This window comes from Methanothrix sp., assembly GCF_016706325.1.
Taxonomy (GTDB): domain Archaea; phylum Halobacteriota; class Methanosarcinia; order Methanotrichales; family Methanotrichaceae; genus Methanothrix.
In genome coordinates this window covers 1,724,942-1,838,917 of record NZ_JADJJX010000001.1, presented here as the reverse complement: position 1 = coordinate 1,838,917, position 113,976 = coordinate 1,724,942, and the positions used below count along the sequence as shown (strand labels likewise).

General features: G+C 52.2%; 113 protein-coding genes, 1 tRNA gene, 3 rRNA genes and 3 pseudogenes (2 of these 120 only partly in view). 60 read left to right on the top strand and 60 right to left on the bottom strand.

What is annotated here, in order from left to right:
- From IPI63_RS09470 to IPI63_RS09420, 11 genes are all read left to right on the top strand, one after another.
- Positions 1–12, top strand: the final stretch of a protein-coding gene (locus IPI63_RS09470) for a hypothetical protein (RefSeq protein WP_292478119.1). Its footprint begins 147 nt before the window's first position; only the last 12 of its 159 coding nucleotides appear in the window; the start codon falls outside the window, past its left edge; its stop codon occupies positions 10–12.
- A 134-nt stretch (positions 13–146) separates the two neighbouring features.
- Complete coding sequence (locus IPI63_RS09465; RefSeq protein ID WP_292478117.1) at positions 147–1,235, top strand: 4Fe-4S binding protein; 1,089 nt, start codon at positions 147–149, stop codon at positions 1,233–1,235.
- The gene (locus tag IPI63_RS09460; RefSeq protein ID WP_214064743.1) at positions 1,235–3,037 is read left to right on the top strand and encodes a formylmethanofuran dehydrogenase subunit A; all 1,803 of its coding nucleotides are present in this window, start codon (positions 1,235–1,237) and stop codon (positions 3,035–3,037) included. Before IPI63_RS09465 ends, IPI63_RS09460 begins: the two co-directional genes overlap by 1 nt.
- Complete coding sequence (locus tag IPI63_RS09455) at positions 3,025–3,831, top strand: formylmethanofuran dehydrogenase subunit C (RefSeq protein WP_214064744.1); 807 nt, start codon at positions 3,025–3,027, stop codon at positions 3,829–3,831. The genes IPI63_RS09460 and IPI63_RS09455 overlap by 13 nt, the downstream gene beginning before the upstream one ends.
- Entirely contained in the window at positions 3,828–4,241 is a 414-nt protein-coding gene (locus IPI63_RS09450) for a molybdopterin dinucleotide binding domain-containing protein (RefSeq protein WP_214064745.1), read from the top strand. The genes IPI63_RS09455 and IPI63_RS09450 overlap by 4 nt, the downstream gene beginning before the upstream one ends.
- Positions 4,231–5,538, top strand: a complete 1,308-nt coding sequence (locus tag IPI63_RS09445; protein WP_214064779.1) for a formylmethanofuran dehydrogenase subunit B — start codon at positions 4,231–4,233, stop codon at positions 5,536–5,538. Before IPI63_RS09450 ends, IPI63_RS09445 begins: the two co-directional genes overlap by 11 nt.
- Before the next feature lie 59 nt (positions 5,539–5,597).
- Complete coding sequence (locus tag IPI63_RS09440) at positions 5,598–5,750, top strand: hypothetical protein (RefSeq protein WP_214064746.1); 153 nt, start codon at positions 5,598–5,600, stop codon at positions 5,748–5,750.
- 71 nt (positions 5,751–5,821) lie between these two features.
- Positions 5,822–6,289 carry a hypothetical protein gene (locus tag IPI63_RS09435; RefSeq protein WP_214064747.1) on the top strand — a complete coding sequence of 156 codons (468 nt, stop codon included), beginning with the start codon at positions 5,822–5,824 and terminating at the stop codon, positions 6,287–6,289.
- A gap of 83 nt (positions 6,290–6,372) precedes the next feature.
- Complete coding sequence (locus IPI63_RS09430; RefSeq protein WP_214064748.1) at positions 6,373–6,654, top strand: DUF2098 domain-containing protein; 282 nt, start codon at positions 6,373–6,375, stop codon at positions 6,652–6,654.
- Between the two features lie 237 nt (positions 6,655–6,891).
- A complete protein-coding gene (locus tag IPI63_RS09425) occupies positions 6,892–8,214 on the top strand; it encodes a DUF2117 domain-containing protein (RefSeq protein WP_292478113.1) in 1,323 nt (440 codons plus the stop codon).
- A 270-nt stretch (positions 8,215–8,484) separates the two neighbouring features.
- The gene (locus tag IPI63_RS09420; RefSeq protein WP_292478111.1) at positions 8,485–8,649 is read left to right on the top strand and encodes a hypothetical protein; all 165 of its coding nucleotides are present in this window, start codon (positions 8,485–8,487) and stop codon (positions 8,647–8,649) included.
- Positions 8,650–9,127: 478 nt separating this feature from the next.
- Here the strand turns inward: IPI63_RS09420 and IPI63_RS12960 are convergent, their stop codons facing one another.
- On the bottom strand, positions 9,128–9,328 hold the full coding sequence (locus IPI63_RS12960) for a hypothetical protein (protein ID WP_366850816.1): 201 nt from the start codon (positions 9,326–9,328) through the stop codon (positions 9,128–9,130).
- Between the two features lie 98 nt (positions 9,329–9,426).
- Here IPI63_RS12960 and IPI63_RS09415 point away from each other — a divergent pair, with 98 nt between their 5' ends.
- Both IPI63_RS09415 and IPI63_RS09410 read left to right on the top strand, forming a co-directional pair.
- Entirely contained in the window at positions 9,427–10,098 is a 672-nt protein-coding gene (locus IPI63_RS09415) for a hypothetical protein (RefSeq protein WP_292478109.1), read from the top strand.
- A gap of 34 nt (positions 10,099–10,132) precedes the next feature.
- Positions 10,133–10,936 (top strand): hypothetical protein, encoded by an 804-nt coding sequence (locus IPI63_RS09410; protein WP_292478107.1) that lies wholly within the window; start codon positions 10,133–10,135, stop codon positions 10,934–10,936.
- Positions 10,937–11,071: 135 nt separating this feature from the next.
- Here IPI63_RS09410 and IPI63_RS09405 read toward each other — a convergent pair whose 3' ends face one another.
- Both IPI63_RS09405 and IPI63_RS09400 read right to left on the bottom strand, forming a co-directional pair.
- Complete coding sequence (locus IPI63_RS09405) at positions 11,072–12,097, bottom strand: ADP-dependent glucokinase/phosphofructokinase (RefSeq protein WP_292478105.1); 1,026 nt, start codon at positions 12,095–12,097, stop codon at positions 11,072–11,074.
- Complete coding sequence (locus IPI63_RS09400) at positions 12,078–12,410, bottom strand: ADP-dependent glucokinase/phosphofructokinase (RefSeq protein ID WP_292478104.1); 333 nt, start codon at positions 12,408–12,410, stop codon at positions 12,078–12,080. The genes IPI63_RS09405 and IPI63_RS09400 overlap by 20 nt, the downstream gene beginning before the upstream one ends.
- A gap of 407 nt (positions 12,411–12,817) precedes the next feature.
- On the opposite strand from IPI63_RS09400, the gene IPI63_RS09395 reads away from it, so the two are divergent.
- From IPI63_RS09395 to aroA, 3 genes and pseudogenes are all read left to right on the top strand, one after another.
- Positions 12,818–13,036, top strand: a complete 219-nt coding sequence (locus tag IPI63_RS09395) for an antitoxin VapB family protein (RefSeq protein WP_214064751.1) — start codon at positions 12,818–12,820, stop codon at positions 13,034–13,036.
- Entirely contained in the window at positions 13,033–13,416 is a 384-nt protein-coding gene (locus IPI63_RS09390; protein WP_292478103.1) for a type II toxin-antitoxin system VapC family toxin, read from the top strand. Before IPI63_RS09395 ends, IPI63_RS09390 begins: the two co-directional genes overlap by 4 nt.
- A 202-nt stretch (positions 13,417–13,618) precedes the next feature.
- Positions 13,619–14,889, top strand: a pseudogene (aroA, locus tag IPI63_RS12955) (3-phosphoshikimate 1-carboxyvinyltransferase).
- 537 nt (positions 14,890–15,426) lie between these two features.
- On the opposite strand, the gene IPI63_RS09375 reads toward aroA, so the two are convergent.
- The 5 genes from IPI63_RS09375 to IPI63_RS09355 all read right to left on the bottom strand — a co-directional run bounded on the left by IPI63_RS09375 (position 15,427) and on the right by IPI63_RS09355 (position 18,993).
- Positions 15,427–15,573 (bottom strand): hypothetical protein, encoded by a 147-nt coding sequence (locus IPI63_RS09375; RefSeq protein WP_292478100.1) that lies wholly within the window; start codon positions 15,571–15,573, stop codon positions 15,427–15,429.
- 4 nt (positions 15,574–15,577) lie between these two features.
- Positions 15,578–15,724: a hypothetical protein gene (locus IPI63_RS09370; RefSeq protein WP_214064755.1), complete on the bottom strand. Its 147-nt coding sequence runs from the start codon at positions 15,722–15,724 to the stop codon at positions 15,578–15,580.
- On the bottom strand, positions 15,721–15,846 hold the full coding sequence (locus IPI63_RS09365; RefSeq protein WP_292478099.1) for a hypothetical protein: 126 nt from the start codon (positions 15,844–15,846) through the stop codon (positions 15,721–15,723). The genes IPI63_RS09370 and IPI63_RS09365 overlap by 4 nt, the downstream gene beginning before the upstream one ends.
- A gap of 1,122 nt (positions 15,847–16,968) precedes the next feature.
- A complete protein-coding gene (locus IPI63_RS09360) occupies positions 16,969–18,033 on the bottom strand; it encodes an iron ABC transporter permease (RefSeq protein ID WP_292478098.1) in 1,065 nt (354 codons plus the stop codon).
- 45 nt (positions 18,034–18,078) lie between these two features.
- Positions 18,079–18,993, bottom strand: a complete 915-nt coding sequence (locus IPI63_RS09355) for an ABC transporter substrate-binding protein (RefSeq protein ID WP_292478096.1) — start codon at positions 18,991–18,993, stop codon at positions 18,079–18,081.
- Positions 18,994–19,126: 133 nt separating this feature from the next.
- Between IPI63_RS09355 and IPI63_RS09350 the strand changes: the two genes are divergently transcribed.
- Positions 19,127–20,980 carry a BPL-N domain-containing protein gene (locus tag IPI63_RS09350; protein ID WP_292478095.1) on the top strand — a complete coding sequence of 618 codons (1,854 nt, stop codon included), beginning with the start codon at positions 19,127–19,129 and terminating at the stop codon, positions 20,978–20,980.
- A gap of 7 nt (positions 20,981–20,987) precedes the next feature.
- On the opposite strand, the gene IPI63_RS09345 is transcribed toward IPI63_RS09350, so the two are convergent.
- Positions 20,988–21,440, bottom strand: coding sequence for a PUA domain-containing protein (locus IPI63_RS09345; protein ID WP_214064759.1), 453 nt, complete (start codon positions 21,438–21,440; stop codon positions 20,988–20,990).
- A gap of 182 nt (positions 21,441–21,622) precedes the next feature.
- Between IPI63_RS09345 and glyA the strand changes: the two genes are divergently transcribed.
- The 4 genes from glyA to IPI63_RS09325 all read left to right on the top strand — a co-directional run bounded on the left by glyA (position 21,623) and on the right by IPI63_RS09325 (position 25,164).
- A complete protein-coding gene (gene glyA / locus IPI63_RS09340) occupies positions 21,623–22,867 on the top strand; it encodes a serine hydroxymethyltransferase (protein WP_292478094.1) in 1,245 nt (414 codons plus the stop codon).
- Positions 22,864–23,727 carry a bifunctional 5,10-methylenetetrahydrofolate dehydrogenase/5,10-methenyltetrahydrofolate cyclohydrolase gene (locus IPI63_RS09335; RefSeq protein WP_292478093.1) on the top strand — a complete coding sequence of 288 codons (864 nt, stop codon included), beginning with the start codon at positions 22,864–22,866 and terminating at the stop codon, positions 23,725–23,727. The genes glyA and IPI63_RS09335 overlap by 4 nt, the downstream gene beginning before the upstream one ends.
- A gap of 211 nt (positions 23,728–23,938) precedes the next feature.
- Positions 23,939–24,535: a DUF2121 domain-containing protein gene (locus IPI63_RS09330; RefSeq protein ID WP_214064762.1), complete on the top strand. Its 597-nt coding sequence runs from the start codon at positions 23,939–23,941 to the stop codon at positions 24,533–24,535.
- Entirely contained in the window at positions 24,520–25,164 is a 645-nt protein-coding gene (locus IPI63_RS09325) for a molybdenum cofactor guanylyltransferase (RefSeq protein ID WP_292478091.1), read from the top strand. Before IPI63_RS09330 ends, IPI63_RS09325 begins: the two co-directional genes overlap by 16 nt.
- Before the next feature lie 70 nt (positions 25,165–25,234).
- Here the strand turns inward: IPI63_RS09325 and IPI63_RS09320 are convergent, their stop codons facing one another.
- Entirely contained in the window at positions 25,235–25,417 is a 183-nt protein-coding gene (locus tag IPI63_RS09320) for a hypothetical protein (protein ID WP_214080224.1), read from the bottom strand.
- A 155-nt stretch (positions 25,418–25,572) separates the two neighbouring features.
- On the opposite strand from IPI63_RS09320, the gene IPI63_RS09315 reads away from it, so the two are divergent.
- Complete coding sequence (locus IPI63_RS09315; RefSeq protein WP_214064765.1) at positions 25,573–26,532, top strand: tyrosine--tRNA ligase; 960 nt, start codon at positions 25,573–25,575, stop codon at positions 26,530–26,532.
- A gap of 83 nt (positions 26,533–26,615) precedes the next feature.
- Here the strand turns inward: IPI63_RS09315 and IPI63_RS09310 are convergent, their stop codons facing one another.
- Positions 26,616–26,948, bottom strand: coding sequence for a ferritin family protein (locus IPI63_RS09310; RefSeq protein ID WP_214064766.1), 333 nt, complete (start codon positions 26,946–26,948; stop codon positions 26,616–26,618).
- A 379-nt stretch (positions 26,949–27,327) separates the two neighbouring features.
- On the opposite strand from IPI63_RS09310, the gene IPI63_RS09305 reads away from it, so the two are divergent.
- Entirely contained in the window at positions 27,328–27,600 is a 273-nt protein-coding gene (locus IPI63_RS09305) for a SemiSWEET family sugar transporter (protein ID WP_214064767.1), read from the top strand.
- 57 nt (positions 27,601–27,657) lie between these two features.
- On the opposite strand, the gene IPI63_RS09300 is transcribed toward IPI63_RS09305, so the two are convergent.
- Both IPI63_RS09300 and IPI63_RS09295 read right to left on the bottom strand, forming a co-directional pair.
- Complete coding sequence (locus IPI63_RS09300; RefSeq protein WP_214064768.1) at positions 27,658–27,960, bottom strand: hypothetical protein; 303 nt, start codon at positions 27,958–27,960, stop codon at positions 27,658–27,660.
- A gap of 7 nt (positions 27,961–27,967) precedes the next feature.
- Complete coding sequence (locus IPI63_RS09295; RefSeq protein WP_292478089.1) at positions 27,968–29,245, bottom strand: HlyC/CorC family transporter; 1,278 nt, start codon at positions 29,243–29,245, stop codon at positions 27,968–27,970.
- A 512-nt stretch (positions 29,246–29,757) separates the two neighbouring features.
- On the opposite strand from IPI63_RS09295, the gene IPI63_RS09290 reads away from it, so the two are divergent.
- From IPI63_RS09290 to IPI63_RS09250, 9 genes are all read left to right on the top strand, one after another.
- A complete protein-coding gene (locus IPI63_RS09290) occupies positions 29,758–30,072 on the top strand; it encodes a hypothetical protein (RefSeq protein ID WP_214064770.1) in 315 nt (104 codons plus the stop codon).
- 338 nt (positions 30,073–30,410) lie between these two features.
- Entirely contained in the window at positions 30,411–30,662 is a 252-nt protein-coding gene (locus IPI63_RS09285; RefSeq protein ID WP_292478087.1) for a hypothetical protein, read from the top strand.
- A 12-nt stretch (positions 30,663–30,674) separates the two neighbouring features.
- Entirely contained in the window at positions 30,675–30,947 is a 273-nt protein-coding gene (locus tag IPI63_RS09280) for a type II toxin-antitoxin system RelE/ParE family toxin (protein WP_214064772.1), read from the top strand.
- 754 nt (positions 30,948–31,701) lie between these two features.
- Positions 31,702–32,256, top strand: coding sequence for a hypothetical protein (locus IPI63_RS09275; RefSeq protein ID WP_292478085.1), 555 nt, complete (start codon positions 31,702–31,704; stop codon positions 32,254–32,256).
- Positions 32,234–33,294 (top strand): IS1 family transposase gene (locus IPI63_RS09270; protein WP_292478083.1). Its coding sequence is split into 2 segments (ribosomal slippage): positions 32,234–32,957 and positions 32,957–33,294, totalling 1,062 coding nucleotides; the frame shifts between segments, so codons are not numbered across the junction. The genes IPI63_RS09275 and IPI63_RS09270 overlap by 23 nt, the downstream gene beginning before the upstream one ends.
- A gap of 17 nt (positions 33,295–33,311) precedes the next feature.
- A complete protein-coding gene (locus tag IPI63_RS09265) occupies positions 33,312–34,883 on the top strand; it encodes an ATP-binding protein (RefSeq protein ID WP_292478081.1) in 1,572 nt (523 codons plus the stop codon).
- Positions 34,884–35,765, top strand: coding sequence for a hypothetical protein (locus IPI63_RS09260; RefSeq protein WP_292478080.1), 882 nt, complete (start codon positions 34,884–34,886; stop codon positions 35,763–35,765).
- Positions 35,766–35,808: 43 nt separating this feature from the next.
- A complete protein-coding gene (locus IPI63_RS09255) occupies positions 35,809–36,198 on the top strand; it encodes a hypothetical protein (protein WP_292478079.1) in 390 nt (129 codons plus the stop codon).
- A 9-nt stretch (positions 36,199–36,207) separates the two neighbouring features.
- Positions 36,208–37,101 (top strand): Dam family site-specific DNA-(adenine-N6)-methyltransferase, encoded by an 894-nt coding sequence (locus IPI63_RS09250; RefSeq protein ID WP_292478077.1) that lies wholly within the window; start codon positions 36,208–36,210, stop codon positions 37,099–37,101.
- 561 nt (positions 37,102–37,662) lie between these two features.
- Here IPI63_RS09250 and rrf read toward each other — a convergent pair.
- The 5 genes from rrf to IPI63_RS09225 form a co-directional block, all read right to left on the bottom strand.
- Positions 37,663–37,784 (bottom strand): 5S ribosomal RNA (gene rrf, locus IPI63_RS09245).
- Positions 37,785–37,908: 124 nt separating this feature from the next.
- A 23S ribosomal RNA gene (locus tag IPI63_RS09240) occupies positions 37,909–40,806 on the bottom strand.
- A 130-nt stretch (positions 40,807–40,936) separates the two neighbouring features.
- Positions 40,937–41,009, bottom strand: a tRNA-Ala gene (locus tag IPI63_RS09235).
- Between the two features lie 123 nt (positions 41,010–41,132).
- Positions 41,133–42,601 (bottom strand): 16S ribosomal RNA (locus IPI63_RS09230).
- Together the 16S, 23S and 5S rRNA genes with 1 tRNA gene alongside form the textbook arrangement of a ribosomal RNA operon.
- Positions 42,602–43,132: 531 nt before the next feature.
- On the bottom strand, positions 43,133–45,139 hold the full coding sequence (locus IPI63_RS09225) for a SpoIIE family protein phosphatase (protein ID WP_292478075.1): 2,007 nt from the start codon (positions 45,137–45,139) through the stop codon (positions 43,133–43,135).
- Between the two features lie 488 nt (positions 45,140–45,627).
- On the opposite strand from IPI63_RS09225, the gene IPI63_RS09220 reads away from it, so the two are divergent.
- Entirely contained in the window at positions 45,628–46,338 is a 711-nt protein-coding gene (locus tag IPI63_RS09220; RefSeq protein WP_214065621.1) for a hypothetical protein, read from the top strand.
- A 126-nt stretch (positions 46,339–46,464) separates the two neighbouring features.
- Here the strand turns inward: IPI63_RS09220 and IPI63_RS09215 are convergent, their stop codons facing one another.
- Entirely contained in the window at positions 46,465–47,160 is a 696-nt protein-coding gene (locus IPI63_RS09215; RefSeq protein WP_214065622.1) for a tRNA(His) guanylyltransferase Thg1 family protein, read from the bottom strand.
- Positions 47,132–47,392, bottom strand: coding sequence for a PRC-barrel domain-containing protein (locus IPI63_RS09210; protein WP_214065623.1), 261 nt, complete (start codon positions 47,390–47,392; stop codon positions 47,132–47,134). The genes IPI63_RS09215 and IPI63_RS09210 overlap by 29 nt, the downstream gene beginning before the upstream one ends.
- A gap of 136 nt (positions 47,393–47,528) precedes the next feature.
- On the opposite strand from IPI63_RS09210, the gene IPI63_RS09205 reads away from it, so the two are divergent.
- The 3 genes from IPI63_RS09205 to rtcA all read left to right on the top strand — a co-directional run bounded on the left by IPI63_RS09205 (position 47,529) and on the right by rtcA (position 50,623).
- The gene (locus tag IPI63_RS09205; protein WP_214080152.1) at positions 47,529–48,098 is read left to right on the top strand and encodes an NAD(P)H-dependent oxidoreductase; all 570 of its coding nucleotides are present in this window, start codon (positions 47,529–47,531) and stop codon (positions 48,096–48,098) included.
- A gap of 158 nt (positions 48,099–48,256) precedes the next feature.
- A complete protein-coding gene (locus tag IPI63_RS09200) occupies positions 48,257–49,480 on the top strand; it encodes a Bcr/CflA family efflux MFS transporter (RefSeq protein WP_366850912.1) in 1,224 nt (407 codons plus the stop codon).
- A 93-nt stretch (positions 49,481–49,573) separates the two neighbouring features.
- On the top strand, positions 49,574–50,623 hold the full coding sequence (gene rtcA / locus IPI63_RS09195) for an RNA 3'-terminal phosphate cyclase (protein WP_214065624.1): 1,050 nt from the start codon (positions 49,574–49,576) through the stop codon (positions 50,621–50,623).
- A 123-nt stretch (positions 50,624–50,746) separates the two neighbouring features.
- Here rtcA and IPI63_RS09190 read toward each other — a convergent pair whose 3' ends face one another.
- From IPI63_RS09190 to IPI63_RS09165, 6 genes are all read right to left on the bottom strand, one after another.
- Positions 50,747–51,430, bottom strand: coding sequence for an MBL fold metallo-hydrolase (locus tag IPI63_RS09190; protein WP_214080146.1), 684 nt, complete (start codon positions 51,428–51,430; stop codon positions 50,747–50,749).
- Between the two features lie 49 nt (positions 51,431–51,479).
- On the bottom strand, positions 51,480–52,739 hold the full coding sequence (locus tag IPI63_RS09185) for a DUF5803 family protein (protein ID WP_292478068.1): 1,260 nt from the start codon (positions 52,737–52,739) through the stop codon (positions 51,480–51,482).
- A 408-nt stretch (positions 52,740–53,147) separates the two neighbouring features.
- A complete protein-coding gene (locus tag IPI63_RS09180) occupies positions 53,148–53,630 on the bottom strand; it encodes a 4Fe-4S binding protein (RefSeq protein ID WP_214065628.1) in 483 nt (160 codons plus the stop codon).
- Positions 53,627–54,070 carry a 4Fe-4S dicluster domain-containing protein gene (locus tag IPI63_RS09175; RefSeq protein ID WP_214065629.1) on the bottom strand — a complete coding sequence of 148 codons (444 nt, stop codon included), beginning with the start codon at positions 54,068–54,070 and terminating at the stop codon, positions 53,627–53,629. The genes IPI63_RS09180 and IPI63_RS09175 overlap by 4 nt, the downstream gene beginning before the upstream one ends.
- Before the next feature lie 51 nt (positions 54,071–54,121).
- Positions 54,122–54,823 (bottom strand): transposase, encoded by a 702-nt coding sequence (locus tag IPI63_RS09170; RefSeq protein WP_292478067.1) that lies wholly within the window; start codon positions 54,821–54,823, stop codon positions 54,122–54,124.
- A complete protein-coding gene (locus IPI63_RS09165) occupies positions 54,820–55,164 on the bottom strand; it encodes a hypothetical protein (RefSeq protein ID WP_292476132.1) in 345 nt (114 codons plus the stop codon). The genes IPI63_RS09170 and IPI63_RS09165 overlap by 4 nt, the downstream gene beginning before the upstream one ends.
- Positions 55,165–55,429: 265 nt before the next feature.
- On the opposite strand from IPI63_RS09165, the gene IPI63_RS09160 reads away from it, so the two are divergent.
- Complete coding sequence (locus IPI63_RS09160; protein ID WP_214065630.1) at positions 55,430–56,791, top strand: NAD(P)/FAD-dependent oxidoreductase; 1,362 nt, start codon at positions 55,430–55,432, stop codon at positions 56,789–56,791.
- Between the two features lie 213 nt (positions 56,792–57,004).
- On the opposite strand, the gene IPI63_RS09155 is transcribed toward IPI63_RS09160, so the two are convergent.
- The 8 genes from IPI63_RS09155 to IPI63_RS09120 all read right to left on the bottom strand — a co-directional run bounded on the left by IPI63_RS09155 (position 57,005) and on the right by IPI63_RS09120 (position 65,088).
- A complete protein-coding gene (locus IPI63_RS09155) occupies positions 57,005–57,403 on the bottom strand; it encodes an Ada metal-binding domain-containing protein (RefSeq protein ID WP_292478066.1) in 399 nt (132 codons plus the stop codon).
- 23 nt (positions 57,404–57,426) lie between these two features.
- Positions 57,427–57,759, bottom strand: a complete 333-nt coding sequence (locus IPI63_RS09150) for a thermonuclease family protein (RefSeq protein WP_214065632.1) — start codon at positions 57,757–57,759, stop codon at positions 57,427–57,429.
- A gap of 118 nt (positions 57,760–57,877) precedes the next feature.
- Positions 57,878–59,215 (bottom strand): tetratricopeptide repeat protein, encoded by a 1,338-nt coding sequence (locus IPI63_RS09145; protein ID WP_292478063.1) that lies wholly within the window; start codon positions 59,213–59,215, stop codon positions 57,878–57,880.
- A 94-nt stretch (positions 59,216–59,309) separates the two neighbouring features.
- Complete coding sequence (locus IPI63_RS09140; RefSeq protein ID WP_292478062.1) at positions 59,310–60,515, bottom strand: glutamate-cysteine ligase family protein; 1,206 nt, start codon at positions 60,513–60,515, stop codon at positions 59,310–59,312.
- Positions 60,516–60,521: 6 nt separating this feature from the next.
- A complete protein-coding gene (locus IPI63_RS09135; RefSeq protein ID WP_292478061.1) occupies positions 60,522–61,013 on the bottom strand; it encodes a YkgJ family cysteine cluster protein in 492 nt (163 codons plus the stop codon).
- Complete coding sequence (locus tag IPI63_RS09130; RefSeq protein ID WP_292478060.1) at positions 61,014–62,009, bottom strand: RimK family alpha-L-glutamate ligase; 996 nt, start codon at positions 62,007–62,009, stop codon at positions 61,014–61,016. It lies immediately after the preceding gene.
- The gene (locus tag IPI63_RS09125; protein ID WP_292478058.1) at positions 62,002–62,619 is read right to left on the bottom strand and encodes a RimK-like ATPgrasp N-terminal domain-containing protein; all 618 of its coding nucleotides are present in this window, start codon (positions 62,617–62,619) and stop codon (positions 62,002–62,004) included. Before IPI63_RS09125 ends, IPI63_RS09130 begins: the two co-directional genes overlap by 8 nt.
- 318 nt (positions 62,620–62,937) lie before the next feature.
- A complete protein-coding gene (locus IPI63_RS09120; RefSeq protein WP_292478056.1) occupies positions 62,938–65,088 on the bottom strand; it encodes a thioredoxin domain-containing protein in 2,151 nt (716 codons plus the stop codon).
- 403 nt (positions 65,089–65,491) lie between these two features.
- Here IPI63_RS09120 and IPI63_RS09115 point away from each other — a divergent pair, with 403 nt between their 5' ends.
- Positions 65,492–66,379: a hypothetical protein gene (locus tag IPI63_RS09115; RefSeq protein WP_292478054.1), complete on the top strand. Its 888-nt coding sequence runs from the start codon at positions 65,492–65,494 to the stop codon at positions 66,377–66,379.
- Between the two features lie 142 nt (positions 66,380–66,521).
- Here the strand turns inward: IPI63_RS09115 and IPI63_RS09110 are convergent, their stop codons facing one another.
- Positions 66,522–67,154: an acetate uptake transporter gene (locus IPI63_RS09110; RefSeq protein WP_292478053.1), complete on the bottom strand. Its 633-nt coding sequence runs from the start codon at positions 67,152–67,154 to the stop codon at positions 66,522–66,524.
- Positions 67,155–67,549: 395 nt separating this feature from the next.
- Positions 67,550–68,783: pseudogene (locus IPI63_RS09105) on the bottom strand (IS701 family transposase).
- Positions 68,784–69,169: 386 nt separating this feature from the next.
- On the opposite strand from IPI63_RS09105, the gene IPI63_RS09100 reads away from it, so the two are divergent.
- Positions 69,170–69,580, top strand: a complete 411-nt coding sequence (locus tag IPI63_RS09100) for a secondary thiamine-phosphate synthase enzyme YjbQ (protein WP_292478051.1) — start codon at positions 69,170–69,172, stop codon at positions 69,578–69,580.
- Between the two features lie 32 nt (positions 69,581–69,612).
- On the opposite strand, the gene ilvE is transcribed toward IPI63_RS09100, so the two are convergent.
- Positions 69,613–70,479 carry a branched-chain-amino-acid transaminase gene (ilvE, locus tag IPI63_RS09095; protein ID WP_214080150.1) on the bottom strand — a complete coding sequence of 289 codons (867 nt, stop codon included), beginning with the start codon at positions 70,477–70,479 and terminating at the stop codon, positions 69,613–69,615.
- Positions 70,480–70,594: 115 nt separating this feature from the next.
- On the opposite strand from ilvE, the gene ribH reads away from it, so the two are divergent.
- Positions 70,595–71,005, top strand: coding sequence for a 6,7-dimethyl-8-ribityllumazine synthase (ribH, locus tag IPI63_RS09090; RefSeq protein ID WP_292478049.1), 411 nt, complete (start codon positions 70,595–70,597; stop codon positions 71,003–71,005).
- Between the two features lie 3 nt (positions 71,006–71,008).
- Complete coding sequence (locus IPI63_RS09085) at positions 71,009–72,142, top strand: pyridoxal phosphate-dependent aminotransferase (RefSeq protein ID WP_292478047.1); 1,134 nt, start codon at positions 71,009–71,011, stop codon at positions 72,140–72,142.
- Positions 72,143–72,519: 377 nt separating this feature from the next.
- Here the strand turns inward: IPI63_RS09085 and IPI63_RS09080 are convergent, their stop codons facing one another.
- The 3 genes and pseudogenes from IPI63_RS09080 to IPI63_RS09065 all read right to left on the bottom strand — a co-directional run bounded on the left by IPI63_RS09080 (position 72,520) and on the right by IPI63_RS09065 (position 75,752).
- Positions 72,520–73,401 carry a prephenate dehydrogenase/arogenate dehydrogenase family protein gene (locus tag IPI63_RS09080; RefSeq protein ID WP_292478045.1) on the bottom strand — a complete coding sequence of 294 codons (882 nt, stop codon included), beginning with the start codon at positions 73,399–73,401 and terminating at the stop codon, positions 72,520–72,522.
- Between the two features lie 130 nt (positions 73,402–73,531).
- Positions 73,532–74,397: pseudogene (gene aroE / locus IPI63_RS12950) on the bottom strand (shikimate dehydrogenase).
- Between the two features lie 140 nt (positions 74,398–74,537).
- Positions 74,538–75,752, bottom strand: coding sequence for a TIGR00297 family protein (locus IPI63_RS09065; protein ID WP_292478040.1), 1,215 nt, complete (start codon positions 75,750–75,752; stop codon positions 74,538–74,540).
- A 63-nt stretch (positions 75,753–75,815) separates the two neighbouring features.
- Here IPI63_RS09065 and IPI63_RS09060 point away from each other — a divergent pair, with 63 nt between their 5' ends.
- On the top strand, positions 75,816–76,427 hold the full coding sequence (locus IPI63_RS09060) for an undecaprenyl diphosphate synthase family protein (RefSeq protein ID WP_214065275.1): 612 nt from the start codon (positions 75,816–75,818) through the stop codon (positions 76,425–76,427).
- Positions 76,428–76,490: 63 nt separating this feature from the next.
- Here the strand turns inward: IPI63_RS09060 and IPI63_RS09055 are convergent, their stop codons facing one another.
- Positions 76,491–77,147: an RNA 2'-phosphotransferase gene (locus IPI63_RS09055; RefSeq protein WP_214065276.1), complete on the bottom strand. Its 657-nt coding sequence runs from the start codon at positions 77,145–77,147 to the stop codon at positions 76,491–76,493.
- 78 nt (positions 77,148–77,225) lie between these two features.
- Between IPI63_RS09055 and IPI63_RS09050 the strand changes: the two genes are divergently transcribed.
- From IPI63_RS09050 to IPI63_RS08990, 13 genes are all read left to right on the top strand, one after another.
- Complete coding sequence (locus tag IPI63_RS09050) at positions 77,226–77,456, top strand: hypothetical protein (protein WP_214065277.1); 231 nt, start codon at positions 77,226–77,228, stop codon at positions 77,454–77,456.
- Complete coding sequence (gene mptA, locus IPI63_RS09045) at positions 77,457–78,407, top strand: GTP cyclohydrolase MptA (protein ID WP_214065278.1); 951 nt, start codon at positions 77,457–77,459, stop codon at positions 78,405–78,407.
- Positions 78,408–78,489: 82 nt separating this feature from the next.
- On the top strand, positions 78,490–79,242 hold the full coding sequence (locus IPI63_RS09040) for a hypothetical protein (protein ID WP_214065293.1): 753 nt from the start codon (positions 78,490–78,492) through the stop codon (positions 79,240–79,242).
- Positions 79,243–79,577: 335 nt separating this feature from the next.
- Positions 79,578–81,281, top strand: a complete 1,704-nt coding sequence (locus IPI63_RS09035) for a hypothetical protein (RefSeq protein WP_292478037.1) — start codon at positions 79,578–79,580, stop codon at positions 81,279–81,281.
- A 115-nt stretch (positions 81,282–81,396) separates the two neighbouring features.
- On the top strand, positions 81,397–81,591 hold the full coding sequence (locus IPI63_RS09030) for a MoaD/ThiS family protein (protein WP_292478035.1): 195 nt from the start codon (positions 81,397–81,399) through the stop codon (positions 81,589–81,591).
- A 61-nt stretch (positions 81,592–81,652) separates the two neighbouring features.
- On the top strand, positions 81,653–82,402 hold the full coding sequence (locus IPI63_RS09025; RefSeq protein ID WP_292478034.1) for a HesA/MoeB/ThiF family protein: 750 nt from the start codon (positions 81,653–81,655) through the stop codon (positions 82,400–82,402).
- A 181-nt stretch (positions 82,403–82,583) separates the two neighbouring features.
- Positions 82,584–83,033: a DUF1890 domain-containing protein gene (locus IPI63_RS09020; protein ID WP_292478032.1), complete on the top strand. Its 450-nt coding sequence runs from the start codon at positions 82,584–82,586 to the stop codon at positions 83,031–83,033.
- The gene (locus tag IPI63_RS09015) at positions 83,030–83,413 is read left to right on the top strand and encodes a DUF1894 domain-containing protein (protein WP_292478031.1); all 384 of its coding nucleotides are present in this window, start codon (positions 83,030–83,032) and stop codon (positions 83,411–83,413) included. The genes IPI63_RS09020 and IPI63_RS09015 overlap by 4 nt, the downstream gene beginning before the upstream one ends.
- Before the next feature lie 137 nt (positions 83,414–83,550).
- Positions 83,551–83,829 (top strand): ubiquitin-like small modifier protein 1, encoded by a 279-nt coding sequence (locus IPI63_RS09010; protein WP_292478029.1) that lies wholly within the window; start codon positions 83,551–83,553, stop codon positions 83,827–83,829.
- Between the two features lie 5 nt (positions 83,830–83,834).
- The gene (gene cutA, locus IPI63_RS09005; RefSeq protein ID WP_292478027.1) at positions 83,835–84,596 is read left to right on the top strand and encodes a divalent cation tolerance protein CutA; all 762 of its coding nucleotides are present in this window, start codon (positions 83,835–83,837) and stop codon (positions 84,594–84,596) included.
- 93 nt (positions 84,597–84,689) lie between these two features.
- Positions 84,690–85,037, top strand: coding sequence for a hypothetical protein (locus tag IPI63_RS09000; RefSeq protein WP_214065285.1), 348 nt, complete (start codon positions 84,690–84,692; stop codon positions 85,035–85,037).
- Positions 85,034–85,846: a pyrroline-5-carboxylate reductase gene (locus IPI63_RS08995; RefSeq protein ID WP_292478025.1), complete on the top strand. Its 813-nt coding sequence runs from the start codon at positions 85,034–85,036 to the stop codon at positions 85,844–85,846. Before IPI63_RS09000 ends, IPI63_RS08995 begins: the two co-directional genes overlap by 4 nt.
- Positions 85,847–86,173: 327 nt before the next feature.
- Complete coding sequence (locus tag IPI63_RS08990; protein WP_214065287.1) at positions 86,174–88,345, top strand: CDC48 family AAA ATPase; 2,172 nt, start codon at positions 86,174–86,176, stop codon at positions 88,343–88,345.
- Positions 88,346–88,525: 180 nt separating this feature from the next.
- Here the strand turns inward: IPI63_RS08990 and IPI63_RS08985 are convergent, their stop codons facing one another.
- From IPI63_RS08985 to IPI63_RS08965, 5 genes are all read right to left on the bottom strand, one after another.
- Positions 88,526–89,443 carry a TIGR00269 family protein gene (locus IPI63_RS08985; RefSeq protein ID WP_292478023.1) on the bottom strand — a complete coding sequence of 306 codons (918 nt, stop codon included), beginning with the start codon at positions 89,441–89,443 and terminating at the stop codon, positions 88,526–88,528.
- Positions 89,436–90,194: a formate dehydrogenase accessory sulfurtransferase FdhD gene (gene fdhD, locus IPI63_RS08980; RefSeq protein WP_292478022.1), complete on the bottom strand. Its 759-nt coding sequence runs from the start codon at positions 90,192–90,194 to the stop codon at positions 89,436–89,438. Before fdhD ends, IPI63_RS08985 begins: the two co-directional genes overlap by 8 nt.
- Before the next feature lie 46 nt (positions 90,195–90,240).
- Positions 90,241–91,500 (bottom strand): aminotransferase class V-fold PLP-dependent enzyme, encoded by a 1,260-nt coding sequence (locus tag IPI63_RS08975; protein ID WP_292478021.1) that lies wholly within the window; start codon positions 91,498–91,500, stop codon positions 90,241–90,243.
- The gene (larE, locus tag IPI63_RS08970; protein WP_292478020.1) at positions 91,497–92,273 is read right to left on the bottom strand and encodes an ATP-dependent sacrificial sulfur transferase LarE; all 777 of its coding nucleotides are present in this window, start codon (positions 92,271–92,273) and stop codon (positions 91,497–91,499) included. The genes IPI63_RS08975 and larE overlap by 4 nt, the downstream gene beginning before the upstream one ends.
- Positions 92,274–92,622: 349 nt before the next feature.
- Positions 92,623–92,949 carry a transcriptional regulator gene (locus IPI63_RS08965; RefSeq protein WP_214065290.1) on the bottom strand — a complete coding sequence of 109 codons (327 nt, stop codon included), beginning with the start codon at positions 92,947–92,949 and terminating at the stop codon, positions 92,623–92,625.
- A gap of 241 nt (positions 92,950–93,190) precedes the next feature.
- Between IPI63_RS08965 and IPI63_RS08960 the strand changes: the two genes are divergently transcribed.
- Positions 93,191–94,624, top strand: a complete 1,434-nt coding sequence (locus tag IPI63_RS08960) for an aldehyde dehydrogenase (RefSeq protein WP_292478019.1) — start codon at positions 93,191–93,193, stop codon at positions 94,622–94,624.
- A 165-nt stretch (positions 94,625–94,789) separates the two neighbouring features.
- On the opposite strand, the gene IPI63_RS08955 is transcribed toward IPI63_RS08960, so the two are convergent.
- The 3 genes from IPI63_RS08955 to IPI63_RS08945 are packed head-to-tail and all read right to left on the bottom strand — an operon-like array spanning position 94,790 to position 96,580.
- Positions 94,790–95,236, bottom strand: a complete 447-nt coding sequence (locus tag IPI63_RS08955; protein WP_292478018.1) for a hypothetical protein — start codon at positions 95,234–95,236, stop codon at positions 94,790–94,792.
- The gene (locus IPI63_RS08950) at positions 95,202–95,735 is read right to left on the bottom strand and encodes a hypothetical protein (RefSeq protein WP_292478017.1); all 534 of its coding nucleotides are present in this window, start codon (positions 95,733–95,735) and stop codon (positions 95,202–95,204) included. The genes IPI63_RS08955 and IPI63_RS08950 overlap by 35 nt, the downstream gene beginning before the upstream one ends.
- Positions 95,732–96,580, bottom strand: a complete 849-nt coding sequence (locus IPI63_RS08945) for a Ku protein (protein WP_292478015.1) — start codon at positions 96,578–96,580, stop codon at positions 95,732–95,734. The genes IPI63_RS08950 and IPI63_RS08945 overlap by 4 nt, the downstream gene beginning before the upstream one ends.
- A 130-nt stretch (positions 96,581–96,710) precedes the next feature.
- Between IPI63_RS08945 and IPI63_RS08940 the strand changes: the two genes are divergently transcribed.
- The 3 genes from IPI63_RS08940 to IPI63_RS08930 are packed head-to-tail and all read left to right on the top strand — an operon-like array spanning position 96,711 to position 98,294.
- On the top strand, positions 96,711–97,121 hold the full coding sequence (locus tag IPI63_RS08940) for a hypothetical protein (protein ID WP_214064391.1): 411 nt from the start codon (positions 96,711–96,713) through the stop codon (positions 97,119–97,121).
- On the top strand, positions 97,109–97,480 hold the full coding sequence (locus IPI63_RS08935) for an FAD-dependent oxidoreductase (protein ID WP_292478014.1): 372 nt from the start codon (positions 97,109–97,111) through the stop codon (positions 97,478–97,480). The genes IPI63_RS08940 and IPI63_RS08935 overlap by 13 nt, the downstream gene beginning before the upstream one ends.
- Positions 97,458–98,294: an NAD(P)/FAD-dependent oxidoreductase gene (locus IPI63_RS08930; protein ID WP_292478013.1), complete on the top strand. Its 837-nt coding sequence runs from the start codon at positions 97,458–97,460 to the stop codon at positions 98,292–98,294. Before IPI63_RS08935 ends, IPI63_RS08930 begins: the two co-directional genes overlap by 23 nt.
- 169 nt (positions 98,295–98,463) lie before the next feature.
- Here the strand turns inward: IPI63_RS08930 and IPI63_RS08925 are convergent, their stop codons facing one another.
- From IPI63_RS08925 to IPI63_RS08880, 10 genes are all read right to left on the bottom strand, one after another.
- Entirely contained in the window at positions 98,464–98,670 is a 207-nt protein-coding gene (locus tag IPI63_RS08925) for a type II toxin-antitoxin system RelE/ParE family toxin (protein WP_292478012.1), read from the bottom strand.
- Complete coding sequence (locus tag IPI63_RS08920; RefSeq protein WP_292478011.1) at positions 98,667–101,846, bottom strand: SMC family ATPase; 3,180 nt, start codon at positions 101,844–101,846, stop codon at positions 98,667–98,669. Before IPI63_RS08920 ends, IPI63_RS08925 begins: the two co-directional genes overlap by 4 nt.
- Positions 101,836–102,978 carry a DNA repair exonuclease gene (locus IPI63_RS08915; protein WP_214064387.1) on the bottom strand — a complete coding sequence of 381 codons (1,143 nt, stop codon included), beginning with the start codon at positions 102,976–102,978 and terminating at the stop codon, positions 101,836–101,838. Before IPI63_RS08915 ends, IPI63_RS08920 begins: the two co-directional genes overlap by 11 nt.
- Positions 102,979–103,021: 43 nt before the next feature.
- A complete protein-coding gene (locus tag IPI63_RS08910) occupies positions 103,022–104,650 on the bottom strand; it encodes an ATP-binding protein (protein WP_292478219.1) in 1,629 nt (542 codons plus the stop codon).
- Positions 104,651–104,701: 51 nt separating this feature from the next.
- A complete protein-coding gene (locus IPI63_RS08905) occupies positions 104,702–105,718 on the bottom strand; it encodes a DNA double-strand break repair nuclease NurA (RefSeq protein ID WP_214080053.1) in 1,017 nt (338 codons plus the stop codon).
- A 216-nt stretch (positions 105,719–105,934) separates the two neighbouring features.
- Positions 105,935–107,050: an AI-2E family transporter gene (locus IPI63_RS08900; RefSeq protein WP_214064908.1), complete on the bottom strand. Its 1,116-nt coding sequence runs from the start codon at positions 107,048–107,050 to the stop codon at positions 105,935–105,937.
- 114 nt (positions 107,051–107,164) lie between these two features.
- Positions 107,165–107,974 (bottom strand): geranylgeranylglycerol-phosphate geranylgeranyltransferase, encoded by an 810-nt coding sequence (locus tag IPI63_RS08895; RefSeq protein WP_214064909.1) that lies wholly within the window; start codon positions 107,972–107,974, stop codon positions 107,165–107,167.
- Positions 107,975–107,995: 21 nt separating this feature from the next.
- Positions 107,996–108,652 carry a MarR family transcriptional regulator gene (locus IPI63_RS08890; protein ID WP_292478010.1) on the bottom strand — a complete coding sequence of 219 codons (657 nt, stop codon included), beginning with the start codon at positions 108,650–108,652 and terminating at the stop codon, positions 107,996–107,998.
- Positions 108,653–108,904: 252 nt separating this feature from the next.
- The gene (locus IPI63_RS08885) at positions 108,905–109,576 is read right to left on the bottom strand and encodes a D-aminoacyl-tRNA deacylase (RefSeq protein ID WP_292478008.1); all 672 of its coding nucleotides are present in this window, start codon (positions 109,574–109,576) and stop codon (positions 108,905–108,907) included.
- Positions 109,577–109,743: 167 nt separating this feature from the next.
- Positions 109,744–110,805 carry an Lrp/AsnC family transcriptional regulator gene (locus IPI63_RS08880; RefSeq protein ID WP_292478007.1) on the bottom strand — a complete coding sequence of 354 codons (1,062 nt, stop codon included), beginning with the start codon at positions 110,803–110,805 and terminating at the stop codon, positions 109,744–109,746.
- A 428-nt stretch (positions 110,806–111,233) separates the two neighbouring features.
- Between IPI63_RS08880 and thsA the strand changes: the two genes are divergently transcribed.
- Complete coding sequence (thsA, locus tag IPI63_RS08875; protein WP_292478006.1) at positions 111,234–112,907, top strand: thermosome subunit alpha; 1,674 nt, start codon at positions 111,234–111,236, stop codon at positions 112,905–112,907.
- A gap of 127 nt (positions 112,908–113,034) precedes the next feature.
- On the opposite strand, the gene IPI63_RS08870 is transcribed toward thsA, so the two are convergent.
- A protein-coding gene (locus tag IPI63_RS08870; RefSeq protein ID WP_292478005.1) for a proteasome-activating nucleotidase crosses the window boundary here: on the bottom strand, positions 113,035–113,976 show its 3' portion. The gene runs 294 nt beyond the window's last position; only the last 942 of its 1,236 coding nucleotides appear in the window; its start codon lies off the right edge, out of view; the stop codon is at positions 113,035–113,037.

The following is a 113,976-nucleotide window of genomic DNA, read 5'->3' as shown; positions in this document are numbered from 1 at the left end:
CCATACATATGACGGGGCAAGCAGGGCCGGCGAGATAATCGGTTGTATACTGGGGTGAAGGCTGCCGGATCGAATCTGTCTATGCCGGATCGAACCCGACTATGCCGGATCGAACCCGACTATGCCGGATAGAATCCGCTTATTTCATGAAAACCTTCTTAACCCATTCCCGCCTAAATCGATGCCCAGCAGGCAGGGTTAAGATGAGAGAGGTATTGCTGGAATCCCGGGATGACCGAGCGCAGTTCTATCTGCCGGAGAAGTGCATCGGCTGTGGAACCTGCGTTCAGGTCTGCCCCAAAGGGGAGCTGATCATTGGATCAGTGGGGGCCGTGGTCCGCGGCCTGATAGACAAGGACTTCATTGAGAAGAGAGAGAGCGGGGACTGTGTCTTTTGTACGCTGTGCGCACGGGTCTGCCCCACTGGTGCCCTTGAGTTCAGAAAAGAGGGCAAGCCGGAGATGGATAGCTCTTACCTCAGCGTCGCGATCAAGTCCACCACCGTGGATGATGAAAAATGCTCTCACTGTGGCCTGTGCAGCGATGTCTGTCCTCAGGCCTGCATTGAGATTCAGGACAGGCATCTGGCAGAGGATGGCCGCCTGAGGGTGGGAGGAAGGACGCTGATCGATCTGAACCGCTGCGTTCACTGCGGTTGGTGTGCTTTTATCTGCCCCACGGGGGCCATATCCTTTGAGAAGCCCTTCGCCGGGGTCTACAGCCGGGATGATAGCATCTGCCAGTCCTGCAGGACATGCGTTCATACCTGTCCGGCCAATGCCCTGTTCAACCGGGAATGGAAGCAGGGAGAGAGGGGAGAGAAGGTCACCCACCGGCCTGATGCCTGCATCTACTGTGGTGCATGTGCCCAGGCCTGTCCAGTGCGGGCGATTGTGATCTCCAAGACCGCCATCGTTCCGGATATGAAGGGCAAAGGGGCCCTGGAGAAGAAGCTCTCCCTTCCTGCTCCCTGGCCCACCCTCACCTCTTGTCTGGAGACGGATGAGATTGCATGCCTGGGCTGCGGAAACTGCGTCATCGCCTGCCCGGTCAACGCCCTCTCCGATCCCTATCTCGCCGCTGGACATCTGAACGAGCTGGAGAGAAAACCCCTCCTGGAGGTCAGGGATGGCGCAATCAGGGTGGTCGACCAGGAGGTCTGCGGCTCCTGTGCCACCTGCAGTCTGATCTGCCCGGTGGATGCAATCCGGCTGGTGCCAAGAGAGGTGGTCTGATGGCAGCAAATCCTTCCAAGACGATGATCATCAAGAATGGATATCTCTTCGATCCTCTGAATGCAATCGATGGAGAGGTTCTGGATATCTTCATAAGAGGGGGCAGGGTGGTACCCTCCCTCTCCGGCCCGGAGGCGAGAGAGGCTACAGTGATCGATGCCCGGGGGAGGACGGTCATGCCCGGAGGGGTTGATGCCCACTCCCATGTGGCAGGAACCAAGGTCAACGCCGGCCGGCTGATGCGCCCTGAGGACCATTACAAATCAGTTCGCAAGAGGACAAAGATCACCCATTCGGGCAGCGGCTACACCGTCCCCTCCGTCTATAAGCAGGGGTACGATTATGCTGCTATGGGCTATACCACCGTCTTCGAGGCGGCCATGCCACCTCTCGAGGCCCGCCACACCCATGAGGAGATGAGGGCCACCCCCATCCTGGATATGGGCGCTTACATGGTATTTGGCAACAACTGGTTCATCATGCGCTACCTGAAGGAGGGGGATATCGAGAGGGCGGCTGCTTATGTGGCCTGGATGATGAGGACTCACAAGGCCTATGGCATAAAGTGCGTCAACCCCGCCGGGGTCGAGAACTGGGGCTGGGCCAAGAATGTCAAGGGCTTAGATGAGCCCAACATCCATTTCGAGGTCACCTCGCGGGAGATCATCCGCGGCCTGGCGGAGGTCAACGAATTGCTGGGCCTTCCCATGTCCCTCCACCTGCATGCCAACAACCTGGGCCACCCGGGCAACTGGGAGATAGCCAGGGATTCGCTGATGATCACCTCCTCTTTGGAGCCTGACAGCAAGATGAAGCTGGAATGGGCGGAGACGAAGGAGAGCGCCAGGAGAAGGCAGACCATCTATCTGGCCCATGCCCAGTTCAATAGTTATGGGGGATCGTCATGGAGGGACTTCTGCTCCGGCGCTCCCGATCTGGCCAAATACATCAACCAGACGGAGAACGTGGTCATAGACAGCGGCTCGATCCCCTTCGGCCCGGCCACCACCATGACCGGGGATGGCCCGGCCCAGCACGACCTGTACATGCTGACCGGCCAGAAGTGGTCCAACTGCGATGTGGAGATGGAGTGCGGCTCGGGCATCCTCTCCTTGGCCTATCTCAAGGGCAGTGCAGTTCATGCCACCATGTGGGCCATAGGCCTGGAGGTGCTCTTGCTGATCGACGATCCCTGGAAGACGATCATGACCACCGACCATCCCAATGGAGGCATGTTCAGCCAGTATCCTCAGCTTATAGCCTGGCTGATGTCCAGGAAGGCCAGGGACGATACTGCCAAAGAGTGCCACAAGTGGGCCTATGAGAGGTCCAGCCTGGGCGGGGTGGATCGGGAGATGAGCCTCTATGATATTGCCATCCTCACCAGAGCCAACTCTGCCCGGACCATAGGCATGGCCCACCGCAAGGGCCACCTGGGGGTGGGAGCAGACGGCGATGTGACTGTGTACGATATCGATCCCAAGGATCTGAATGTCAACGATCCATCCTATATCATCTCCCGCTTCAGCCGGCCTGATCTCACCATAAAGGACGGCCAGATCGTCGCCCGGAAGGGCGAGATCGTCTATGTGCCCGAGGGCAGAAGATACTACTGTCAGCCCTATATGGACGAAGAGGTGGAAAAGGAGATGATGAGGGACGTTCGGGACTGGTTCAAGTACTATACAGTGGGATTTGCCAACTATCCTGTCCCCGATAAATATCTGAAAAATCCGGTCCCAATACCGGTCAACGTGCCCATGGAGGCAGTGGCCAAGGAGGCAGGAAGATGGCAGAGATAAGGCTTGTTCCCAGAGGCAGGATCGGAATTACAGTGGAGGCCGAGGTCATCCGTCCCGACCTGCTCGCTGGAAAGACTGAGGATGAGATCGGGAGACTGATTGTCTGGCAGGGCCCGCGAGAGCTTCCCTTGAGCCAGTTCTTTGAGGTGGAGCTTCAGGGCCCTGCCCAGGAGGAGACGAGGATCATCATCGATGGAGATGTATCACGGGTAAAGCGAATCGGCCAGGGTATGAAGTCCGGCGTGATAGAGATCCGGGGAGCAGCAGGAATGTACACTGGAGCAGAGATGGCAGGGGGCCAGATCCTGGTGCAGGGCGATGCTGGCTCCTGGTCAGGCATGGAGATGAGAGGGGGTCTGCTGCAGATAGCCGGCAATGCTGCCGATCACGTGGGGTCTGCCTACCGGGGGAACTGGCGGGGGATGACCGGCGGCCAGATCCTGATCGGGGGAGATGCAAGAAGCCAGTTGGGTGGCGGCCTGGCAGGAGGATCGATAACTGTAGAGGGCAATGTCGAGAACTTCTGCGCCATTCGTCAGTCCGGCGGCCTGATTCTGATAAAGGGGAATGCCGTTCGAGGGCTGGGAGCGGAGATGAACGGAGGGACGGTGGTGCTCTCAGGGGCCGTGGAGAGCTTCACCCCTGGCTTCATCCACCAGGATGTGGAGAGCGACCCCAGGATTGGAGAGCTGCAACTGGAGGGGAGGTTCGCCCGGTTTTCAGGCGACTATGCCGCAGGCAAGAACCCCAAAGGGGTGCTTTATTGCAGAATGGACCGGGAGGGAGGAGAATGAGAGAGGAGTTTCTGCTGAACACCGGCAGCACAATCGAGGAGGGCAGACTGGCCAAGGGAGGAAGCAAGCTCACAGATGACTACACAAAGGAGTGCGCCGTCTGTGAGATGAACCTGGAGGACTATCTGGCCCTGGGCTCTCCGGAAAAGGTGAAGATAACCAGCCGGGACGGGCATAGCGTTGTGGTTTATGCTTACGGAGCAGAGAAGCTCCTCTCAGGGCAGATATTCATGCCCAGGGCCATCTGGTCAAATGTGGTGGTGGACCCGGAGACCTTCTCCACCGGCTCACCCCTATACAAGGGCTCGCCGGTCAAGATCGAGCCCTCAGATGAGGAGGTCCTCTCAGCAGAGGAGCTGACAGCAAGTCTGTACAAGCTGCAAAAGCGGGGGTTAGATGATGGTAACTAAGAATATAGTCTGTCCAGTCTGTGGGGCCTCCTGTGATGACATCCAGGTGGAGCTGGAGGGGTCGAGCCTGACGGTCAGGAATGCCTGCAAGATGGGCAATGCCAAGTTCCAGGAGGTGGTGAGCCCTCATAGGATCAGAGAGCCTCTGGTGAGGGAGAATGGAGAGCTGAAGAGGGCGAGCTGGGATCGGGCCGTAGAGAGGGTGGCGAGCATTCTGGCCAGCTCTGAGCGCCCCCTCCTTTTCCTGGGCAGCGAGACCTCGACCGAGGCCATGGAGGTGGGAATTCATATCGCAGAGTTCCTGGGTGGAATAGCTGACTCGAACTCCACCGTCTGCCACGGGCCCACTGCCATGGGCATTCAGGAGGCAGGACGGGTGGGGGCTACAGCCGGGCAGAGCAAGTCCCGGGCGGACCTGACTGTCTACTGGGGCTCCAATCCCCTGGAGTCCATGCCCAGGCACATGTCCCGTTATGCTGTCTACCCCCGGGGCTACTGGACCCAGAGGGGGAGGTTTGATCGGACGATCATCTGCGTCGATCCCAGGAGGAGCGTCACTGCAGAGAACTCCGACCTGCATATCCAACTCAACCCCAATACCGACTATGAGCTGCTCAGTGCTCTTCTGACCTTATTGCACGGCAAAAGGCCTCATCCCTCGGTGGAAGAGGTGACGGGGGTCTCCATATCCGAGATGGAGAAGATGCTCGCCATGATGAAGAGCTGCAACTTCGGGGCCATTTATGTGGGCCTGGGCATTGCATCATCCTATGGGAAGCACCGCAATGCTGAGATGGCCTTCAACCTGGTAAAGGAGCTGAACAGCCACACCAAGTTCGTGATCGGTGCTCTCAGAGGGCACTGCAATGTGGCCGGCTTCAACCAGATAGCATCATATCTGTATGGCTTCCCCTTCGGCCTGGATTTCTCTCGTGGTTACCCCCGTTACAATCCGGGGGAGTACACAGCAGTGGATGTCCTGAGGGACAGGGATGTTGATGCTGCCTTCATCCTCTCCGCCGATCTGGTCTCCCATTTCCCCGCCGCCTGCTCTGAGTATCTGGCTCAGATTCCCGTGGCCTGCATAGATATCGCCCCCTGCCCCACCACCATGATCTCTGATGTGATCCTGCCAGGGGTGATCGATGCCATGGAGTCTGATGGCACCTTCTACCGCCTGGACGATGTGCCCATCTACTTCCAGCCCTTCACCACCTCGCCCTTCCCCTTCACAGAGAGCAATGTCGATACCATGAACCAGATATTCGAGCGGGTAAAAATGATAAAGGAAAAGTGATCGATGCAATTGCTTTAAATAATCTGGTAGCGTAATAGAAGGATGGAGTTGAAGGCAATATGTGTACTGTTGGTGGCGGACCGGATATAGGCGAGGTTGAGACCCTGGCGGCCAGGGACTATGAGTGTCTGGACTGTAAGAACAAGTTCCAGGGCATGGGAAGAAGGCCCATGTGCCCTTCCTGTGAATCAAGGAATGTAAAGGCAGTCTGAGCTCTGATCCAGGTCCCTCTGATCCAGGTCCATTAGAATTCAAAGGGCGGCGGTCGGCTGATTCACCCATCATGCATATCCCTTTAAGTGATGACGAGATCGCCTATATCGAGGGCGAGGATGGCACTATAGCCTTGGCCAAGAGCAAAGGGCGCTTTTTCTATCTGGAGACGGAGGAAAGGGAGGTCATTCTCTTCACTGAGCCTGAGGATCTGATGGTGGCCTCATCATTCGGCCGGGGGGAGATGATCAGGCGGGGCCTTCACTGCACCCTCTTTCAGCTCCGGGAGTTGGGCGCCCCTCTGATCGTCCTTCCCAAGGGCCATCCCGCCTCACCCCGTCTGAAGACAGTGGTATCCATTGGCCCCTTCACCCGGCTGAGCTGCACGATCCAGCCAGGAACCCATCCCGAGCAGAATGTGCTCTGCGGATCAGAGGAGTTCCACGGCCTGGAGATCATCGCCGAGCCCAGGGGTGCCGAGGTCAAGGGCTGGCTGGCGGAGGGGAAGGAGGCGGCATTGGTGGTGGAGAGGTTCTAGACCGATGAACTTCATTGGCTGAAAAGCATTGATGTATATTTGTGGATATTTGTGGACAAAGGGGAATCAGAGGCGAATTGAAGATGACTGAGATAAGAGAGGACAGCCTGGTCAGATACACCGGGACGGGCACCATTGGAAAGGTGAAGGTGCTTAAGACAGAGGATGATGGAAGCGTCTGGGCCTATCTGGACAGCACCGGGCTCTATTACCGGGTGGATACACTGGAGCCGATTGAGAAGCCTCCAGAGAGAAAGGAGCTTGAGGGCATGACGCTCGAGCAGATCCAAGAGAGGTTCAAGCAGACACAAGAGATGATGGAAGCCGTCAAGATGCAGGACGAGAACCTGGAGACGGGCGGATAGGCCGGAAAATTCCCTTCAAGGCTCTTCGCCAGGACCTGTGGGCAATGTATGGCTGAGAATTTGCTTTGTGAGACTGTGGCAAGTCACTGCGGCAAGTCACTGTGGCAGGTGACACTGTGGCAAGGCCCGAGAATCCGGCTTTGCCACAATGTCACAAAAACAAGCGAGCGATTGTGGCCGCGGTTTTGCCATAGATCAGCGAAGATCCATGAATAACACATTGGCGACATGTCGAGAATGATAGAAGCTATCTGGAAGCTTGAAGCGATTCTGGACAGTCATGTCTGCTTATCCCGCAGGGGCGATCTCCAAGAGATTTTAGATATTCTCAAAGAAGAGCTGGCATTATCCGAGGGCCTCCATAATGAGAAGAGAGCTGCTCCGTCCAGCAAGAGGATCGGGGTGGTGGTGCACGGCCCGGAGATCATAGACTCAGGGTGGGCTCTTTTGCTCATCAACCTTCTGAAGAGGATGGGCAGGGTGAAGGCCGTCCTGGGGGGGACAATGGGCCGGGTGGCGGTCATTGATGCTGCCTTGGAGGATGTGATCTCCATTCATTCCAGAAGACTGCCGAGCATCTCCATCAGGGATATGGCTGAGGACTCTGATATCATCATCATTCTCAACCAGGCCAAGAGCCGGGAGACGGGGCTCGCCTTCGGGACGATGGTGGCCAAGATCGCCGGAATTGACCTGCCATTGATACAGATCGATTGTGGCGGGCGGTTTGTGGCCGATCTCACCCTCCGCCCTGAGGCCTCGGGAGCATTCGATTCCGAGGATAATAATGATGCAAATAGCTATGAGGGGCTGAGAGCTGCCGCCCGGCTGGCAGATGATCTGGGGCTGGACCTCTTGCGGCCCCGCTCTCAAGAGAGAACCCTGGCCCGGGGGGACTCGGTGCGGCGCATTCTGACCGGGGTGATTCCCGGAGAGCTGATATCAGTAAACGGGACGGTCATCGGCCGGGCAATCGAGGCAGAGGTGCAGATCGAGGCCAAAGGGGGAGAGATTGTATCCCTGAGGGGGGCGGAGCCCAAAGCACATGGGCTGGAGAAGCTATCCAGGGTGGATCTGGAGAAGGCCATCATCCGCAGCGGCTCCATCCGGCGGAGCACTGCCCGGCCGAGGATCAAGGAGGTCCGGGGCGAGGGTGCAGCATTCATCGATCACTGTGCAGAAGATGCCTTTGAGGCTGCATCCGGAGCTGCTGTTGCCCTGACGGTGGGGGATGACACCACCGCCATTGCTGGTGATATCCTCGCCCGCCTGGGAATTCCAGTTGTAGGCATTGTGGACGGGGATGCTGACCACCTCGCCCAGAACCTGACTGTCGCGCCTGGGAGCACTATCATCCGGGTTCAGCCGGGCTATGATGATATCGTGGGCAGGCGGGCACATGACGAGATATTCGAGGGGAAGGAGAGGATCTCAATCAGCGCCCGCGATCTGGCGGAGAGGGTGAAAGAATTGGCAGGCGGGAATCTCATTCGAGCTACAGAGGTCTGTCCCCGCTATCCGCATAAGATATCGAAGAGCCCCTTGATCAGAAATAGATAGCATGAATTCGTTCATGCGCCAGATTAAATAGGTCGTTCAAAAATTGAACAGATCAGGTCCGATCTCGCCAGATCGCCTGCAGCTCCCGGTGGAAGGTGGCAGCAGTGGCGGTGTCGCCCAGGCCCACGGTTATCTTTGGCTCCCTCGCAAGAAGGGATGCGATTAAGATTTAGGAAATGTTAAAATAAACTATTGGATGATGGATGCCCCATTTCACATGCAGCTAACTAGACAATATATTATATAGTTAATCCATAGAGACGGAATTGTATGGCAAGCATAAATGATACGGCTAACAGAGAGGCAAGAGCTAAGTTAGGGATTTTGATAATTAATTTTTTAAAAGGAATACACGCAGCTATTGATACTGAGACGGAATTATTTTTAATGAATACCCCGCAGCTTGCTGCGGGGATGGTCCGGAAACCGTCTTAAGGAAAGCTGCATACTCTGCATGTAATGATTGAGGTAAAAAAGGCAAATCATTGTGCTTATAAAATCCGATATCATATGGTATTATAGCACTATCGCATAGGTTAGTGATGGTGGCAGAGCATATTTAATCACATGGTTTATATACTATGAAATACATATGCTCTGTGTCCCCACCATGACAGCAATAGCCACTAATTTCTTAAACCTTCCGTTTGCCCATCAGCTAGTGGATGCATTTAAAGAATACTCAAATGAGTACGAATTCACAGGGGAAGGTGTATTTCGCAGGACAATACCTCCTACTTGCCCGCAATATGGAAAACAGATGTGCCATAATGGCTCAATCAAGTATCATATTTTAGGTTTAGCAACTATAAAATTAGGTCGATATCATTGCAGCAAATGCAATCAGAGTCTGCAAGAAAGTAATATATTTCTAGATAATATGAAATTAGAAATCAGCAGGATCTTTGCAGGCTTATATCAATTTTCGCATAAATTTCTTTATGTCTAGCGGCATCTTGGTTTTAATCCAGTGAATCCAGACTCGCTTTACCGTCGATTCGCTGATTTTGAGATCCTCAGCGATTGACTTGGTGCTGCAGTTATTGGTTTTATAGCGGACTATGTACCTAATTTTTCTAGGAGTCAACTTCACAACTTTGTTCTTCTTTCCCATGCGCCAGTGATGGCTATATAAAGTCAAAAGTTTCGGGACTACAAACAAATGTCCCTAGAATAACATTTAAATATGCTTTAAGTAAAGAACAGAGCAAGATGCATGAAGACAAAATGAGGAAATTTTTAAAATATTATGAAAACGAAATAGAAAAAATATTCTCATTATCAATTACTAAATCTGCGTTATCTACAATAATATTGATTATTCCTCTTTTATACGAGCTAAATAGTGACATCGCAATCGAGTATAAATTATTTGCTATTATATTTGTTGCTTTAATTAATATATATTTAGTTAGGAATGAAATAATAAATCCTGATATTAAAATTGAAGAAATACTTGAAATGCTGATAAAAACTATCTCCAAGGGAGATAGGAAATCGATGAGCGAATATAGAGCAAATATCATGCTATACAATCAAATGTCAAATACATTAGATATGAAATATCATTATAATATGATGGGTTCCATAGATAGAGATCTTAGCATAGACTCGAAATCGGGGTGCTGCGGTATTGCGTTTAAATCTAAACAGCCCATATGGATAGATTTGGAAGAAAATCCAGAAGCGGGTTATGTTTCTGACAGAAAAAGGATTTGGGGTGATATGAAGAGCATAATATCAATTCCAATAAGTACTAATAATGGACGTGAAATCATAGGCATTCTTAATGTGGATAGCAAAAACAAAGTTGACTGTATCTCACAAGAAAATGTATATGAAATAATTAATATGTATTCATATATTATATCTAAAATTTTATAGAGGATTGATAATGAGTAAATTGCCTTTAGAGAAGATGTCTGAGGGAATATATACACTTCCTAAATCAGGACTGCCTTATACAAAAATATACATATCCTGTTATGATGAAAAGTTAAAAGGGAAACTGGCCAGCATATTTAACAGGATAAAATTATTAAATACTGGTATTCGTTATGAATTTTTTGATGATAATAAAAATGAAATACAAGAAGAAATGGAGATTAGATCTCAAATAGATGATTGCACCCATTTTGTTTCAATCCTATCAAATAAATTTTATGAATTCCATTCCCAGGAAGATTATGAAATAATAAATTTAATGAGTTTTGAACTAAGTATAGCACTAGAATGGGGTGGACCAATCTTTTGCTTTGTTCCTGAGGAAAAGCAGAAATATCACGAAGAATTACCGGCACCATGGGATAAGATAACTGATGCAATCCCGTACAAGGATATTCGAGATCTCGCAGCAAAGATATTATCTGAGATTTATATTGAGATCTTAATGTATAGAGACACACTATCGGACAAGGAGCAATCTGAATTGGGATTGTATAAGTATTTAGTAAATGATTTTGAGACGTTAGAACCCAAAATGAGAAACGATCTTTTAAGCTATCTATCTACGAAGGAATCTACAGCTCCAGGTATTGCACAGATACTTTTTATTTATTTTGATAGTATCAGCATAGAATCGAAAATTAAACTATTAAAAAATTTGTTGCACTTTGAATCTGCATCTAAATTATTACCTTGGGTCTTGGCCGATAAAAATGATCAAATTCCTGAAGAATTAAAGAAAATTCTGATTTATAAATTAATCGAAGATCAAGACTAACAGATGCATATAATTTGATTCCCAAAGAGAGTTTACATCAAAAATGAAACATGAAATCCGGGCGATGGTTCACTTCATCTCCAACCTAAAGGATGAGGAATTCGTGACCTTCCGCACTCCCGTAGTATTAAGCGATCAGGTCCGATCTCGCCTGATCGCCTGCAGCTCCCGGTGGAAGGTGGCAGCAGTGGCGGTATCGCCCAGGCCCACAGTGATGCGCGGCTCCCTCGCCAGGAGGGAGGGCATCAGGGACAAAACCAGTCCGTCTCTTTTTAGTGCAGCCCCTCTTCCCTCTTCAGCATTCACTGCTCCCAGGCGGCAGAACTCCCTCTGGGCCTCCAGACCGCGGGGATTGACCTCCTCCGGCGGCACCCCCTTTGCCGAGCCCGTGGCCGCCAGGGCAGCGGCAGAATCAGCCCCCCTTTGCAGAGCGAGCAGCTCATCCCTTGCAGTCAACCTGCCCTCCTCCATGATGCTCAGAATATAGTCTCGGGTGTGGACTGCGACCCGGAGGATGCCCAGCTCCTCACGCAGCCTGGCCGCCTTTTCCATCCTCTCCTGCCACTGGCTCCGTTCAGCCTCTGTGGATGCAGATGCCGGTGCGGGCAGGAGATCGGGATAGGAGATCTCCCCTGCCGCCGTCTCCAGCTCATCCTCGTTCATGCCCAGGCTGTCCGGAGGGATCCGGTCCAGGAGGGAGAGGAAGTGCCTGGCGATTCTCGGGCTCTGAAATGAGCCCATCTCCAGGTGGATGAACATATCAGGGTTGGCCTCCTTCCAGCCCCTGATCTGCTCGATCCTGGGAGGGAAGATATCCCGGTACCGATCCGGTGGGGCGAGGTGAAAGCCGGACAAGATGGCGCCATCGATATCCTGGATATTATCTTTGCAGTAGTCATCGAAGTCCGGGCTCGATGCCATTTGGGTGTTCACCGGATCATAGGTGGCAATGAAGCGGTTATCTTTGGCGGCAGATATCATCCCCTGAGGCGAGGGGATGCGATCCCTCTCTTTGAACTGGATGACAAAATGCAGTACCTTTGATTCCATGACCAGCCTTTCCGCTGCCCGGGAGGGCTCCATAAGGCGTCCTGAAACAGGAACCCTCACGCCAGAGGAAAGAAGCGCCCCCAGCCTGGGCTCAAGGGTGGGAGCATTCAAGATGGGGCTGGCTCCGAGAGTGGCAAGGAGGTTGGCCATGATGCCGGCGTTCCCTTCCCAGGCGAAGGCTCCAGGGAAAGGAGGACTCGATCTCCTCTGCCAGCTCCCGGCCTTCGACCAGGATCTCCGCTCCAGACCCGTTATGCATGCAGTGCAGGAGTGAGGAGATGAGGTCCTCCCGGCTTCTGATTGAGCCCTTTAGCTCGCCTCTTATACCAAAGGGATCGGCTGATTGGACGAACCGGGATATGCTCTCCTCCTCCAGATCGTATACAGCATCGAGATTGACCGGATAGGCACAAATGATATTCATGTGGTTGGAGATATGGATGATGACGAACTATATTAAAGGGTGTGGCAGGGCAAAAGGCTCATGATGGCCGATCACGGCCATTGAGGCCCTCAGCGAGGATGAAGCACGATAATAAGTCTGTCTTTAATTGAGGGGACAGACGTAGATGAGCAGGATCTGGGGATCTCTCTGGGGAATGCAAAACAGATCGTGGTTGGAAGGGCGTATGGATTAGGCAGAGGCGTATGGATTTGGCATAATTCTGCATATCGCTGCCACTACTCCGGCTGACCTGAGAAATGCTCTGATTGAGTTTGCGCAGATTTCAGGAGTCACGGATGTGACACTTCTGGCGAGCAGAAGCGATTAGAATTAAATCACCATGAAAATCCCAAACTGTATATATCTGTGCATACATACACAGAAGCATGGCATCCAAGAACATCTCCATTAGATACGACGTATATAAACTCCTTAAAGAGGCAAAGAGAGAAGAAGAGAGCTTCAGCGACGCAATAGAAAGGTTGCTTAAGAGGGATAAAGTCGATCTATCTGAATACTTTGGATCTCTCAAGGATGACCCGTTATTAGACCGGCTGGAGGCAGATTCTAAGAGGATTAGAGAAATGGCAAGGTCGAGAGTATGATCGTCCTGGATACCAGCGCTCTTATCGACCTATTCCGGGGTGGGGAGGTTATTAGAGGTGTATTAGGAGGCGACCTGGCAACTACTGTAGTAAATTATTATGAAATTTTTGTCGGCATAAGACGTTATAGGTCCAAAAAGGAGGAGAAATTTTTTCGAAGATTCTTTTCAGAGATCAAGATCCTGGATTTTGATCTGGCTGCTGCGGAAAGGTCAAGCGAGATCATGACCAGTCTCATAACCCTGGGGATTTCCGTCAATGCCTTCGATATACTCATCTCCGGGATTGCAGTGGCAAACGAATCTGAGACCTTAATCACAAAGGATAAGGATTTCGAGTCCGTTGCTAAGGTGACTGAACTGGACATTAAGGTTTACTGAAGAACGAATGATCAGCATCCTCTGCCATGATCCAGGATATGGCCCGCAAGGCTTATATTCGACTTGTGTCGTACTACGTCGAATGCCGTGATAGCGGCAGAGAGGATAGAGGAGTGGGGGCTTCTCTCTCCCTTTTCAGGCCGGACGTGTCAGGCCATATCATGGCACTTATTTCTTATACATCTTCAATCATCTCCGGTTCATGATCGCCTCAGTCGAGTGCTCTGTTGTATCCGGCGAGCTCTACGCCCCTCCCTCCAAGAGCTACACCCACCGCGCCATTCTGATCACCTCTCTTGGCCCAGGGGGGAGGGTCCTGCGGCCATTGCTCTCTGCTGATACTCTGGCCACAATCTCCGCCAGCGAGGCCTTCGGGGCTAGGATAAGCAAGGAAGAGAAAAAGGACGACCTTCATATCGAAGGGGTCCGGGATCAGCCCCAGACTCCCGAGGATGTGATCGACGTGCTGAACTCGGGCACCACATTGCGCTTCTGCTCGGCAGTGGCAGCGCTCACCCAGGGAGCCGTGCTGACCGGCGACTCCTCCATTCGCAGCCGGCCCAACGGACCCTTGCTTGCCGCTCTCAACCAGTTGGGGGCGGATGCCTTCTCCATTAAGAATAACGGCAGGGCCCCCCTGGTGATCAGAGGAAGGTTGAAGGGCGGCACAGCACATCTGCAGGGTGGGCTGAGCAGCCAGTTTCTCTCCGCCCTCTTCATCGCCTCTCCCCTGGCAGAGGGGAGACGAGGATCAAGATCGAGGGAGAGCTGAAGTCCCGCCCCTATGCAGAGATCACCCTGGATATGCTCCGTGATGCAGGGATCAGAGTGGAGGAAGAGGAGCAGGAGTTCATACTGCCCGGAGGGCAGAGCTTCGGCCTTGAGGAATACACCATTCCCGGCGACTTCTCATCCGCCTCCTATCCCCTGGCAGCGGCTGCAGTCACGGGATCGGAGCTGACAGTAAGAGGCATCCTGCCCTCCCGGCAGGGTGATTCGGCTATCATCGATATACTGGCTCTCATGGGGGCTCGGGTATCCTGGAACAGAGAATCAGGCGACCTGAGGATCAGGGGAGGAGAGCTGGAGGGGATAGAGATCGATGCCAGCAGAACTCCTGATCTGGTTCCCACCATCGCTGTCCTGGGCTCTGTGGCCAGGGGCAGGACGAGGGTGGTGAATGCAGAGCATGTCCGCCACAAGGAGACGGACAGGATTCATGCCATGGCCGTCGAGCTGACGAAGATGGGTGCGAAGATCAAGGAGCGCCCGGACGGCCTGGAGATCGAGGGTGGAAGGCTGCGCGGGGCGAGCGTTCACGGCTATCACGACCACAGGATAGTCATGGCCCTGACGGTGGCAGGTCTTGTGGCCGGAGAGACGAAGATCGATACGGCAGAGGCGGTGGATGTGAGCTACCCGGGCTTCTTCATGGAGATGGAGAGGCTGGGGGCGAGGGTGAGGGTTGAATGAGAGTACATCGAGCAGATTGGCAATGGGCGGGAGGAGATCTCGCCCCTGAGAGGTTCGATAAGGATGCAGCCAACCGAAGTTTGAGAAGGATGGAGTAGATTTCCTTCAGGCTGCTCATCCATTCTCTCCGATCCCATTGGCGCATTCCGCCAGCTCCGTCGGCAGAGAATGCTCTCGGCCTTCAGCTTATTTTTGTAAACCAGCAAAGAGAACGGCTCTTTTTCCTGCCACCGCTCTTAAGCCCTCTATCGCCTGTATAACAATCTGCACAGGCTGCCTCTAATCGGATATAGGTGAGAGCCAGCCGAGTCTCTGTATGTATGCTCCCATGCATCAGAATGCGGCATTTAATTTAAAAATTTAAAAATTTAAAAATTAAAAGTGTAATTACATAAAGCCGTATGGTAGAATCCAGTGGAAAGGAGGTGAGAAAGGCGGGAAATGATCCCTGCCCATTACTCATATCACACTCCTGAGGAGCGGCGGAGTATACAGGATCAGATGCCGCCTGCTATCATTCTCCAGGGATGATCTGCTTCAAATCGATTTGAGCTGCTCGTCTATTCGCCTGATCTTATTGGCGCATTCCGCCAGCTCCGTCAGCAGGAAATGGCGCTCGGCCTTCAGCTTATTTTTATAAACCAGCAGAGAGGATGAGCTTCTTTTCCTGCTATCAGATTCCATCGGCCTACCATCCGGCCCTGAGCATAACTGCTGTGAGGCCTATCCCTATGAATGCTCCCAGACAGAGGAATATCTCCACTAAGGGGGCATTTTTCGATCCGTAGTTCTGGTTTACGAGTGCATCGTATAGGGTTTCATAGTATCCTCTCATTGCATCGCCCCCATTCTAGCCACGATGTCCATGGAGAAGACCGATCCGAATATCAGTACAGTCAGAGTCAGTGCGAACAAGATCTCATCTGCATGCCGGATGCTGTCTGCATGGGCTCTCATGTAGCCTGCTTTGGAACCAAGCAGCCTGGCTCCAATTCCAGAGAGCTCACAGTGCTCATTATGCCTGCTGATTTTGCTTATTTCATTTTTTCCAATCATTTTTTACTTCCCGAAAGGATGGGTGAGCTGCATTTTTCGCCCCATATCCGCCAGAATTCTCGATTCCCCATTGATGGAGAAGCAAGAACTCCACGCAGGCCAATATCATTAAGAGACCGGCAATCTCTTATGCCGCCCATCCTTCCAATTAAGGTTTTTATAAGTCTATTCCAATTCAATAACGCCATTTGGCGATCGAACATCAGATACCCAACCCAGATCAGGCCGGATTGGGTGTTACAGTCCCGGTTTTTTTACAGATGCATCTAAGGATACATCGCTGCCGTGCTCTCTACTAAAAATGGAACTGCTGAGCTTCGACATGCCAATTAGTTTAAGCACAATCTATATGAATTTTACTGTCGATTAAGGATGTTAATCAAGTATGTAAATTAAGTATGTAAATTAACTCATGAATGTAAATTAGCTTAAATATATAAACTAATTTAAGTATGTGGATTGAGTCAATTATGTAGATTAAGTTAATTATGTAAATTAAGTTAATTATAAATGTAGATTTAGTCAATTATATAGATTAATGTGGATTGAGCTAATTATGTAGAGTTATGTAGATTAAGCTAATTATTTAAATTATTGTAAATTGAATTAATTATGTAAATCAATGTAGATTAAGCTAATTATGTAGGGTAATGTAGATTAAGCTAATTATGTAGGGTAATGTAGATTAAGCTAATTATGTAGGATAATGTAGATTAAGCTAATTATGTAGGATAATGTAGATTAAGCTAATTATGTGGAGTAACCATATAAATACAGAATATAAATTCATGATGAAAACTTATAATATAAACCTGTGATGTAGATTTCAATGTAAATTTATGATATAAAATTACGATATAAACTTACTATATAAACTTACAATGTGATCGTTATGCAGAATTAATATATAAACCTAAAATATAACATTATTCGGAAAGAAGAAGGCCATTCGACCTGATATCCATCGGCTGAGAGGCAGGCCATGGCTGAGGCTTGCTGCTTCACTTTTTCGCTTTTTCATCATCAATGCTCTTCTCTTTTCCTGCGCAGGAAGAGGTACACAAAGAACGGAACTCCCAGAAAGGAGGTCATGATGCCCACGGGCAGTACCATCGGTGCTAACAGGACTCTGGAAAGAGTATCAGAGCCCAAGAGCAAGAGAGCGCCCACAAGAGCAGAGCCCGGCAGGAGGAACCTGTGATCGCCGCCTATGGCCATCCTGGCTATATGAGGCGAGACCAGGTCAATGAAGCCAATGGTCCCAGTGAAGCAGATTATGCTGGCGGTGATCAGAGAGGCCAGCATGGTATGTACCACTCTCGTTCGCTCTACATTCACTCCCAGGCTGGCGGCAGTCTCATCCCCCGCTCCGAGAGCATTGAGATCCCATGACCTGGTGATGAGATAGGGAAGACAGATTATGAGAACTGCCAAGACCATCCCCGCCTTCTCCCAGGATGACCGACCGAGGCTGCCCATCATCCAGAAGACAACCTCATGCACCTGCTCTGACCTGGCGGCGTACTGAAGAAAGGAGGTTAAGGCATTGAAGAGGTACATGATGGCAATTCCCGCCAGGATCATAGTCTCTGGTGTCACCCCCTTGTACCTGGCCAGCCCATAGACGGCGAAAGATGCCAGGAGGGTGAAGATGAAGGCATTACCGATGACCATCCACTGCCCGCCGATGATGCCAGCGCCCATAATGATGGCCAGTGCTGCTCCGAAGCTGGCAGCAGATGAGACTCCCAGGGTGAAGGGGCTTGCCAGAGGGTTCTTCAAGACCCCCTGCATCACAGCCCCGGCGACCGCCAGCCCCATGCCAGCAACTATGCTCATTATGATCCTGTGAAGGCGCAGATCCCAGACGATCATATCGGTAAATGCTGTGGATTGAAAGCGCTCTGGAAAGAACCTGGCTAAAATGGAGTGATAAGCATCCTGGCTGCTGATATCTGCCGAGCCCTGGGTGATAGCCACCCCGGCCAGGGCGACTATTCCCATGATCATGACCAGGAAGAAGAGCACCTTTCTGGCAATGAACCTCTGATATTTATGTCGAAGCTCACTCCCTCTTAAGGCGCTCATTTCACTGTCTCTTGATTGTTGATTTTTGCAATAATTCAGACGGCTTCAGGATGCTTCTGGATGGATGAACCGGAAGAACATCTCCAGGCCATCGACTATCCTCGGTCCGGCGCGGGTTATAATATCACCCTCGGCCTGGTATATTTGATCGTTATTGCGGGCATCCGTCAGATTCAGGCTTCTATCTGTCTTGGCCCATTGGAAAGGCAGGTCCATTCCCTCGCCCATGCCAGTGCAGGTGATTATCACCTCCGGGTTCCGGACTGCTATCGCCTCTGGATCTACCTGAGGATATCCCGAAAGATCATGGAATATGTTGGTTCCCCCTGCCAGCTCGATGATCTCATCCTCGAAGCTCCCAGTGCCAACGGTCTTGACGGGATCGTGCCAGACGATGTAAAGAACCCTCTTCTTCTGAAGAGCCTCTGATCTATCTGACACGGCCTTAATTCTGGATTCCATCTCATCGGCGAGGGCGTCCGCCTCAGCCTTCTTTCCTGTGATTATTCCGACCTTTTTTATAGATGTGAGAATTCCAGAGAGGTTTTTCGACTCGACGACATAGGTCAGAACGCCCACCTTCTCCAGTGAGGGAATAGTATTGTTGATGCTGATATCACTGGCCAGAACGAGATCCGGTTTCAGCGAGAGGATCTTCTCTACATCCGGATCAACATACCCCCCAATAACAGCGATCTTTCCGCTCTTCTTCAGGCTCTCCACCTCCGGGGGATAATTGCAGTACTTTGTCACGCCCACAACGTTATCCCCAAGTCCGAGAGCAAATAGTATCTCTGTGTTCGAGGGTGCAAGGGAGATGATCCTCTCCGGAGCACTGGTGATATTAACCGGTCTTCCCAGGTCATCGGTTGCAGTTATGGGCCAGAATTCCTCCGAGCCGGCGGCAGTGAAGAAAAGCAGCATTGCAGCCAGCAGTAAAGCTATCGACTTAATTCTCAATCTCTCTCACCTCTAACAATCTAAACAACCTGGATTAAAACAAGTACAGTTGGTTTAAAGCTTTTGGTAAGGGGGGAAGCATTATCTTTATCAGAATCAACTCCTGTATTTCATAGAAGGTGGACTGATTCTGATGCCCGTATCATATCTTATCTCCCTGGATGAGAGAAGCTCTGACCGGACGGGCGGAGGCGATCAGGCCGCTATACGTCTGATAAATAGGCTCCTGGCAGAGGGGGTGCCGGTTCAATGGGCACAGGAGGAGATCCTGGCAGGAGAGAGGAGCTATCCCGCAGGCACCTTTTTCCTGTCGCTTCCTTTCAAGATTGAGAGCAAGATACCCTGTGATGTAATCGTCCTCTGGCTGGAGCAGCAGGCGAGGAGAGAGGGCCTGCTTTGCATCCAAAAGACCGCCGAGCAGCTTTCGACGAGGTCAATAGCACTCGTCCCGCCACGCATTGCCCTTTTTTACGACCATACAACATACGACAATGCTCTGATGCACTCTCTTGCTTTCCGCGGCATGGGCTTTGAGGCAGCTTTGGTCAATGCGGAGGATCTTCTGCAGGATGATGACGATCCGGACAGCATCCTGGCCCGATCCAACGTCTTTGTGATGCCCGGAGGCTCAATGCATTTCTCTTCCTTCGCCTCAGAGGAGGAGGCTCTTCAAGGGTTAGAGAACATACGCAGCTTCATTTACAAGGGAGGAGGATACATAGGAGTATGCGCAGGCGCAACTGAAGCCCTGATGGGAAATCCGCATCCGGATCTGAATATTGTGGACGCATCCTATCGCGCAGATTGGTTCGAGCCCAGGGATGCCATTGCCGGCGACTGGGAATGGAGGAGCCTCATCGGGCCGCTCTATCTGGAGATAGTTGATCCCTCCCATCCGATAATGTTCGGCTACAGTCAAGGCTCTCCCAGCCTCGGTTCGGGCCCGCTCGTCCGGATGGACTACTTCGGCGGGCCGAGCATCTTTGAGACCGGCGATTCGGTGGCTGTGCTGGCCAGGTATAAGGCGCCCATTGATCAGAGGCCATCAGACAGGGTTAAAGATATCTGGGGAAGCGCTGCCATCATCTCCTCCCGCTTTGGATCGGGCGGGGTTGTCCTCTTCGGCCCCCATCCAGAGTGGTCCGGATCCTGCCACAGGATGTACGCTCAGGCCCTCTATTATGCCGCCTCCAAACCCAGGCGGTCCGTGCTCGCCAGCTACAGCCGGAGCCCTCCTGCAACAATCAGCAGAGAACGAATCTTGGCCATTGCACAGACGGCAGAATCGGCCCTGCCCATCCTGGAGAGCTGCAAGAGGATGTGCAGTGCCATAGTCTCCCTGGGAGCGGGAGACAGGTCAGACCCATTGGGCCTATGGTATGACAGAACAATGCTCACCTACTCAGAGGCTCTCTGCAATCAGATGAGAGAGATCGCCATCTGCTGCCTGGAGCTGGAGCAGCAGTACAGCAGGCTGAGCGCATTCAAGTCGCTTCTTGGCGGCAATGCTCAAGCCATGGAGTGGATCGAACAGGTTCAGATGGCTGCGGATCAGTTTTTTGATTATGCTGAGAGCCTGTCTTCGGGGTATCAAGAAGCCAGCGATATGAATGGACCAATTAGTGGATTCTCTGAGCTCCTCTCTGCCATAGAGGATATGGAGAAGAAGATAAGGGAGGTTGATATGCCCTGTGCTGTCAATTATGCAGAGCTCTTCCACAGATACAGGGGTATGAATGCCCTCCTGCTTGCCAACCAGACCGAGGATTGCAGAGAAGCACGGGATGAATTGCATCTTATCATCTCCTCATCTGACCCTCCAGGACCTCTATATGAGTGTATGATCACCCTGCGTCAGACCCTTGACCTGATGCAATACAGTGTTGGGGCCCACCTGATCAACCTGCTCAACAGGGCCGACCATGCCAGGGATGTCTTCTCGCTCTATGATTGCGCCCTGAAGAATCTGCTTGCCGGAGGAGAATAATCCAGGATCAATGCTCTGCCGCTGCCCTCACCTGGACTGCCAGCCCTCTTTTGATCTGCAGCATCTCCTCTGGAGAGAGGATGGCAGTGCCCGTGGCTAAAAGTCCGTCCTGAGGATCAACGATCAGAACCTCCTCGCCAGCTCTGATCTCCGGGTCGACGGCGAGGACATGTCTGGCAAATAGATTTCCCCCTTTGGCTATGAATGCTGCTGCATCATCAGAGGCCGTCACCCTTTGCCTGGGGCTCTTCAGCAGACGGTGCAGCCTCTCTGCGCCGATCATGCTCAAAGTCAAGAGGTTATCCTTAGCTCGCACTGTGGCCACCCTCTCCTTATCCCAGTAGAGATATCTCAGCCGGCGGGTCTTGGAGAGGCTGTATGTCGTGCCTTCGGGAAAGAGAGCCTCCCCTGCGCCCCGGCCAAACTGATAATCGGCGATCATCCTCGCTCGTTTAAGCATCCTGCTCCAATCTGCTGCAGGCGATAAAAGAGTTATGGTGCCGGTGCCAGAGCATCATGGAGCCGATGCCATCGGGTATGATTCACAGGAGGGGAGAGCGGATTTCGCCCTCTTACCATAATCTATTTTGCCCTCCTCAGTAAACCACCCCCCATCCTGCTAATTAGCGCCGGTGATTCGATTTGAAACCCTTAGATGTTGTTGATCCCGAAATCGCGTCTGCCATCCAGTCTGAGCTGGAGAGGCAGCGGAATAATATCATCCTGATTGCATCAGAGAACTTCACCAGCAGAGCGGTCATGGAGGCGCAGTGCTCTGTCATGACCAATAAGTATGCTGAAGGCTATCCAGGCAAACGCTATTATCGTGGCACGGGCTGCGTGGATCTGGCCGAGGAGCTGGCAAGGGAGCGCTGCAAGAAGCTCTTTGGCGCAGAGCATGTGAACGTCCAGCCCCATAGCGGCACTCAGGCCAATATGGCGGCCTATTTTGCCGTCCTCAATGTCGGAGATACCATCATGGGCATGAACCTCGCTCATGGTGGCCACCTCTCCCACGGCAGCCCGGTCAACTTCTCAGGCAAGATGTACAAGATCGTTCCCTATAATGTCTCCAGGGAGACGGAGATGCTGGACTACTCCGATATGGCTGATATCGCCCGCAAGTCCCGCCCCCAGATCATTGTGGTGGGTGCATCCAGCTATCCCCGGATAATCGATTTCAAGGCGGTGCGCCAGATCGCCGATGATGTGGGGGCTATGGTTATGGCAGATATCGCCCATATCGCCGGCATGTGTGCTGTGGGCGCTCATCCCTCCCCTGTGCCTTATGCTGATATCGTCACCACCACCACTCATAAGACCCTGCGGGGGCCGCGGGGTGCTGTGATCATCTGCAAAGAGGAGCTTGCGCCGGCCATTGACCGCTCTGTCTTTCCCGGGACCCAGGGCGGCCCGTTCATGAACTCCATAGCGGCAAAGGCTGTGGCCTTCAAGGAGGCCTTGACCCTGGAGTTCAGGGAGTACCAGTTCCAGGTGATAAGAAATGCCCGCGCCATGGCCGAGAGGCTGCTGAAAAATGGCTTCGATCTGGTCAGCGGGGGCACAGACAATCATCTTCTCCTGGTCAAGCTCCTGAAGGAGGGCATCACCGGGAAGATGGCTGATGAGACTTTGGAGAGGGCGGGAATCACCCTGAACAAGAATATGATCCCCTTCGACCCGGCCAAGCCCTTCGTCACCAGTGGCATCCGGATGGGCACTCCGGCCATGACCACCAGAGGGATGAAAGAGAAGCAGATGCTCCAGATCGCTGACCTGATCACCAGGGTGCTCCGCGACATCGACAATGAGAAGACTATAACTGAGGTTCGCTCCGAGGCCCGGGCCCTGTGCGACCAGTTTCCCCTGTATCCTGATATGGTGTGATCAAACTGGCAGCGATAATCGATGGAAAGGCTCTGGCTGCTGAGGTGGAAAAAGAGAGCCTGGCCAGGGCGAAGAGGCTGGCGGAGAAGGGCATCGTCCCCGGGCTGGCCACTCTCCTGGTGGGGGAGAATCCGGCCTCGCAGATGTACATCAGGCTCAAGCATTCTGCCTGCTCCCGGGCGGGGATAAGATCTGAGAATGTGCTCCTGCCGGAGAGCAGCACAGAAGAGGAGATCATCGCCAAAATCCAGGAGCTAAACCAGCGGGAGGATGTCAATGGCATACTACTGCAACTGCCCCTGCCCGGCGGCCTGAACCCTCAGAGGGCGATGATGAGCATTCTGCCAAAGAAGGATGTGGATGGCTTTCATCCTCTCAATATGGGCTCTCTGCTCCTGGGAGTGGAGAGGCTGGTGCCCTGTACCCCTCTGGGGATCATCTATGCCCTGGAGAGGCTGGACATCAGGCTGGAGGGGGCGGAGGTGGTGATCGTTGGCCATAGCAATGTGGTAGGCAAACCCTTAGCAGCCATGATGCTCAACCGAAATGCCACTGTTCAGGTATGCCATGTCTTCACCCGCGATCTGGCCGAGCATACCCGTGATGCAGAGATACTGGTGGTGGCTGCGGGCGTCCCGGGCTTGATCAGGAAGGAGATGGTCCGGCCGGGGGCCTATGTCTTTGATGTGGGCATCAACCGGGTAGGGGACAGGACGGTGGGAGATGTGGAGTATGAGGCGGTCTCTGAGATCGCTGGAGCGATAACCCCGGTTCCTGGCGGGGTGGGGCCGCTGACTGTAGCCATGCTCCTCCGCCAGACCCTGAAGGCTGCTGAGGAGCAGACAGGTTCCAGCCAGTAGAGAGATCGAACGGGAATCAGATCGAATGGAAATCAGATCGAACGGAAATCAGATCGAACGGAAATCAGATCGAATGGAGATCTGATCGAACGGGAATCAGATCGAATGGAGATCAGATCGAATGGAGATCAGATCGAATGGAGATCAGATCGAATGGAGATCAGATCGAATGGAGATCAGATCGAAATAATACAAAGGAGAGGATCAGAGGATGTCTTTGGTAGTCGCCCTGGCAAAGAGCAAGGAGGCAGTGATAGGGGGCGACAGGCGTTCCATCACCTTCCTGGGAAGCTGCCCTGAGCTTGAGCAGGATCTTTACAGCGGCCTGATCAAGGATGATGAGGCCCTGTTGGCCCGAGCAAAGGAGGCCGGGGCCACATTGCAGGTAGCGGATGGCAGAGATAAGGTCTGGAGGCGGGGTGACATTCTAGTGGGGGAGGTTACAGAGATCACCCCTCAACTTGATAGGCGCAGGAGGATCTATGTCACCCCTGGGGCCCATCTGCAGGTCGAGATCTCCGGAAATGAGGTCAGAGTCAAAGATCGAGGAGTGGCGGGGTGCATCATTTATGGCAACCGCTTCACCCAGCAGATCGCAGTATCGATTGTTGTTCAGGCCAGCGGCCGGGTGGATGAGGCTCTGGTTCGAGAGATCTTCCAGAAGGCAGGAGAGCAGACTGCCTCTGTCAGCCGGGAGTATGTGATATTGAGGAGCGAGAGAAGGCTTTCCGATCCCCAGAAGGCTTTGGAGGAGGCCCTGGACGGGGACTGCCAGGAGAACGGCTGGAGGCTATGCGCTCCGCTGTGATCCTGGCAGGGGGAAGGAGCCAGCGTCTGGGCCGGGAGAAGGCCCTCCTGCAGTTCGATAACAGGCCGCTCATCTCCTGGACAGCGGAGATCCTCCTCTCTGCTGCCGATGAGCTGGTGGTGGTGGCCAGGGATCGAGGGCATGCCGGAAGCCTGGAGGAGATCGTATCAGACAAAGCACATCCGGATCGGGCCGGGATTCGCTTCACCTGGGACAGCATCAATGGCTTCGGGCCGGTGGCGGGCATCGAGGCCGGGTTGAGGGCGGCCAGGGGCAGGCTTGCCTTTGTCACAGGATGCGATCTTCCTTTCTTGAACAGAATGGTGATCCAGAGGCTCTTTGAGCTGGCAGACCGGGGCTCAGGTTATGAGGCGGCAGTTCCGGTGCAGCCCGATGGACGCTTTGAGCCTCTCCATTCAGTCTACGAGAGGGAGAGGATGCAGCATGCCTGTCAGAGGGCCTTGGAGAGGGGAGAGAGGAAGGTTAATCTTCTCCTGCAGGAGTTGCATGTCAGCTGGGTTCCAATAGAGCAGCTTCTGCCGCTTGACTGCGAACAGCTCTCCTTTTTCAATCTCAATACCAGAGAGGATCTGGAGAAGGCCCAATCTCTCTGGGCGGAGAGGAGATGAAGGATTTTTTAAACGGCTTATTGGACCTGAAAGAGAGCAGTCTCTGGATCTTAAGGAATCAGGGCTACTGTTAAATGTACTGCTTGAGAACCTGATATACGATATAGGCTACCGCCAGGAAGAGGGCCAATTTGGCCAGAGACCAGAAACTGTTCCAGAGGATGAGGGTTACCAAGACGGCCAGCAATATCAGCACCAGGTTCTTCTCACGGCTCATTCCCAACTGTTGCAGTTTATATCCCCTCCTTGGCATGACTGTCCATGGTTGGAATTAGTATTAATCTCTTTTCCTATTACAGCCCTGTAGCAGCAGAACTTCTAAAATATTCTAAAGGCCTGCTTTCTGGTGATTCAGGGAACCAAAAGCATTATACCTCTTCGTTCCTTTTCCAGGCTGGTGAATCTGATTTGGACAAGCTTGAGCTGGTGATGAGGAATACTGAAGAGATAGTGACCGTGGATGAACTGAAGGGTCTGCTGGAGAAGTCCAGCCGCCCGCGGGCTTATGTGGGTTATGAGACCAGCGGCAAGATCCATCTGGGCCATATGCTGACTGCCAATAAGCTCCTCGATCTGCAGAGGGCGGGCTTCGATGTAGTGGTTCTCCTGGCTGATCTGCATGCCTTTCTCAATGAGAAGGGAAGTCTGGAGGAGGTGCGCCGGATCGCAGATTATAACCGGGACTGCTTTATGGCCCTGGGACTGGACCCGGAGAGAACGGAGTTCGTCTATGGCACAGACTACCAGCTCAAGCCCGATTTCATGCTGAAGATCCTGCAGATGGCCAGAAATACCTCTTTGAACCGGGCCAGGCGGAGCATGGATGAGGTGAGCCGCAGTGCAGAAAACCCCATGGTCTCCCAGATGATCTATCCTCTGATGCAGGCTGTGGATATCGCCGACCTCAGGATCGATCTGGCAGTGGGAGGCATAGACCAAAGAAAGATCCATATGCTGGCCCGGGAGGAGCTGCCCCGCCTGGGACTGCCCGCGCCCGTATGTCTGCATACCCCCCTGATCCCGGGACTGAACGGGGAGAAGATGTCCTCTTCAAAGGGGAACAACATCGCTGTGGATGAGCCAGCCGAGGATGTGGAGAAGAAGATCAAGAGCGCCTTCTGCCCGGCCCAGGTGGTGGAGAACAACCCAGTGCTGGCCATATGCAGGTACCACATCTTCCCCCGGATGGAGGAGGGGATGACTATAAAAAGGCCGGAGAAGTTCGGCGGCGATGTGCATTATGCCAGCTATGAAGGGCTGGAGGCGGACTTCGTCAGCGGGGCCTTGCACCCCATGGACCTTAAGAAGGCCTGTGCAGAGGATATGATCGAGATCTTAGCTCCAGTGCGGGAGAGGATGAAGGCGTGAATAATGCTATAATTATTAATTATTCAAGCGCGGCATAGAGAGCTGAGGATGGTCTCATGCCAAATAGGGCGGCCGAAGTTCAGCTATTTGTCTTTGGCAGCCTTTTTCTTCTCCGATGGGATTTTCTCTGCCATCTCATCAACCTCTCCTGCTCCCTGCGCCAGCAGCTCATCCTCATCCCCGGTGAGAATCTGGAGCAGCCGGGAAAACTCCCCTGCATGAACCCTCTCCTCATTGGCGATGTCGATCAGCACCTCTCTGGCCAGAGGGTTATCTGTAGCCTCGGCATGAGCCATATAAAGATGGACTGCCTCATGCTCTGCTGCCAGGTCAAGGCGTATGGCCCGGATCAATTCCTCTTTAGTCAATTTTCGCTCAGGCACTTTTCCGCTGAATGGATTGACAAACTCAGCCATTTTTTAATCCCTCCTTTTATTATAGGCCTTAAAAGCAAATAAGCCTTTGGATGGCAGATCGCTCACTGAGATAGTCGAGGTCTGTGCCCGGATGCTAGTGGTTGCGGATGGGCTGATTTAAGGACGGCTTTGGCTTCGAGATTGGATGGGGCAGCTATCGAGACTGCATAAGACCGGCTATCGAGGCTGCATAGACTGGCTATCGAGACCGCATAGACCGGTTTGGGACTGCATAAGACCGGCTATCGAGACTGCATAAGACCGGCTATCGAGACTGCATAAGACCGGCTATCGAGGCTGCATAAGACCGGCTATCGAGACCGTATAGACCGGTTTGGGACTGCAATCCTCATATACTTGCAGGCCTTACATGTAGAAGATGCAATGGGAACTGGTTGGCTGGTGTGCTGCTCTGTTGACGATGTTCGGATTCGTCCCCCAGATCCTCAAGATCTATCGCACTGAGTCGGTCTCAGATGTCAGCCTGATCATGCTGCTTCAGTTCTCACTGGGCATGCTCCTATGGCTGCTCTATGGCATATCCCTCCAGGATCGCGTTCTGATCGTCTCCAATACAGTATCTTTTCTCACCCTCACTGTGGCCACCGGGATGTATATGAAGTACAGAAAAAGTGGTGCCGGATCTCTGTAATACCGGCTGGATAATTGATAATTGCTCTCAGCCTGATCGTCTTCAGCCTAATTGCCATCAGCCTTCATCCATCTCGATTATCTTGCTTTTGATCCTCTCCTGCAGCCTCTCCAGAGAGGCTTTTGTGCTCAGGCGATTGTCGCAGGGGGATGTGTCCTTGGGATTGCAGCCTGCCAGGAGATCCATCACCCTGTCGGCCATGTCAAAGGCCCCCTGCTCCTCCAGATGCTGCAATAAAATACTGGTACGAGAATTGAAATCCCGGCATTTTCCCGCCTGGGAGATGGCAGCCTCATGCAGGTCATAGAGCAAAGAGAGCTCCTTTTGGATCTGCAGCCAGCCGTCCCTGTTCATCGTCATGTATCATTCAGGCCGTGATGCCCTCTTCATCAAGCAGGGCTTCCGACATAAGCACTCTGACCTTCTTGATGCGGTTCTTCTCCATATTTTCTATGATGAATCTCGCATCCATGTAATCGATGGACTCGCCCTGCTTGGGAAGTCTGCTCAATTGCTGTATCATGAAGCCACCTATTGATTCATAGTGCTCTGATTCGATGTTGGTGCCGATCAGCTCGTTTAGCTCCTCGATCCGGGTGCTTCCATCAACGATGTATTCCCCCTCCCGGACGGTCTCGATCTCTTTGGTTACTATGTCATACTCGTCTGAGATCTCTCCCACGATCTCCTCGACAAGATCCTCCATGGTCAGGATCCCAGCTGTGCCCCCATACTCATCCAGGACTATGGCCATATGCGTTCTGTGATTCTTCATCTCATTGAAAAGCTCAGCGGTATTCATGAACTCGAAGGTATAGTAAGGCTTTTTCACGAACTTTTTCATGTCAAAGTCCTCTTTGGATTCCAGGTAGACCAGATCCTTGACATTGAGAATGCCTACAATATTATCGATTCTGTTGCTATACACAGGATAGCGGGAGAACTGCTCAGCTCTTATTATTTTTATGACATCGCTATAAGTAGCATTTATATTGATGGCGATGATATCCATCCTCGGGACCATAACATCTTTCACCAGTTGGTCTGTAAAGTCGAAGACATTGCAGATCATCGTCTTTTCATGATCTTCGATGACCCCCTCCTCCTCGCCCAAGTTCACCATGGACTTCAGCTCCTCTTCAGTGATCGAGGGCAGTTTGACATCAGTTCTGCAGCCGAAGAGTCGCAAGAAGATGCCGGCTACATGGGTGAAGATGGTTACTATTGGGCTTAAAAAGTACTCCAAGAGAGAGATGGGCTTTGCCACTATGAGAGCGATCCTTTCAGATTTCTGAGCAGCCAGGGATTTGGGAGTGATCTCTCCGAATATGAGCACCAGCATGGTCGTTATGCCGGTTGCAATGCCCACACCGTTATTGCCAAAATACTTTATCGCCAGGACTGTAGCAATAGATGATGCGCCGATATTTACCAGATTATTGCCCAAGAGGAGAGTGCCCAGCAGGCGGCCGGGGTCACCCCTCAGCTCGTTTATTGTTCCGGCTCCCTTGACCTTCTCCTCAACCATATGGATGAGCCTGATCTTGCTCAGAGACATCAATGCTGTCTCGGAGGCAGAGAAGAAAGCCGACATGCAGAGCAGAAATCCAAAAAGTACTAAAAGCGCAGTGGTACTCAGATCCAAAGCCAATTCCTCGTTCCTGGTCCGAAGACATCGGAGAATCCAGTATGCATGGTCATTTATCAAATTACTTTAGGTAATTGAGCAAATAAACCTTTCCCTGTATGGATGAACGACCATTATAAATACGAGCGATTATATGGAATATATTCGAAAATAAATGATGAAATGAAATATCTTTTTGAAAATATTGGATTTTCTGATGGATAACAAGGCATATGATTACTCAAAAGCAGACATATTTAAAGGAGATGGGATCAGCCGAACGACTATCCGTTCTGCCCAGAAAATCCAGCACTCATCTTGGATTTAATCTGCGATTGATGGTATTAATGTATTGGTATCACCATTCCATTGAATCGAACTTTTGTTCTCTTATGGGCCTCCGTGCTTCGCCCGTTTTCGCATGAGTCTATAGGCCGTCCTCAAGGCCTGACGGCCCCTCGACCCCTGGGCCACAGGGGGTCATGAGCTTTGGGATGCTGTTATTCTTACGTCAAGAATGCTCATGATACATGAATGCCCTTAACTCCCTGGCAAGCCGAACGTTAGCGGAAAATCGTGAGCTCATTGAGGATGTAGGGAGCGAAGAGATCGAGAAGGGAATCATTATCGGCATTTATAACAGTAGAGGTGTTGTAAGTCGTTCCATAGGAGAAGGCGGTGCTCTGGAAAGGAAAATCTCAGAGCGCTACCTAGACTATGCCCGCAAACTGAGTGATAATTGGCCACGCACCGCTCGTCTCATGAAAAAGATAGCCGATAGATACGAATTAGACGCCCGGCGGGAGGACAAACGGTCCGAATTGCAGGAAGACCTCATGAACTAGACTGCGGTGGAAGGCAAAAGGTGACTCGTGAAAGCAATGATCAGAGAGCCCTAGATCCGGCTAGAATCCATGCTGGAAGTTATCAGGGCGCCCATGCTCCCCATAAATTGAGCTGCAAGGCCAATTGAGATTCGTGATAATAATAATCTGGGAGCCCTGGATCCGTCCTGGGAGAGTATCTGGTGTCTCCCGAGGGCTACGCGCCCCTTTGGGGCGGGATGGGGCATGGTTGCCGGGGATTCGTGATAGTAGTAATTGGGGAGCCATTGCCTTAGGAAGGAATAGCATCCCCAATCCTTACATACTAATGGAGCGATACTGAATCAAGAGGATTCATAATGATGGAACTTAGTGATGAGGACCGAAAGCTCATTGAGCGCCTTGCGCCCATTCTCGAAGACAGCCTGAAATACAAGATTGTGCGCAGCTTAATAGACGCCCTTGAAGAAGCATCCTATCCTCCGGAAGAGATGATTCAAGAGGATTTCATAAAAAAAGTATTGGATGCTGAGAAAGACATCCAAGGCGGCAAAAGCAAGAGATACACTTATGATACTTTCAAGGAGCAATTCTCCGCTAAAGTGGATTAAGCCGGCAATTTTATGACAGAGCCATATGATATCGAAATTGGAGATAAGCTGCAAAGGAAACTGAAGAAGCTGCAAAACAAAGACACTCAATATTATAATGCGATAATTAGTAAAACAGTCCAGATAGCAGAAGTACCTCAGTTGGGCAAACCACTTCGGGGCGTCCTCAAAGGGAAGAGAAGAGTGCACGTTGGCCCCTTCGTGCTCATCTATAAGATCAATGAAAATGAGCGTGTTGTGACGCTGATTGAATTGGAGCATCATGATGATGCCTATCGGCATTGATCTATCATATTCATTTGAATGAAAAAACGTGTTGAGCAGCCATAGTCGTGCTTGATATTTCCAGCGCCACTGTTGGGCAAGATTCTGCATGGTTATGTGGGATTTGTGATAGCAGTGATCAGAGATCCCTGGTCCCATCTTAGGTTAATGTCTGTCGTCACCCGAGGGCTTGCGCCCCCTTGGGGCGGGATGCTGCATGGCTGCCAGGGATTCGTGATGGCAGTAATCAGGGCGCCTTGAATCCGGCTTGGGCAAGTGAATGTCACCTTTAGCGGGATCGCCCACTCGAGTACATCGCAGAACGCTTCAGATATAGGGACTTCCGCGCGCGTTGCCCGTTTTCGCGCGCGAAGGCATGGGGGCTGTCCTCAAGGCCGGACGGCCCCCCCTGACCCCGTGACCACGGGGGACATGCTCTGGGCATGTCAGCGTCCAGCATAAACTTGGGTTCAGACATAGGCGCGCCTATCGTTTCTCCAGCGGCCATTCGAACGGCGTAAGCCATGGCAGCAAGGACATCCTCCCTCTCGCAAGATAGGACTCCTTGAGATCTCATCGATCTCCATGCCTCTCCTGCCAGGTGAACTGAAGGAACACTCGCAATAACTCGATATCGAATAATAATTGTGTGTAACGAAAGCTTTATTAGTTACGATAATAGCAATTTGGTTTCAATGAGCCATGAAAAATATAATGCAATCTCGAACCTCAAAAGAAAGGTACAATAGTCTTAGAAAAAGGAGTTTGCTCCGATATGAAATTCTTCGAAAAAGCCGCAATGCAGAATCATCCTATTCGTATTCTTGAGACTTTCTTGGACAAAGAAAAAGCAACTGAACAAGCAAAAAGATATGATGATATGAGGTTCATAGGATATATACTTGATATTGGATATGATACAATTACTATTATAACTTCAGATCCATATAAAATGAACGTGGGTGGCATACCAAGAAATTCCTTATTGGTAATGGTTCCATCGGACCTAGATTCTTTACCATTGCATTTTATTCTATTAAGAGTCTTGGAATCAGCTCCGACGCCTCTCGCATCAGAAGTTCAACAAACATATTTTGAATTGCAAAAGAAATCGATGCCGGAATTGGATGTATTTACTCAAAGTGAATTACAATGGGGCGCTTTGAAAACCAGTATCCTGGGTATGTTTTATCCTCATCCAGAAGTTGTGGGTCGTGAATCTACAATCGGCTGTTATTTATATAACCTATTCCTATATGCTACATGGGGTGTAGCAAAATGGGCAAAGAGGTCCAAAGCCTCGATTCTTGGATGTAGCATGCCCGAATGAGCAGTGCAATCTATTTGGAATTGCTGGGAAAGGAAACGTCACTGTGTACGGAACTTACAAGATAAGCTCCGGCAAGGTCAGGAAATATATTTGCCACACATGTGGTACCAGATTCTGTGATAGAACTAACACTGCATTCTATGACACAAGAACAAACGAAGAAAAGATCAAGCTGGCTCTAAAAATGGCCATGCGTGGAATGAGTGTCTTAGGAATAGCTGAGATCCTTGAGTCAAAACCATCTACTGTAAGCACTTGGATCTCGAAAGCAGCAAAGCATAGTGAAAAAGTCAATGAAGTTGTCTTGAAGGATGTAGAGACCCCAAAGGTAGAGATGGACGAGGCATGGACTTTTGTGGGGAAAACACTACCCAGAGAAGGTGAATACGAAGATAAAGGAACTTGGATCTGGATAAGCATGGCTGCAAATTGCAGGTTGGTGCTTTCACATGTTATCGGTGAGCGATCTCAGGAAAATGCAGATCAGCTCGTTTCAAATACTGCCAAAAGACTCAGATCAATGCCGCTCTTTGTGACAGATGGATTAAGACTATATGCAGCAGCTCTTCGAAAGCAATATGGAAAACTACAGCCGTTCGCACCAACAGGCAAGCGAGGGCGACCTCGAAGTCCTAAATTAATCGTAGATGAACTATTACAATATGCTCAAGTCATTAAAATGAGGGTCAACGGTAGACTAAAAAAGTGGTCAAGAGAATCATATTTGGCAAAGATATAGACCACAAAATGATATCTACCAGCTACATTGAACGGCAAAACCTGACATGCAGACAAGATAATAACCGCATATCAAGGAAAACCATAGGTTTCTCTAAGGAGACTGCAGAATTGAATAACCAAATGACCCTATATTTCGCGCACTTCAACTACTGCCGAAAGCATCGTGCTCTAAAATATAGAAATGAGATGGGCATAACGAAGTTCAATAGTCCCGCGAAGCAAGCTGGCTTAATCGATCATGTCTGGAGCTTGCAGGAACTCTTGACTTTTCCATATTACAAAACTCAAACCCATTAGAGGCTCACGACCAAGTTGTGGATACCATTGAATTTTCTGGAGATTTAAATAATTTCGTAAGCGCTCATAAGTATCGTGTTTACGCACCCAATGATGAACTATTAAATTTAATTGTAAATTGCCTTGTTCCTAAGGACAATCGATTTGAAATAGGCAGTCTGAGGTTGACTGAATGCAGACTTCCCTTGCCGACAAAACCCCTCCCAAATGTTAAGGTAATCATTTCAACTCAAGATATCAGCGGCAGAAGAACTGCCATGTTTGGTAAAACGCGATTAGGCAAGAGTAATGTCGTAAAACTGATTGCACAAAGTTTAATCGAATCTACCAAAGAGACAAATACAGTAGGCCAGCTAATTTTCGATATCAATGGCGAATATGCGAATGATAACCCTTACGACAATAGTAGCTCACTAGCAAGTAGTTATCCAGATCGCTGCATTATATATGCTATAACACAGAAGAAAGCTACTCCCTCGAGACCTCTTAAACTCAATTTTTATGAGCATCCGGATAGTACTCATAGAATAATAGGAAGTCTATTAAGGCAAGACGGTAAGGATTCGGGATACATACGTACGTTTTCCAGTATCGAGTTGCCATCATTAGAGACAATAATAAAAATGCCATATTCCGAATCCGATATTAAGGTAAGAAGAATAAGAAAAATACAAATTTATTGGGCCATCCTTAGAAAAGCGGGATTTGACGTTGATGAGGCAAAGTTACGAAACATGGCTCCCAGTACACCATATGTCGGGAAATTTAATCCCGGTTTCAAAGATAAGTTAAGAGAGGAGGCATACAAGAAAATAGGAGTGCAACAGATTCCTCCAAAACCGAATACCTTAGATAGTTTAGTTGACGAATTAGAAATAATAAATCAGTTCAGAAGATCTAAACCCAAAGACGCACTCCTTAAATCAGAGAGTTCAGGGGATCCAATATTTGATCCAGATGACGTCGGACTTCTAGAATTCTTTGACCCAAAGTCAGGGCTTGGTCCATCTCTTATTCAACCTTATAGGATGTACCATGATAAAAATGCTGGGAATTTCGAAAAAGAAATTCTTATCCATTTGGATTCAGGGAAAACGGTAATATTAGACTTAGGAAATGCCCACCCGCAGTTACTTCAATATTTCTCTGATGATTTATCAATTGCTGTATTCAATCATCAGGTTGATAAATTTAGCAACGATAAGTTAGGAGATCATTTTATACAATTGTATTTCGAGGAAGCTCATAATTTATTTCCACGTAAAGACGACGAGGCTAGAGAAATATATAGCCGTTTTGCAAAGGAAGGTGCAAAATATCATATTGGAATGGTTTATTCTACGCAATCTCCTACGACGATAAGTAAAGATCTACTCGCACAAACCGAGAACTTTTTTGTTGCTCACATATCATCGAGAGAAGAAGTGGATGCTCTTGCAAAACTTAACGTAGCCTACGAAAGTATGAAAGAGGATATTCTTCGTGCAAAGACACCAGGATATATAAGGATGTTAACCCAATCCCATCGGTTTGTTGTATCGGTACAAGCGAATAAATTTATTCCTCCCAATAAAAAGATTGGTGAATAAATGCCGTATCAATCTGGTAGTCGTTTGCCTGGTGAAAGAGCTAGTAGAATAGGTCATCTTGAAGTTGTAAAATCCGATTTAGTTAAGAGTATAATTCAAAGTTTTGATAGTCCAGAACCTCCATTAGTCGAATCCAAAACAGAATGGAAAGTTCAATCCTTTAGCGGCAACTCTTTGCCTATAATTTTTGGTATTGACGGCTCAATGCAAGTTAATCAATATGAAAAGCCTCCACAAAAAGCAATAGCTTTTGTTAAAACAGCACTTTTAAGACTTGACCAATACTCTATTTCACAAATAGATAGGGAATATCCTAATCCTTTTGCATTAAGAGACATGCTTTCTGATTCGGCGCTCTACCACGCTACCGTTTTTCCTCTCAGGCACACACCTATACCGGGAATGAATACTTATGATGCGATTCGGCAAATAATTTTCGAGTCGATTAAAGAGAAAGGTGGCTCATTAGATACAGAAGTTATGGAGACACTCAAATGGTTGGCATATGAAAAATGGGCCGAAAATGATAAATCGCTTCAACCATTCGAGTGCCCTCATTGCGAGGAAGTAGTAGCTAGCCTAAACTATAATGAGGAGAAGGGTACGTGCTCTGGTTGCGGAGGTAGTTTATTCCTTACGGACATGCTAGGATTCCATCAAGAAATGGCTCCCGATTCTGCACCAGATACGGTAGCAACGGCATATATGAATATTCATGAAACATTATTATTGTTTACTGCAGTTCGTTACTATTGGGAGACGAATAAGAAGATATTATCCAACTGCCTTTTTGTGAAAGATGGCCCTTTAATGCTACGCGCTCAATATTCAAAGTTAGTTGATCCTATCCGAAGATTTCTTTTTTTTTGCACAGAAGAATAATTTTCCGGTTCATATAATTGGACAGGAGAAAACAGGCAGATTTATGGACCATCTGCAGTTGATCAAAAAGGATGCGCAAGAGAGATCAATTTTCATGCCTGATAATAAATATATAAAAGAAATAATTAAGAGCCGCCCCAACCGTGGAGGACCTTATGGTGAAAAAACTAATTATGGTAATAAAATTTTTGTAAAACTTGATAATTACCACAGTATGGTGCTTAATATACCCCATTATTCTGAAGAGCCATCATATATGGATACATTAGACGCCGATCGAATATTTGCTACGATACCGAAGATCCTAAGCAACCGCTATGAAGGAGCATTATTGCCCATTGAGCTTGCGCATGGCGTTGCATCACTCTCCACCTACCCATCTGCCAAGATTCTAAAAATTTTCTCTGAATCAAAAGAGCCACCGATAATATAGGTATGTATCATGGTCTTTTATGCTCAACATCACGAAAGTGTTCTGGGAGAATCCGCTACCATTGATCGTACTCCCTTCGATAAATTTAGCGTAAAACCATTTCTTAAATGGCCTGGTGGAAAGCGTTGGATCGCTCAGAAATTAGCTCTTTGCATATCAAAAAGATTATCCAATCGTTATTATGAGCCGTTCTTGGGTGGAGGAGCCATATTTTTTGGATTATGTCCAAGAAAGGCAACCCTATCTGACATAAATAGCGATCTAATAAATACTTACATTCAAGTACGGGATAAACCAGAGGAGATTATTGATGGGTTAAAGAAACTATCAGTGGATAAGGAAAGTTATTATCATATTCGCAAAGAAGAACCGAAGGACTTGGTTGAAAGGGCAATAAGATTTTTATATTTAAATAGAACTGCCTTTGGTGGTATATATCGATTAAACCTCAACGGAAAATTCAATGTCCCTTATGGAGGAGGAAGTCGCACTCCTGAACTTCTATGGAGAGATGGATTGATTAAAAGAGCATCACATGCGCTTCAAGGAATAGAGTTAGCTGTATCGGATTTTGAAAAGATGATGAATAAATCTAGATATGGAGATGTAATATATTGTGATCCAACACATACAATGATTCATAATAATAATAAGTTCATTCGATATAATGAGAAAAATTTTTCGTGGAAAGATCAAGAACGTCTTTCTTTAGTGGCTCTGCGTGCGTTGAAAAGAGGAACTTTTGTTCTAATAAGTAATGCTAGCTATTATCCCCTATGTGAATTGTATCATCCATTCAAACCTATTAAATTGGCTAGAAAGAGTCTTGTCAGTCGGAAATCAAAATTTCGTCGCGAAATTCAAGAATATATATTTGTTTTAACTCCTGATGAAATAGAGTAAGAGATCATAGCGACAGGTGGTACTAATGGGGAGAACATGGCTGCTTGGATCCGTTAAACCGAAGTTACGAGTGCCCAGGCTCATGATAATAGCAATCTAGGGGATCCCTAGCTCAAGAAGTTAAGCAAATAAAATATCTGGTGAATATGGCAGCGATCCATATTTCCCTTCGTTTCAGGGCGCATATGCTCCCATCGACCATGCGGCATGGCTGATTGGGATTCGTGATAATAGCAATTAGGGAGCCATGCTCCAGTTAAAGTCAGAAAATGTTAGGTGAGCACGGCGGCTCTCCCGCCTGGCGGCTTTTCCGGGCGCACAGTAGTCCGATCGACCGTGCAGCATGGATGAGTGAGATCATAATAGCCGAAATTAGGGAGCCCTAGCTCCAGTTGAAGCGATAATAAAAAGATGTTAGATGAGCACGGCAGCTCTCCGGCTTGCGGCTTTTCCGGGCGCTCAGTAGCCCGATCGACCGTGCAGCAAGGCTGAGTGGGATTTGAAATGCAGTAATTCGGGAGCCCAAGCTCATGATGTCATTACAAAAAGAAATTTAGGTGAATATGGCAGCTATCCATATTTCCCGAGGGCTCTCGCACCTGAGTACAGTATGGAACGTGGACGGGCTTATCTTCTGAGTTCGGGATGGGTTCAGGAGTTGCCCCGTCGCTCTGGCCGCCATATTCGATTCCAGGGTCCGGAATCGAACCGGTATTTATGCCATCCTGAATCTTGGTTCAGGGATCCTGGTTTACTTGCCGTGCATATCTCTTTTGCTTTGCGACACAGATTTCGCCCGAGTTCAGCGGAGCGCTGCAGAGTTGTTAGTAGCCGCGGACTGAACACCTCGTTGCCTTGGTGCGTACATCCCGGCTCTATCAATCTCGTCTTTTACGAGTACTCTAAGCGGTCTCTTTTCGGGTGCAGTTTCGGGCTTAGATGCTTTCAGCCCTTATCCGCGAGCACGTGGCTGCTCGGCGTGCCTTGCCAGACAACCGATAGACCAGAGGTGCCGTTGGTTTGTTCCTCCTGTACTAAAACCAACTTGCCCTCAGACCGCAACACACCCCTAACAGATAGTAACCGACCTGTCTCACGACGGTCTAAACCCAGCTCACGATCTCCTTTAATAGGCGAACAACCTCACCCTTGGCCGCTGCTGCACGGCCAGGATGGAAAGAACCGACATCGAGGTAGCAAGCCACCGGGTCGATATGTGCTCTTGCCGGTGACGACTCTGTTATCCCCGGGGTAGCTTTTCTGTCATCTAACGCTCCACCAAGAGAGCTGAGAGGTTCGCTAGCCCGACTTTCGTCTTATCACCTCTTGCTATGCGAGGTAACATCAGGCTGACTTATGCCTTTACACTCTTTGTTGGGTTTCCGACCCAACTGAGTCAACCTTAGGGCGCCCTTGATATCTTTTCAAGGGCGTGGCGCCCCACCCAAACTGCCCACCTACCGAGGTCCTCTTCTCAGAGTTAGGGCAGTAGCTCTGAAAGGGTAGTATTCCAGTGTTGACTCCACTCGGACTGGCGCCCGAGCTTCGACGTCTCCTACCTATGCTCTGCAATCAGAACCACAACCCAACGGCAGGCTGCAGTAAAGCTCCACGGGTCTTCACTTCCCATTAGGGGTCTCCAGACTCTGCACTGGAATGTAAGGTTCACCGGGTACCAGCTAGGGACAGTGGGACTCTCATTGATCCATTCATGCGAGCCGCCAATTAAGCGGCAAGGTACTACGCTACCTTAAGAGGGTCATAGTTACCCCGCCGTTAACAGGCCCTTCTTCCCGTTGAACCGGGTCTTCAGGTACCTGCACTGGGCAGGATTCAGTGATTGTACTAGTCCTTACGGAGTCGCAATCACCTATGTTGTTATTAGACAGTTAGAGTCCCTCGTCTCTGCGACCTGCTTTTTGCCAAGCAGGCACCATTTATCCCGAAGTTACATGGCCAATTTGCCGAATTCCCTTAGCTAGCATATGCCGAAACGCCTTAGCCCTCTCAGCTTGGGGCACCAGTGTTGGATCTCGGTACGAACTTTCAACTCCCTTTCACGGGCTCCTGGAATTTGCCAACTTACGTCATCACGCTTTCGCCTGTTTCTCGCCATTACGGCTCTCCGCAGGCTTGCACGCTTGAACGCCCAGGCAAGGACGCTTGACATATCCGGAAGCGTCAGTTTTAATGTTGAAAGGTACAGGAATATTAACCTGTTTCCCATTCGGCGTACTCCGATTAGGGTACGTCTTAGGACCGACTAACCCTCGGCTGACGAACATTGCCGAGGAACCCTAGCCCTTATGGCGATCGGGATTCTCACCCGACTTTGCTGCTACTACTACCAGGATTTTCGTCTCTACGCGGTCCACACCTGCTCACACAGATGCTTCTGCCCACGCAGAGCGCCTCCCTACTAGATCACCTCACGGTGCTCCGTGGTATCGGTAATCGGCTTAGCCCCGTCCATTTTCGGGGCCCTGAATCTCGACTGGTGAGCTGTTACGCACTCTTTTAAAGGATAGCTGCTTCTAAGCTAACCTCCCAGTTGTTTGTGACCCAGGACTCCCTTAAGTGTTGACACTTGGCCGATATTTGGGGACCTTAACCACGGTCAGGGTTGTCTCCTCACGGACTAGAAGCTTACCCCCCAGCCCGGACTGCTGGTCGTCTACGACGACGGCGGTTTTGGAGTTTGACAAAAGAACAGACCCTTTCGAGTCCGGCTTCCCCAATCAGTGCTCTACCCCGCCGACTATCTCAGACCAGGTCATACTGCGATATGTTTCGGGAGGAACCAGCTATTTCCGACCTCGATTGGACTTTCACCCCTAGACGCAGGTCACGAGAGCGATTTGCATATCAACACCTCAAGCGGTCCTCCACGCAGCTTTCGCCACGCTTCAACCTGCCCACGCCTAGATCGCCCGGCTTCGGGTCGCATACGGACGACTACACGCACTTGTATACGTCGCGCCTCTTCTCATGCGCGCTTGTCGCTTTCGCTCCGGCTGCCTCTATGACAGAATTAGCCTCGCCGTCAATATGCACTCCCTGGTTCGTTCTTCAAAACGCATGTTAGAACGCTGGCAGTCTCTCTCGTACTGCGGCGTTGCCACCGTATCCTTCGAGAGAAAGATCCTTTCACGCCCTAACGCACTATCGCCAGCCAGTTTCAGGCTCTTTGCACCTCCCTATCTGGGGTACTTTTCAGCTTTCGTTCACACTACTAATACGCTATCGGTCTCAAGTTGTATTTAGCCTTGGAGGTTGGTGGCCCCCAAATTCCCGCGCGATTTCCGACGCACAGTACTCAAGACAAGGCCCAGATCTGAGCTGTTACAGCTACGTGGCTCTCACACTCTATGGCAGGCCATTCCAGGCCATTTCGCCTTCCAGGTCAGAACTTGCAGGCCAGGCTTATAACACCACATCTCCCTTGCGGGATTCGGTTTAGGCTCTACCGCGTTCACTCGCCGTTACTGACGGTATCTCGGTTGATTTCTCTTCCTGTCCCTACTAAGATGTTTCAATCCGGGACGTTCCCGATCCTTGAGGATCGAGTCCGAAGACTCAGGATTTCCCATTAGGAGATCCTCGGTTCAATGGCTCCATGCGCCTCGCCGAGGCTTATCGCAGCTTGGCACGTCCTTCATCAGCGCTTGAGCCAAGCCATCCACTGGTTGGCATACACAGCGTATGCCCCACTAAACTCAGTGAGCGTCTGGTCGCAAAGCTTGTGCACGGCATCGCAGGACTGACCCCCATGCCGGAGAGCCAGACCTCCGCCCTTCCACATCGAGTCTGCCTCGATGTGTGCATACATATCAAATGGACTTGCTGGGATTCGGACCCAGGGCCTCCGCCTTGCAAAGGCGGCGCTCTACCAGCTGAGCTACAAGCCCCAGATCATGGCCAGCAGATGATTGCAAATTAGCTGGATAGATTTGTCTTGTCTCAGGTCTTGATCGACATTTCAGCTTCCGATTGGCTCGGAGAGGCATGCCATTTGGCATGCTCGTAACGTTAGGAGGTGATCCAGCCGCAGATTCCCCTACGGCTACCTTTGTTACGACTTAACCCCCCTTGCAAAGCCCAAATTCGAACGCTTCCGTCGAAAGCGCCCTCATTCAGACCCTACTCGGGTGGTTTGACGGGCGGTGTGTGCAAGGAGCAGGGACGTATTCACCGCGTTCTGTTGAAACGCGATTACTACGGATTCCAGCTTCATGAGGGCGAGTTGCAGCCCTCAATCCGAACTAAGATTGGTTTTAGGAGATTTCCGTCCCCTTTCGGGGTAGATACCCATTGTACCAACCATTGTAGCTCGCGTGTGGCCCGGGATATTCGGGGCATACTGACCTACCGTTGCCCATTCCTTCCTCCGCTTTAGCAGCGGCGGTCCCCACAGTGTACCCGTCACTCCGGAGAGTACGCTGGCAACTGTGGGCGTGGGTCTCGCTCGTTGCCTGACTTAACAGGATGCTTCACAGTACGAACTGACGACGGCCATGCACCACCTCTCAGCTAATCCGGCAAAGTCTTCAGCTTGGCCTTCATGTTGCTGTCGGTCCCGGTAAGATTTCCGGCGTTGAATCCAATTAAACCGCAAGCTCCACCCGTTGTTGTGCTCCCCGCCAATTCCTTTAAGTTTCAGCCTTGCGGCCGTACTTCCCAGGTGGCTCGCTTCACGGCTTCCCTACGGCACCAATCACGGTCGCACCGTGACCGACACCTAGCGAGTATCGTTTACGGCTAGGACTACCCGGGTATCTAATCCGGTTCGTGCCCCTAGCTTTCGTCCCTTACCGTCGGACCCGTTCTGGTGAGACGCCTTCGCCACTGGTGGTCCTTCAAGGATTACAAGATTTCACCCCTACCCCTGAAGTACCTCTCACCTCTCTCCCGGCCTCGAGCCAGACAGTATCTCCTGAAAGCCTGACAGTTAAGCTGCCAGATTTCTCAAGAGACTTATCCGGCCGGCTACAGACCCTTTAGACCCAATAATAACGGTTACCACTCGAGCCGCCGGTGTTACCGCGGCGGCTGGCACCGGTCTTGCCCGGCCTGCTATATAATGCTTTTTAGGCATCACGACAGCCAGATTTGTAACCTGGCACTCGAGGTTCCCTTATCGCTGTTCCCAGCATTGTAAAGTTTTCGCGCCTGCCACCCGTAGGGGCCTGGATTAGTGTCTCAGAATCCATCTCCGGGCTCTTGCTCTCACAACCCGTACCCGTTGTAGGCTAGTAGGTACGCTACACCCACTACTACCTGATAGGCCGCAGACCCATCCTTAGGCGCCGGAGCTTTGGATCTCGATGCATTCCAGCAGACGAGACCTATCGGGAATTATACCCAGTTTCCCGGGTTTATACCCGTCCTAAGGGCAGGTTGTCCACGTGTTACTGAGCAGTACGCCATGTATTGCTACATTCGACTCGCATGGCTTAGTCGAACCTCGATAGCAGTAACCTCTGGCAGGATCAACCAGAATTCTCAAGGAAGTATGCGTTAAATTCCGAACCAATCGGAATTGGCTGAGTCGCCAAGACCATTGTCAGACACGAAAAAGCTCGTGTCTCCACATATCCTCTATATCGCAACCCGGAATCCGACCCATCATGGAATCAGAGTCGCAGCCTTGTGGATGCGATGCCTAAGCGGCCCATTACTGTAGGCAGCCCTATTATTTAAAGCTTGCCCCTGGCGAGCTTTGTGCCACACACAGTATTGGCCTAAGCAATAAGGAGCCACTCTTATTTATATCTTGTGGCTCTCTCAGGATTCATTTGAGATATTCTCAATTGAATTCGCAGATCAGGCCAAAGGACGAGCCTTTTTCGGCTCCGAGTTGTGGTCGAGGCCCTTATTTAAGGATTTCGCCATTTAGGACTCTACAGCATTAGGATTACACACCACTATGGCTATACACCATTTTGGACCCGCAATTTAGACCACAACCATTCAAAGATGCCAGGCTTTGAAGCCGGCACAAGGAAGCGGCTTGGCTCCTTCCCACTCCGTCTCACCTTCGCTTAAGAACTATCATGGCCATATCCATTGGATGCTCTGAACTGCAAGAGAAGTCCTCAATCTCCCTCTCTGCTATCCTGAGGATCTCCTCCCCGGAGAGGGTGCGGTTATTTATGGCCAGATCGATGAGCCTCTCCAGTCCAAATGCCTCACCATCATCGTTCTCGACCTCTACAACCCCATCAGAGTATATGACCATAACATCCCCGGGCTGAATGGGTATGCGCGTCTCCTCCAACTCCACCCGATAGAGCATCCCCAAAGCTATTCCTCCCCCGCCCAGGGTGTCCACCATCCCCCCGGGATCCACAATGAATGGCGGGTTAAATCCGGCATTAACATACTCTAAAGTGTGGTCTGATGGATCAAGTAAAGCATAAAAGCAGGCCAGATTGGTGCCGCGACCATACTGGCTGATTTGGGTGTTCAGATCGCTTATAGCATTTGATGGGCCCAAGATAATCGGACAGGCACGGATAAGGGCGCGGGACGTAATGGCAAGCATAGCCGCCTGAATACCATCTCCTCCCACACCCGCCATGGCCAGGGATATCCGATCATTCATTCTGGAGACATCATAAAAGTCAAAACGGTCCGCTCTGGTGGGCCTGTAGAGGACCTCAATCTCATAGCCCTCCTGCTCAGGAGGAACGGACGAGGCCAAAGCATTCTTGACCTCATCTATAAAGCTGCTCTGCACGCCCGACTCCCCTCGATTATGGGCAGCTTTATCCAGAGCGGCAGCATAATGATTCAGATCGGAAGCCATGCTGTTGAAGGCCTCTCCCAGCTCTGCCAGCTCTCCTGAGCTCTTCGCCCGGACATCAAAATCACCTCGCGATATCTTCTCCGTCAGTCGGACTAAAGAATCGATGTCCCCCCCAATCCTCCTGCTGAACAGAAAACCTGCAACTAGCACTGCAATAACAGTTATAGCAAAGGCCGAAAGGGCAAAATTTCTCACCTTCCGGGAGGCATCGCTCAATCCCAGGGTAGCACTGCTCGCCACCTCCTTGATGCCAGCATCGATGAACCGGGCAGGCAGGCTCATCTCCTCCGAGGCATAAGCAATTCCCAGGACCCAGCCAGGATTGCTTATGGGAGAGTAGGCCACATATCCATCTGCCCTCCCTAAAGCTACAATGGCAGATCCCGAGCTTCCCTTGAGCATCTTCTTTGCCACTGCCCTGACCTCAGGACTGGCGGACATAGAGAGGTTTTCTGAGCTGAATAAAATATCCAAGGGCTCATTCGGCTTATTCTTTGGCCGGGCGACTATAAAACCGGTGCTGTCGATAATGAATGGATAGCCTCTGCCTCTCATGGTGGACAGATCTGTGAAGATGAACTTAATTGAGACATCCATTCCCATGATGCCCGCGAACTTGCCCTCCCGGAAGAAAGGGGTGGTGATGGTCATCATCCAGCCTCCTTCATCGTCCTCGAAGGGCTCTGTCCAGATGGTCTTCTTCCTGGATCTGGCCAGCTCGTAATTGGGCATATCCTTGTAGCTGAATGGGGCGGTGCTCTTCAGAGAGTCATTGCTATAAGGCCAGACGACCAGCACCCCGTCCTCTGTTCCGATGTATGAAAGGGAGAGCACCGATTCTGTTTCATGCAAGGACTGCATCACCCTTGCTGGTATGCACAGTGATCTTATGGTGGCATCCCTCGCCTCTGATGTGGTGAGATTTGAACTGGTAGGCGCAATCCATACACCAGGGGGAAGACAGCCATCGCCCTCCAAGAAGCTGCTGGCGCTGTCGGCTACCAGCTCGTTCTGATGAGTCAGACGCTCGAAGAACTGGTTATACTGATTGGCCTTGGCAATGGCAAGCTGCACCTGATCGGCCTCATCGGGCATGACCAATAGAGCAGAGCGGTTCAGGGATAAACTGAGCTGCGATATGTTCTCTTGAACATCGTGTGATGCTTGGTTCATCTCCATGAGCGATATGATGCCCATGAATAGAAGCGGCAGGAGAGCGAAAGCTGCCAAAATCGCGAGAATCTTGAATCTCAATCCCTTAACGCCGGCTATTCCATCCATTTTTCCTTAAACCAATCTTCGGCAGCTCATTTAGCGCTATACCTCTTTATGTATTACCAAATTGCTGAGCCTTGGTCCATCCCCTTTATCATCTTACAGCTTGAAATGGGCAAAGACATATGTTGAGGTGGATTGATCTGATGGTATAAACTCTTTTCAGCCCGCTTCCCCACCCTTCAGCCCGCTTCCCCGCTCTTCAGACCGCTTCCTCACCCTTCAGCCCGCACCCCCACCCTTCATTCCACTCCCCGCCTATCAGCCTGTCTCATGGATTCAGACTCCAAAAACTACTTATCTGGATCATCAGATTAAACTCTGTGAATGATCACTATGAGTTCCTCAGACCGCTGGCTCGATTGATGAGGGCACATCAGCGTTTTGAGCGAGCCGTATGGGCCCTCAATGGAATCATAATTTCCATCGCGATTTATGCCCTCATGCAGTCTCTGGGCTTGACTATGCTTATGAAATTCTACTACCAAGACAGCATAATCCTGAGGGCATTGCCTGCAATCATATCCATAATTTTTGGATTTACTGGGGCCACCCTTCTCAATAGGCGGAGGAAGACCGATATCTTTCCGCTTTTAGGCCCAGTGCTATCAGAGAAGGCCAAAACTGCTTATGACAACAAGGACCTTGATTCTCTGCCCATGCAGAGCCTGGCTGAGGAAATCAAGCTGAGCTTAGCGGGAACAAAGCCCTCTCAGATCCTGGACAGAAGAGAGCTGAGCGGCAGAGCAGTAGCTGCCATCCTCCTCTTTGCTGTGGTCATCCTCCTGGCACAGGAAGGTGTAGTCCAGACTGCTGATCTCCAGTCGATCATTGAGCTGAAGGAGAGAGCCTCCAGCATCTTCCAGGAGGAGAAACCTCAGCCGAGCGCTATTTCAAATGAGAGCCTTAGTGGTAATCTGTTTGGCAATCCCTCCCTCGCCGTCCTGAATGAGAATAAGCTTCCCTTGGTCATATCTCCTGGAACGGGCGCTGGCTCCATACCCATAAACACCAGACCGGTGCAGAGGGTCTTTCAGCAGTCCCAGGCAGGGGAGGCAGCAGCAGTACCATCAGAGCTATACATTGAGAGCCTTCCGCCAGAGAATAAAGAGATAATAAAGAGATATTTCACCATCCTCTCCCAGGGTGACTGATGGCCGGATCCTGATGCGATATGCTGCAGAGAATCCTCCTCTGTGCCCGGCATTTCTGCGGCGAGGCCAAGGCCCGCCCATAGAAGACCGTCAAGAACCTATATTCTTTAACTCTTTAGCAGGCATTCAGTCGTTCTCAGCGCAGCGAAATACCCGGGCCAGCAGCTCCTTGCCCTCCTCTGACGAGAACAGCGGTAACTGCCAATCCTGCAAGACCCTCCCCTCGTCGCGATAGATCATTATGCCCCTTCTCTCCCAGGAGGGGGTTTTGGCCAGGTTTGTCCCCCTCTGAAAGAGCATCTCATGGATCTCAGGCTCTCTCATTCCTCGCATCCTCTCCATGGCCTGGGAAGGGTCGAGCCCTTCCTCCTGTAACATGTAAAATCCATAAGAGAAGACATGGTTTCTCCAGGCCTCGTTCTGCCGTTCAATTAAGTATTCTCTGATCTCCGATCTGCAGAGGGGAATGATCCGGCAGTCCATTGAGACGGGCCTTCCCATCTGAAGAGAGAGGGAAGCAGATAGAAAGCCCGCAACGAGGGAGTCGATCTTCTCGACCCGCCCACCAAAAGGAGCAGTCAGAAAGGCGAGATTGATCTCATCTGAGAAGGTGAATGCCAGGGCCGGGCAGATTCCAGAGTCTTCAAACAGACTGCTGGCTGAGGAGGCCATGTGGCTGGCAAAGCCAGCATCATAAGGCTTCTGGCACCCCGCCAGAATGCTCTTGAATCCCCGGCCATCCGCTCTTGCCACCAGTGGAGGGCGAGCCCGAAGACCGGAATAAATCTCCCAGCTAGCCGACTTTTGTCTCAGCCTTTGCATTTCTATTCAGATGCCTGATGATCACTATGTCTCCGACAGCAGTAACCCAGCGATAGGGAATGATTATCCCTTTGCCCTTGCTATCGAAAAGATCCCGGTTGACATCTCCCAAAGCCAGGCCGCTTACCACCCCGTTCTCAGGGTCCAGGACGGCATCGTCCACTCTGCCCACAAAGATGCCTTTCTGGGTATAGACATCCTGTTCCAGAAGCGATGTGATCTCAGCGTTCATTATGATCCCATAATAAAATTAGGGTATTAGATATTAACCTTGCCGTCGGCAATAGACCACATAAAGCCCGTGAGTATGTTCCAATCACAAAAGCATATATTTGCCTCCATCAGAGCTGCAAGGGGTGAGAGTAATAATGAGAATCGTTGGCATCTGTGGAAGCCCGAGAAAAGCCGGCAACACTGAGTTCTTGCTGAACGAGGCACTGGCTGTTGCCAATGAATATGGTTTCCAGACTGAAAGGCTGCTCTGCTCAGAGCTGGCAGTCGGTTTTTGTAACGATTGTGGAGACTGCAGCAAAGGCAGGGAATGCCCCAAGAGGGATGATATGCCAGAGTTCCTGAGGGCAATGCAAGAGGCAGAGGGCATAATTGTGGCCTCACCCGTCTACTTCGGGAATATCACTGCCCAGCTCAAGGCGGTCTTCGACAGGACAATTCCCCTGAGGCGGCAGGACTTCAAGCTGAGGAATAAGGTAGGCTGCGCGATGGCCGTGGGCGGCTCAAGAAATGGCGGCCAGGAGAAGACCCTGGATGCCATTCATGCCTGGATGCACATCCAGGGGATGATAGTGGTGGGTGATGATGCCCATTTCGGGGGAATTGCCGTCCGTCCGGCAGCCGAGGACCGCATCGGCAGAAAGACCGTGGTAGCCAGTGCCAGTAAACTGTGCGATCTGCTGCTGAAGAATAATAAGAGAGAATAGGCGAGAAGGAACTGCTAAGAGAGATTGAGGCCGGAAAGATAGAGATAGTGAGGATAAAGATCGGGAAGACGGAGATAGGGAAGACGGAGATTGGAAAGACAGAGATTGGAAAGACAGAGATCGGAAAGACAGAGATCGGGACATTGAGGTCCAATGCAATGGAAAAATCACATAGAGCCCTCGTCCCTGGAGGGGGAGGGCAGAGATATCTGGGCAACAGAGGCCTCATCGCCCTTATTGCATTTCTGAGTGCATTCGTTCCTTTATCGACAGATCTATATCTTCCCGCCCTGCCTGGCATGTCCCGGTACTTTCAGGTATCAGCCGAGCAGGTCAATCTCACTCTTATATTCTTCTTTCTCTTCTTTGCCGCCGGAATGCTCTTCTGGGGACCTCTGAGCGATAGATACGGCCGCCGCCCCATTCTGATCACCGGCCTTGCCATCTATTCTCTGGCTGGCTTTCTCTGTGCCATCTCCCAGGATATCAGTCAGCTCATCCTCTTTCGCATCCTCCAGGCTGTTGGCGGAAGCTCTGCCTCGGCAGTGGCCATGGCTATGATCAAGGATGTCTATGACAGCCGCAACCGGGAGATGATCCTCGCCTGGGTCTCCTCCATGGTTCTCATCTCCCCCATGGCTGCGCCTGTCCTGGGAGCCCTTCTTTTGGGCATCACATCCTGGAGAGGGATATTTGTGCTTTTAGGAGTCATAGGGCTTATTGCTCTCTCCGGAAGCCTGGCCCTGGTGGAGACGCTAAATACAAGATATACCGGCACATTGGGCCAGTCCATTGGGAGGCTGGCAGTGGTGGCGAAAAATCCCGGTTTCTTATCCCTGCTCATCATATTCTCTTTGCTCAGCTTCTCCTCGATGGCTTTCATCGCCTCATCCTCATACATCTACATAGACGGCTTCGGCCTGAACGAGAAGCTCTTCAGCCTCTACTTTGCCTTCAATGCCTTGGGAATGATTGGAGGGCCCATGCTCTATCTGCGCCTCTCCAGAAGGTTCGCCCGCAGTTCGATCATCATCGCCGGCTTCGCCTCAACCATTCTCGGAGGGCTGCTGATATATCTTCTGGGCAGCCTTCAGCCCTGGATGTTTGCGGCATGCCTTTTTCCGGCGACGATCATGGGAAGCTGCATCCGCACTCCAGGCACAAATCTGATGCTCGAGCAGCAAGAGGAGGACGCCGGCTCTGCCGCTGCTCTTATGAGCTGCTTTGGGATCCTGATGGGCAGCATGGGCATGGGCATCATCTCTTTGGAGTGGTCCAATACCATTCAGATCCTGGGATCGATGAACATCCTGGTGGGGCTGGCTTGCCTGGGGCTGTGGCTTCTTCTCGCAGAGAGACCATTTATAAAGCAGATTCCCTGATTCTCTGGAGAGGACGGGTTCCCGGCAAAAGGTTTAACTGCTTCCAATATCTGCGAATATGATGAAAACAGCCGGATAAAAGTGGGAGGTACTATGATTGAGATAGACGGCTCCTTTGGAGAAGGCGGAGGCCAGATCGTCAGGACTGCAGTTGCTCTCTCCGCAGTTACCGGCAGACCGGTCCATATAAGCAAGATCAGGAAAAGCCGTCCCAAACCGGGCCTGGCAGCCCAGCATGCTCATGCCATTGCTGCTCTCTCTGACATCTGCCAGGCCAAAAGCTCTGGTGTTGCCCCGGGATCAACTGAGATCAGCTTCTCTCCCGGCGAGATTCAAGGCGGAAGATATGAGATCTCGATTGGGACAGCGGGGAGCATCACCCTCCTCCTGCAATGCCTCCTCCCGGCGCTGCTCCAGGCCGATGAGAGCACTACCCTGTTGGTTCAGGGGGGAACCGATGTGCAATGGTCTCCAACCATCGATTATTTCTGCAATGTCTTCCTGCCCGCTCTGCAGCGTTTCGGGGCCAGAACAAGCCTGAAGCTGGAGAGGAGGGGATACTACCCCCAGGGCCAGGGAAGGGTGCTCTGTCACATCGAGCCCTCAGAGCTTCAGGCTGCTCATCTGGGCACCGAGGGACTCTCGAAAGATAGCAGCAATCGATCCGAAATGGAGATCAAAGGAGTATCCCACTGCTCAAACCTGCCTGAGCATGTGGCCAGAAGGCAGGCTGATGCTGCAGTTGAGGCTCTGCAGCAGGCGGGCTTTAAGGCCCTCATCGCAGAAGAGATCCTCCGCCTGCCCTCGACTGGAAGCGGGATCACCCTCTGGTCGCGATCTTCTGGAGCCTATATCGGAGCCAGCAGTCTGGGCAGGAGAGGTCTTCCGGCAGAGAAGGTGGGCAGGACTGCTGCAGAGGCTCAAATTCAGGAATTGACATCTGGAGCCTCTGTGGATGAACATCTGGCCGATCAACTGGTTCCCTATCTGGCCCTGGCAGCAGGGAGCTACAGCACCCGGAAGATATCCCTGCACACCAGAACCAATATCTGGACTGCAAGCCAATTTCTGGAGAGGAAGATATCGATCTCTCAAGAGGACATCGCTGGAAAGGAGATCATGATGCTCAGGGCTGAACCATAAGGCTGCTTGAGAGAGAGGGCGCGAGTAAATCAGACGGGAAAAGAGAAGCGCTAAGAAAATGAGAAGGCTCAGGCGGAGCCGCAGGCCAGAGCCATATCTATTCAGGATATCTATTCAGGATATCTATCCAGGATATCTATTCAGGTAGCCCTCAATGTATTCCCTGATCTTCTCTCCTCTGTAAATCCCGGCATGCCCCTCGCAGAGAAAGTCGGCCTCAAGATCAAGCAGCTTTCTCATGGACCTCCTCCACTCCCTGATATCTGAGCCCCAGGAAGGGGAGAAGGGGCCATGAATGTCCTGGCCGAAGAGAACCCTGCCCTCAGAGGTATCGATATAAACAGAGATGCTTCCGGGAGTGTGTCCTGGGGTATGAAGGAGATTGAAATCCATCTCCCCCAGACGGAGTTGGTTCTGCTCCCCAGAGAGGATGGTGTCCACCTTCACCGGCCGGTAGTTCACCCCGTACATGCTGGCTGCAGTCAGACTATCGTTCTCGCCCTCGATGCCTGCCCGGTCCAGTTCATGGGCGATGATCTTACTGGCATACCTATCCCGCCATAGATGCAGTCCGCCGATATGATCGATATGGCAATGGGTGGCGATGACATACCAGACCTGTGCCGGCTCCAATCCATGGGCTCGAATATTCCTTTCTATCTTATCGTTTCCGTATCCCACGCCGGCATCTATCAGGACCAGACAGCTCTTTGCATCGACAAGATAGACATATGCATCCTCAGGGCGGGAGAGATCCGGTCCCCCCACTGCATAAACCCCATTGCAGATGGTAGTAGCTTTGCTCATTGCACTCTCCTCTTGATTGTAGTCGGATGGTGTGAATCCTTTTTATCGCCTATTCCTCTTCCTTTATCCTCAAGGCTCTCAGCTTTCTGATGCTGAAATAATACTCTATCAGCAGTGCTATTCCTGCCAGGGCGAGAATGGATATGATTATCGTCAGGGCGGCAAGAGCATTCTCCCGGTAGTAGTTTACCTCAATATAGGAGAGCAGGGTGGTGTTATTCCAGGTTAGAGCTTTTTTCCCTTCTACATTTGCACTCATGTCAGGTGGAGGCCAGGCAATTCCCAGCAAGCGGTCTCCAGTGGTATAGCCCTCAGGAAGGATCACCCTCACGGGACCTTTCTCCCTGACCGGGATCACAAACTGTTGGCCCTGCGCACTCAGATTATAGGCCAGCTTTCCCTTGATGTGCCTTTCAAAGTCCAGGCTATAGATGTAGCTGCCCTGCCGGAATCTGTGGCTGCTGTTTAATTTAACCGTTTTCCCGTATTCATCATAAAGTGTGATATTTTCTACTTTTTCCATTAGAGTGAGATTCATCCGACTGGTATTGACCGGCACTGTCACCACAGTTGCCGCCTCCCCCAGGCGGTATACTGTGCCATTGCACTCCTCTTCTACAATGCCGTTTATGGATGCAGTGCCGTTTATGGATGTAGTGCCGTTTATGGATGTAGTGCCGTTTATGGATGTAGTGCCGTTTATGGATGTAGTGCCGTTTATGGATGTAGTGCCGTTTATGGATGTAGTGCCGTTTATGGATGTAGTGCCGTTTATGGATGTAGTGCCGTTTATGGATGTAGTGCCGTTTATGGATGTAGTGCCGTTTATGGATGTAGTGCCGTTTATGGATGTAGTGCCGTTTATGGATGTAGTGCCGTTTATGGATGTAGTGCCGTTTATGGATGTAGTGCCGTTTATGGATGTAGTGCCGTTTATGGATGTAGTGCCGTTTATGGATGTAGTGCCTTTATGCATTGCGGAGGCATTACCCATTGTAGGGAAAATCTCCTCTTCTGTATCATTTGTAGATTCAGAGTTGTTAAGTCCATCAGTGGCGTTATGCATATTAGCGTTATACGTAGTAGCGTTAAACACTTTAGCATTATACACAGTATTGTTATATCCAGAGATGTTATATCCAGAGATGTTATATCCAGAGATGTTATATCCAGAGATGTTATACGCAGTAATATTATACATCTCCTCTGCCGGCCCATTGGGCTCTGAAGAGCAGGCGGCGGGGGAGGGAATAGCCGCCATCAGGGCCATCAGAAACAGTATTCCTTTTCTAATGGATTTCTCGTTCATCTTTTAAGGCTGTGAATGTGCTACCGCTTTATCAAATGCTCGCTTGCTCTATCGGGGAAAAGAGATGAGAGCCTGAACCTTTCCAGCAATAATACCACCATCCGTGACAGGGATGGAGATGATCAGCAAAAGATCGATCGCCACGGTCAAGGATCACAGGATCGAATTGGATGGCTTTTCAGGATAGAGAATTAGGAATGGATGGGAGATGGCCTATCTCCGCCAATTCATGCTTTTGTATTTGGTGGGGAGCGCGGCTTTGGAATGCTGCATGGAAGGCCACAAACGCCCTGCTGAGGATAACAGAGAATGCTTTGCACTCCCTGCTGGAAAAGGGGTACAGATGGTTTCAGGCCCAATCTGACTGCTACATCCGACAGAGGGTGGGAAAAGCGGCCCCGATTGCATTTAGAGCAATTTCATCCGCTCTGGATGTAGACCCCGCTTCCCTGCAGTAAAGAGCCAGGAGCATCTCCAATCCTCCTTTCTTCTCCCCGGCAGCACCAGCCGGGTCAGGCTCTCAGCCTCTTTATTGCGCCGACACTCCGGACAGATCCGGATCCATTCCAGGCCGGCTGCATCCTTCTGAATCTTCTCAGGCAGGACCGACTCAATCCACTCAAGCATGGGCTCTGTAGCATATAGCGATCCGCAGATCTTGCAGGCTGCCAGGTCAAAGGAGAGCTCGCAGGGGGGCTCAGCCTCATCCCCAGACACCAGGGAGAGGGCCTTGCTGGGGCACATCTTCACGCACAGATCGCACTCCTCTTTGCAGCTTTTCCAGTGAACTGTCGCCCTTCCATTAGCTTCGCTTCTGATTATATTCTGGCTGGGACAGACATTAAAGCAAGATCGACAACCCAGGCACAGGCTGCTGTCAACTCTTATCATCTAACCCCTCTGAAGGCAGCAATTGTCCGAGCAGCACGCGAGCGTGCCATGCTCACTGCCCGATCGAAATCATCTGACAGGGCCTGAGCCGGACAGACGTTGATGCAGGCCGGTCCGCCCTCCCGATCCCGGCAGAGATCGCACTTATGAGCGATCCTATCCGTCCAGACCACACCGAAGGGGCAGGCGAGGGTGCACAGGCCGCACCCGGAGCACTTGCTGGCATCAAAGGCGGTGATCTCTCCATCCTTGTACAGAGCTCCGGTGATGCAGGCGGTGGTGCAGTAAGCCTCCTCGCAGTGGCGGCAGAAGATGGGAACGGCTGCCAGGTCCTCCACATAATGGACATTGATGTGCCCCTGGCCGTCATGCTCCATCTGGCAGGCCGCCTCACAGGTGCGGCAGCCAATACACCTATCGATATCAATGTAAACCGACATTTTATTCCAGCAGGATATGATGCGCTTTAAATGTATACCCCTCTCCCAAGATCACCAATATGGTATGGCCCTTTTATCAATATTTAGATCATCCAACAAACAAATCAACGTTTGGGTCAAGAAAATTATTCGGGCAACCCTCTTTTCGATGCTAACCTTCGTATATTGATGGTTTCGGTTCATTCCTAGAAAATTCTTAGCGATATTAAAGAAATCTTCAATATTCGACCTTATTATCTTGAAACTCTCCCATTCATAGATTAGTTTTTTGAAAGCAACTACAGTTCGTTTCCAAATGGCCAAATTATATTTTTTACAAAAAAACAAATCCAAAGGTGGATTTAGGTTATGAATTATCTTCTCTAAATTTGTGTTTTTCCTGGGATATATGATCGGAACGATGTTAAATCTATTGATGATAGTCTGATAATTGTTTTTTGACGTAAAACCCTTATCACAGATGATTATATCTTCCGATTTGATAATTCTAGAGCGATATAGCTTATCGAGGAAAGGAATAAGCATTTTAGAGTCATTGGGCGAGTTTTTGAAAATTTCAAACCCCAGGAGCTCATTATCCTGATTTATTGCCAAAATCAACTTAAATCCGACATAATATCCTATAGATGGACTATATGAATATTTATATTTTTTATCTCCCTTACCAATTCTATGTCGGTTTCTCCACAAATTAAGGTCGATAGCGATAGAACTAGTGTCAATAATTACTGTTTCTACCTTTTTATCCCTCAATCTCTTTCTAGGCTGAAATAATCTTTTAAAAACGTGAAAATCAATTCATAATCGAGATTTGACTGCATCTTGTATATTTCATTTGCTTTTACCTTTGAATTAATCCCTAAAAGCCTCTTTAAGGCAATATTTTCATTTATTTCGGAAACAAGCCTTGAAATATCTCTTTCAAATAGATCCGATAGGATTAAGACTTTGATTGACAATAAAAATTTATCTTTGTCATATATTTTTAATCTGCCCGCGATTTTATTAGCTCTTGGAGAAGCGATAATCTCAAGTAATTTGACGACTATAATCCATTTTGGATGCCTGATATCAGGAATTAAGGGAGACAACATAATATCCAACCTCCTTTGGTTGTGCAACCTGATATTAGGTGTCCAAATTACTTAAAAGTTTTCATAGCTACTTGAATTCGTATTTTGAACATCCCCTTGAGTTTAATCAAAAAAATATTCTAAATTTGTAAGTTAAATTTGAATTCAGCTCGAATGAAGCCCTAAGATAAAATAGATTTTAGGAGAGGGGTATAAATGTATTGATGCAGATCCATCCTCGCCCAGACGCAGATATAAATAGCTATAACCCTAATATCATTTTTGTATGGTCGATGTGCTCATCGTTGGTGCCGGCCCGGCAGGCCTATTTGCTGCGCGGGAGCTCGCCCGGTCAGATGCCAGGGTGCTGGTGATCGATCAGGGTAAGGACATCAAGGATCGCGGCTGCCCAATGAAGGATCGAGGCCACTGCTTGCATTGCTTTCCCTGTCAGATAATGTGCGGCCTGGGGGGGGCGGGCGCCTTCTCTGACGGCCTGCTCAACCTCCATCCCTCCATCGGTGGCGATCTGGAGGGCCTGGCGAAGGGCGAGGCCTGGAGGCTGATAGATGAGGTGGACTCGGCATTCCTCAGTTACGGCGCGCCCGACAAGCTCCTCGAATCGGCTGAGGACGATGAAGAACTGCTCCGGAGAAAAGCAGCAGCCTCAGGTGCTCGTTTTGTGCCCATAAAGCAGCGCCATATGGGGAGCGACAAGACCCCCCAGATCATAGCGGCATTCAAGGAGGATCTGGAGAGGAAGGGGGTTGAATTTCTGCTCGGCTGCCGGGTGGTTGACCTGATAATAGAGGAAGACAGGTGCGCCGGGGTCCGGCTGGCCGATGGCACAGAGAAGAGGGCTTATCGAACTCTGCTCGCCCCGGGCAGGATAGGGGCGCAATGGATCAGCGTTCTTCTGGACAAATACAGTATCAAGGCCAGATTCGGTCCCCTGGATGTGGGGGTCAGGATAGAGGTGCCCTCGATCATAATGGACCCCATCACCCGGATAAATCGGGATCCTAAATTCCATATAGTCACCCGCAGGTACGACGACTTCGTCCGCACCTTCTGCACCAACCCAGGAGGATTTGTGGTCAAGGAGGAGTATCCGGACTTCATCGCCACCAATGGTCACTCCATGATAGTGGAGAAATCTGAGAATACCAACTTCGCCTTTCTGGTACGGCTGGAGCTGACCCATCCAGTGGAGGATACCACTGCTTATGGGATGTCCATAGCCAAGCTGGTCACAACCATCGGCGGGCGCAGGCCGGTTATCCAGAGGCTGGGCGATCTGCATAAGGGCAGGCGGTCGACTGAGGAGAGGATCGCCCGCAATACAGTAGAGAACACCCTTAAGGATGTGACCCCCGGGGACATCTCCATGGCCCTGCCCCACAGGATAGTGATGGATGTCATCGAAGGCCTGGAGATATTAAATCAGATCATCCCCGGCGTCAATGCCGATTCCACCTTGATATATGCCCCGGAGATCAAGTTCTATGCCCGGAGAATCGAGGTGGACGGCAGCTTCCAAAGCTCCCTGAGGGGACTGTATGTAGCTGGAGATGGCGCTGGTCTGTCAAGGGGAATTGTAGCAGCTGCAGCAACGGGAATCCTGGCCGGAAGGGGAATGAAGGAATGATAGCGAGCGGAGAGGAGGATTGGACCGGGCCAGCCAAATCGGTCCCGATCTCCTCCACGCAACTTATCCCGCCCATCAGCCGGAATGCCCGGCCCTCTTCGATCCTGGCAAGGGCCTTATCTGTCTCTTCGTCGAAGCTCCGGCCCCTTAAAGGCTTCCCCAGGCTGTGCAGAAAATCATTAATCCCTTCTAACAGCCAAAAAATATGCCGATCTATGGTGGATTGCATACTTTGCATGGTACATAACCATGGTTTCTGGCATCCTGAGATCCTGAAAACCAGATCTCATTCTCAGGTTTTATCTTCTTTGCCCACTGGCAGCTGGCATAGTGATATTTATTTGATTTTCTAGATCCTACGAACTCTCCTCCTGATGAACTCGAACCCGAGAAGGGTGCCTTCTCCAAGGAAGTCTTGCTTGATGGGGCAGTATTGGGGGGAGTATTCTGGAGCTGAAATATAGAACTGGAAGAGACAGAGTCCTCTATGCCGCTCTGCTGATTTGATTTTATGCAGATGTGAGATGGAATAAACCCACCCCACCACCGGCTGGGGGTGAATTCATTATCAGATGAATCCAGGATACAGGCATTGCCTGCATCCAGCAGCATCCGGTTGAAGTTTTTCGAAGTATTTACCGATCCATCGGAGTTGGCAATATAGATACAGCAATCCAGTGAGCACGCTGATCGGAGCCCGTCCGGTTATCCAGATCGAGGAAGATCTTTCTATCCAAAAGCCACTGAGCGGTAAAATCTCTAGCCTGAATTCCTTCTGCGGTATCAATAGCAGGACATTCGATATCCGCCAACTGAACCCTTCCAAGCTCTGAGACATCTATGGTACATCCATCCACAATATTAGTCACAATGCCTGTGGCCTCATCAGGAAGGGCAAATGCCAGTATGGACAACGTTATTGTCAGTATCAGTGCGAATAAGATTATTCTAATTATTTTTAGTTTCATTGACTCCTATATCCTTTTTTTGCAATTGTTATTTTATATATTCTATATCCAGATAGCTTTCTCTGAAGAGCATTTTAATCAGCAGATATGAGCCCAAAGATACTGCTCTGGGCAGGGATCAGCCCTTATATCCCAACTCCCTCGCCCTGGCTAAAGCAAGCTTTGAATCGGCTTTCTGGCCTGCTTTTTTGAGAATGATTCCTTTGTATTTCCAAGCACGCGGGCTCTCGGGATTTATTTCAATGGCCTGATTTATCGCTCCGATCGCCTCCCCAAACCGGCCCATTTTAGATAACGTTATACTTTTATTGATCCAGGCACATATAAATTTTGGATCGATTCCTATGATTTTATCAAAGGCCTGAATGGCCTCAAGATACAATTTGCAATTGGCGAGATCGGCTCCTTTGCAATTCAATTCTCTTTTGGCCTGATCTAAGGTTTCATCTGCTTCTTTGATTTGACCGAGCGACCTGAGGGCTATGCTTTTGTCATACAAAGAATCTATAATTATGCTTTTGTCAAAAAAAATGTCTTTGTCAAACAAAGCATCTATAATTTTTGAATCATTTTTGATAGCTTTATCATAAGCCAAAATAGCCTCATGGTATTTGCCTTGAGCATAGAGGACCAGGCCTTTATTGTACCAGGTCCTAGCATACTTTGGTTTTACCTTCAAGGCGTTATCATAAGCTACAACAGCTTTATCATATTCACCCTGATCATAAAGAGCCATCCCTTTGTTGTTCCAGGCATCTATAAATTTTGGATCCAGCTCTAAAGCCCTATTAAAAGCTATAATGGCATCGTTGTGCCGATTCTGCAATTTCAAAACTTTGCCTTTTTCATTCCAGGTCGAAGTAGAGTTGGGATTCAGACCGGTGACCTTGTTAAAAGCTTTGATGGCATCATCATATCTACCATTATCACAGAGAAAATGGCCATAACTGAGTAAATCTTTTTCATCTATTAATTCAATGAGCACATCCACAGGAAAAGCTCTTATTCCATTGATCGTTCCCTGGTAATTATACTCTTCCAATTCTTTGAGTTTGTTCTCCGCCCTTGAACTGGATACAAAACTTCCAATACCTGCAAAGATAAAGAAACCGGCTGTGATCACAGCAAATTCATCTTTGAGTATTAAGAACGAAGCGATGCCTATCAACAAAAAAATTAGGAGGAACACAATGCCACCACGGGCTTTGCGTCTTAGTATATCAATGGCGCATTCTATGTGATCGCAGGTCTCATAGGGGTTAGGAGATCTTTTCCATTCCATTCCGCATTTCGTGACATACTTATCAGGGCCATATTCCCCTCCGCCCTCACCACGAACGGTTTCATATGACCTGACCTCGCCATCTATTGTACGCAAGATAACTACCATAGGAATTCCGGCAGGTATAATCTCTAGCTTAATGTATTTAATGTATTGCTCTGCCTTGCCGGTCACAGAACAAATTCTTTTCATCTTTCATCAAAATTGGCGTGCCCATAGGCCTAGTATCGCATCGGCCACTCAGTGTTGCAGAAAGATTGGAGCGCCTTCAGCCACAGCCTTCTGCCTCTGCCAAGTAGGGCCTGTTCTCCTTCAGGCAGCAGGCCATCTGGGAGAAAATGGGCAGGATCTCCCTCTCCTCCTTCAGCCTCTGGGCCATCAGCTCTGCCAGGCTGCCCTGTTCTATCCGCTCTCTTATCAAAGGCAGATATATCAGCTCCTCCCTTGAGGCATTCCTCTCTGCCCGGACATAAAGCCTCTCCAGCTCCGGCCTCATGGCCGCCACGCCCCCGGCGATGCCCTCCTCCAGCATAGAATAGAGGTGGCCATCATCCTCCTCCAGCTCCAGATCAGAGCGAAGGAGGGCCATGATGAAGGCACATACCGCCATATCTGATCGCAGGCACTCCTGCTCATCTATGGCCTTGATCTCCAGGCACCTTCTGGTAAAGCGGACAATCTCCCCTCTGGAGTTGACCCACTCATGGCAGAGGATCTGAGCATTCTGCTCTTTCAGCTCCCGGTAGATATTGCGGTTGATCTGCACATAATCCCGGATTCCCTCCAGCCTCTCGGGAATAATCCCCCTGCAGATCAGTGGGATCCGAGACTGATTCTCCCGATAGTAGGCCAACCGGGCGTCCATATAGGGGCTGAGCCTCCCCTCAACAATGGGAGAGGATGCAGATACAGCCACCAGATAGGGCATGAGGGAGCGGATCTTGTTGAACATCCCCACCAGCTCTCTCTCATTCCCATAGGGGATATTGATCTGCAGAGCCTGGATGTTCAGCCAACCATGCTGCTTGATGTCAAAGAGCCTGTCATATGCCTGGTAGTAGCCCTGCTCATCGTGATCCCAGCAGGTGGTCTGATCCAGTGTCAAAAGGGGATGCATTCCCAGGCCCAGAAATTGATACTCATTCCCCGTCGCCCGGTATAGCTCCTGCAGCCCTCGAAAGAGATTCTCCTCCAACTGGATCAGGCCTCCAGGGCTTGCCGGGATGAGCTCTAAAACATGCTTTTGCAGCTCTTTTGAGAGGCGAATCCCTCCGAAGGATATCTCATTTTCCACCCTGCCGCAAATCCTCTCAATGATCCGGTCGGAGATGGCCAAGGGCCGAAATTGGCTGTCGTTTATGGAGTACTCATGCTCTGTTCCCAGAGGAGATCCTGCCGGCAGGGTCCTGTGAATGATGCCCTGAGAGGCTTGAGGAGAGGTTTGTTGGGTGGTCTGATGTATCGGCATATGCATTCCCTTTCAGCCTCCCAGCGGGATCTCCGCCACCAGATCGGTCTCAGGCTCATCGATCTTCAGGATCTGTGCCATCTCCTCCTGGGGTACAGCCCTCAGCAGATCCATGATCCTCTCCACAGCAGTGGTGAAGAGAGCATCATATGCCCTCCGGTTGGAGCGCAAAATCCGGACCATGGGGCAGATGCTCTCCTTTTTGAGGAATATCTGCAACATACCTCCATTGACATCAAAGGTGAACGGCCCGGCGACGCAGGTCTCCGGCTTGATCTCATGGATGCTGCACCTTCCGTCCCGGAAGAGCACACAGAATCCATCCTCTCCCAGGCGCAGCCTCTTATATCCGGCGAACTCTACTGCATCCGGACTGACGCCGTTTTCCATGAGGATCTCGATCCGTCTCTGGCTCAGGGGGGGCCTGGCCTCAAAGCAGCAACCCCCAGCCAGATGACATTCATCGCAGGCCCGGCTCAAGGACCGCTTAAGCTCCTCGTCCATTTAAATATCATCTCTTCGATAATATGAAATAACCATTTCAGATTCCTCCTCCTCAGGACATCCAGCCATCAGGCCTTCGCCGGGGGCCGTCTCCGGGGAGGGGCTGCAGGTATCGTCTGGAGTCTGGCCAGACATGAGATGGGAGATGATCTGTCCGAACATCTCCGGGTAGTGTTCATCCTCACCACCCTCCAGGGAGGGATTATCGTTCACCTCAATGACATAGAGCTTCCCGTTGCTCTCTTTTATATCCACCCCGTACAGGCCTTTGCCGATAGCTGCTGCGGCCTGCTTTCCCAGATCTATGACCTCTGGGGGCACCTGATCTGCAGGCACACTCTCCACATCGCAATAGACGATATGGCCGTTGACAGAGGCCTGGATCTTGAAGGTCTCTGAGGGTATGATATACCGGCAGGCGTAAAGCAGCTGGCCATTTATCACCCCCACCCGCCAGTCGAACCGGCTCTCGATATACTCCTGAACCACAATCCAATCGGAGAGCTTGAAAAACCTCCTGGCCACCTTCAGGAGCTCTTCTACCTCCGAGACCTTCTCCACCCGCACCGAGAAGGATGTAGAGGGTTCTTTAAGAACCAGAGGGCTTCCCAGCTCCTCGAAGAGCTGCCTGGCCTGCAGCTCATCCAGCTCCTTCTTTCTCAGAAACCTCGTCTTCGGCATGGAGACGCTCTTATTCTGCAGATGCATGTACATGTTTATCTTATCGGCGCAGATCCTGATGGTGGTGGGGTCGTCTATCACCGGCACGCCATACATCTCCGCCATCCTGGCGGCAACGTAGGTGGTGTTCATGGGATCGGTATCGGCACGGATGAAAAGCGCATCCAGCCGGGGAATCTTTTTAATATCCACAGGAAAGATGAACTCAACTGTGTGGCCCATGCTCTCTGCCGTGTCCCGGCACTTCACCAGAGCCATGAGCTGAGAAGAGCTGCTCAATGTCTTCCTATTGACGAAGATTCCAAGTTTACTCAAAGCCTTTCACCTTTTTGTCCAGAAGGTCCTGAAGCATTTCCTTCTCCTCTTTGGATAATCGAGAGTATTTCACCGGCGCCAGAGATGATAGAGTATAGGAGCCGGAACCGTCCTTCACCATGACAATCTCCACCAGCGGCAGCTTGAAGACCTGGTAGATTCTCTCGGCGATCTTTGTTATCTCCTCACAGCAGCCTACGCTCCGTCCGAATATGGAGACACATTTGACAATAGTTGAGCTATCGAGGATCTTCTGGCAGCAGAAAGGATACTTTCCGTGATTGGTGATGTGCTTTACCACCCTCTTTGCCTCTTCATTCTCATTCACCAGGAAGTGGTCTGAGGGAGTGGAAAAGTAGTTCAGACCATAGATTATGGCCGGAAGGGGCACGAACTGGTAGGATATGGTCCAATCGCAGACAGGGATGCCTGCCAGCTTGGCCTTCTCCAGACAGATGGGGACGATATAGGCGTCTAAAACATCCTTGCTGCTGGGAGTGGTCATGATGCCATCATTCTCATTCTTGACGATGGTATAGTACGGCTCAGTCTTATAGAAATAGCTCTCATTGACGATGTACTGAGAGCCATCTTCCAATAAAGTATACATTATATCCTTCTTGGGAATCTGATCCCGTCGTCGGTTCATTAAATGATCACCGCACGATCTGGGTGGAAGAGAATAGCTTTATGCGACTACGGTGCCGCTCTGGATCGGATGCAACTTCAATCTCTGAAATCTGAAATCCCCAAAATGGGTCTAATTGGCATGTAGTATTTAGCTCTGTCGTCCTGCACTCCCCGGGCCGATATCTGGAATCCGCAGTCCAGCTCATAGACCATTTTATTTGCCAGTAAAATGGGAGTTGATCCCCGGAAAAAGGGGGAGCTATTCGCGAGGATATCCTGAAGGCCAACCCTGGTCGCTTCAAGTCTTGTTCTCAAATTTCTCCAATAGATCTATCAGCTCTGCTGCCCCGGTTACTGGCAGCTGGCAGATGTGATCCAAGCAGACATAAGCCGCTGCCTTTCCCTTCACCGGGACCAGCTCTCTGGCAAAGGGAGCCAGCCTGGAGATATCGCTTCCTGAAGCCAAAAGGAGGGCCTTATTGGGCAGGAATCTGCCTCTTATGGCCGCTAGCATCTCCTTCATGCCCCTGTCCTCCAGGCTGCCAGCCAGGGCAATATCATATACCGGGCCCAGAGCATAGTCCAGGGCGCACAGGTGCATGCTGTACCCCAGGGGCTGAGCGGAAATGAGGGGAAGGGCAGAGCGAACTAGGCGGGCGGCCATCTCCTCGAAGCTCTGAAGGCCGGTGAGATGCGAGAGCCGGAGGAGGTTCAGAAGGGCGATGGAGTTTCCAGATGGCAGAGCGCCATCGTAGTACTCCTTCTTCCTGAGCAGCAGCTTCTCGCCATCATCAGCAGTGAAGAAGAAGCCGCCCTCCTCGCCATCCCAGAAATGCTTTTCCAGAACCTCATTCAGGCGAAGGGCTGCATCCAGATACTTGGCATCAAATACTGCCTCATAAAGCTCGATCAATCCCCAGATGAGGAAGGCATAATCATCCAGATTGGCAGGGATATCTGCTCCCTCTCGGTAGCGATGCATCAGGCGTCCATCCGCCGTCTGCATCACCTCCAAGAGGAAGTCAGCACCCCTGCTGGCTGCCAGAGCCAGATCGGGATCCTGTAGGGCTCCTGCTGCCCGCGCCAGGGCGGCGATCATCAGACCGTTCCAATCGGTGAGGATCTTGTCGTCCTTGAGGGGATGAACCCTCCTCTCCCGGGCGGCAAAGAGGCGGGACCTCATCTCCATCGCCCGGCGGTATAGCTCCTCATCAGGGATCTTGAGGGCGGCGGCGGCATCGGCAAAGCCTGACCTCTGTCTGAGGATGTTTCTTCCCTGCTCGAAGTTTCCCCCCTCGTGGACATCAAATAACCGGATCAATAGACTGAAATCCTCCTCGCCCAGGGATTCTTTGAGCTCCTCTGCACTCCAGGTATAGAATTTGCCCTCCACCCCCTCGCTATCAGCATCCTCTGCCGAGTAGAAGCCTCCCAGGGGCGATGTCATATCCCTCAGGATATACTCCAGGATCTCGCGCACTGTACGGGCGTACTCCTCCTCCCCCGTGGCCTGATAGGCCTCAGTATAGGCCATGGCCAAGAGCGCCTGATCGTAGAGCATCTTCTCGAAGTGGGGGACAAACCACTCCGCATCGGTGGAGTACCTGTGAAAGCCGAAGCCCACATGATCGTAGATGCCCCCCATCCTCATGCCCTGAAGGGTGCTCTTGGCCATCTTCAGGGGCAGTGCGTTCCCGGTCCGCCTCCAGCAGCGCAGGAGAAATAGTATGTGGTGCGGAGTGGGAAACTTGGGGGCAGTGCCAAATCCACCATTTTCAGGATCATAGATGGAGGAGAGGGCGCTGTAGCCGCGAGAGAGGAGGGAGGAATCGAATAAAGAGCCCTGGAAGGCATCCTCTGCAGGCCCCCCCCCCTGCCCCTGCTTACTCGCTTTGCCTCTCTGCCTTCCCCTCAGATGATCTACAATGATCTCCGCCGAGGCCAAGAGGCTCTCGCGGTCATTGTCCCACATCTCCTTGATGTGGGGGATAAGCTCCATCAATCCCATCAGTCCTAAGTGCCCTTTCTTTGGGATGTAAGTGGCGGCGAAGAAGGGTTTCTTGTCCGGAGTCATGATGACAGTCAACGGCCATCCCCCCCGGCCGCTGACGGCGATGGCTGCTGCCATGTAAATCTGGTCTATATCCGGCCTCTCCTCCCGGTCGACCTTGATGCAGATGAAAGATCGATTCAGGAGGCGGGCAACGTCCGGATCCTCAAAGGATTCGTGGGCCATGACATGACACCAGTGGCAGGTGGAGTAGCCCACTGAGAGAAAGATCGGTTTATCCTCCCTCACTGCTGCCTCGAATGCCTCCTCCCCCCAGGGGTACCAGTCCACGGGATTGTAGGCATGCTGCAATAGATAGGGGCTCTTCTCCTCATAAAGGCGGTTTGGCTGGCTGTCGGATCTCAACGGATCTATGCCGGTGCGGGAATCTTCACTCATGGCATCCTCAGATTACTATTTGATGCCATCCTGTATATATGCTGAGTATACTGGGTATGCCGGATATGCCGGGTATGCCGGGTATGCCGGGTATGCTGGGTATGCTGGATATGCTGGGCTCGTGCAGGCTCTAACTAATATTGTTTGTATTGTTTGTTATAATTGATTTAGATCTAAATTTTTTTTAACATTAGTACCATTTGCATCCGACTAATTGAGCCCGAATAATACTTAATTTATGCGTTCATTGCTGATAGTACTATCATAATTAATTTTATGAGTATCACTATCATTTCAGCTAATATTAAGATGATATTCCATCCCGATAATCTTCGATATGTTTATATCCTTTTGAGACAAATTGAGCCTTATACTCATTGGAGTATAGGGGTGAATAAGAGATATGAAGGGAGTAACAGTTGCGATAGCTTTAGTCGTAGCTCAATTGCTTTGCTGCATTGCACTGGCCAATCCACCGCTTGTGCCTCCTGTACAGTATGAGCAGTTTTGTGAGAGCCAGAAGGTATCAGGAACTGGTATCATAGATGTCAGCACATCTATTATCGATAAGAAGATCGCTCTCGAATACTACAATACCATGGCAGGAGACGGCGACCTTGAGCTGGACTCTGAGCATGCTTATTCGCAAAATTCCGATAAGCTGAAGAGAAATATAACCTCGGTAAATGGCGGAGACAAGTCCGGACTGAACATGTATGAGAGGACGAAGATGACCTATGCCGGATCCACTCCGCTCATGGGCGCCAAGTTCCTCAACTCAAAGGCGTTCTATGGCGGCATAGGGGCCAATGTCCAGGAGACCTTCGCGGTGACTGAGATGGAGAAGGACCAGACGACATTCTTCTCCTCGACCACGCCATACGATCCCCAGGAGCCGGCAGATCCTCAGTGCGACGACTACTTGAAGCTCCTTCAGGCCTACTATCCTGAGGAGTATGCCAAGTATATGGCCGAATCCAAACACAGCATAACTCCTGAGGAGCTCATAAACCGGTTGAAGAGCGCTGGCAGAAACACCGAGGCCGTCGAGAGGCTGATGACCTCCAAGGATGGGACATATAACCCGGCTCATCTGGTCGGCCTGGAGACCAAGAACTCCTTCAATGGTACCTGGGGCACAGATGCCTCATGGCACAGGATATTCTATAAGGACATCAAGGCCCACGAGCTGTTCTCAGGAACATTCGAGGCTGAGAAGCTCATCAAGTTCCATGAGAATCCCGTGCCAGAGAGGGATGGACAGCCTCCCTGTGAAGGCATAGATTGCTAGGCGCCCCCCTGGCAATCACCCTTTTTTCCATATCTTATTCTGTTCAGTTATGAGATTGCAGCCGGGGATAAGAGAATTCCAGAGCAAAAAATTGTCGGATCGGATAGTATCCCGATCCAATTTCAGCAAGAGCAGACTTTTTTTATACCGGACCCAGGGGCAGGACCGTCTTCCTGTACACCTCATTCAAGACCTGGGCCAATGCAGCATAGATTGCAGAGAGCCCGCAGATGATGCCCTCATATCCAGCCAGCATGCCGATGAAAGCGCTCCCGGAGTAGTCTCTGATCGCCAGCAGGAAGAATAGTATGGTGAGGGTGAAGAATACAACCTGCAGAGCTCTATTGATCCTCAGGGTTCCTATGAACATCACAAAGGTGAACAGCCCCCACATGAAGAAGTAGGCTGCAAAGGCGACCTTGCTGGTTGCTGTGCCAAGGCCCAGATCGGGCATGAGGATCAATCCAACAAGGGTAAGCCAGAAGAGGCCGTATGATGTGAACGCAGTAGTTCCGAAGGTGTTGTTCTTCTTCCACTCCATTATTCCGGCGATGATCTGGGCCATGCCGCCATAGAATATTCCCATGGCCAGGATCATAGTATTGAGCTCATAGTATCCAGCATTGTGAATGTTCAGCAGTACAGTGGTCATGCCGAAGCCCAGCAGGCCTAGAGGAGCTGGGTTGGCTGTGCTATCGATCAGTCGCAGCGAGCTTGCTGCTCCTTTCTTGATATCCTCCGTATTCTTTCCCTCCTGAATTCTTGATTTAGCCATTGACCTATTCCCAAATATGGCTCTTCGCTTACTTTCTATGGACGAGCCTGGGATGCTATTCTCTTTCCTCTTGTGCCTTCGTATCTCTGTGGTGAAATCATATCTTGGGCCTCATCACAAAGGCGTAAGGGCACAGGGGAAAAAGCCTCTCTGCCGCAGATCGCCCATACAATTCAGCGAAGGGCCCAAAATATTAATCTTTTTCCTAAAAAATATCAATTGATAATAGTGCTAAATGATAAATTCCAACCCCACAAAGATATCTTTTTGATAACATAATGATCGATATCAGATCCCGCAGAAGTGGATATTCTATTAAAAGTATTTAATTTACTTAAGAAGACTGTACTTTCCAAGTTTCTCCTAATTTTTTATTATTCAAATTATTCTCCTCGTTAGATTTTCAATCCTAGACCTTTAAGTACATGAAGTAGTCCACCTTTCGGCACAGGTAAATTAAAATACGTCATAATGTATTCAAATGTTTCTCCAAGTGCCTGCATTTTTACTTGATCGATCATCTCGCCCATTGTTCTTGGATTTGAGCCGTCTTTTGCTGATGGATTGTCTATTTCCCAGAAGAGAATTGCAGCCCATACTGAAAGACAAGTTGGATAAATCTCTCAATGGAGTTTTTATCCCTTAATTGATAATCTTTGAACCCCAATTTTTGATTTGTTTCTCGGTGGGCTGTTTCGATATCCCATCTATCCTCGTAAATAGATATGACTTCTTTCGAAGAAAGGGATTTGTCGGTGCTTATGATATACTTTGTTCCTCCGTCTCTCTTTCTTTTAGAGATAACAAGTTTGACCTCTCCGATGCGATCAATTATAACATTTTTTTCAAATGTGTAATAGGTCTTTTTCTTTCCCCGGACATTGATAATTGTCTTGGTGAAATGCTTTTCATCAATTTGGTTTGCCATTTCCTTAACTTGGAATTTCATGATGTTATTTATCCCAACTTTTCTATCGGATTTAATTTGGCACACTACGCTGTGCCCTAAATTTATGCATTTATTAATTAAGTCTTCGGATGACCACCAGCTATCGAAAACTATACAGAGGTTCATCCCTTTTGGGACCTTCAATGGTTCAATTATCTCATCAAAGGCAATTTCCAGCTTTGTCCTGAAATTCACACATTCATCGCTATTTTTGAAGTACATCTTAGCCTTATGTGGAATGAATAATCCTTTTGACTGGATTACAGAGGTAACAAAATTGTTACCCCAAATGTAGGATTCTTTACTATGATCGTAAAATCTACCAACACCATCCGTTTGGATTCCATTCTTTTCGTTATATGTATCATCAATTATTAGCAATATTTTATCATCATCTTTTAAACATAATTTATCGATGAAAAGATCCACTTTACGCTGCGCAACCTCATTCTCATCCCAGTTAGCATCGCTTAAAAACCAATTATATGAAGAACGTGCCTTTTACCTTTACTGCAATCCGCCATAGTATCACATAGGTTGGCGACAGTCTTGGATTTATCACATACGCTCAGAGCCCCGCATAGGTCTCGAAATGAGCAATAGCTCGGTTTGGTAAAGAGATCCTCAAATTTTTTCAAGAACGGCTTTAATTGTAATGGTACCTTTACTATTTTGATCATTCTACTCCCATACGAGTAAAATCAATCCAAGTATAAAAACTTTAAATTTTAAAATCGCGTTTGAGATTTAAATTAATCAAAATATATTATAAATAAAGCTAAAAGTTGGAAAATACAGTAAGAAGACTGCTGCGTGTGAAGATATATTTCCATTTTTATGTTCTAGTATATTTTTATCTCTTATCTTTATCAATTCAGCAGAGAAATCAAAGCTAAAATACTTTAGAATGAAATTCCTGTGGCCATATACAGTAAAATTTATATATGATGCATGATAAGTTATATTAAGGATCCGGGGTTCGGATAAAAAGGACTTTTTAAGTCATCCATCCCCTCAAGATGAATGCCCCCGGATCCTCCCCTCGAATTATCCAGATGTGACCATCATGATCGAGATCGATACAAGCAATCCGACAGAAGCAATAGATATCACATCAAGGGTGCAGGCAGCCCTGCATGAAGAGGGAATCGAGGATGGCATCGCCCTTATCTTCACCCTGCATACCACCACCGGCTTGGCGGTAAATGAGGCCGATCCCTCCCTTATAAGTGACATACTGAACCTTCTGGAGAGGCTGGCCCCAAAGAGGGGGCAGTATCTTCATGATCGTGATGAGGGGAATGCTCATGCCCACCTGCGGGCAATGCTCACCGGCAATAGCGTAACTGTCCCACTCTCAGAGGGCAGGCTGAAATTGGGAACCTGGCAGAGGATTCTCTTCTTCGAGTTTGATGGCCCGAGGAGGGGAAGGAGAATTTATATAAAGACCATCCCCAGCACAGTAAATAAAAAATAAATATTATAAAAATATTCTGGAACAATCGCCCATCAGATAGGTGTCCCCGAGTTCATTGTCAGCTCCTTGAATGCCGCCATGAGCTTCTTTGTTATCGGCCCGGGCTTGCCGCTGCCTATGACCCGGCCATCGATCTTGGTGACGGGAGCAATCTCTGCGGCAGTGCCAGTGACGAAGACCTCATCCCCGGTGTAAAGATCGAAGAGCCCCAGATCGGTCTGGATGACCTCCAGCCCGTTCTTCAATGCCAGCTCTATGGCCGCCTCTCTGGTTATCCCCTTCAGGTTGTTGAGGGTATGGGGGGTGTAGACCTTGCCGTTCTTTATGACAAATATATTGTCTCCGCTCCCCTCTGAGATTCTGCCCTGAGAGTCGAGGATGATGGCCTCATTTCCCCCTTTGACATTGGCCTCGATCTTGGCCAGGATGTTGTTCAGGTAATTGAGGCTCTTGATATTCGGGGGCAGAGCATCAGGGGCATTCCTGCGAACAGAGACGCTGATGGCGGTCAGGCCGACCTCATACAGATTTCCGTACATCGCCCCCCACTCAACAGCAATGATGATAACCGTGGGCTTCTTGCATTTCAGGGGATCCAGCCCGAGGTCACCATATCCTCTGGAGACTATGGGGCGGACGTAAGCATCGCGCAGGTTGTTCTTGCGCAGGGTCTCTCTGATCGCCAGGGCCATCTCCTCCTGGCTCAGAGGAATGGAGAGCATGATCGCCTGAGCAGAATCAAATAACCTCTGGACATGATCCTCCAGCCGGAAGACCCGTCCCCCATAGGCTCTTATGCCCTCGAAGACCCCATCCCCATACAGAAACCCATGATCGAAGACAGAGACCGCAGCCCTTTCCGCCGGAACAAACTCGCCATCAAGATAAATAAGATTCATAGAAGATCTTGTATCAGCACCATTACCAAGGATATATGCATTTTGATCGATGGATTTATTAGAGAAGGAGGGAAGCTAGGTGCCTACTCTTTACTCTTCACGGGGTCGGAAGCTGATGGCAAAACTTGGTTTCGTTGTCTCGGAGTTCAATAGGGACATCACCTATCAGATGGAGCTTTTGGGCAGGGAGCATGCCCAGTTCCTGGGTGCAGATGTCTCGGCGGTGGTTTATGTCCCTGGGGTTTTTGACATGCCGATAGCGGCAAAAAAGATGCTCAGTCGCGAGGATATCGATGCCGTGGTGACAATCGGCTGCGTGATACAGGGGGATACTGCCCATGACGAGGTTGTGGCCAATCATGCCGCTCGCAAGCTGATGGATCTCTCTTTGGAATTCAACAAGCCCGTAACACTGGGCATCACCGGCCCCAAGATGTCCCGGCCGGATGCACAAAAGAGGGTCGACTACTCCAAAAGAGCCGTCGAGGCAGCAGTCAAGCTCCTGCAAAGGCTCGGCGGGGATTAGATCATGGTCTCCGCGCGATTGGCCTCCATTCAGGAGTCAACCACACTGAAGATCTCAGCCATGGCCAAGAAGCTCACTGCCAGCGGCCTGGATATCATTGATATGGGAGTTGGCGAGCCGGACTTCGATACCCCCAAGCATATCGTCGAGGCGGGATGCAACTCCATCCAGATGGGTGAGACCCATTATGCACCAACCGGTGGGATTCCCGAGCTGCGCCAGACGATAGCTGAAAAGCTCTCCCGGGAGAACCGGGTCCCTGCCGGGGCAGAGGATGTGATAGTGACGCCGGGAGCGAAGATGGCCGTCTTTGCCTCCGTCCAGGCCCTCTTGCAGGAGGGCGATGAGTGCATATTGATAGGCCCCTCCTGGGTGAGCTATGAGCCCAGTGTGGCCTTCGCCGGCGGCTCAGTGCTCTGGGGCAAGGTGGATGAGAATTTCATGCCTCAGGATATCGCAGAGGTCATTGGCCCCAGGACCCGGCTGATCATAGTCAACTCTCCCACCAACCCCACCGGAGCGGTCTTTGATCGAGGGGTGCTGGAGGAGATCCGCGACCTGGCAGTGGACCACGATCTGTTTGTGATCTCCGATGAGATATATGAGAAGATAATCTATGACCATGAGCACATAAGCATAGCTTCACTGCCGGGGATGGTGGATCGAACGGTCACCATCAATGGATTCTCCAAGGCCTATGCCATGACCGGCTGGCGTCTGGGCTATCTGACCGGTCCCAAGGAGACGATGAAGTGGGTGATCAGGCTTCTGTCCCATTCAGTATCCCAGGCCACCACATTCGTTCAGCGGGCAGGGGTTGCCGCCCTTCAGGGGCCGCAGGATGATGTTGAGATGATGGTGGCGGAGTTTCGCGCCCGGCGGGATGTTCTGGTCAGAGGCCTTGAGGAGCTGGGAATTCCCTGCAGCAAACCGGGTGGCGCTTTTTATGTGTTCCCGGATCTCTCCGCCTACGGGGGAGGGGATCTGTTCACAGAGAGATTGCTCAAAGAGGCGCTCATCGCCGCCACACCTGGATCTGCCTTCGGTCCGGGGGGAGCAGATTACGTTCGCCTCTCCTATGCCACCAGCCAGAACCGGATCCATCAGGCTCTGGAGAGGATAGAGAAGATCCTGTGAGATAGATGGATTGCTGATCCTCATGTGCCAGGTAGATTGTCAGGTCAATTCAGGGAAGGAGAACGCCTCCACCCAATCATCCTGATCTCCTCAGGACTCCATCCTCTCATATCTCCCTTCCCCTCTATTTCTATATCCTGTTCCTTATCCTTTCTATATCCTGTTCCTTATCCTTTCTATATCCTGTTCCTTATCCTTTCTATATCCTGTTCCTTATCCTGTTCCTTATCCTGTTCCTTATCCTGTTCCTTATCCTGTTCCTTATCCTGTTCCTTATCCTGTTCCTTATCCTGTTCCTATCCTGTTCCCTATCCTGTTCCTTATCCTGTTCCTTATCCTTTCTATATCCTGTTCCCTATCCTTTCTTGATCCGTTTCTTAATCCCGTCCTTTATCCCTGATCCGAGCATTGATCACCCGGTCCGACCTCAGAAGGGCCTCATGGGTCCCGCCGTAATGAAGGGCTGCTTCCCTCATCGTCTGCTTGAAGCCCTCTACATCTCCGGCGTCTGCTTTTTCGCAAAGCCTCATGCTCTCCGCCACAAAGGCCTGCCGGGCGAGAGCCGCTTTTGGATTCATCTGAATGGATGCATAAAGATCCGGGCTCTGGTCCAGTATTCTGCCCACAAAGTCGATCATGATCTCATAGACTGGTGACATGAACCTCTGCGACCTCTGAACATCAAAGTCCAGGGCCTTCAGAGCCGCCCCAATGCTGATATAGGCGAAGTGGGTCAGCGCCTGTACCACTGCCATGATCTCATCATGCTCCTCTGCTTGCAGGATCTCGATCTTCGCTCCGTCCGCCTCGAAGAGGGATCTGATCCTCTCCAGCCACACTCCTGTCTTCTTCTCCACCGGGGTGAGGATGACCGTCTGGCCGGAGAGGGAGGGCATGGTGGGCCCGAACATGGGATGGGTACCCAGCACCTCCACCCCCTGGGGAGCATAGGTCTTCATCGCCCTCACCGGCCCGGATTTGACTGAGGTCACATCCATGATCAGACTGCCTGGGCGCATGCGAGGAGCAACCTGACGGATGACATCCACTGTCTTCTCAATAGGAACGCTGATCAAGAGCACATCGCTCCTCTCAACCTCTGCCATCATATCATGGGCATAGTGCACCCCCAGGCGTTCGGCAACCTCCACCCTCCCGCTCGGCCCCCAGACCGCCACCTCCCATCCCTTTTCTCTGAAATAGCGGGCGAACCAGGAGCCGGTCTCGCCCGTCCCCCCCAGTATCAGTATGCGCACCATCCTGCCATCCCCCCACCCTCAGATCTCATCATCCTCCATTCTCATCCTCCATTCTCATCCCCCGACCTCATCTTCATCCCTGTACTCCATTCCCATCCTCCGAGCCCATCTTGATCCCTGCCCCCCACTGTCATCCCCCACTCTCCTCCCTCCTCCTCTTCTCCAGCCCCTCTCTGACTGCCCTCTCCATCACATCCACCGGAGCCCTCCTGCCCGTCCAGATCTCAAAGGCCTCCGCCCCCTGATAGACCAGCATCATCACTCCATCGATAGCCACCGCCCCCGCGGAGCGGGCATCACTGATCAGCTCCGTCTCCCGGTTATAGACGATATCAAAGACGGCATGATGGCTCTTTAAGAGATGGCCATCGATTATCCTCCCGTCCCCCTCTCTCATCCCCACTGAGGTGGCATTGATGATCACATCAGCCTGGCTGGCCAGGCGGTCCAGATCGCTCAGGCTGAAGCCTGTGCCCCCCACAGAGGCCGCCAGATCATGCGCCCTCTGCACCCTCCGGTTGGCAATGGAGATCTCAACCCCCTCCCTGCCCAGGGAATAGGCCAATGCCCTGGCCGCCCCTCCTGCGCCGATTATGAGAACCCGGCTGCCTCTGACTCTGACCCCCGCCCCCTGCAGAGCCAAAAGAGCCCCCCTGCCATCAGTATTATGGCCCTGGATTCTGATTCTATATCCCGCCCCCCCCCTCCCTCATCTGCGGAGAAGGATATGGTATTGACAGCACCAATCTCCCTGGCCAGGTCATCAACCTCCAAAGACTCCAGGCGCAGTGCCTCCTCCTTGAGAGGGATGGTCAGGTTCAGCCCTCCAAATCCCATAGCAGCCGCGCCGTAGATGGCATCTGCAAGCCTTGGCCGGCTGACACGAAAGGCATGATAGCAGCCTTTTATGCCCAGAGCGCGAAAGGCGGCATTATGCATGGGGGGGGAGAGGCTATGCTCAATTGGATCACCAAAAACCCCAAAGACCCTCATGATCTCACATTTCCTCATGTTTTCATATGTCCTCACAATTCAGACTCATAGACCGAGTTATTGACAGGATGCTCCAATTGGCAGCTGAAGGCTCCAATTGAGAGGATGCTCCAATTGACGACGGGATGGCCAGAAGATCAGCTTTAAAGGACATTCCAAATATGCAGGATATGCAAGAGCACCCCCCCGGCCATGGCTCCGAAGGCAGTCGCCACCAGGTTCACCCCATTGTTGCTCAGTGTGCCCCGGCTCTGCAGGGTCGCCCCCAGGAGGCTGTCGAAATTGGTTCCCAGAAATCCGGCTGCTGTCACAATGATTATTCCGATTGGCTCGATCATCCCGGCGGCCGCCGCCAGGATGGCGATGATGAGAGCGCCCAGGAGAGATGCCCCCTCGCCAAGCAGCGTCACCCCCCCATCCACACCATGCTCTGTCTCCTTCAGAGTGGTTATCATCCTCGGCTTGGAGCGACTGGTCTCCCCGATCTCGCTGGCCAGGGTATCACCGTTGGCAGTTGCCACAGAGCCCACGAAAGCATATAAGAGCAGCTCGTATCCATATATCCCGTAGAGGACTGCCATGGCCAGTGGAACTAGGCTGTTGCTGAAGACATTCTTGTAGCCGCGCACTCCCCCATGGGATTGGGCTATCCCCAGCTTCTGCTTTTTAGCATATCCATAACGGGTGAATCCCCCACCCATCAGATAGAAGACCAAAAGGAGCATGAACCAGCTCAGGCCGGCGAAGATTATCACCAGGAAGCCGACTATGGTCTCGCTGATCACAGCCGCTGTGTCCGCTGCTTTGGCCCAGTAGGCACCCACCCCCAAGAGGAGGGCGAAGAGGCAGATGATGAGGATGACCTCCAGCTCGGGGAATGGATAATGGAAGGAGAAGAGCCACATGACCATGGCAGTGCCGAATGGAACGGCAAAGTCCCTCATCCTGGAGGCCTGATTGAGAAACGTGCCGGAAAGCCCGCCCAAGACCGCCAGGAACATGGCGCTCTCTATGGGAATGGTGCCTGCAGAGATCCAGGTCGCGAGGGGATAGCCAAGGGCCACAGTGATGAAAAGATGGACTATGCCGCCTGCCAGGGAGTCAAACCTGCGGTAGCCCAGTTGGGCAAAGGTGGATGCTACAAAGGATATGGCTATAACATACAGAGGAAGATCAACATCCAGTTGGGAGAGGAGGGGTCTGGCGATCAGGAGCAGTCCCAAAGTGGCGGCAAGCAGTCGCACCCCTCTCTCCAGCAGAGCTGCTGCTGCCAGAGGAATCAACGTCAGAGCCCCAGCATAGGGAAGGAGCAGTGTCATAAGCCCTATGGCCAGCCTGACGGCGTCCTTGCGGTGCATGCAATACAGACCAGTCTCATCGCAAAAATACTTTGCCTATGGAGAACCAGGAGTGGAATTGATATGATCTCTCGCCTTTATGAGCAGCTTTTGGAGATGCGCATATCCAAGGGCACTCTTCCCAGCTGCATCGCCATCGTCCTCAGCTCCGGGGACCTCATCGAGGAGGGGCTCTGCAGGCTCAAGGAGATGATCGAGTGGAGCGGATCTATCGGCCTCTCCTCCCTCGTCCTTTATATAAATGACACAGAGCCATCGCTCTGCCAGAAGATTGCTGATTCTCTACACAGTTCTCCTGCTCAGATCTCTTTGCATACAGCAGATGAGGATCTGCTCACAGGCCTGGGGGGAAGCTTGAAGGTGGCCGTCTCCCTGGGCTATGGGGGGAAAAGAGAGGTGACAGAGGCATTTCGAGATCTGCTCAGAGAGGTGGAGGAGGGGAGGCTGGATCCTGAGCATATCAATGAGGAGGCGATAGAGTCCCGCCTCCGCTTCTCTCAAAAACCTGATCTGGTGATAAGGGCGGGAGGAAAACAGTTGAGCGATTTCATGATCTGGCAGGCGGCCTACTCGGAGCTGTATTTTACCGATGTAAACTGGCCCAAGCTGCGCAAGATCGATTTTCTCCGTGCCATTAGAGATTATCAGGGACGGGAGAGGCGTTTTGGCCGCTGATAAATCCGATCAATCCGATCAAACCGATCAATCCGACCAAACCGATCAATTCGACCAAACCGATCAATCTTGTCGATTCTCCACCGGGCGGAGGATATCCCTTGTGGAGAGGATGCAGAGAAACTGGGCTGGTACCTTCTCCGATATGACGATATCATCGTTTACGGTCATCATCTTCACTCCCTCCCCTCTGGCCAGATCAGCGTCCACCTGAATCACCCGGGGATTTCCCGTGCGATAGCCTGCTACCTCCCAGGCCTTCCCTGGGGTGGTGGAGAGGTGGACATATCTCTGTGAGGCGGACTTAAGACCGATCTCCAGGATTCTGTCCGCCTCCTCTTCGCTCGCTCCATAATAGAGCAGGGAATGATGGCTTTCTGGGTGGTCCAGCTCTATATCTATCGAATGGCCGTATCTGGCTCTGATCCTCTGGTTTGAGATCTCGTATCTCTGCTTGGGATCGGATTGAACAAGGGCGAGCACATGATCTCTGCTGGCCCAACGATGTCTTCTCTGCACCACATCCCCCAGTTTTGGGAGATCAACCCAGCCCAGGGAGTCCATCTCCAGCCCCAGATCATGGGGAAAATGCCTCAGGCCCCCAGCTACCAGCCTGCCCAACTGCTCTGTCTTGGCCTCATCCAGGATGAGCTGGCCAGCCAGGCCGCACTCACAATGCTCTCCCCTGAAAAATCCATGCTGAGGGCAACGTTTGATCATCAATAGACCTTCTCTGTCAGAATGAAAAGCCTTTCGCTTAAGCAAAGACTCAAATATACCCGTTTGAGATGAAATACTATGCCCGGTTCGAAGGACATTGAGAGGAGAATATGCCGGATGCTCGATATGGATGAAGAGGAGTTGATGGCCGAGCTGGTTAGGTCTTTTAATTTGGCTGATGACTGCGATGAGAGGATCACAGGCAGCCTGAAGGAGATGATGCAGGAATTGGACAGGCTCATATTGAAGATCGATCGGCTGGAAGAGGAAGAGCCCGATATCAATGGCTGGGAGCTGTATAAGGAGTGAATGGGCTTGGACGTCCTTCCTGATATTCAAGCCTGTGTGCCAGATTTTCCCTTCAATCTGACCAGAGTGGGCGTTACCGGCGTCAAGAAGCTTATCAAGATCGAGAGGGGAGGCGACGAGAGGCCAGTGGTCCTTATATCCGATTTCGAGGTCTTCGTCGACCTTCCATCCGATCGCAAGGGCGCCAACCTCTCCCGGAACTTCGAGGCCATAGATGAGGTCTTAGAGGATGCCATAAACCGGCCGGTCTATGTGATCGAGGAGCTATGCGGCGAGATCGCCAAGAGGCTCCTTGCCCGGCATGAGTATGCCACCCGGGCAGAGGTGAAGATGAAAAGCGAGTATATCGTCCGCAGACAGACCCCCTTCACCAGGGCCACCTGCCAGGAGGTGGTGGACATATTCGCCGAGGCTGTGGCAAGGGCAGGGCCCGCTGGCTACCTGAGAAAGACTGTGGGGGCAGAGGTCATGGGGATGACTGCCTGTCCCTGTGCGCAGGAGATCATGAAAGAGCAGGCTAAAAGCGAGCTGCTGAAGGCCGGCCTCTCTGAAGATGCCGCTTTGGACCTCTTGACCCGGCTGCCCATGGCCACCCATAACCAGCGGGGCAGGGGCAGCATCTCAATAGAGGTGCGTGACCGGCGCTGCGTCTCCATCGACAGGATCATAAATATCATCGAGGAGTCCATGAGCTCCAAGGTCTATGGCCTGCTCAAAAGACCGGATGAGGCACTGGTGGTCAGCCGGGCGCACAGCAATCCCAGGTTCGTAGAGGACTGTGTCAGGACCATGGCACAAAAGACAGTGGAGGCCTTCTGCGATCTGCCCGATGATGCCGCAGTGACCCTCAAGCAGATCAATGAGGAGAGCATCCATCAACATAATGCCTTCGCAGAGAGGACTGCCACCATGGGCGAGCTGCGCGCAGAGCTGGCCAGTCTGAAGGTTTAAATGCCCATAAGTTGCTCTAGATCAGAGATTATATCGATGGATAAATCGATGATAGATAATTCGATGGTTTCAGTTGATTGATATGGATATTGACAAGATCGCCGGTCCTCTCCGCAAGGTTCTATGGGAGAGGGAGATCATCGCCCGCTGCGAGCTATTGCTTCGCACCTATGATATTGTCAGGGCAGCGGATTTGAGCGAGGAGGAGCAAGAGGAGCTGCATAAGATAGTGGGCGAGAGGATAGCTCCTGGAATCTTCGCCAGCATCATGAGCAAAGAGCCAGTGTTCTTCGATCTGCCCCGGCTTGACACCTTCACCCAGATGGATGGACGGATATTCCATTTCCTGCACACCAAAAAGTACAGCAAGCAGGACTTCGCCAATGCCAATCGCAGATTCCACAACTCGATTCCCGAGCTGAGGAGGATCATGTGCCAGAGCCTGAAGGATCTCCTGGCGGAGTTCATGAGGGAGGCAGGATATACCTTGATCTCAGAGGGAGCAGATCAGATGCTCTTCAGTGCGCCCAAGAGAGAGGTCAGGGCCTTTATAACACCGAGCGTGAGGTCGCTGGATATAGATAAGTGCCAGGGAGGAGAGGGAGAGGAGGTGGTGGCCCTGGTGCCCAGCGGCGAGAGCCTGGAGCCCTTCATGAAGTTCTACCGGGAGAGAGGCGCAGCTGCAGAGGAGAGAGATCTTCAGATCTGGGTGACCAATATGGAGAAGGGCAGCATAGACCCATTTGTCGGTTATACCACTGACCTGGACATCTACAACCAGTTTGAAAACCCACGCCTGGCTGAGATGGTGAGGAGCAACTGGCGCCTGAGGTAGCAGACGGCCTTCTGTGGTATTGCCGACCTCCTGTGGTATTATCAGCCGCTATGGCAGCAGGGGCCCGGTGGGCAGGGCATATCCTGTCCCGGCCAGTGCATTGAAGAGACGGCTGGTTCACCGGAAATGCTGATTGCTCTTTGGATCAGCTCAAGGTCATACAAGGCCAACAAGGCCATACAAGATCATACAAATTATTTTCAGATTGGCGGACTGAATATTATTATTATAAACTAAATGCTTTCTAGATACCCATCCCAAAGCAAGTATTAAATAGATTGAACGCCTAAATCGCTCCAGCAACAGATCTAAAGTTGATCGGGAGTGGGGTACATATGAAGAGAACTATAAAGCATTATCTATATGCATTGACAGTCTTTCTGATCATCACGAGCACTGCCCTTTCCCTTGTTGGAGATGTGGGCGGCGCTGATCTTTACATCCAACCGGACCGCAGCCTCTCTGGCGGCGATCAGAAGGGCTATGCGGAAGCACTTGAATCTTCACCATCCTCATCATCAACATCGAAATCGATGTTATATCGGGCACCCTCGATATCAGGGCCTGTCGAGGACGGACTGACTGCTGAACAGCTCGGGCTCTCGATCCCTCAGGCGGAGAGCTATGCTCCTGATGAGAGCTTGAGCTTCATATCATATCCGATGCTTATGCCAGCCGCAAGCGGATCTTATGATGAGCAGGATTTGGCACTGTCCGACTTTCAGGCCGGCTCGAGCCTGGGCAAGATCACCAGCCCAGACCCTCTCCCAGCAGCTTCCTCAGCAAGCTTCGCCGATTGGTATTACCCAGGCCAGGTCAGCTCCTCGAACCGGTTCTATGTTCAGACCCTATCAGGCCTTGGCACAGTCGCTGGATGCAACTACAGAGGATACCTGCCCCTCTGGGCGGATATAAAATCAAAAGGCAATTTCTTCGTTTATGAGTGGTATCCTGGTGAGTCCGCTCCACTTATCAGATCCTGGGGCTGGTCAGGGCCGGGCTACAAGAAGGGCTGGTTTACGGGAGATGTTCCCGGATGGCATACAATCTGTTATTATTGCGGCCACTGGTCCAACTATGTCTACATCTATGTCCATCCACCTAGGCTTTCTTCTGCCCCCTCTTCTGCATCACCCACCTATCTGGCAGGAGAAAAGACGGCAATTGAGCCCTCAATCCCATCCACAGCCTCATCCACAATACCGCCCACCCTTCCGTCTGCGGTTCCATCTACAGCCCCATCAACGATCCCGCCCACAGGACCATCCACAGTTCCGTCTATGGCTGCGCCCTCGACGGCATCCTCATCTCCTTCCGGGCAGCCCGCTATGCAACCACCCTTGGCCGTCTCCCTGCCTGCCGGGGCTCCCACACCGCCTGACATCTATTCTGAGCAGCTTTCCCTTCCCAATTTCAACTTATATCCTCCAGCCAGCAGCCAGACGGGAGAAAGGGGCCCTATCGACAGCTCAGCTCAGGGAAGCCACTCTCCTATCACCTTCGCCGCATATCCCGTCCAGGGCTATCCGGTGAGATCGGAGGGAAAGGCCTCTTCCGCCATGACCAAGACCACCTTCACTACATCCACTCTGGTCACTGATGGGGTCTATCCCAACTGCCCCTATGTCGATGAGAGCGGCTCCTGTCAGAGTGGCGAATTCCCAAAGGGACATGCGACCCCCCATGGATATGCGTCCAAGGGCAGCAAAGCCGTATTCCCAAAACCGTCTCAATGCAGGTGCAATGAGTACTACGTCCTCTCCTGCCAGGGGGTTACAGATACTGTAGCTGGCGTCTACTGCGGCGAGTGGATCCCGCTCTGGTCCAAGATAAGCCGACCGGGAGAGTACTGGTCCTATGAATGGAAGATCCGCCACAATCCTGCTGGCAAGGGCTGCAATCCCGAGGTGAGAAACTTCGGCTATAAGAATGCCGGCTGGTATCAGACCTGGTTTATGGGAAGCGAGCCGGGCTGGCATATCCTGAGCTACTACTCTAAAGACTGGTCCAATTACATCTACATCTATGTCTGGCCGTGACTCAAAGAGGGAAAGAAGCTCATTTTTCTTTTTGGGCTGAAAAGCAGCAAAGAAAAGATAAATGCCACCCGGAAGGAATGGGCCTCTTTCTGCTCGCGGTGGCACGGGAGCGAGAATGCTGATCGAAATGCCTGATGGAAGCAGATTGGAATTGGAAGTGAAAGATCATCGCATCGAGGATATTCTGAGGGAGCTACAGATAAACTCAGAGGAGGTAATCGTGGCTAAGAACGGCCAGATAGTGGTGGAGGAGGAGACTGCAGGTGGCCTGGATGTGCTGAAGATAGTGCGAATAGTGCATGGCGGCTAGATTCCCCGGAACCCTCGGGAAATCCTTAATTAATCCGAGCGATAAAAACCGGGGCGATCTGATGCTGAGCGATGTCGAGAGGGAGAGGTACTCCCGCCAGATCCGCCTCTTTGCTGAGGAAGGTCAGGAGAGGCTCAAGAAAAAAAGGGTCTTCGTAGCAGGAGCAGGCGGATTGGGCTCGATCGTCTCACTGTATCTGGCGGCCCTGGGCTTTGGCAGGATTCGCATAGCGGACTGCGACTCTGTTGAACTGAGCAACCTCAACCGGCAGATCCTTCATAGCAGCTCGGGCCTGGGTCAGAGCAAGGCTCAGTCAGCTCTCAAGACCCTGAGCGATATCAATCCGGAGGTGGAGGTGGAGGTCTTGCAGGAGAGGATATCAGAGGGGAGCGTCGACCGGCTCTTGCAGGGCTGTGACATGATCATGGATGCCATGGACAACTTCCCCACCAGGTATCTGCTGAACTGCGCGGCACTGAAGAGAGATATACCCCTGTTCCACGGCGCTATCAGCGGATTTCAGGGCCAGGCGACGACCATTGTGCCGGGAAGAACGGCCTGCTTGCGCTGCATCTTCCCCCGCGCTCCGCCGGCACAGACATCCCCCTCCCTGGGCCCGACCTGCGGGATCATCGGCTCCATTCAGGTTAATGAGGCCCTCAAGTTCGCCCTGGGCAGAGGAGAGCTTCTGGAGGACCGCCTCGTTCTCTGGGATGGCCTCTCCTCCTCCCTGGATGAGATCTCCTGTGAGAGGAATTTGAGCTGCCCGGACTGCGGCCACCTCCAAAGGATTGAGCGCGGCGATCGATGAGCATATCGATGAGCATATCATTGAGTATATTGTTGTACGCATTGTTGTGCGCGTTGTCGCCGCATATCGTATACATTGTCGTCGCATTGTCATGTGCATTGCCGTCGCACATCGTATACATTGTCGTCGCAAATCATGGACATCATTGTGCATAACATAGTCTATCAGAAGAGATGAGAGTATGACTGAAGGCAAAAAGGCGCTGTTGGTGATGGGCTGCCCGGAGGTGCCGGTGCAGATCAGCATTGTGATCTACCTCGCTCATAGGCTGGAAAGAGCAGGCTGGGATGTGACAGTGGCAGGAACGAATGCCCCGATCAGACAGCTGAGAGCCGCCGACCCGGAGAAGTATTATGTGAAAAAGAGTGTAGACCTGGATTGGATCATACAGGAGATCGTGGAGAAGAGGATGGACTACGACGCCTGCTTTGCTTTCATGCATAGCGATGCCGGCATGGCCTATGGGGCCACATTCAGCGCCATATCCAAGGCCAAGCATTATGCAGTGGTCTTCGGCAGGAATGCCGAGGCACTGGGGGAGAGCATAGAGTATCCAGCAGAGAAGATCGTGGCTGTAGCGACTCACAATCCTGGGCCCCTGATGAGAAAGATAGACAAGGTGGTAATTTGAGCTGTATTGAGCAGTTGAAGTACAGGCTGTATCTGGAGAGGACATCATTCAAAGAGGCGCGCGACTTCATTGAGAAGAACTCAGAGGAGGTCTATTATGTCGACCCGGGATACAAGATCTTCAAAGATTATTATATCATCGGCGTCCCCCCGGTGGCATTGGGAGTGAGAGGCGAGGAGGTGCTCTTCACCTATGTCAAACCCTGTCACGGCACATTCGTCATGGGCGTTGACTCACCAGAGGAGATCGCCCGGCTGAGGGAGAGCGAGGCCAGGAAGATCAAAGAGACGCTGAAAGAGGGTCAGAAGAGGGTTTCAGCCGGTGAGGGGGCAGAGACTAAGAGAGCCATCATCAGCTTCGGCGATCTATATAAAAAATAAAAAGTAGACAAAAAAAATAGAAAACAGGGAATAAGAGAAGAAGAGAAGAAAAACAGGAAATAGAGAAAAGGAAAGAGAAGAAGCAGAGAAAAGGAAAACAAAGGAATAGAAAAAGGGAAAAAGAAGGGTTCGGGCAAATGATGGTGAAGGTCAGGGCATTCGCCCTATTTCGAGAGATACTGGGGAAGGAGAGGGATATGGAGATCCCGGAGGGTTCGACTGTTCTCTCCCTCCTGGAGGCCATTGGATCGATATCCCCTGCCTTCAAAGAGCAGGCTTTCGATCATTCAGGGGGGCTTGAGGATTATGTCCTGCTCATGATCAATAAGAAGAGGATTGATCCTGTGAATGATCTCTCCATCCCCTTGGCCGAGGGCGATGAGCTGGCTATCTTCCCCCCAGTGGCAGGAGGCTGAGGGCGTTGATTGAGATCACAGAGAGGGAGATCTCTTTGGAGGAGATGGTCCAGAGGGCGAAGGGAGAGGGCTCCGGCGCCATTGTCACCTTCCTGGGTACGGTCAGAGATGACGGCATCCAGATGATGGAGGTGGAGGCCTTCCATGAGGCAGCGGAGGCAGAGATCGATCTGATCCGCTCCGAGGCCATGCGCAGCTTCGGCCTGCTCTCGGCCCAGGTGGTCCACCGCACCGGCCGGCTGGCAGTGGGGGAGAGCATAGTGGCCATCGTCTGCTCTGCTCCTCACAGGGCTGAGGCCTTCGAGGGGTGCAGATACATCATCGATGAGCTGAAGAGGAGGGCTCCCATCTGGAAGAAGGAGAGGGGAGAGAATGGCGAGCGCTGGGTGGAAGCGAGCAGCGGAAATCGATATGGAGATGTTGAGAATGCCAGGCCCCAAGAGATGAATATCGAGAGCGGTCCGTACAGGGTGGTGCTCTGCACTGCCTCTCCCCAGAACGGAGAGGAGATAGCAAAATCGCTGGTAGAGGAGCATCTGGCTGCATGCGTTAACATCTCAAGAGTCAAATCCTGTTATCTTTGGGACAGCAAGCTCAATTTGGAGCATGAGGAGCTCTTGATCATAAAGACAAAACAGAGCAGCATTGAGAGGATTATATCGAGGATCAGAGAGCTGCACAGCTATGAGCTTCCCGAGATCATCGTTCTCCCGATAACCAGCGGCTATGGGCCATATCTTGACTGGATATCGCAATCCGTGAGATAGTGCCAGATATCACATGTCAAATAGCACATGTCAAATAGCACATGTCAAATAACATAGGATAACGATATATTTTTGCAGTGCATACAGTTCTCTATGGCCCGAGATCTGAACGAGCGCGATTTGGAGATTCTACGAAAGCTGGCACCAGAAATTGTGGAGATGGAGCGGCATGGATACCAGATCGAGTATCTGAACATTCTCCCTCCGCTGGCCAACCATCACTCTCGAGGGCTGGCGGACTTTGAAGCCCGGCTGAAGAAGCTATCCGCCGATGATTTCCGCTATCTGGTAGATGTGATATTCCAGGGAAGTGAGAGTCTGAGCCGTCTTGAGCCCGATTATGCCGAGGCCTTCTCCACCATTGCCGGGCAGAAGTTATCCAGCAGCGAAATTGCGGATAAGCTTCGCGAGGCTTATGACTCGGAGTTCAACCGGGCATGACGGACTTCGGCATAATCGGCACCGGCCACCTGGGGAGCATGCTGGCAGAAGCATCCATCCGCAGGGGAGCGATAGAAAAAGAGAGGCTCTGGGTGAGCAATCGCAGTCAAAAGAAGGCCTTGAGACTGGCAGAGGAGCTGGGGGTGAGGGCAGCAAATAATCATGAGGTGGCGAAGAGGTCGGATATCATATTTCTCTGCGTGCGGCCTATGGATCTGGAGGAGGTGATATCTGAGATCCATGAGCATCTCACCCCAGATAAGCTGGTGGTCTCGATGGCGATGGACTTTCCCCTCTCCCGGATACAAGGGCTATGCCAGGCCAGGACCGCCCGCGCCATTCCCAGCATCACCAGCAGCAAGGGGCTGGGAGTTACCCTTCTGGTCCTGAGCGATGATGCTTCAGAGGATGACAGATCTCAGCTATTCAGACTCTTCCGGGCTATCGGCTGGCCGGCGGAGGTGACAGAAGAGCAGCTCGATGTGCTATCCGATCTCACCAGTTGCGGGCCGGCATATATCTGTGCCCTCCTCAGGGAGTTCGCCCTTGAAGCCTCCCGGAGGGATGAGAAGTTAGATAGAGATCAGGCTGAGAAGCTGATCAGGAAGACCCTGATCGGGACGGCAGCTCTCCTGGAGGATATGAGCTTTGATGAGCTGATCTTCATGGTGGCGACAGAGGGAGGGATAACCGAGGAGGGGGTAAGAGTGATCAAAGCCCATTCACAAGAGCTGTTCCGATCGCTCTTCTTGGCGACCTCTGCCAGGCACCGGCAGGTGAAAGATGAAATAGGCGATCTGAAGGGATAAACAATCCAAAGGGATAGCGTTGCAGGCACCTTGCGGTATCTGGCTCTTCGTCGAATCACGTGGGCGATGTGCTGCAGAGAGTCTTCCCCTGTGCTTGCTGTCTTTTTGATGAGGCCCATAAAATCTGATTTCACCAAAGAGTCACAGAAGCACCGCAAAGTTTAAATAGCCATCTGTACACTAACTAAAGGTTAGTAATATCAGGTATCAAGGATGATGATCAGATAAAAGGGAATGACGATCAGATAAAACTCATTTGGATGACGATTAAACGACCAGAACAAAAAAAAAGAGCAATGATGAAATAACCACGAACGGAGGATTCTGATGGCAGAAGAAGTCACACTTAAGATCATTGAAGCCCGCCCCACTGATGTGGGAAGGGGCATTGCCAGGGTTGACCCGCAGATATTGAATGAGATGGGCTGGCAGGCGGGAGATGTTGTAAGCATCCTGGGAAAGAAGAAGACTGCAGCAATGGTCTGGCCGGGCTATCCCGAGGATACAGGCACAGGCGTAGTCCGGCTGGACGGAAACACCCGCAGGAACGCCGGTGTAAGCATAGACGACCGGGTTCCACTCAAGATCGCACAGGCCGTACCGGCTGAGACTGTGCTCTTCGCTCCTACTGTTCCCCTTCGCATCACCGGCGGGGAGGAGTACCTGAAGAGATACATGGAAGGCCGGGTAATAACCCGGGGCGACATAATCGAGATCTCTGTGATGGGCAGAAAGATCGAGCTCATGGCCACCCGCGTCTCTCCCACCAAGGAGGGGACGGTGATCGGCGAGCGGACAAAGATCAATATCTCTGATAAGCCGGCCAAAGAGGAGAAGATCGGACCTCTCATCACTTATGAGGACATAGGCGGCCTCTCTGCGGAGATCAAGAAGGTCAGGGAGATGATTGAGCTTCCCATGAAGCACCCAGAGCTGTTCGAGCGGCTGGGGGTTGAGGCACCCAAGGGGGTTCTGCTCTACGGTCCGCCTGGCACGGGCAAGACTCTGCTGGCCAAGGCTCTGGCCTCTGAGACCCATGCTCACTTCGAGACCTTGAGCGGTCCGGAGATCATGTCCAAGTACTATGGCGAATCCGAGGAGAAGCTCAGACAGCTATTCAAGACTGCCGAGGAGCATGCACCTTCCATCATCCTCATCGATGAGATCGACTCCATCGCTCCCAAGAGAGAGGAGGTAACAGGGGAGGTGGAACGCCGGGTGGTAGCTCAGCTCTTAGCCCTGATGGACGGCATGGAGACCCGGGGCAAGGTGGTGGTCATCGCTGCCACCAACCGGCCGGACTCCATCGATCCAGCCCTGCGCAGGCCGGGAAGGTTCGACAGGGAGATTGAGATCGGAGTTCCCAACAGGAACTCCCGTCTGGAGATCCTGCAGATCCATACCAGAGGAATGCCCCTGGCCAAGGACGTGAACCAGGAGAAGCTCGCCGATGTGACCCATGGCTTCGTGGGAGCAGATCTCGCTGCCCTGGCCAGGGAGGCGGCCATGCGCGCCATCCGCCGGGTGCTGCCGGAGATCGATCTGGAGGTCGAGTCCATACCAGCAGAGACCCTCAACAAGATCGAGGTCAACAACGAGGACTTCCATTCAGCCCTGCGGGAGATGGAGCCCTCTGCCATGCGCGAGGTGATGATCGAATCACCCAATGTGCACTGGAATGAGATCGGCGGACTGGATGATGTCAAGCAGCAGCTGATAGAGTCTGTGGAATGGCCCTTGACCTATGCCAAGCTCTTCGAGCATATGGATGCCAAGCCGCCGCGAGGAATTCTGCTCTACGGCCCCCCTGGAACGGGCAAGACCATGCTCGCCAAAGCTGTGGCTACGGAGAGCCAGGCCAACTTCATCAGCATCAAGGGCCCGGAGTTCCTGAGCAAATGGGTGGGCGAATCGGAGAAGGCGGTGAGAGAGACCTTCCGCAAGGCCAGACAGGCAGCACCATCGGTGGTCTTCCTGGATGAGATCGACTCCATCGCTCCCACCAGGGGGGGCATGAGCAGCGACTCTCATGTCACAGAGAGGGTGATCTCTCAGATCCTCACTGAGCTGGACGGCCTGGAGTCGCTGAACGATGTGATGGTGATCGCCGCCACCAACCGGCCGGATATCATCGATGCCGCCCTGCTCCGTCCGGGCAGGTTCGACAGGCTGATCGAGATCGGTATGCCAGATGAGGAGGCCCGCCTGGAGATCCTGAAGATCCACACCGCCAAGAAGCCCCTGGCTGAGGACGTGGATTTAGAGGACATGGCCAAGAGAACGGACAAGTTCTCCGGCGCCGACCTGGGTGCAGTGGTCAATGAGTCAGTGATGCTGGCCATCCGGGAGTATGTCCTCGCCGGCCAATGCAAGGCAGATGATGAGATCTGCGAGTACAAGGTCTCTAAAAAACACTTTGAGGAGGCACTGAAGAAGGTCCAGCCTACTGCTTCGGAGTTCGAGCTGTACAAGAAGTTCTCCAAAGCCAAGGCAGCATAGATGCCCTGGCGAATAAGGGGATGAGGCCAGAGGGATTCTGGCCTCACTATTTTATTTATATGGCTGTCGTGCTTCTTCGGCCCAGCATGCAATCATCAGGGCCGTGAAAGGCGCATATCCGGGATATCCTTTTCAGCTTCTCTTCTCTGCCGGTGAGGGCCTGTGTGGGATAGATATCGATCATCCCCTCAGCCTGCCCAATAGCTCGCAGGCCTTGCATCTCTCTCCCACACAGGGCTCACCGCACTCCCTGCACTCTGCCAGCTCCATCTGCCCCCAGCCCTCTTTGCAGAGAGCCTCGATCCTCTCGAATCCCCTCAATGTCCTCTGCCGGGTTCCGGGAAAGAGGCTCTCCATCCGATTCATCATATCCCGCACATCTGCTCTCAGAGCCAGCTGAGCATAAGGGCATTCCCTCGACTCGAAATAGATGCCATTGAGAATGGAATAAAGGGCGATCTCCTTCTCAGGAAGGTCTCGCAGGGGCTTGATCCTGGGCACCAACCCCGGCTGCTCTCTGCGGGGGCGGAAGCGCATCAATCGCTCTATGTCCCCTTTCAGATAGTTCATCATCACCGACTGAGCCTCATCATCCTGATTGTGCCCGGTGGCAAGCTTTGCTGCGCCCAGGCGTTTCGCCGCCCGGTTCAATGAGCTCTTGCGGAAGACACCGCAGTGGGTGCAGGGGGCAACCTCAGATCCCACCACCATCTCGTCCAGATCATAGCCGTACTCCTCCCGGAAAGAGACGATCACCTGCTCGATCCCCAACTGCCGGGCGATCCTCTCTGCAGCCAGGATGGTATCATCCCGGTAGCCGGCGATGCCCTCATCCACAGTAACCGCCACCAGCTCCACCTCCCTTTCGGCGAAGGCCCTGGACAGGGCAAAGAGAAGGGCGGTGCTATCCTTCCCCCCGCTTACCGCCACAGCAATCCTCTCCCCCTCCTCGATCATCCTGCTTCTCTCAATGCTCTGGACCATCCGCCCCTCGAAATCCCGGACGAAATGATCCTGGCAGAGCTGCCGGCCGAGGTAGCGCTGGGAGATTACCGCCCGTTTCCGGCACAGAGAGCAGAGCATTCCCTCCTCAGCCAATCTCAAACCTCTCTGGATTACTGTAAACGGTCAGCCTCTTGCCCCGCAGGAAACCGATGATACCAAGGCCCGTCCTCTGGGCAATGGATATGGCAAGGCCTGTCGTCGCACCGCGGGAGACAACTATTGGTATGCCTGCCACAGAGCACTTCAGGGCCATATCAGAGGAGACCCGGCCGGTGCAGGCAGCAAACATCCGCCCAAAGTCGAATTCCTCCCCCTTGAGGATCTGAATCCCTATGGCCTTGTCCAATGCGTTATGGCGGCTGATATCCTCAACAATGGTGAGAGGGCCGGACTGATCGAATAAACCCACAGAATGCACCCCGCCCGTAGCTATGTGCGTCTTGGAGAGGGATATGGCCTTCATCGCCTCCCTCGCCTGCTCCATGCTTATAGTCAGACCGGATCGTATCCTGGGAAGCCTGGCCTCATCCAGAAAGGAGGCAATTCCCCCGCAGCCGCTCACAATCGGCCTCCTGGGAACTACCGCCCGGATGGGGTTGGTGACGATGACCCGGGCCACATCCCCCTCCACCTCCAAAGACTCGATCTCCTGCACCTGGGAGACAATCCTCTCAGAATAAAGATGCCCGGCCACAAACTCCCGTCTCATCTGGGGGCTGATCATGGCAGTGGTAAAATGGCGGCCGTTAATGAAAATGGAGAGGGGCACCTCCTCTACCACTGGGCAGGCGGCCCTGTGGACCACATCACCATCCACCCTCAAACACTCAAAGTCCTCAATCACCTTCTCTGACCTCCCCTGTGCCTCCAGCCCTCCCAGACCACCGGCTCTAGGCCATCCTGGCGATCTGCTCCAACGTCCCCAAGAGCTTCTCGACCTCCACCTCGGTATTGTAAAGATAGAGCGATGCCCGGGCGGTGCCATTCTTAAGCCCCAGATGCCTCATCAGAGGAAGGCAGCAGTGATGCCCGGAGCGAATACAGATGTTTGAGGCCTGGTCAAGCATCAGAGCGATCTCATGGGGCAATAGACCCTCAATCCCGAAGGAGACCACCCCTCCCCGCATCTTCAGGCTATCACTCCCCGGTCCGTAGACCTGCAGGCCTTCTATGCCCTCCAGCCCGTTTAGAAGCTTCCTGGTGAGCATCATCTCATGCTCATGGATCTTTTCCATCCCTGTTCGGGCCAGATAGTCCACTGCAGCCCCAAGGCCAATGCCAGCGGAGATGTCAGGCGTTCCCGCCTCATAGCCCTCATAGCCCTGTTTGATGGTGAAGCTGTCCTCGAAGACATCCTCCACCATCCCTCCTCCCACCAGCAGGGGCTCAAGTGCACTGCCGCCCGCCTTCTTCCCGCTCTCCTGCTCCTGCCCTTTGCCCGCAAGGCAGCCTGCCCTGGCCCAGAGAACCCCAGAGCCGGTGGGGGCGAGCATCTTGTGGCCGGAGAAACAGAGAAAATCGCAATCTATGTCCCTGACACTCACCTGCATATGGGGCAGGGACTGAGCAGCATCCAGTAGAAAGAGGGCTCCTCTCTCCCGGCAGATCCGGCCAACCTCTCTTGCAGGCTGAATGCTGCCCAGGGAATTGGATAGATGGCTCATGGCCACAAGCCTGGTCTTCCTGTTTATGGCCCTCTCCAAATCGGCCAGATCGATCCTTCCTGCTCTGTCCGGAGCTATGACCTCCAGATCGATCCCCTTCTGCTTCAGCCTCATCCAGGGCAGGAGGTTGGAGTGGTGCTCGAGCAATGTGGTGACGATCCTGTCCCCCCTCTTCCAGTCCAGGCCACGGGCGACCATATTGATGGACTCGGTAGCATTCCTGGTGAAGATTGCCGTTCCATCCTCGCCACCCACAAAGGCTGCCACCTTCTGGTGAGCGTCTCTGTATCTCTGGTCGGCCATCTGAGCCTGGCGGTAGACCCCTCGCCCCACATTGGCCCTGTAATGGCGGTAGTAGCCCAAGAGCACCTCTAAGACTGGTTCCGGGGTGAGGCTGGTGGCGGCATTATCCAGGTATATGAGATCGATGAGATCGCCGAGGATGGGAAAATCGGATCTTATCTCTTGAACATTCAGATAATTCACAATACCTCGTTTGAGCTGCCGCTTCTGTAGCCCTCTAAATCCAGGGTCACATATTCAAAGCCAATGCCCTTCAGCCTCATGGCGATCTCCTCCCGCTGGAGTAATGCCCGTTCCATATCCCGGTCCTCCAGCTCGATTCGTGCCGTTCTTCCCTGCATCCTCACTCGCAGCTGTCCAAAGCCCAGGCCCTTCAGGTACTCCTCCCCCTCCTCCACCATCCTCAAGCCCTCCTCTGTGATCCTCTCATTATAGGGAATGCGCGAGGCCAGACAGGCGGATGAGGGTTTGTCCCAGACTGGCAGTCCCAGATCTCTGACCAGGGAGCGGATATCCTTTTTGGTTAACCCTGAGTCGATGAATGGATGCCAGATCCCCTCCTCGCTGCAGGCGGCGATGCCAGGCCTGTAATCATCGAGATCGTCGGCGTTCACCCCATCGGCGATGCAGTCAATGCCCTCTTCAAGTGCTACCCTCTTGAGAATGGCGATGCCCTTTTTTTTGCAGATATAGCAGCGTGTGGCTGGGTTCAGGGCGAAATCCCGGTCATCGAGGATGGAGAACCTCTCCACCCTCAGCCTGAGGCCGATGGCTTCTGCCAGGGCAACAGCTTTCTCCAGCTCGCCTCTGGGATAGGTCTCGCTGTCCAAGATCACTGCCATAGCCCTCTCACCCAGGACATCATGAGCCAGCCTGGCCAGGAGGCTGCTGTCCACTCCTCCAGAATAAGAGACAAGAAGACTCCTCCTCTCTCCAATCCGGCGTTTCAGATCCATTAGCTTTCGCTCAAGTTCGCCATTCAGGTCCATTTTTAATATCCCAAAGACACCCTTTCACCGATGAGGCAATCAGAAGATGTGAGAGATGATGCTGCTCGATGGGAGATGATAGCGCTCGATGGGGGATGATGATGCTCGATGGGAGATGATGCTGCTCGATGGGAGATGATAACGCTCGATGGGAGGTGGTAACGCTCGATGGGAGGTGGTAACGCTCGATGGGAGGTGGTAACGCCTGGGGGGTAGGTGGGTGGTAACGCTCGATGGGAGGTGGTAACGCTCGATGGGAGGTGGTAACGCTCGATGGGAGGTGGTAACGCTCGATGGGAGATGTTTTTGACGGCTACTATTTCCCTTTGCATCTTGTAGGGATACAAGCACTCTCATCCTCTTGAAGCATGCGGCAAATCCCACAAATCCTCTTTACCAGATCATCGACCTTTCCCTCGATGAGATCCTCAGCCAACTCTCCTATAGCTTCCCTGATATCCTCTCTGAATTCAATATTATAGCCCCTCTTCTTTGAGACATACTGGGATACAGCGGGCGGGGTGATTCCCAGCATCCTGGATACATCCTTCTGAGATATTCCTCTCTTGATCAGCTCTTCGGCAATAGCCGCTCTGATGCTGGGAAGCACATCCCAGACGATCTCCTCACATGGCGACTTCATCTATAATGAACCTCGAATCGATGTTTGTTCGATCATTATCTCCGCTTCGATAATGCTTATACCCATATAAATGTTATACAAGTCTGTGGACGGCGGCGGACGATGCATCTTTCCTGGATGAAGGCATAGGCAGCAGCATAGAGCGGTGCCCGCTTGACTGCCGCAGGCCCAAAGGTTATCAGCCGGAAGGGACGGAATTGACAATGGAACAGATAATCGGATAGATTAGGCGGAGGTTTTCATGCATCAGACTCATATGATAATCGATGGGGAGCAGCTTTCCATCTCATCCCATAATGCGAAGACGATCTACAATCCGGCAGACCAGGAGGCAGTAGCTGTTGTATCATCTGGAACCCGCCAGCATGCCCGATTGGCCCTGGAGGCGGCGAAGAGGGCATTTGCAGTCTGGTCTGAAACCTCCAGCGAAAAGAGAGCGGAGATACTGCATTCTGCCGCTGAGCTGGTGCGGGAGAGATCTGAGACCATGGCCCGCCTGCTGACCCAGGAGCAGGGAAAGCCTCTGAAGAATGCCCGGGCTGAGATCCTCTCCTCTGCCGATATCCTGGACTACTATGCTGAAGAGGGCAGAAGGAACGTCGGAGAGTGGTTGGCAACCCACCGGGGCAGGAGCATCGTCATCCGCCAGCCGGTGGGAGTCGCTGCCCTCATCACTCCCTGGAACTATCCGGTGGACCTTCTCTCCTGGAAGGTGGGGCCGTGCCTGGCTGCAGGTTGCACATTTGTGGCCAAACCACCCAGCCGTGCCCCCGTCGCCGCCACAGAGTTCTTGCGAGCAGTCCATGAGGCCGGCCTTCCCGCAGGGGCAGTCAATGTGGTCCACGGCCCGGGCGAAGAGGTGGGCGCAGAACTGGTGGAAAACCCCATCTCCAGGAAGATCGCCTTCACCGGCCAGACTGAGACCGGAAGATGGATAATGGCCCATGCAGCCGATCGGATCAAGCGCGTCTCCCTGGAGCTGGGGGGGAACTCGCCCTTCATCGTCTGTGCTGATACCGATATCGAAAAAGCGGCTGCTGCCTGCGCCCAGAGGGCCTTCTCCAACATGGGACAGATCTGCATCAGCGTCAACCGGGTCTATGTAGCAGAGGAGATAGCAGAGGAGTTTGGCGAGCTACTGGTCCGCCAGGCTGAGCGGCTGAGGATCGGCAACGGCCTGGAGGAGAATGTGGACCTGGGACCGATGTTCAGCAGAGAGCAGAGATCCAGGACCAAAGAGCATGTGGCCGATGCCCTGAACAAGGGAGCTGAGCTGCTCTCCGGCGGCCGGGAGCCTGAGGGGGAGGCCTTCGATAAGGGCTACTTCTTCCTGCCCACCGTCCTGGGCGGGGCCGACCACAGCATGAGGATCATGAGGGAGGAGACCTTCGGGCCGGTAGCTCCGGTCATGAGATTCAAGACCCTGGATGAGGCCATAAGGCTGGCAAACGACTCGAATTACGGCCTTGCAGCATACATCTACACCAGCGACATCACCACAGGCATTCGGGCAGCAGAGAGGCTGGAGGCAGGAGGGGTAGGGGTCAACATCAACAATGTCATGGACCATCAGATGCCCTTTGGAGGCTGGAAGGAGAGCGGCATCGGCCGGGAGTTGGGGCTCTACGGCCTGCAGTCATTCCTGGAGATAAAGCATATCCGTCTGGGGCTATGATCTGCAGTTGAGAAGACCGGCTCTTTGCCGGATTATGAGGATGATGTGGGCAGAGAATTCTCTTAAGTACCTCTGTGGCCGATCCCAAATATTGCGATTTCACCGTGGAGATACAAAGAACAAAAAAACCTGCCCCATCCTTCAACCCCTGACCCATCCTTCAGGCTATGCTATTTGGTCCAGTGTGCACTCCTCGGGCTCCTTGTCATCCCTCAGGCGCAAGAATACCGGAGCCCTCAGGCCGCCCTCAGCAGTTATCTCCAGTGCAGTGACCTGTACCACCATCCTCGGCTCAAGCCATCTTGCCTGTGGCGTCGCCGGCGGATCGGAGAACGGAGGCTCTTCCCTGGGCAAAAAACGGCGGCTGATATCCCGCAGCTCCTCATCAGTGAAGCCGGATCCCACTCTGCTGATATAGGTCAGCTTGCCCTGGCTGTAGGCTCCGAGGAGGAGTCCGCCAAAATAGGGTCTTCGATCCCCTTTGCCGGGAATGTAGCCGCCCACAACCAAATCCAGCTTGAGGCTCTTTTTGATCTTCACCCAGTCCTGGCTCCTCGTACCGGGAAGATAGGGCGAATCAAGCCTCTTGCCCACCACTCCCTCGATCCCCATCTTGAGGGCGGCCTGGAAATAGTCCTCCCCTCTCCGGAAAAGAGTCGATGAGGCTCATACTCTCGCTATTCTCCAGATCCTGCTCCAGTTCCTGGAATAAAATCCTCTTTCTCTCCCGGAGGGGCAGATGCATCAGGCTCCTGCCATTCAGATGAAGGATATCGAATACCACATAGCTTGCCGGCATGCTTTGAGAGAGGTAGTCTATCTTGATTGGATCGTTCTGATGGTCCCGCTCCGCTAAAGAGCGGAAACTCGGGATGCCCTTCTTGAAGACTGTGATCTCGCCGTCCACGACGGCCTCGCCCTTCAGGCTGCTCAGGACATCTACCAGCTCCGGATAGCGATAGCTGATATCCGCCAGCCTGCGATTTGTGAGCTGGGCCCTTTTCCGGGTCGAGGCTATGCAGCGGGTCCCATCTATCTTCGGCTCGAAGATCCAGCCCTCTCTGCTGAAGGGCTGGCCGGATACAGCCAGCATCGGCTTGATGAGATTCATTTCAGTGAATCGGCCGTTGCCCGGAGGGCCTCCATCAGGCTCCGGGCAGGGGGCTTCTCCCTCTTCTTCTCCGGCACAATCACCATCCCCTCCATCTTGGATCTGACCAGGGCCTCGATTCTCTTCCTGTACTCATCCTCATAGTCGCTGAAATCCAGCTGGCCGGTCAGGCTGCGAACGATCTCCAGGGCCAGCTCCATCTCCTTTTCCGATGGCGAAGGAAGCTCTCTGAGCACACTATATCCCGCCGGATCCAAGATCTCCTCCGGATATCTCATAGTGGTGGCGGCTATTGCCTGGCGGTAGTAGTGGACCAGGACGGGCCTCTCCCGGGAGTGTATGGTGATCCTGCCGATGGCCGCTTTGCCCGTCTTCTCCATCACCGCCCTCAATAGAGAGTAGGCCTCCTCAGAGCGGTCGGGCAGGAGCAGATAGGTCTTCTCAAAATAATGTGGGTCGACCTCAAAGAAGTTGACGAAGCGGTCCAGGGCGATGGTCCTCCTGGATTCGGGCTTCGCCTTATCGATCTCCTCTTTCCCCAAAATCACATACTTATCTCTTCCCAGGGGATAACCATAAACGATATCAGCGAGCGAGACCTCTTCCCCTTCCTGGCAGTAGCGCTTGAAGGAGATGGGAGTCTGGCAAGTTCTGTGAAGCATGCGAAAGCTGATGCGGGTGTTCCTGGTCATGGAGAAGGCCTTGACCGGGATGTTGATCAGGCCTATTCGCAGGCTCCCCGACCAGATGGTCCTGGGAGGGGCAGAGGTAGTTGAGGCCTCATCCTCCTCTCCGTCTCCATCCTTACCTCCGGTCTCCTCTGTGAGCTGCGCTACATCGGCCATAGAGTATTATTATGCCCAGGATTGTACAAATGCTTTTGCCTCAGCAGGCCGCCTTGACTGCCCGCAAGAGGCATATGCGGGCAGTACAATCTGGATGGGGTGAATTCAGGCGGGAGGAGGTATGGAGAGAATGAGAGAGATCCCAGGCTGGGAAGGGCCCGTATGTCTGGCTGAGGGAGCCTACCGTTACTCGAAATACATCAGCTGGATAAGGTTGTTCATCGATGTGCAGATCGATGAGCGGATCGATGGGCAAATCGATGAGCAGATCGATGAAAAAAAAGAGGGGAGAGGAATGGTCTTTTCTGGTGGGGCCACCGGGGCCTGCCAGAACTTCGAGCTAAGGCAGGAGGGTGGCCAGTGGATGCGTTATGAGATGGAGATCGCCTGGACGGCAAAGGGGGAGCCTGTCCTCAGGCTGATGAGGGACTACTCCTCCTGGGATCTGGTGTACAACTGCGTATCGAATGGCAGGCCGGTTGATGAGCGGATCGACTCTATAGAAGAGCTGGCAGAATATCTGGAGAGGTGCCTCATCTGAGGGAAGGCTTTGATGTAGCCATCATCGGCGCCGGCCCGGCGGGCTCCATGGCCGCCAGATATGCCGCCAAGGCCAAAGCCAGAACCCTCCTCTTAGAGGAGCATTCGGCAGTGGGCTGGCCGGTGCAGTGTGCCGGCCTGCTCGGCTTGGGGGCTATGGCGGAGTCGGAGCTTCCAGGCAGATCCTCTGTCCTGCAGGAGATGAGAGGGGCGGCGATATTCTCTCCTGGTGGCAGCCGGCTGGACTTCAAAGCTCGGGCTCCAAGGGCCAGCGTCGTTGACAGGAGGCTCTTTGACCGGGAACTGGCCTGCGAGGCCCTGAGGGCGGGGGGCGGAGATGAGGCTCTGCTCGACGGTTAGAGGAATAAGGCGAGAGGGAGAAGAGAGCGTTCTCCACCTGGCCGGTGGGGAAGAGATCCGGGCCTCGATTGTCATCAGTGCAGAAGGTGTGAGGGGCAGATTGGCCCGCCAGGCGGGGATCATGCCTCCGGAGGTGATTCTCTCCGGAGCGCAGGTGGAGGTTCCCTTTTCAGTAGAGGATCCCGAGTCAGTGGAGCTGCACCTGGGAGCAGCACCGGGCCTCTTCGCCTGGGTGATACCTACAGGGGAGGAGGCCGCCCGCATAGGTCTTTGCGCCAGGAGCAGGGGATGGCAGCATCTACAGAGATTCCTGGGGCAGGAGGGGATAAGAGAGAGGATCCTGGGATCGGCAACAGCGATAAATGTGGGCGGCCTGCCCCTGGGCCCGCCCGCCCGGACGGTGGCAGAGGGCCTTTTGGTGGTGGGAGATGCTGCCGGCCAGGTCAAGCCCACCTCGGGGGGAGGGATCTATCCTGCACTGGTGGCGGCCAAGGTCGCCGGCCGCGTGGCTGCTGCAGCCGCCCTGGAGGAGGATTGCTCTGCCCGGAGGCTGCAGGAGTACGATCACACCTGGCGGGCAATTCTGGGCCGGGAGCTGGAGATAGGCATGAGGGCCAACCGGATGCTGAACCGGATGAGCGCTGCAGAGCTGGACGATGTGCTGGGCTATCTGGCTGCAAGGCCCGGGCTGATAAAGAGCATAGAGGAGCACGGGGATATCGACCGGCCCAGCCGGCTGATGGTGAGGATGCTTCGCCGCCTGGACTGGGATGGCTTGAAGCTGGCGGGGCTGCTGCGCTATGCTCTGGGGTGAAGCATGCTGAGCGGAGAAATCCAGGCAAACGGTTCTAAGCTGGCTTCTATGTTGAAATGGATAAGATCGCCCTCAGACAGCCTCTAAAGGCCCGAAAGATGAAGGGCTGAGGGTCTAGAGCTATCTTAATTATTTTTGAAGTTTAATGCCCGCTTTTCTGCAAAACTCCTCAAAAGGCATAGGCTCCTTCATCGGCGTTCAACTCATCAATCTCTTTGTCGGTCAAGGAGTCTATTAAGGCATCAAGCGACGTCTTGGGATCATTTTTTAGCTCAAATATATCCATTACTATTTCTGATGCTGCATCCGGATTTTTCTTTCTTAGCTTCTTAAGGAACCGCTGTGCTCTCGGCTGGATGATGAGTTGATAGATCAAATCGCCTCCACCCTGCTGTTCCCCAGCTCGTCCTCCACCACCTGCAGCGTATTATCGAACTGCCCCTGCACGTCGCTTATGTGGCTGATGGCGATGACCTGGGGAAAACGCTCTTCTAAGCTCCTCAGCATCTGGATCATCTTCTCCCGGTGCTCGATATCCTGGCTGCCGAAGACCTCATCCAGGATCAGGAAGGAGTAGCTCTCACCATCCGGTCCGAAGCGCATCAGGTACTCGCTTATGGCCACCCGCACCGATACAGCGATCATATCGATCTCTCCCCCGGAGTAGCGGGAGATGGGATAGTAGTTGCCGCCGTCCTCCACCTGAATGTTGAAGTCCTCATCGATCTTAAGCAGACTGTATTTTCCCGAAACCTCCTCCAGGATTTCGCTGGCCGCCTTGGCGATGTCGTTTTTCACCCGGATCAGAACCTGATCCATGAAATCATTGATCAGGTTGCGGGTGACCTCCACCACCTCCAGCATCCTGGTGCTCTCGTCCAGCCTCTTTTGGTGCTCCTCCTTTCTCTTCTCCTCCCCTTTCAGCCTCTCTTTTTCTGCCTTCAGGACCCCCAGACGAATCCTCCTGTCAGATAGATCCCTCTGTGCGGCCGCCAGATCCCTCTCCGCCCCGGCCAGGGCGAGCTTTGCCTGCTCATGGGCCGCCTGGCTGTAGGCCAAAGCCTCCGCCTCTGCCCTTATCCGGGCGATATCCAGCTGCCGCGCCCTTTGAGCCTCCCTCGCCTCCGCCAGTCTGCCGGTCACCTCTGGCTCCAAAGCCAGATGGATCCTTATTCTGCTCGCCTCCTCCCCAGCCGGGGCGAGAAGCTTTCTGTTCTCCTGCAAGGAGCGATACTCCTCTGGATCAAAGCCGACCTCCTTTCCCGATCTTTTCAGCTCCTCCAGCTGCTGGGAGGCTCTCTCTATCTCCCCCCTCTGAAATTCAGTCTTCTCCTGCAGAGCAGGGATCTCCTTTGTCCTCTCCAGGAGGGTGATATACTGCTCGTGCAGAGGCTTGATGCTCTCCCACCTTCTCTTAGCCTCGGTATATTGAGGCTCCGAGTAGCCCAGCTCCCTGAGCTTCTCCGCCAGACGCTGCCCCCTCTCCACCAGGGCACCTATCTCCTCTTCCAGAGCCTCCCTTTCCATGATCCTGCGGGGCAGCTCCTCCTTTCGCACCGCCAGGCTCTGCCACTCAGAAACCAGCGGGGCGAGATCGGCCAGATCGGCCTCAACTGCTGTGAGCCTGGCCGGATCAAAGGCCACATCGGCAAGAGGTAGGAGCCTGCTGTCGACCTCCTCCAGCCCTCCATCTGCCTCCCGGATCCGCAGATCGAGATTTTTCAGATCGGCCTGCAGAGCAGAAAGCCGGCTCCTTTTGGCATTCAGATCATCAAAGGCCCGGGCCAGCCGGCTGCGAGAGCCTGCCACCCCCTCAATCCTCTCAGTGAGTGAGCCTGCCAGACCCATCAGCCTCTCCCTCTCCCCTCGCGCCCGGGCCAGAGCGGACTGATACTTCTCCAAGAGCATCTCCCTCTGCCCCTCCAAAGGCCTCTCGCAGGTGGGACAGAGCCCCCCTTCTCCCAAAGATCTGACCTTTTTTATGGCCCTCTCGTTCTCCTGATATGCCGTCTCCTGAACCTTCAGACTGCCCCTGAGATCGGCCAGGGCATTGTTCAGTTCGGATCCGAGAGAATCAAGATCCCTGTCCTGGCGGCGCAGTTCAGCCTCTCTCTCTTCCAGGTCACCCAGCCCCTCAATGCTCTCTTGAACCTCTGCTCTCCCGGACTGCAAGATGGCAATCCTCTCCGCCAGGGCCCTCCTCTGGCTTTGCAGGAGCTCTTTTTCCTTCTGCCCTTCCCTCTCCAGTGCCAGCTCTGCCTGCACTGACCTCAGCCTCCTCTCCTCTTCTGCCGCTGGCTGAAGCTCTTCGTACCTGGCTGCCACCCCCTGCAGCTCCTCTATTGCCCTCTCTGCCCGGAGCAGGTTTGACCTCGCCCCCTCCAGCCGAATGATATCCTCCTTTTGGGAGAGGCTGATCTTTGCATGCCTCTCCCGCAACCCTTCCAGCCGGGCCAGGAGAATTTGAAGCTCCTCATACTCCTTCTCATGGGGAAAAAGCTCTTCCAGCCGGGCTCTATCCTCTAAAAGCTGCATGAGCCTCTTCTCATCCCTCTCCAGCCCCGATCTCTCCCCCTCCAGCCTGGCCTTTGCCACTGCCGTCTTCCGGGAGATCTCCTCGTAGCGGGTCCTCCTGGGCTCGAGCATCTCCAGCCTCGCCTGAATCCCGGCCAGCCTCTCCAGAGCGGGGCCGATCTCATTCCAAAGCCTCTTTGATCCCTCGATCTCCTGCAGGCGCCCTTCATCGCTGGCGATGAGAGCTGCCAGGCGCCTCAGCTCCTCCTCCAGCCGGGAGGCCCTCTCCGCCAGAATGCCAGAGTAGTTCATCTTCTCGTTCAGAAGATCAAGCTCTTCAAGCCTCTTCTGCCTCTCTTCCCGCAAAAAGGCCTCGTGCTCTTCCGCCCCGTCAAGCCCCCTTCTGACCAGGTCTATCTCCAGTGATGCCTCCTCCAGCCGGGCCTGGACATCCCCGATCTCCGCCAGGGCTCCAGCCAGCCTGCTCCTCTGCTCTTCAAGCCTCGATCGATCAGTTTTTATCTCCTCCAGGGCGCCCTCCTTTATGTCCTCCAGGCCCAGGAGCTTGAGCAGATACTCCCTCTTGCCCATCCCCCCCTCCTTGAGCAGGTTGTCCAGATCCTTCTGCCGGGCATAGAAGGTCTTCATGAAATCCTGATAGCTGATCTTCAGTATATCCTCCAGCCTCTGGTCGACCTCCTTTGTGCCGGCTGCAATCCTCTGCCCGTCCAGGAGGAGAGAGGCCTCCGGTATCATGTTCTTCCCTTTCATGGAGCGGTAGATCTCCAGCTCCCTCTTTCCCAGGGATAAGGAGAGCTTGACCTCCACCGGGTCCCCCTCTCCAGCGAGGGAGTTTCTGATGAAATCCTTCTTTATGCTCGATGCCCGGCTTCCATAAAGGGACCAGGCAATGGCCTCGACGATGGTGCTCTTTCCAGAGCCATTGCCCCCCACAATGCCAGTGAGCCCATCCTGAAACTCCACCTCTGCCCGGCGGAACTTCTTGAAGTTGCGCATGAAAAGCTTGTTAAGATGCATCTATGCTCTCTTTCTGCCTGGCCAGTACTGCCTTTTTCATAACCTCTATCCCGTAACCCATGACCTCTTCCCTGATCGACTCCGGTATCTGATTCGCTAAACGCCTCTCCTCCATGAAACCGCCGAACTCCACATGGAGCATCCTCCTGTCCACCGGCCGCTCTATTCGATCCTCTTCATCAGAAAAATCCGCCCGGATCTTGAAGTATATTGCCGATGCCCCCAGGCGGTTGAGCTTTCCCTGGTCTATGCTCCTGTAGGCTGACCGGTTGACGTTCTTCAGATTTATCCGAACCATCCGATCAAGAATATCGTCCTCATGGGATAGCTCCATGATGCACTCTGCTATCTCATCTGATCTCATGCCAGTGCAGTCCACCGGGGGGTGATCTATCATATATTTGGGCTTTACCTGGATGCTTGATACCTCTCCCCGCTCCAGGTCGACGAGGAGCATGCCCTTCACATCCTCTGCCTCTCCGAAGTTGAAGTACTCCACCGAGCCGCTGTAATAGGCATTGGCCGAGACCTGGGCCTGGCAGTGAAAGTGGCCCAGAGCGATATAGTCGAAGTCGCTCTTCAGAAGGCTGTCATTCAGCTCGTGCTCCCCCACGCTCTTCATCTTCTGGTTCTTGAGAGACTCCACCATGCCATGCATCACCAGTACATCCCTGCCCGAGCGCCTGATCTTCTCGAACTCAACCAGATAGTCCTGCGGCTCAAGGCAGAAGGGGATACAATGAAAAGAGCAATCATCCACCTCGAAGCACTCATATCTGTAGCGCTGGGCGATATGCACATCCTTGATGCCCTCGAAGAGGCGGAAGGGGCTGGTCTGGTTGAAGCTCTTGGGGGCGTCATGGTTGCCGCTGATTATTATCACTGGGATCCCTGCCTGGACCAGCCGCTGCAGACCCCTCTGAAAGATGAACAGAGGCTTTATCTTGGGCCGGACATGATGGAAGACATCACCGGCATGGACCACAGCATCGGGATGAGCCTCGATGATCTTATCGATGGCCTTTTCAAATCCGGAGTAGACCATCTCCTCGACCCTGTTCCGGCCGTGCTCGTCCAGACGGCTGTAGCTGGAAAAGCCCAGGTGAGAGTCCGCCAGATGGATTATCTTCATGAGTATCCTTCTCCCTATATCATTCCCTCTTGTCTGTGCCCCCTCATTCCAGGAAGGGCTTGAAGCCTCCCTTTTTTATCAGGCCTTCCTCCCTCTCCTCCTGATTCAGGCGGTGCAGGTAATCCTCAAAGCGGTGGATCCTGGCGGGAACGGGGAAGGGGATGCTCAGTGTGGAGACCACTGCCTCGCCCTTCTCCAGGGTCTGGATCTCTATGTCCATGGAGGATAGATCCTGCTTGGCCGACTCCTCCAGTTGCTTGCGGTCGTTCCTGTCTCCCAGCCCCATCACCACCAGGGTGTTGAACTGGGAGAGAAGCTGCCTGTCTATCAGCTTGGGCTGCTGGGTGATGGCACACAGACCCACACCGAACTTCCTCCCCTCCCGGGCAATGCTCTCGAAGCGAGAGGTATTGCTCCCTGCCCCCAGAACCCTCTGTGCCTCCTCGATGGTGATCAGGCAGTTCTTTCTCTCCTCTGCCGGATCCTTCTTATACTCCTCTAGGATGTGCCGGGAGAGGACGGAGAGCAAAAAAAGCTCTGAGCGATCGTTCAATCTTGGTATATCCACCAGGACCACATCACCTTTCTGCAGCCGGGCAAGGATATTGGCCAGACTCGACCTGCTCTTGATATATTTATTTCTCTCCAGCTCATTTTTGATCCGCCGCACCAGGACCATGATGGTGGTATCCTTGAATCCATCCTGCACCATCCTAGCCAGGCCCTCTGGACTCTGGATCTCCTGCAGCCAGTTGTTTGAGTCCAGTAGTCTGGAAATGGCATCCAGGGCATCCCTCTGAGGCGGCGACCACTCATAGAGCAGAGCAATATCCTCGGGCCGGACATCGCTCTCAGATATGGCCAGCTCCTCGACCCCTGGATCAGATGAGTTCTCCTTGTTGGTAGAAAAGCAGGCGAGGCCCTCTCTATATCTATTCAAGTGAAGAAGGCCCTTGACCGATCCGGATGGGTGCCTCTTTCCCTTCAAATACTCTCCATGAGGATCGACTATCAACAGGCCGAACTTGGACTCGCCCCGAGCAGCCAGGCGCATGCAGGAGGCGGCAAATACCTTCATAAAATTGGATTTGCCCATGCCGGTGGTGGCGAAGACCCCCATATGGTGGTCCATGGCCAGGCTATGCAAAGAGACGGGGATCTCCTCGACAAGCCGTGAGCCGTTTCTCAGGTATCCCACCTCTATATCTCCCATTCTTATCTTGAGAAAGCCAAACTCCTCCTTCTCCGCCCGTTCCACAGGCGAGAACTTCGTGGGCAGTGTTCTGGCCTTTCTGAAGGCTCCATCCGGGAATGCGCAGCCCAAGGGCTCAGCGATCACCCGGTTGAATATCTGATCGTGGTCATAAAACTGGGTGCCCCTCATGGTGGTATCCCAGTGGCCGTCATAGTTGGAGCTGTGCTCGATGTTCAGGACCCTTGCCAGGAAGGTGAGGTCCTGATCCTTGATGGAGAATATCTGCCCCACCTCCACCCGGTCCTGGCGGGAGTTGTAGGGGACGGTGAAATGATACTCTCTGACGCTCTTGGAGAGAATGCGGTAGGTGGTTCTCTCATCTTCTATCACCAGCCGCCCCTCATCCCCTGTGACAATTCGATCTTCATCTCCCCCTTCTGCCCCTTTCAGGATGGAATCGATATCCGGCTTCGGCATCACTATAGATTCTCCTTCTCTTGACTCATCATTCCCGCTCATTCTGCCCCGCTAGATCCCCTGCCGCATCTCCAGGATGTCATGATAATCCTGCATGAGCACTGCTATCTGGCGGGGGCTCAGACCATCCCGGTAGAGCTTATCCTTCAGCCTCATCCTCACAGAGGCTCCCTCATTATCTGTGATCTTGATATCCCGGTGGGCGCGGAAGAGGGCATGGGGATAGCCTGGGCACTCCGCAGAGGTCGAGCAGGATGATATCCCGGCCAGCGCCTCCTCAACCTGTCCGGCAAGATAACCCGGGACATCCACCCGGAAGGCATGATCGCTCCTCCCGGTGAAGCGGACGATGAAGCTCTCCCCTCCCCATTTGCCCGGGCCCCGGTTCACCCTCTTGTCCTTCAGGTTCAGGTACCAAGGAGAGTTGGGCAGGAGCATGCTCCCTGCCTGGTTTGTATGGTACATAAATGGAAGGGATATCCCCTCCCCCCAATAAAGGGAGCTGGACTTGGCCACAGCCAGGAGGGCGACCCCCCTCTCCTCTGCCCGGCGGAAGACACTGGAGAGGGCGGCTCGCAGGGGCTCGAAGACATCGAAGCTGCCATCATAGAGGATGATGTCGCCGGGCTTCGCCACACTGATGGCATCATTCAGAGAGGCATACTCCTGCAGCTCCCGGAAGTAGGTGGAGAGCCTCTCCAGATCCTCCTCCTTGAGATCGATCTGATCTTGGCCCAGCCGCTTCAGAGGGGGGGCGAACTGATCGGCATAGATTGCAGGATCGGCAAAGAAGATATCATCGAAGGTTATCACCGTCCTTTTCCACTTCTGTCCCTGATAGACCACATAGCCTGAACGGATCAGATTGATGGCGGCCACAGACCAGCCGCAGACAGAGACGTTAGAGCCGTCTGCTGCCAGGATATCTCCCTCAAACTCGATGGGCTCAAAGGGGATGAAATCGCTGCTTTTCACCCCCGTCTCCTGGCAGTACCGATCGATCCCGTCCAGGAGGATGTGATCCCTTATCAGCTCTGCCACCAGGGAGAGGCGCAGGTCGCTCAACATTCAGATCAAGTTAAAAACGGCAAGGTATATACGGATTGCTGTCTTGAGGCAGCAATGATCAAAAATTGACAGATGATGAGAGGAGTCTGGCAGGAGAGGTAGGGGTGATAAGGAGGGAGGCAAAAGTCGTGATGTAGGAGGGAAAAATAGAATTTGACTTTTGCCAATCTTACTATACTGCAATTAACGAAATAAATAGTTTTCGGTATTCGTTCATCAACGAGAGACAGAAGTATTGATGGCTGGCTGAATTCCTCCGCTCTCCCCCTGCATCTCCTCCTGCATCCTCCTCTGCATCTCTCTTTGCATCTCCTCCTTCAGCCCGCCCAGCTCTTTTTTTAGCAGTTGAAAGATGGCTGAGATCACTCCCAGCATGGCGGGAGCGAGAAAGAATCCGAAGATTCCGGCCACAAGCCCCCCGCCAAGGAATGCAAGCAGGACCAGCATGGGATGGATCGAGGACCTGGCATAGACGATATAGGGCCGTATGATCAGCTCCGCTGCCAGCACCAGAATCGAGGCTGCAATGAAGAATACTATCGCCTCCATCGGTCCCACATCGATATATCTGGATATGGCAGTCAAGAGGAAGATGAGCCAGGTTAGAAATGGTACCACACCTGCCAGAAGGATTATGCTGGCCATGGCCAGGGGCCTGGGGATCTCAAAGAGGTAGAAGATGGGAATAGAGGCTATGCCATAGACCATAGCAGTGAATATGCTGCCCGTGTAGATGCCGCTCAATATGCCGTCAATCCTGATCAGGCATCGCAGCTCAAAATCCCCGTTCTTCTGCTTCAAGAAGGAGACTGCTGCCTCATGCAGCCTGTCGCCATCCGCCAGCAGATAGTAGCTCACACAAAAAGCGATCAAGAGGTTCAGAAGACCCATGGTCAGACTGGTCCCCAGATTGGAGACCGGCAGGCTGGTGAGCAGAGAGAGGCCAACCCCTATCAGGTTATTCATTCCTCTGGCGGTCTCATCGAAGATGAATTGCGGTATATAAATGCGGGATATGAACTCCTGGCCGGTGGCTGCGATAGCTCCCCGATGGCTCTGCAGCCAGTTAAGCTGGCTTGCAGCCTCGATAACCCCGGCTGCAAATATGATGCATAGCGGGCCGATAATGCAGATGATGGCCACAAGTGAGCCTATCCATCTTCTCTTTCCAAATAGATCCCTCACCGGCCGACCAAGATAGGCGAAGACAAACCCAAGGATGATGCCATCCTGGAGCGGCCAGATGAAGTAAGAGTAAAGTATGATAAGAAGTATTGTTGCGGCGATGAGCCAACTCCTATGGCTGTACAGACATGATAGATCCCTCTCCATGTATGATCCAAGCTAGTGCTATCACAATATTAACTTTGGGATGATTTGAGATGATTCCTGGAATGGATTCAGGGATGATCCTGAGACGATTCTCACAATCATATTGGCTCAGCTTCAGGGGAGAAGAGCTGCAGCCAGGAATGCCAATAAAGCCACAGCCATTCCCTTTTTCATCTCTTTTTGGGAGCCTGATGCATCCCCCCGGATGACCTTGAATACAGCAAAAAGGATAAGCAGATCAGCCACCGCCACCATCAGCAGATATGCTCTGCCAAAGCGAGGGAGGAGGCTTAAGAGAACTCCTGCCAATCCGAAGAGCCCGGCCAATGCTGCCGCCGCCCTCTCGCCCGCCAGAATGGGCAGTGTCCGGGCCCCGCCCAGCCGATCTCCCTCCATATCCTCGATATCCTTGGCGATCTCCCGGCTCATGCTGACCAGAAGAGAGAGGCCGAAAGGAATCTGATTGGCCAGAAGGCCCATAAGCCCGGCGGCTGCCCCGCCAAAGAGGAAGGTGGAAGCTGTCAGATAGGAGACGGACAGATTTCCCAGCAGAGGGGCAGCCTTCAGATCTCTGGCATAAAAGAGTAAGAGAAGGGAGTTGAAGACGGCAATGACCAAAGAGATCTGGCCTGCCAGGCTGGCCAGGATGCAGCCGGCGGCGAAGAGAGCAATAGAGTAACAGAAAGCAGTCTTTGGCCTTATGCGCTTGCTGGGGATGGGCCGGTCCGGTCTGTTGATGGCATCGATCTGCCGATCATAGTAATCGTTGATTGCATTTCCAGCGCCGGTGATCAGGAAGACAGCTCCGGTGATGATCAAGGCAGTGCCGGCATCCCATATCCCGGCGATGAGAAGGCCGATGATGGCAGCGGCTGATGCCATCAAGCAGTTGAACGGGCGGAGGATCTCCCAGAAGGCCTGCAACTCTAACCCTCTTCAGCTGCCTCAAAATGAGGTAGCACGTGTAAGATAGAGCAGATAGATCTCAGTTAAGTAGCTATCGATATGGCCGGAGCGGTCGGCTGATCTCCAGCCGCCGAAATGGATGCCTGTCCCGCCTTTAGTGTCAGCATCCTCCCCAATCTGATCGGCCAGATCATCCTCGCTATGGCAGTCGAAATAACTGCAAATCTTTCTATCCAAAGGCCCCTGGATTTGTCTGGAATTGCCACCCCCGGTCCAGCATGCTTCCTCTCTCTTCTCCTCGTCTCCAGCCACCTTCTCACTTGAGCCGGCTGGTGCTAATGAAGGCGAGGGAGCAGAGGGGGCTGGAGCAGATGCAGCAGTTGAGCAGGCGGGCGAGGGAGCAGATGCGGCAGAAGGGGAGGCAGAGAAAGCAGGTGAGGGAGAAGATGGAACATGTGATGGATCAGAGGAGAGCTTCAGAAGAAAGGTGCTGCTGGCAGGTACCTTCTCCCTGTAGATCAACCCCGAGCCCCGCAGCCTAGTTACCACCTTTGAGCATTTGCTGCTGTCGATACCCAGGATCCGTCTCAGATCGGATTGATAAATTCCCCCTGGCTGCGAGGCTATAATGCCCAGCGCCCTCTCCTGCAGAGCAGCAATGCTGCTCTTAGCGGCAAATCCCGACCTCTCCCCCATCTTTATACTCCCTTTAGGTCAGTACTAAAACTTAATTATTTTTGATATACTGTAATGAACTCTTTTGATATAAAACCTTTTTCCTTACCCCATTGTTTTGTATAAAGAGAAATGAAATAACACCTGAATTGGGCAGTTATCTGGCAAATACTGAGAATTAAGGCAGAAATACGATTTATATTCAAATATTTTTCGATATATTCGAGCGCTGGCAGAGAGTGGGGATGGTGGTGGCAGGAGAATCCAATAAAATTATATCTGTCTGTTGAGGGGGAACCGGCTCCGTATCTCCTCTGCCTTCAGCATGGGCAAACCCGTCTCCGCCACCATCCCCTCAAGCCTCCTTCTCTCTGCCGATCGCAACGACTTGCGGTCGATATAGGCATAAGCAGCATTGGAGAGGACTCTGGCAAGATCGACCACCTCCAGATCCAGATCCGGCACCTGATAGCTGGAGAACATATGGCCGAAGGCTATCCGGGAGTTGAAGATCAGCTCTGTCTGCCTCTGCACATAATGCCCTCCTCCGAAGCCCAAAAAAACGGGCAGCTCCTCTGGCTCAAGTGCCAGGATCGCTCTGGCCACTGCCTCTCCCGCCCTCTCGTCTCTCCACTGTTCCATTGTGCTGCCGATCTCAGCGAAGAAGGAGGGGGTCCTTATATCCACCGGACCGTGATGGCTGGCCTCAGCAGATACGATAAACTCCGGCATTGAACGGGAGGCGATGGCAGAGATATTATGGAGGAATGATCTCAGGCCAGCAGGGGCAGCAGCCGAAAGATGGCTCTCTCCCCCTCCCGCATCCAGGATGCCTGTGAAATGCCCTCCAAACCAGGGCAAAGCTGCCTTGGCCTCATGCCGGCAGGGGAGGACGATCATCTCCGGATGGAGATCCAGCTCCGCCAGCAGCGCATCCAGCCCCACGAGGGCAGTCTGCCTGCCATCATGGACCAGAAGGCAGAATGGCCCGCTGACCTGGTATCCCTCATGCTCCTGCCAAGGCTGCAGCTCAAGCAGATGCCCGAGGATATTGAGGCTTGCCGGATCTGCCCGGGAGCAGACTATGGCAATCTGGCCAGATCGCCTAATCTTCAGATCTCCCTGCCAATTTCCAGCATATCAGCTACCATCGGCGCATAGTCTATCTTGGTGGATCTGATCTCACTGAGTGGCATGATGACCAGCATCGGCCTTTCATTGATGAGCCCCTGGGTGGAGAGGTTGCGCAGCTCCAGGTCCATGCGGCTCTTCAGCTCTGGATAGCCGGTGGAAAGGAATGCTCCGAATATCTCGCCAGGCTGCATATAGGTGAAAAGCGGTGCACCAATCCTGCGGAATGCTTGATAAACCCGGTCGAGATCCTCAGGATCGTGACCATGCCTGATGGGCATATGATAAAAGGACATCAGCTCACAGCAGATCTTCTGCCAGTCAATGTAAGCCTCCCGGGTCAACAGGCCGTTTTGGAAGAACTTGGCCCGCTTTCCAGAGATCGTTGGCCGGGAGATGCCCGTTCTTCTGGATAGTTCAAGATCAGAGAGCATAGGATACTTCACAAAAGCATAGAGGGTAAGCTTGTCCTTCTCTGTCAGGCGGGAGTCTTCAGCCAGAGCAGGCCGGGGAGGGACCGTCTCTGGGGGGAGATCCTCCCTTCCCAGATCGAAGAGGCCATTCACCGCCAGGGCGGCATCGGAGGAGTAGCCGGAGACCTGGAAGGGATAGTGGAAGTAATGGATATCCTCGATGTAGCCTTTCCTGTAATGCTCATCGATTATGGGGTCAAAGTTCATCCGAAAGTCAGTCAGGCTCCGGGAATAGAATGTAGAGACTGAATCGGTGTCGGTAGCTGTATGTGATACGCAGTTGGGATGGTCTATCCATCTCCTTTTTGACTCGGACTCCTTCCTCACCTCATAGGGCGCAGTCGGATTGTATTTCACGAATACTGAGGTCAGGATTTCAGCCCCCACAGCATCTCCGGAAGGCACATTCAACAGCTTGATCAGTTTCCAGTCTCTGAACTTCCTCTTGCTCTTGAATATGGTCGACCGATCTACGCCTATATTGGAGGCGAGATCGATATCGCTGAATCCCGGATATCTGGCAAGACCGTAAAGAACCAACCTCTCCTTTGATGTCAGTTTTAGCTGCATTCGCATAACATATACATTTCATAAGTATTTATAGCTTGCTTATTCTTAGAGTATCGAATGAATACGTCCTTCATTTACATGGTATCACGGGATCAATTTTGCCAGAATTTCATTTACAGGCCAGTGACCTGCACTCACAGCCTTCAGCTGCAATAAGGCAGAGCCTTCAGCCGCCAAGACAAAAAATGAGCCAGAGAGATGGCCCATCGCCCTGAATCCTGCCCGGCGGAACCGGGCGGCATTCCCAGATATTTCCTGTTTTTTATGGCTCCACTGCAGTCTTTTCAGCCGAGAACCACAGCCGGCTGCCCCTCCAGAAGCTCAACCGCATGCTCTATACCCCAGTGAATCATTATCCATAACATGTCTTTATATAGAACTTCAAACAAGACATAGCTTCGGAAATAAATCTTCATAGAGGTAATAAATTGGCAGGACAATTCGGCGGAACCCCTATATTCGTTCTCAGGGAAGGAAGTCAGAGGACAGCAGGCAGAGAGGCGCAAAGATCCAATATCATGGCGGCAAAGGCTGTGGCCGGCGCTGTGAGGACCACCCTTGGGCCCAAGGGAATGGACAAGATGATGGTGGACACCTTGGGGGATGTTGTCGTCACCAATGATGGCGTCACCATTCTTAAAGAGATGGACATCGAGCATCCAGCAGCCAAGATGATGGTGGAGATCGCCAAGACCCAGGACACTGAGGTGGGAGATGGCACAACCACAGCCGTCATCCTGGCAGGGGAGCTTCTCAAGCAGTCGGAGGATCTGCTGGATCAGGATATCCATCCCACAGTGATCGCTGCCGGATACAGAGCGGCGGCAGATAAATCCATGGAGATCCTCCAGAGCCTGGCCATCGATGTCACAGCAGATGATGATGAGCTTCTCAAGAACATCGCCATCACTGCCATGACCGGCAAAGGATCTCAGTCCTCCAGGAAGAGCCTGGCCGATATCGCTGTAAGGTCAGTGCAGGCGGTGATGGATGAGGATGGATCGGTGGACATCGACAACATCACTGTGGAGAAGAAGGTGGGCGGCAGCATAGCCGACACCAAGATCGTTCAGGGAGTGGTCATAGATAAAGACCGCCTCCACCCCAGCATGCCCAAGAAGGTCACAGGTGCACGAATTGCATTGCTGAACGCTGCTGTGGAGATCGAGAAGACTGAGATCGATGCCAAGATCCAGATAACCTCCCCCCATCAGTTGCAGGCATTCTTGGACCAGGAGGAGAAGATGCTCAAGGAGATGGTCGACAGGATCTCTGCCACAGGAGCCAATGTCCTCTTCGTCCAGAAGGGGATTGACGATCTGGCCCAGCACTACCTGGCCAAGGCTGGCATATACACTGTGCGCCGGGTCAAGAAGAGCGACATGGAGAAGCTGGCCCGCGCTACAGGAGGAAGGGTTGTAACCAGCATTCATGAGATCAGCAAGGATGACCTGGGAGCAGCCGGCCTGGTGGAGGAGAGAAAGGTCAGCGATGAGAAGATGACCTTTGTTGAGGAGTGCAACAACCCCAAGTCCGTCTCCATCATCCTGCACGGTGGAACTGAGCACGTAGTCGATGAGCTGGACAGAGCAATGGAGGATGCCCTCCGGGTGGTGGGAGTGGCAATTGAGAACAAATCGCTGGTCGCTGGCGGAGGAGCACCGGAGATAGAGCTGGCCTTAAGGCTCAGGGCTTATGCCTCCACTGTGGGTGGCCGCGAGCAGTTGGCGATAGAGTCCTTTGCCGATGCCATGGAGATCATTCCCAAGACCCTGGCCGAGAATGCCGGCCTGGATCAGATCGATACTCTGGTCTCACTGCGCAGCCAGCATGAGAAAGGCATCAAGAGCTCAGGCCTGGACATGGAAGCGGGCAAGCCGGTGGATATGATGGAGGTTGGAGTGCTCGAGCCATTGAAGGTCAAGACCCAGGCCATAAGCTCAGCAGCAGAGGCCGCAGTCATGATACTCAGGATCGACGATGTGATCGCCTCCAGGTCCGGTGGACCGGATGGAATGCCGGGTGGAATGCCCGGAGGCATGCCAGGCGGAATGGGTGGCATGGGAGGAATGGGAGGAATGGGAGGAGCGGACTTCGAATAAGCCCTCCCCCTTTTTCTCCCTTTTGAAGGATAGTGTATAAAGTGGAAGGATAGTCTATAAATTGAGGGGTAGTTTATAAAAATTGTTTTGATAGAATAGGCGGCAGAGACTGCCGCCCTTCATTAACCTATGAGAACATACGAAGGGAGTCCTCAGATCCCTCGATCTCATCTCCCAGAACCTTTCCAATCGCCTTCTCGAAGTCGTCCCTGCTGACAGTGGTCGCATTTCTGCGCAGAGCATTCATTCCCGCCTCCACGGCGATGGATTTCAGATCTGCGCCGCTCGCCTCATCAGTCTCTTTGGCGATCTGAGCCAGGTCGACATCCTCTGCCTTCTTCATCTTCCTGGTATGGATCTCCAGTATCTTGAGGCGGCCCTCCAGGGATGGCATGGGGATCTCGATGATCCGGTCAAAGCGCCCCGGCCTGAGCAGGGCAGGGTCCAGGATGTCAATCCGGTTTGTGGCAGCAATGATCCTGATATCCCCTCTTGTCCGGAAGCCATCCATCTCCGCCAGGAGCTGCATCATTGTCCTGTTTACCTCTGCGCTGCCCGTGGTCCCGTCATGGGTTCTGACGCTCCCCACTGCATCTATCTCATCGATGAATATGATGCTTGGTGCCTTCTCCCGTGCCATCTGGAAGATATCGCGAACCAGTTGCGCCCCTTCCCCGATGAACTTATGCACCAGCTCAGATCCGGACATATGAATGAACGTGGCTTTGGACTCATGGGCCACGGCCTTGGCCAGCATCGTCTTGCCCGTTCCAGGCAGGCCGTAGAGCAGCACGCCTCTGGGTGGCTCAATGCCGATATCCTGGAAGATCTCGGGGTTTGTGAGCGGAAGCTCCACAGTCTCCCTGACCTCCTGGATCTGCTCCTCCAGGCCGCCGACCTGATCATAAGATACATCCGGAAGCTCAACCAACTCCATGACCTTGGCCCGGACATCCACTGAGCGCTCGAGAATGCGGACAATGGTGAGGCTGTTGTTGATTGCCACCCTAGAATTGGGCTGGAGCTGCTCTGCCATCTCCGGCGAGACCGTGGTGATGAACTCCTGATT

Coding starts and splice junctions, on each gene's coding strand:
- IPI63_RS09465 (WP_292478117.1), top strand. CDS start 147: ATGAAAACCTTCTTAACCCATTCCCGCCTAAATCGATGCCCAGCAGGC.
- IPI63_RS09460 (WP_214064743.1), top strand. CDS start 1,235: ATGGCAGCAAATCCTTCCAAGACGATGATCATCAAGAATGGATATCTC.
- IPI63_RS09455 (WP_214064744.1), top strand. CDS start 3,025: ATGGCAGAGATAAGGCTTGTTCCCAGAGGCAGGATCGGAATTACAGTG.
- IPI63_RS09450 (WP_214064745.1), top strand. CDS start 3,828: ATGAGAGAGGAGTTTCTGCTGAACACCGGCAGCACAATCGAGGAGGGC.
- IPI63_RS09445 (WP_214064779.1), top strand. CDS start 4,231: ATGGTAACTAAGAATATAGTCTGTCCAGTCTGTGGGGCCTCCTGTGAT.
- IPI63_RS09440 (WP_214064746.1), top strand. CDS start 5,598: ATGTGTACTGTTGGTGGCGGACCGGATATAGGCGAGGTTGAGACCCTG.
- IPI63_RS09435 (WP_214064747.1), top strand. CDS start 5,822: ATGCATATCCCTTTAAGTGATGACGAGATCGCCTATATCGAGGGCGAG.
- IPI63_RS09430 (WP_214064748.1), top strand. CDS start 6,373: ATGACTGAGATAAGAGAGGACAGCCTGGTCAGATACACCGGGACGGGC.
- IPI63_RS09425 (WP_292478113.1), top strand. CDS start 6,892: ATGATAGAAGCTATCTGGAAGCTTGAAGCGATTCTGGACAGTCATGTC.
- IPI63_RS09420 (WP_292478111.1), top strand. CDS start 8,485: ATGGCAAGCATAAATGATACGGCTAACAGAGAGGCAAGAGCTAAGTTA.
- IPI63_RS12960 (WP_366850816.1), bottom strand. CDS start 9,328: ATGGGAAAGAAGAACAAAGTTGTGAAGTTGACTCCTAGAAAAATTAGG.
- IPI63_RS09415 (WP_292478109.1), top strand. CDS start 9,427: ATGCATGAAGACAAAATGAGGAAATTTTTAAAATATTATGAAAACGAA.
- IPI63_RS09410 (WP_292478107.1), top strand. CDS start 10,133: ATGTCTGAGGGAATATATACACTTCCTAAATCAGGACTGCCTTATACA.
- IPI63_RS09400 (WP_292478104.1), bottom strand. CDS start 12,410: ATGAATATCATTTGTGCCTATCCGGTCAATCTCGATGCTGTATACGAT.
- IPI63_RS09395 (WP_214064751.1), top strand. CDS start 12,818: ATGGCATCCAAGAACATCTCCATTAGATACGACGTATATAAACTCCTT.
- IPI63_RS09390 (WP_292478103.1), top strand. CDS start 13,033: ATGATCGTCCTGGATACCAGCGCTCTTATCGACCTATTCCGGGGTGGG.
- IPI63_RS09375 (WP_292478100.1), bottom strand. CDS start 15,573: ATGGAATCTGATAGCAGGAAAAGAAGCTCATCCTCTCTGCTGGTTTAT.
- IPI63_RS09370 (WP_214064755.1), bottom strand. CDS start 15,724: ATGAGAGGATACTATGAAACCCTATACGATGCACTCGTAAACCAGAAC.
- IPI63_RS09365 (WP_292478099.1), bottom strand. CDS start 15,846: ATGAGAGCCCATGCAGACAGCATCCGGCATGCAGATGAGATCTTGTTC.
- IPI63_RS09360 (WP_292478098.1), bottom strand. CDS start 18,033: ATGAGCGCCTTAAGAGGGAGTGAGCTTCGACATAAATATCAGAGGTTC.
- IPI63_RS09350 (WP_292478095.1), top strand. CDS start 19,127: ATGCCCGTATCATATCTTATCTCCCTGGATGAGAGAAGCTCTGACCGG.
- IPI63_RS09345 (WP_214064759.1), bottom strand. CDS start 21,440: ATGCTTAAACGAGCGAGGATGATCGCCGATTATCAGTTTGGCCGGGGC.
- IPI63_RS09330 (WP_214064762.1), top strand. CDS start 23,939: ATGTCTTTGGTAGTCGCCCTGGCAAAGAGCAAGGAGGCAGTGATAGGG.
- IPI63_RS09325 (WP_292478091.1), top strand. CDS start 24,520: ATGCGCTCCGCTGTGATCCTGGCAGGGGGAAGGAGCCAGCGTCTGGGC.
- IPI63_RS09320 (WP_214080224.1), bottom strand. CDS start 25,417: ATGCCAAGGAGGGGATATAAACTGCAACAGTTGGGAATGAGCCGTGAG.
- IPI63_RS09310 (WP_214064766.1), bottom strand. CDS start 26,948: ATGGCTGAGTTTGTCAATCCATTCAGCGGAAAAGTGCCTGAGCGAAAA.
- IPI63_RS09305 (WP_214064767.1), top strand. CDS start 27,328: ATGCAATGGGAACTGGTTGGCTGGTGTGCTGCTCTGTTGACGATGTTC.
- IPI63_RS09300 (WP_214064768.1), bottom strand. CDS start 27,960: ATGACGATGAACAGGGACGGCTGGCTGCAGATCCAAAAGGAGCTCTCT.
- IPI63_RS09290 (WP_214064770.1), top strand. CDS start 29,758: ATGAATGCCCTTAACTCCCTGGCAAGCCGAACGTTAGCGGAAAATCGT.
- IPI63_RS09285 (WP_292478087.1), top strand. CDS start 30,411: ATGATGGAACTTAGTGATGAGGACCGAAAGCTCATTGAGCGCCTTGCG.
- IPI63_RS09280 (WP_214064772.1), top strand. CDS start 30,675: ATGACAGAGCCATATGATATCGAAATTGGAGATAAGCTGCAAAGGAAA.
- IPI63_RS09275 (WP_292478085.1), top strand. CDS start 31,702: ATGAAATTCTTCGAAAAAGCCGCAATGCAGAATCATCCTATTCGTATT.
- IPI63_RS09260 (WP_292478080.1), top strand. CDS start 34,884: ATGCCGTATCAATCTGGTAGTCGTTTGCCTGGTGAAAGAGCTAGTAGA.
- IPI63_RS09255 (WP_292478079.1), top strand. CDS start 35,809: ATGGACCATCTGCAGTTGATCAAAAAGGATGCGCAAGAGAGATCAATT.
- IPI63_RS09250 (WP_292478077.1), top strand. CDS start 36,208: ATGGTCTTTTATGCTCAACATCACGAAAGTGTTCTGGGAGAATCCGCT.
- IPI63_RS09220 (WP_214065621.1), top strand. CDS start 45,628: ATGCAGTCTCTGGGCTTGACTATGCTTATGAAATTCTACTACCAAGAC.
- IPI63_RS09215 (WP_214065622.1), bottom strand. CDS start 47,160: ATGCAAAGGCTGAGACAAAAGTCGGCTAGCTGGGAGATTTATTCCGGT.
- IPI63_RS09210 (WP_214065623.1), bottom strand. CDS start 47,392: ATGAACGCTGAGATCACATCGCTTCTGGAACAGGATGTCTATACCCAG.
- IPI63_RS09205 (WP_214080152.1), top strand. CDS start 47,529: ATGAGAATCGTTGGCATCTGTGGAAGCCCGAGAAAAGCCGGCAACACT.
- IPI63_RS09200 (WP_366850912.1), top strand. CDS start 48,257: ATGGAAAAATCACATAGAGCCCTCGTCCCTGGAGGGGGAGGGCAGAGA.
- rtcA (WP_214065624.1), top strand. CDS start 49,574: ATGATTGAGATAGACGGCTCCTTTGGAGAAGGCGGAGGCCAGATCGTC.
- IPI63_RS09190 (WP_214080146.1), bottom strand. CDS start 51,430: ATGAGCAAAGCTACTACCATCTGCAATGGGGTTTATGCAGTGGGGGGA.
- IPI63_RS09185 (WP_292478068.1), bottom strand. CDS start 52,739: ATGAACGAGAAATCCATTAGAAAAGGAATACTGTTTCTGATGGCCCTG.
- IPI63_RS09180 (WP_214065628.1), bottom strand. CDS start 53,630: ATGATAAGAGTTGACAGCAGCCTGTGCCTGGGTTGTCGATCTTGCTTT.
- IPI63_RS09175 (WP_214065629.1), bottom strand. CDS start 54,070: ATGTCGGTTTACATTGATATCGATAGGTGTATTGGCTGCCGCACCTGT.
- IPI63_RS09165 (WP_292476132.1), bottom strand. CDS start 55,164: ATGTTGTCTCCCTTAATTCCTGATATCAGGCATCCAAAATGGATTATA.
- IPI63_RS09160 (WP_214065630.1), top strand. CDS start 55,430: ATGGTCGATGTGCTCATCGTTGGTGCCGGCCCGGCAGGCCTATTTGCT.
- IPI63_RS09155 (WP_292478066.1), bottom strand. CDS start 57,403: ATGCTGCTGGATGCAGGCAATGCCTGTATCCTGGATTCATCTGATAAT.
- IPI63_RS09150 (WP_214065632.1), bottom strand. CDS start 57,759: ATGAAACTAAAAATAATTAGAATAATCTTATTCGCACTGATACTGACA.
- IPI63_RS09140 (WP_292478062.1), bottom strand. CDS start 60,515: ATGCATATGCCGATACATCAGACCACCCAACAAACCTCTCCTCAAGCC.
- IPI63_RS09135 (WP_292478061.1), bottom strand. CDS start 61,013: ATGGACGAGGAGCTTAAGCGGTCCTTGAGCCGGGCCTGCGATGAATGT.
- IPI63_RS09125 (WP_292478058.1), bottom strand. CDS start 62,619: ATGTATACTTTATTGGAAGATGGCTCTCAGTACATCGTCAATGAGAGC.
- IPI63_RS09120 (WP_292478056.1), bottom strand. CDS start 65,088: ATGAGTGAAGATTCCCGCACCGGCATAGATCCGTTGAGATCCGACAGC.
- IPI63_RS09115 (WP_292478054.1), top strand. CDS start 65,492: ATGAAGGGAGTAACAGTTGCGATAGCTTTAGTCGTAGCTCAATTGCTT.
- IPI63_RS09110 (WP_292478053.1), bottom strand. CDS start 67,154: ATGGCTAAATCAAGAATTCAGGAGGGAAAGAATACGGAGGATATCAAG.
- IPI63_RS09100 (WP_292478051.1), top strand. CDS start 69,170: ATGATCGAGATCGATACAAGCAATCCGACAGAAGCAATAGATATCACA.
- ilvE (WP_214080150.1), bottom strand. CDS start 70,479: ATGAATCTTATTTATCTTGATGGCGAGTTTGTTCCGGCGGAAAGGGCT.
- ribH (WP_292478049.1), top strand. CDS start 70,595: ATGGCAAAACTTGGTTTCGTTGTCTCGGAGTTCAATAGGGACATCACC.
- IPI63_RS09085 (WP_292478047.1), top strand. CDS start 71,009: ATGGTCTCCGCGCGATTGGCCTCCATTCAGGAGTCAACCACACTGAAG.
- IPI63_RS09080 (WP_292478045.1), bottom strand. CDS start 73,401: ATGGTGCGCATACTGATACTGGGGGGGACGGGCGAGACCGGCTCCTGG.
- IPI63_RS09065 (WP_292478040.1), bottom strand. CDS start 75,752: ATGCACCGCAAGGACGCCGTCAGGCTGGCCATAGGGCTTATGACACTG.
- IPI63_RS09060 (WP_214065275.1), top strand. CDS start 75,816: ATGATCTCTCGCCTTTATGAGCAGCTTTTGGAGATGCGCATATCCAAG.
- IPI63_RS09055 (WP_214065276.1), bottom strand. CDS start 77,147: ATGATCAAACGTTGCCCTCAGCATGGATTTTTCAGGGGAGAGCATTGT.
- IPI63_RS09050 (WP_214065277.1), top strand. CDS start 77,226: ATGCCCGGTTCGAAGGACATTGAGAGGAGAATATGCCGGATGCTCGAT.
- mptA (WP_214065278.1), top strand. CDS start 77,457: ATGGGCTTGGACGTCCTTCCTGATATTCAAGCCTGTGTGCCAGATTTT.
- IPI63_RS09040 (WP_214065293.1), top strand. CDS start 78,490: ATGGATATTGACAAGATCGCCGGTCCTCTCCGCAAGGTTCTATGGGAG.
- IPI63_RS09035 (WP_292478037.1), top strand. CDS start 79,578: ATGAAGAGAACTATAAAGCATTATCTATATGCATTGACAGTCTTTCTG.
- IPI63_RS09030 (WP_292478035.1), top strand. CDS start 81,397: ATGCTGATCGAAATGCCTGATGGAAGCAGATTGGAATTGGAAGTGAAA.
- IPI63_RS09025 (WP_292478034.1), top strand. CDS start 81,653: ATGCTGAGCGATGTCGAGAGGGAGAGGTACTCCCGCCAGATCCGCCTC.
- IPI63_RS09020 (WP_292478032.1), top strand. CDS start 82,584: ATGACTGAAGGCAAAAAGGCGCTGTTGGTGATGGGCTGCCCGGAGGTG.
- IPI63_RS09010 (WP_292478029.1), top strand. CDS start 83,551: ATGATGGTGAAGGTCAGGGCATTCGCCCTATTTCGAGAGATACTGGGG.
- IPI63_RS09000 (WP_214065285.1), top strand. CDS start 84,690: ATGGCCCGAGATCTGAACGAGCGCGATTTGGAGATTCTACGAAAGCTG.
- IPI63_RS08995 (WP_292478025.1), top strand. CDS start 85,034: ATGACGGACTTCGGCATAATCGGCACCGGCCACCTGGGGAGCATGCTG.
- IPI63_RS08990 (WP_214065287.1), top strand. CDS start 86,174: ATGGCAGAAGAAGTCACACTTAAGATCATTGAAGCCCGCCCCACTGAT.
- larE (WP_292478020.1), bottom strand. CDS start 92,273: ATGGATCTGAAACGCCGGATTGGAGAGAGGAGGAGTCTTCTTGTCTCT.
- IPI63_RS08965 (WP_214065290.1), bottom strand. CDS start 92,949: ATGAAGTCGCCATGTGAGGAGATCGTCTGGGATGTGCTTCCCAGCATC.
- IPI63_RS08960 (WP_292478019.1), top strand. CDS start 93,191: ATGCATCAGACTCATATGATAATCGATGGGGAGCAGCTTTCCATCTCA.
- IPI63_RS08955 (WP_292478018.1), bottom strand. CDS start 95,236: ATGGGGATCGAGGGAGTGGTGGGCAAGAGGCTTGATTCGCCCTATCTT.
- IPI63_RS08950 (WP_292478017.1), bottom strand. CDS start 95,735: ATGAATCTCATCAAGCCGATGCTGGCTGTATCCGGCCAGCCCTTCAGC.
- IPI63_RS08945 (WP_292478015.1), bottom strand. CDS start 96,580: ATGGCCGATGTAGCGCAGCTCACAGAGGAGACCGGAGGTAAGGATGGA.
- IPI63_RS08940 (WP_214064391.1), top strand. CDS start 96,711: ATGAGAGAGATCCCAGGCTGGGAAGGGCCCGTATGTCTGGCTGAGGGA.
- IPI63_RS08930 (WP_292478013.1), top strand. CDS start 97,458: ATGAGGCTCTGCTCGACGGTTAGAGGAATAAGGCGAGAGGGAGAAGAG.
- IPI63_RS08920 (WP_292478011.1), bottom strand. CDS start 101,846: ATGCATCTTAACAAGCTTTTCATGCGCAACTTCAAGAAGTTCCGCCGG.
- IPI63_RS08915 (WP_214064387.1), bottom strand. CDS start 102,978: ATGAAGATAATCCATCTGGCGGACTCTCACCTGGGCTTTTCCAGCTAC.
- IPI63_RS08910 (WP_292478219.1), bottom strand. CDS start 104,650: ATGCCGAAGCCGGATATCGATTCCATCCTGAAAGGGGCAGAAGGGGGA.
- IPI63_RS08905 (WP_214080053.1), bottom strand. CDS start 105,718: ATGTTGAGCGACCTGCGCCTCTCCCTGGTGGCAGAGCTGATAAGGGAT.
- IPI63_RS08900 (WP_214064908.1), bottom strand. CDS start 107,050: ATGGAGAGGGATCTATCATGTCTGTACAGCCATAGGAGTTGGCTCATC.
- IPI63_RS08890 (WP_292478010.1), bottom strand. CDS start 108,652: ATGGGGGAGAGGTCGGGATTTGCCGCTAAGAGCAGCATTGCTGCTCTG.
- IPI63_RS08880 (WP_292478007.1), bottom strand. CDS start 110,805: ATGCAGCTAAAACTGACATCAAAGGAGAGGTTGGTTCTTTACGGTCTT.